Origin of the sequence: Serratia marcescens (assembly GCF_001902635.1) — a bacterium.
GTDB lineage: Bacteria > Pseudomonadota > Gammaproteobacteria > Enterobacterales > Enterobacteriaceae > Serratia > Serratia marcescens_F.
Genome location: NZ_MJAO01000005.1, coordinates 57,268 through 172,610, shown reverse-complemented (window position 1 = coordinate 172,610; position 115,343 = coordinate 57,268). Strand labels below are relative to the sequence as shown.

Genomic DNA, 115,343 nt, shown 5'->3' with positions numbered 1-115,343 from the left:
TGACATGACCGCAAGCTTAACCGTTTCAGCCAGAATGAACCTTGTCGGCGATCAACATTGTGGCGGCGGTTCGGGTTTCCTGCTTGACCCAAGTATTCAGATGAAGATTAAAGACCCTATCCGCTGACTTAATCATTTCGGGGCGATGTGCGACAAAAATGCGGGTTATCGGCAACCGCCCGATGGCGCGGGTGATCTTTTTCTCGTTATCGATATCGAGATCGCTGGTTGCTTCATCCAGCAACAGCACTCCCGGTTGCCTGTACAGCGCCCTGGCGATAGAAATACGCTGGCGCTGCCCGCCTGAAAGCGTGCTGCCGATATCGCCGATCATCGAGTCATATCCCTGTGGGAAAGCGCCGATTTCCTCGTCAATGGCTGCATGGTTGGCGCATTCCGCCATGCGTTCCACGTCCGGTGACGCAGTAAAGCCGGTAATATTCTGCCGTATGGTTCCGGCTAAAAGCTTGTCATCCTGCATGACAAAAGCGACATGTTCGCGGAGGGTTCGTCGCCCCATGCCGGACACCCCCGCGCCATTGATGAAAACATCCCCCTCGGTGGATTCGTACAGCCCAGCCAGCACATGGAGGAACGTTGACTTGCCGCATCCGGACGGCCCGACAATGGCGACGTTTTCTCCGGGCATTACCTCAAGATTGATCCCCTCAAAGATATTGCGCTCAGATTGGGAATGGCGGAACGCCAGGTTGCGGATCACGATATGCCCATTCAACTGTGGCGGCGCCCGCTCTTCCTCATCCCGTTCCACAGGCGAAACGGCCACATCCGTCAGACGCTGGCTGTGCATGGATACCAGGCAGAAATCAGAAACCGCGTTGACTAACTTCACGGTGCGGGTAATCACCATATCGGCATAAAGCATCACGGCCAACAATGCGCCGGTCGTGATGCCTTTATCAAATCCGATGGCCCCGACGCTAAGCACGAAAATCCCGGAAAATCCCACCAGCAGCACGGCCGCCGTGTTGGTCAGCAGATCGAGTTTAAACAGCTGGTTCCCCGCGTGCGTGCTGTTGACCACATGGTTGACCCATTCGCGCCGACGAACCGGCGTCAGGTTCAACATTTTGATCGCGCCGATCGCTCTGACGGTTTCAAGGAAATGGGAGGACTGCACCGCTTCAAAAGCGATATGTTCAATTTTACGATTGCGGTAGGTCGAGAACAGGCCCGCCTTCAAGGCGGCATAGGCACAGGCGGCGATCAGAGGACCAATAGCCAGCACAGGTGAATAGGTAAAAATGATCGCCATCGAAATGACAATCACGATCGCGTCAAGCAGGGAGGCGACCATATCGGCCGTAAACGCGTCTTGAATGGCGGTCAACGACTGGAAGCGCGACGCGATATCGCCGGTGTGACGCTTCTCAAAAAATGACAGCGTGAGCTTGATAAGCCGGTTAAAGAACATTTCAGCCCATTTCACGCCGAGCGTGTAGCGCAGGTTCATCAAAATCCAGGCACGCACCACCGAAAAGGCGGACTTAATCAGCAACGCGGAAATAACCACGATACCGACAAAGAATATGCCTTCGCGGTCTGATGAACGCACTAATGTGTCGATCGTAAATTGTGACGCGGCGGGTACCGCAATGGAGAGCAGTTCCACCAAAACCGAAAGCATCAGAACACCGGTAAAAATGCGCCTCAACCCCCGCACGCCGCGGAAAAGATCGGATACGGTGACATTCATTTCCAGTGGTTTCTTGTCGAAGGTCTCCGCAGGCCACGCTTCCACCAAAACGCCGGTAAATTTATCCGACAGTTCACGCAATGAGATACTGCGGCGGCCAATGGCAGGATCCAGGATCACTGCGCCCCGACGCGTCACTTTCACCAGAACCACAAAATGATTGAATGACCAGTGAAGAATCGCGGGGCGGCTAAGAGAGCGCAGTTCATCCAGCTCGACTCGCGAAGCACGAGCCGTCATCCCCACCCGTTCAAATGCCGTGATGAGGTCTCGCAGCGTCATCCCGTGGCTGCCGATCCCGTGAAGGGTACGCGCAGAGGCAAGATCGATGCGTTTGCCGAAATAGCCGGCCATCATGGACAAACAGGCCAACCCGCACTCATTCGTTTCCGACTGTAGAATCAGCGGTGTTTTTTGCCAGGAAAAAAACATGTGTCAACTCTCAGCCGTCATGCGGTTAATACTTTGTTTTAATGGTAAGAAGAGCCATTCCCAGATGCGCCGATGCGTCGTCAATATGTCGGCCTCAACGTCCACGCCCGCGGGCAGCGCTCGCGTTCCGGCATCGGGCGCGATCAACACGCGAAAACGCCGATTATTTCCCGTCAGGGCCTCAGGACTCGCACTGACGGCGGCAACCGTACCGGACACTTTCCCAAACCACTCCCACGGCAAGGATGCGACCCGCATGAAGACATGCTGACCCGCTTTCACCTCCTGCAGCGCAGAGGGCGGGATCCACATTTCAACGTACGGACGTGCATTTTCCGGTACCACCACCGCAGCAATCGCACCGGCGGTCACTCTCTGACCCTCCAGTATGCTCATTGAGGCGACGACGCCATCCAGCGGAGCAACCACGCGGGACTCGACCACGGCAGATGCGTTAATTACCTGTTGCTGCAGCGTGACTTTCTGCTGCTGCATTTCTGTCAGCGACTGCTTTTCTTGCGCTTCCGAGCGCGCCAGCTCATCCACGAATTGCAACCGTTCTCCTTGCACGCGCGCGATGTTGATTCGATGCAGACTCAGCTGTGCAACGGAGCTGTGGTATTCGTTCTCTCGCTCGATTTTCTCTTGTACGGTCGTGACGCCTTTCTGGAACAACTGTTGATAAAACTCCATGCGTTTTTTCAAACCGACGCCGCGTTCTGATTCTGCCTCCGCCGCCGCTCGAATCGCCGTCATTTCCTGCTCTTTGGCGCTGACTTTCTCACGCAAGCGCTGGCGCTCCTCTTCTCCCTCTCTACGCCGTTCCCCCCCGCGCTTTTGCAACTCGGTGAGCTGGCGCTGCGCCGCATCTTGCAATGCCTGATTCATACCTCCCCCGACGTAGGCGACATCGCGTGAAAACGTCGCGATGACATCCCCTTTTTTAACCCTTTCCCCTTGGCGTACTTCGATGCGGCCGATTATCCCGTCATGGTTAAACACCGCCTCAGCAGCGGAAGGCGTATAGATCACGCGCCCGGTCACGGGGACTCTTTTGGCATAAGTGGTAAATAACAGGAGGGTAGCCAACAGCAAAACGCCAACGGCGCTCCATAACGCGATGGGCAACACCGATGGCGCCGACACGGTAAAGTCGCCCAGCCAGGCGTTTTTTTTATGCTGCAACGCCTCTGGGCGGAAAAGCGAGTTCTCTTTGTCCATCGAACTAACGGCTGATATAAAGCAGGCGTTCAGGCATATCGATGATCACCTGATGTCCCCGCATAAACTTCATCCCCAACAGGCCGTCAAAATCCAGTTCCGGGGGCGTGGCGCCAGAAGCGACGACCGCCTGGTCATCACGAGCCTTACCTTCGCGATCCGTAAAAGCGATTTTTGTCACCCGGCAATCCAGGTTCGACGCTTCCGGCTCGATGTCGCGGCACCCAGAGAAAAGGAGCCCTGGCGGCAAGCGGTCTGAAAACAGGAGAGAGTGGCTGGCGGCGGTATCGACGATCAAATGCAAAGGCGCATCGCCTGCAGAGGCGGTAACACGCAGCCCAGATGCGGTTTGTTCAATGGGGTAGGATGACCATTTCTTTATGTCAGACGGCAAATGCGCCAATATCTGCAGCCGGTCGTTTTGAAAATCCATCAGAACCCGACGTTCGCGAAATAGCCCCAGCCCCATCACTTCATTCACAGGAACATCACCACCGATGCTTAATCCCCACGGTTTAAAACTTACCGCCTCAACATTATCGAAAGGGATATTGGAAATAAATAATCGGCTAATCTTCCATGAGGAAACTTTATTTTCACCCCCTGACACATCCATCAACCGACGCGGGGCTTGTTCGGTCGCTTGCAGGCCCGGATTAGCCACTAAATTGTCAAGATCGTGTTTATAAAGATGCATCCCCTCCCCGCTGCCGGTATCCAACATTAAGGTATGAAGACGGTTATCGATCCGAACATCAATTAACGGCAGCCCGCGTTCATCATACCGCAACCGCCCAAAATCAGCGGGAAGGCTCGCCATGCTGATGCCGGAAAACAAGAATGCCAATAAGGATAGGCGCTTGATCATGAGTTAACCTCTAAGTTTCTCATGATTATATCCTCTGCCACGCCCGATTCAATCAAATGCGAGGCCGCACGGCTCATAATCTTTCTTACCGACGGACAAAACACAGTTTCACGGTTAAAGTCATCGGTGGCGGAATAACGCTGAATATGACGCCCGCCGCCACAGGCTTTTTGCCAGACACAGTCAACGCAAACGGTAGGAAGCTGATTATTCACAGCCATATATTTTTTCATCTGCCATGAAGCGAGGGTATCTGACAGCATTAAATGATGAACATTTCCAATAGGCGTAAATATAGGGTCATTGGTCGCTCTCAGCGTATCATCCACATACAGTTCACCATCGGAACTCACCGTGAAAGCGAGAGTATCGTTCCCGGCTTTGCTTACTCCCATTACTGGATTGAATTCTGAACTCAACATGGATTGAATGTGCGTATGGAAGTAGCGCACATAGACGTCTTTATCCGCGTCAAAAAAGAACTCGTCCAGCGCCGAGCAATAAAAATCCGCCAGTCCTTCCGGATCCGTGCATGTGTCATGACTTTCATCCGGAATGAGGAAATCAAATTTTTTGCATTTCAGCACATCGACAAAATGGCGATAGATTTCAGCCCCTTTGACCGAAGGGTTAGCGACGCACAGGATACCGGGCTCATCGATCAACCTGCCCGCTTTCCAGGCGGCCTGCAACATTTCCAGCCCCTTTACCGTGCCTTCATAGGTACTACGGCCTTTTCTATCCAGGCGATGTCTGTCGTTAATGTGCTTGGGCCCATCAATAGAAATACCCACGCTGATATTATATTTTGAGAAAATATCAATCCACTCATTATCTATAAGAATAGCGTTTGTTTGGCAGGCAAGGTTAAGCCTGGCGCCATGATAATCACCTGAGATGAGTTCTTTACAGGCATTTTCGAATCTCTCTTTGCCCATCATTAACGGCTCACCGCCATGAAAGTCTACCTGAACCGTTTCGATTTCGTATTCCTGGCAGGCGCGCTCGAAAAACCCTCTCAGGTCTTTAATGATGTTATGAGAAATAATTGGTTTTGAATTTATTGCCAAATCATTACCCAGGTTGAACACATAGCAATACGTACAGTTAATGTTGCATCGTTCACTAACCTTTAGAATTATTTCAAGATGCTTTATTTTTTGCTTATTCGTCATTGCCTGCACCACTGTTCAACAAGGGAAGAAATGCAGGGCGGTTTCCCACCCTGCACCAAGATTAATTAGAAACTCTTAGACCAACGCGCAAAGGCGTTGACCCAACCGCCAGAAACGCTATCCAGCATAGATTGAGCCAGTGCTTTTCGTGCGTCTTTTTTATCAGCTGCAACGGTTACGGCTGCTTTGTTCATGCTAATTTCTTTGGCTAATTTAGACATCACATAATCCTTTCTGTATTGCACACCGGAATTGATGTGCATAAACACCTTTGCTTAAACATTGTTAAAAATAAAGAATGAAAGTCAAAAAGTGTTACGTAGGATAAGTTTTTTGTTACTGAGTTGATAATTTAAAGACTATTCCAAAAAGTTGAGCTATACATCTAATCTAATATAAAACCGAAAAATAGAAACGTGTCAGAATAAGGTCAAAAACTTATTTACTGACACAGGAAATTAAAGTCATAGATTATTCATGACATATTCAGCATCGGAGGCATATGAACGGTCAGCGAATTGGCTACATTCGCGTTAGCCACTTTGATCAGGATCCCGAGCCGCAACTGGAGCACCTTCGGGTAGACAACGTATTCATTGATAATGCGTCAAACAAAGACGTGCAGCGACCCGAACTGGATGCTCTGTTCTCGACGGTACGCGACGGCGATACCGTGGTGGTTCATAGTATGGATAGATTCGCGCGCAACCTGAATGACCTGCAGCGCCAGGTGCACAGGCTGGCCGATAAAGGCGTAACGATTGAATTTGTAAAAGAGAGTCTAACGTTTACCGGTAACGATTCATCAATGGCAAATGTGATGCTGTCTATCATGGGCGCATTCGCCGAGTTCGAACGGGCTTTGATTCGTGAACGCCAACGCGAAGGCATCGCGCTGGCCAGAGTACGCGGTGCCTATCGCGGTAGAAAAAAATTGCTGTCCTCTGAGCAACAGGCTGAATTGCGGTTACGTGCGACAAACGGTGAGACGAAAGCACAGCTTGCCCGCGAATTTGGCATCAGCAGAGAAACGTTATACCAATATCTGAAAAGGTGCGGCTAATCGCCGGCCGGCGACGAATGCGGCGGCCCCTATCCTGAAAGGCGATTGTCAGCCGATACTTGAGTCGGTAAATGAAGAAACGCACTCATCGTGCGTTCCCTCCCATCCGCTCAGATTTCAGATTTTTTCACCTGCTGCCAGGCGTCTTCCATCTGTTCCAGCGTCGCGTCTTCCAGCCGCAGCCCGCGCTGTTTGACGATCGCCTCCACCTGGCGGAAGCGGCGCTCGAACTTGCGGTTCGCGGCCTGCAGCGCGTTCTCCGCCTTGTGGCCCAAATGGCGCGACAGGTTCACCGTGGCGAACAACAGATCGCCGATCTCCTCTTCCAGCTTGCTTTCGTCGACCACCGCCTGGCGAGCTTCATGCATCACTTCGTCGATCTCTTCGTACACTTTGTCCAGTACCGGGCCCAGGGTGTGCCAGTCGAAGCCGACCGAGGCGCAGCGTTTCTGGATCTTGTGAGCTTTCATCAACGCCGGCAGCGCCTGCGGAATGTCGTCCAGCACCGAGTGCAACTCTTTTTCGGCGCGTTCCCCGGCCTTCAGCTGCTCCCAGCGCGCCGCCACGGCTTCGCTGTCTCCCCCCTCGGCGTCGCCGAAGATATGCGGATGACGGCGTTCCAATTTGTCGCTGATGGCGGTGCACACTTCATCGAAATCGAACAGCCCCTGTTCCTGCCCCATCTGGGCGTAGAACACGACCTGGAACAACAAATCCCCCAGCTCGTCGCGTAGATCGGCATAGTCCTGCCGCTCGATGGCGTCCAGCACTTCGTAAGTCTCTTCCAACGTGTAAGGCGCGATAGTGGCGAAGGTTTGCTTGCGGTCCCACGAGCAACCGATCTGCGGGTCGCGCAGCGTTTTCATGATGTTCAGCAGGCGCTGCAGCGGAGTAGATTGGGTCATAAAAAATCTCTGAGAAAAAAGGGGGGAGGCCGGATTTCATGGATTTCGAGCCGCATCCGCTATCGATGCGGCTCGCAAGACGCAGGGGACTTAATTGCCGTGCAGACGCTTGGCGTCTATCACGTCCGGCAGCTGATTCAGTTTCGCCAGCACCCGTCCCAGCACCTGTTGGTTGTAGATTTCGATATCCATGTCGATGGTGGCCAACTGCTTCTTGGTGTCGCTGCGGCTGGCGACGCCCAGCACGTTGACCTTTTCGTTGGCCAGAATGGTGGTGATATCGCGCAGCAGCCCGCTGCGATCGTTGGCCATCACGCGCACCACCAGCGAATAACCGCTGGAGTAGCTTTCGCCCCATACCGCCTCGACGATGCGCTCCGGCGCGTGCGACTGCAGGTCGACCAGCTGATCGCAGTCCGCACGGTGGATAGAGATGCCGCGCCCCTGGGTGATAAAGCCGACGATGTCATCACCCGGGATCGGCTGGCAGCAGCGGGCAATGTGGTGCATCAGATTGCCCACGCCTTCCACCACCACCCGGCCGTTGTCCTTGTTACGGGTCGGCGGCGGCGCTTTCTGCTGCGACAACTGGCGCAGCGCCTCGCGATCCTGCTCTTCGGCGCTCGGCTTGTTGAACTTGCCTTGCAGGTAATTCACCATTTGGTTCAGGCGAATATCCCCACCGCCGATCGCCGCCAGCACTTCGTCCAGCGAGTTCATGTTGTAGCGCGGGATCAGCAGCTTCTCGGCCTCTTTCAGGCTGATGCCGAGGTGCTCCAGTTCGTTGTCCAGCATCTGGCGACCGGCGAGAATGTTCTTGTCGCGATCCTGCTTGCGGAACCAGTTGTGGATCTTCGAACGCCCGCGGCTGGTGGTGACGTACCCCAGGTTCGGGTTCAGCCAGTCGCGGCTCGGGTTCGGCTGTTTCTGGGTGATGATCTCAATCTGATCGCCCATCTTCAGCTGATAGGTAAACGGCACAATGCGGCCGCCGATCTTGGCACCGATGCAGCGGTGACCGACGTCGCTGTGAATATGGTAGGCGAAATCGAGCGGCGTGGAGCCGGCAGGCAGATCCACCACGTCGCCTTTCGGGGTAAACACATACACCCGATCGTCGAACACCTGGCTGCGCACTTCGTCGAGCATCTCGCCGGAGTCCGCCATCTCTTCCTGCCAGGCAATCAGCTTGCGCAGCCAGGCGATACGTTCTTCGTAGCCTGAGCGTACGGTGACCCCCGCCCCCTCTTTGTACTTCCAGTGTGCGGCCACGCCCAGCTCGGCGTCTTCGTGCATTTGCCGGGTGCGGATCTGAATTTCGACGGTTTTACCGCGCGGCCCCAGCACCACGGTGTGGATCGACTGGTAGCCGTTGGGTTTCGGGTTAGCGACGTAGTCGTCAAATTCGTCCGGCAGATGGCGGAAGTGGGTATGTACGATGCCCAGCGCCGCGTAGCAATCCTGCAGACGCTCCGCCACGATGCGCACCGCGCGTACGTCGAACAGTTCGTCGAACGCCAGGTGCTTTTTCTGCATCTTGCGCCAGATGCTGTAGATGTGTTTCGGCCGGCCGTAGATCTCGACCCGAATGCCTTCGTTGGCCATCTCGGCGCGCAGCCCGGCGACGAAGTCGTCGATGAACTGTTCGCGATCGATGCGGCGCTCATGCAGCAATTTGGCGATGCGTTTGTATTCATCCGGGTGCAGGTAGCGGAAGCAGAAATCCTCCAGCTCCCACTTCAGCTGGCCGATGCCAAGCCGGTTGGCCAGCGGGGCGTAGATATTGGAACACTCTTTCGCCGCCAGTACGCGTTCGTCTTCCGGCGCGTCTTTGACCTCGCGCAGATGGGCGATGCGCTCCGCCAGCTTGATGACCACGCAGCGGAAGTCCTCCACCATCGCCAACAGCATGCGGCGCACGTTGTCGACCTGTTCGGAGGCCATCGAGTCGTTTTGGGTGGCTTTCAGTTGGCGAATGGCGTCCATATCGCGCACGCCGTGCACCAGCGCGGCGATGCCCTTGCCGAACGCTTCGGTCAGGGTCTCTTCCTGCACGATGCCGGCGTCCACCAGCGGGAACAGCAGCGCGGCGCGCATGCTGTCGTTGTCCATGCTCAGCGTCGAAAGGATTTCCACCATCTCCAGACCGCGCCACAGCAACAGCGAGGCGTCGGGATGGTTTTGGGTTTGCTGTTCGCAATAGCGCCAGGTTGCGGCCAATCGATCACATGACTGCGGGTTAGGTAGCCCCAAGCCGGCGATCCACTCGTCGAGAGCGAACTCACCCGCCGTATTCAGATGTGCACTTCTTACCGCAACCATAACCTCTCCCTACTTTGCAGCGACCTCTGGCGCGCGCTCGTTGATAAACAGCGCCATTGATTCAAGATGCCCCGTGTGCGGAAACATATCCAACATCCGCACGCGCGCAAGACGATAACCGGCGCTCAACAGCACTTTGCTGTCGCGAGCCAGCGTGGTGGGGTTGCAGGAAACATACACCACCCGCGCCGGCGCCAGTTTTACAATATGTGACATCACCCCGGCCGCACCGGCGCGGGCGGGATCCAGCATCACCTTATCAAATCCTTGTGCTGCCCAAGGTTGCCGCTCAACGTCCTCCTCCAGATTCTCGTGGAAGAACGAGGCGTTATTCAGCTTATTCTTATGTGCATTATATTGCCCATTCGCTACCAGCGTGGCAACACCTTCGATGCCCACCACCGCAGCGGCACGGCGCGCCAGCGGCAGCGTGAAGTTGCCCATGCCGCAGAACAGGTCCAGCACCCGATCATTGGGTTGAATGTCGAGCCATTCAAGGGCCTGCGCCACCATTTGTTGGTTTACGGCGTCATTGACCTGAATAAAGTCGCGCGGACTGAAGTCTAAGCGTAGCCCGTCAACCTGATAATACGGCGTTTCACCGCACAGTTTTTCCAGCCGATCGCTGTCCGGCGCCAGATAAACGGCAACGTTTTCCCGCTCGCCGAACGCCAACAGCGCCTGCCGATCCGTCTCTTTCAGCGCGTCGAGATGACGCAGCACCAGCAACGGGCCGTTCTCCGCCAGCACCAGCTCCACATGCCCCAGCCGCCGCACTGCCTGCAGCCCGCTCAGACAGGCGCTCACCGGCGCCAGCAGCTGTTCCAACTCCGGCCGCAGCACCGGACAGCGATCCACCGCCACCAGCTCGTTCGAGGCCGCCTGCCGAAAGCCCATCATCAAACGCTGCTGCTTCGGCTGCCACGCCAGGCTCAGGCGAGCGCGGCGGCGATAGCCGTATTCCGGGCCGGCTATCACCGGTTCCTGTTGCGGGGTCACCCCGGTTTCGCGGGCGATCATGCGCACCAGCGCCGTCGCCTTGCTCTGCTGTTGCAACGCCTCATCCGCATGCTGCTGCTGGCAGCCGCCGCACACGCCGAAATGCGGGCAGCGCGGTTCCACCCTCTGCGGGCTGCGGTTCAACAGACGCTTGAGTTTGCCTTTGGCGAACTGACGTTTGTCTTCGGTCAGCTGGATTTCCGCCTGCTCGCCCGGCAGTACGCCCGGCACGAACACCGCTTTGCCGTCGTGGCGCGCCACGCCCTGGCCAAAAGGATCGAGATCGCTCACCGTCACGGTGAAGATTTGTGAGCTCTGCCGGGTCGTCACGCGGCGTTTGGGGGAGTAGAATTGCGCCATATTTGTCGATTGTGTGCTGGTTCATTAAGCTAGTGTCAGCTGTCAATTCTCCCACATTGGAATCCCATGACCAAATACAGCCTGCGTGCGCGCATGATGATCCTGATTCTGGCCCCGACCTTGCTGATTGGTTTGCTGCTCAGCACCTTCTTCGTGGTGCACCGCTATAACGAGCTGCAGGAGCAATTGGTCGACGCCGGCGCCAGCATCATCGAGCCGTTGGCGGTGGCCAGCGAGTACGGCATGACGTTCCGCAGCCGCGAATCGGTCCGGCAGTTGGTCAGTCTGTTGCACCGCCGCCATTCGGACATCGTGCGTTCGATCACCGTGTTCGACGCGCAGAACAACCTGTTCGTCACGTCCAATTATCACCACAATTTCGCTCAGCTGCAGCTGCCGAAAGGCGTGCCGTTGCCCACCGATCTGATGCTCACCCGGCGCGGCGATTCGCTGATCCTGCGCACACCCATCCTGTCGGAAAACCGTTACCCGGATGAAAGCGCCGACGGCGGCAGCCACCCCGACAACAACCTGGGCTATGTAGCGATCGAGCTGGATCTGCAATCGGTGCGGCTGCAGCAATATAAAGAGGTGTTCGTCTCCACCCTGCTGTTGCTGCTGTGCATGTGCATCGCCATCCTGTTCGCTTACCGGCTGATGCGCGACGTGACCGGCCCGATCCGCAACATGGTGAACACCGTCGACCGCATCCGCCGCGGCCAGCTCGACAGCCGCGTGGAGGGCTACATGCTCGGCGAGCTGCATATGCTGAAGAACGGCATCAACTCGATGGCGATGTCGCTCACCGCCTATCACGAAGAGATGCAGCAGAACATCGATCAGGCGACCTCCGATCTGCGCGAAACGCTGGAGCAGATGGAGATCCAGAACGTCGAGCTGGATCTGGCGAAAAAACGCGCGCAGGAAGCGGCGCGCATCAAATCCGAATTCCTCGCCAATATGTCGCACGAGCTGCGCACCCCGCTCAACGGCGTGATCGGTTTCACCCGCCAGATGCTGAAAACCGATCTGAGCGCGACCCAGACCGACTACCTGCAGACCATCGAGCGCTCGGCCAACAACCTGCTGACCATCATTAACGACGTGCTGGACTTCTCCAAGCTGGAGGCCGGCAAGCTGGTGCTGGAACACATTCCGTTCGCGTTGCGTGAAACGCTGGACGAAGTGGTGGTGCTGCTGGCGCCGAGCGCCCACGACAAAGGGCTGGAACTGACGCTGGACGTGCACAACGACGTGCCGGAACAGGTGATCGGCGATTCACTGCGGCTGCAGCAAGTCATCACCAACCTGCTGGGCAACGCCATCAAGTTCACCGAAACCGGCAACGTCGATATTCGCGTCGAGCTGCGCAAACAGCTGGAGCGCCGGGTGGAAGTGGAAGTGCAGATCCACGACACTGGCATCGGCATCTCCGAACGCCAGCAGTCGCAACTTTTCCAGGCGTTCCGCCAGGCGGACGCCAGCATCTCCCGCCGCCACGGCGGCACCGGTCTGGGGCTGGTGATCACGCAAAAATTGGTGAAAGAGATGGGCGGTGATATCTGCTTCCACAGCCAGTTGAACCGCGGCTCGACCTTCTGGTTCCACATCACGCTGGATCTGAACGAGGGCATGCTGTCGCTGGCGCCGAGCCTACCGGATCTGAACGGCAAAACGCTGGCCTACGTCGAATCCAACCCAACGGCGGCGCAGGCGACGCTCAACATGCTCAGCGTCACGCAGCTGGTGATCACCCATTCTCCGACGCTGGCCCAGCTGCCGCCAAACCACTATGATTTCCTGCTGGCCGGCGTGCCCATTCCGTTCCGCGCCAATATGGCACAGCACGAAGACAAGCTGCTGGCCTCGCTGAAGCTGGCCGACCGGGTGATCCTGGCGCTGCCGTGCCAAGCACAGATCGACGCCGAACAGCTTAAACAGCAAGGTGCGCTCGGCTGCCTGATCAAACCGATCTCCAGCACCCGTCTGTTCCCGCTGTTAAGGATGGAGGCGCCGGCGCGCCTCACTGCGCAGCCGGCGCGTAAACGCCTGCCGCTGACGGTAATGGCGGTCGACGACAACCCGGCTAACCTGAAGTTGATCGGCACACTGTTAGCGGAACAGGTGGAGAAAACCCTGCTGTGCGAAAGCGGTGAAGAAGCGCTGGAGCTGGCCCGCGACAACGTGCTGGATCTGATCCTGATGGACATTCAAATGCCGAAGATGGACGGCATTCACGCCAGCGAGCTGATCCGCCAACTGCCGCATCACAATTCCACGCCGATCGTCGCCGTCACCGCCCATGCGGCCAGCGGCGAGCGCGAACACCTGCTGCAGGCCGGGATGGACGACTATCTGGCCAAACCGATCGACGAAAAAATGCTGACCCGCGTGCTGTCGCGCTACCATAGCGGCGAAGCGGAAAGCGCTATCGACGACGCACCGCTGTCGCTCGACTGGCCGCTGGCGCTACGCCAGGCGGCCAACAAACCGGACCTGGCGCGCGATCTGCTGCAAATGCTGCTCGATTTCCTGCCGCAGGTGCGAGAACGGGTACAGGCGCTGCTCGACGGGCAGCATGACGACGAGATCCTCGACCTGATCCATAAGCTACACGGCAGCTGCAGCTATAGCGGCGTGCCACGTCTCAAGCAGCTGTGTTTCTACCTCGAGCGGCAGCTACGCCAGGGCGTCACCAACGACGAGCTGGAGCCGGAATGGCTGGAGCTGTTGGATGAAATAGAACTGGTGAGCCAGGCGGCGCGCGCACATCTGACGCAACCCGCCTGATCCGCCGGTCATAACGTAAAAAGGCACGCCGCAGCGTGCCTTTCTTTTTAACGCCTGACGTTTATCACTGTGCCAGCAGGTACAGCTGGCTCTCGCCACGCTGAATATTCAGCGCCAGTACCGACGGCTTGCTGTCGAGGATTTTACGCAGCTCGCCCAAGTTCTGAATCGGCTGCTGGTTCACGCCCAGGATCACATCGCCCTTTTTCAGGCCGATGCGCGCCGCGGCACTGCCGGCTTTCACGCTGTCCACCTTGACGCCTTTCAAATTGCCGACCTGGGTGTTGCTCAGCTCGGCGCCCTCGATACCGGTGTAAATATTGCCAGATGGCACCTGGGTCTGTGCGCTTTGTTCCAGCGTGACGTCAATCGTCACCGGTTTACCGTCGCGGATGATGCCCAGCGACATCTTGCTGCCGACCGGCAGCGTGCCGATCTCTGCCCGGAACGAGGCAAAGCTGGAGATGGCTTTGCCGTTCATGGTGACGATCACGTCGCCGGCCTTGATGCCCGCCTTCGCGGCGGAAGACTTCGGCATCACCTGGCTAACGAACGCCCCGCGCTGCGCGTCGACCTTCATCGCCTTGGCCAATTCGGAATTCAGCTCGGTGCCCATAATACCCAGCTCGCCGCGTTTCACCTGGCCATATTCGACCATCTGCGCCGTCAGGTTTTTCACCATGTTGCTCGGGATAGCGAAGCCGATACCGATGTTGCCGCCGTCCGGCGCCAGGATCGCCGTGTTGATGCCGATCAGCTCGCCGTTCAGGTTAACCAGCGCGCCGCCGGAGTTGCCGCGGTTGATCGCCGCATCGGTCTGGATAAAGTTCTCGTAGTTTTCGATGTTCAGGCCACTGCGCCCCAGCGCGGAAACGATGCCCGAGGTGGCGGTTTCACCCAACCCGTACGGGTTGCCGATCGCCACGGTGTAATCACCGACCCGCAGCTGATCGGAATCCGCCATCTTGATCGCCGTCAGATTCTTGAAGTCTTTCAGCTGGATCAGAGCGATGTCGGAACGCGGATCCTTGCCGATCACCTTGGCGTCGAAGCGGCGGCCGTCGCTCAGCTGCACCTGGATCTTGTTGGCGTTGTCCACCACGTGGTTATTGGTTACCACATATCCCTTGGCGGCATCGATGATCACCCCGGCGCCCAGCGCCTGGAATTTCTGCTGCGTGCCCTGCGGTTGGCCGTCCGGCCCAGGTTGTTCGCCGCCCTGGCACATCGGTGAGCCCTGGAACGGCGAACCGTCCTGGCAGAATGGCGAATCCTCGCCGAAGAACTGTTGGAACTGCTGCGGCATACGCGGCGTATTGACCGTAGTGCTGCCTTCAACGTTGATGCTCACCACGGAAGGCATCACTTTTTCCAGCATCGGCGCCAGGCTCGGCAATTGTTGGGTGCTGGAAGAGGCGGTTTCGGCGGCAGTGGCCGTAACCGGGCCCATCGCCATACCGATGCTGAATGCCAGTGCGCTCAGAACTAATGCGGTTTTTTTCATCTGTGTGTCTCTTATAAAGTCGTTCAAAAAAGAATGGCCGTCTTGCGTGCTTATTCAGAGTTAATTAATAGCCTGAAGTTCCGGCGCAGATGATTGGCAATAGTAAACAAATATTGTCCGTCTTTACAAAACTCGAGACAGCCAACCGGTTGGAATTGCTGGAAATTATCCCTCTGACTAATTATTCAGCCGCCATTAATCGACGATATTCATCATAGGCATAAAGGTCGGTCATTCCGCTGATATAGTCCTGCAATAAACGCGCGCGGAAATAATATTCCCGAATGGCTTGCTGCTCCGGCGATAAATGCTGCAGCCCTTCGACCGCTTCCGCATACGCCAGCCGATGCTTGGTGGAAAGCTTGTGGAACAGGCGCGTTTCGATCGGATAGGCGCGATGGCTGTCCTCGCGCGCCAGCTGGCTGAAGTCCGCCAACGGCATCGCCAACAGCGGGCTATAAATGTCCAGCAGACCGCTGATCACCCGGTAACCTTGCAGCTCGAGCTGCTCGACCTCCGGGTGATTGAACACGTGCTTGAACGCCACATTTTTAAATATTTTCAGCAACCGGTAGGCCGGGCTGGAATCTTCCAACAGCGCCTGATTGAAACTGCCCTGATAGACCGCGTCCAGATTGTCGATAAAGCGCTGCGCCGCGTGCGGCACCAGCCGCGCCACGGTAAACACCCGCAGATACATGAAGAACTGATCTTCCGCGCTGCGCCGCGCGCCGCCGCGATCGATCTTGCGAAACGCGCCGGCGACGGTCTTGTCGAACAGATCGCCCGGTGCCACCTCGCCCCATTCCTGAAGCAGGTGCTGATACAGCTGCTCGACGGTGAAAATGCTCTTTTCCACCGCGTCTTCCAGATCGGCGACGCAGTACGAGATATCGTCGGCGGCCTCCATAATATAAGTCAGCGGGAAACGATCGAACTCGCCCATGTGCAGCTCGCGCCGCAGCCGATCGACGAAGGCTTCTTCCGCCAGATAGTAGCCAGGCTTTTTCATCAGGTAGCTGTGGCTGGCAGGAATGTCGCTGGCCCAATAAGCCGGGCGGGTGTATTTCAAAATGCAGCCGACCTGCGCGTAGGTCAGGTTGAGCTTCAGCAGGCTGTGCACCATACGGATCGCCTGGGCATTGCCTTCGAAGTGGCTGAGATCCTGACGGATCCGGCTGCGCAGCCGATTCAGATCGCTCTCCCCTTCATGCAGGCGTAGCGTCGCCACCTGGCAGCGATCGTGGCTGCCCGGCTCGCTGCCGCAGCTGGCGGGATCGAGCCGTTGGGCGAACCAGTCGTTGATCGCCGACTCGCCGAAGTGGCCGAACGGCGGATTGCCGATATCGTGCATCAGGCAGGCCATTTCCACGATGCTTTCAAAGGGATCGAGCAGCCGGGTCAGGCCGAGTTCATCAATTCTCCCCGCCTGCTTGAAGCGGTTGAGGATCTCTTTGGCAATGTGGCGCCCAACCTGCTGCACCTCCATCGAGTGCGTCAGGCGGCTGCGCACCGCCGCGTTGCGCTCCAGCGGAAACACCTGGGTTTTTTGCTGCAGGCGACGAATGGCGGCCGAGTTGACGATGCGCCCGCGGTCGCTCTCGAACTGCCGCACGATGTCGTACTCTTCCTCCGCCTCGATCGGTTTGCTGAATGGCCGTTGGAAGCTGATTTTTTGCTTGAAGTCGATCCCGGACATCTGTTTCTCCGCCGTTGCACCCTGCCTCCGTGATAACAATTCCCGGCGGCGGATGCAACGCATTATCTCTCTCTCACAGCCATGATAGACTATGCCGCAATTCTCACGGCCAATCAGCGAGTGTTATTTATGAAAGTAGGCATCATCGGCGCAATGGAACAGGAAGTCACCCTGCTGCGCGATCAAATCGAAAACCGTCAGACCATCCAGCGCGCGGGCTGCGAAATCTACACCGGCCAGATCGGCGGTGTTGACGTGGCCCTGCTGAAATCCGGCATCGGCAAAGTCTCTGCGGCCATGGGCACCACCCTGCTGCTGGAGCACTGCAGCCCGGACGTGGTGATCAACACCGGCTCCGCCGGCGGCCTGGCCAGCACGCTGCGCGTGGGGGACATCGTGGTGTCGGAAGAAGTGCGCTACCACGACGCCGACGTCACCGCTTTCGGCTACGAGCCGGGCCAGATGGCCGGCTGTCCGGCGGCGTTCGTCGCCGACGACGCGCTGATCGCGCTGGCGGAAAGCTGCATCAAGCAGCTGGATCTGCATGCGGTACGCGGCCTGATCTGCAGCGGTGACGCCTTCATCAACGGCGCCGAGCCGCTGGCGCGCATCCGCGCCACCTTCCCGCGCGTCGCCGCAGTGGAAATGGAAGCCGCGGCGATCGCCCACGTCTGCCATCTATTCGGCACGCCGTTCGTGGTGGTACGCGCCATTTCCGACGTCGCCGACAGCGAATCGCACATGAGCTTTGACGAGTTCCTGGTGGTAGCGGCCAAACAGTCCACGCTGATGGTCAACGCCATGCTGCAAACCCTGGCCAAGCGCGGTTGATGTGAGGCAGCGCTTCACCTCGATGCTCTGTCTGTTGGCGCTCTGGCTGGCCATGCCGGCCGGCGCCGCTCAGCGGGTGATCAGCCTGGCGCCCAACGCCACCGAACTCGCCTATGCCGCCGGCATGGGCGATGTGCTGGTGGCGGCAAGCACCTTTTCCGATTATCCGCCGCAGGCCGCCAAACTGGAGCAGGTGGCCTCCTGGCAGGGCGTTAACCTGGAGCGGGTGCTGGCCCTGAAGCCGGACCTGATCCTCGCCTGGCGCGGCGGCAATCCGCAGCGCGTGCTGGACCAGCTCGCCGCGTTCGGTATTCCGATCTTTTATGCGGACGCCGACAATCTTGATGGCATCGCCGGCTTGCTGGATAAGCTGGCACAATACAGCCCGCACCCGGACCAGGCGCATCAGGCGGCGAAAGACATTCGCCGGCAGATAGACACCCTCAAGCAACAGTACGCCGATAATCCACCGCGGCGCGTGCTGCTGCAATTCGGCACCCAGCCGCTGTTCACCAGCTCCGGTGCCACGCTGCAAAGCCAGGTGCTGGCGCTGTGCGGCGCGCAGAACATCTTCGCCGACAGCCGCACCCCTTGGCCGCAGATCAGCCGCGAGCAGGTGCTGGCGCGTCAGCCGCAGGCCATCGTCATCACCGGCGGCGCGAAAGAAGCCGCCAATGTGAAGGCCTTCTGGGCGCCGCAGGTCCAAGTACCGGTGATCGCGCTGAACGAAGACTGGTTCAATCGTGGCGGGCCACGCATCCTGTTGGCGGCGCAGCAGCTGTGCCGCCAGCTGGCGGAGATCCGCTGATGCTGGTGTTCTGGTTGGATATTCTCGGCACGGCGGTGTTCGCCGTCTCCGGCGTGCTGCTGGCCGGCAAGCTGCGCATGGATCCGTTCGGCGTGCTGGTGCTGGGCGTGGTCACCGCGGTCGGCGGCGGTACCATCCGCGATATGGCGCTGGCCAACGGCCCGGTGTTCTGGGTCAAGGATCCCACCGATCTGGTGGTGGCGATGATCACCTGCGTATTGACGCTGCTGCTGGTGCGCCAGCCGCGCCGGCTGCCGAAGTGGGTGCTGCCGGTACTCGACGCCGTCGGGCTGGCGGTGTTCGTCGGCATCGGCGTCAACAAGGCCTTCGCGGCCGGCACCGGCCCGCTGGTGGCGATCTGCATGGGGGTGATCACCGGCGTCGGCGGCGGCATCATCCGCGACGTGCTGGCGCGCGAAATCCCGATGATCCTGCGCACCGAAATTTACGCCACCGCCTGCATCATCGGCGGCATCGTGCACGCCACGGCGTTTTACACCTTCGACATGCCGCTGCAACAGGCCATGATGCTGGGCATGCTCATCACCCTGGCCATTCGGCTGGCGGCCATCCGTTGGCACCTCAAGCTGCCCGCCTTTATTCTCGAACGCTGAGCCACAGGCATAAAAAAACCCGCAAGCCGGAAGGCTGGCGGGTTGATATGCTGACGGGCAAACTCAGATGCTGAACGACGAACCGCAACCGCAGGTGGTTTTGGCGTTCGGGTTGGTCACCACGAAGCGCGACCCTTCCAGCCCTTCGGTGTAGTCCACCGCACCGCCCACCAGATACTGCAGGCTCATCGGATCGACCACCAGCGCTACGCCCTGCTTCTCGATGGTCATGTCGCCATCGTTGACCTTGTCGTCAAAAGTGAAGCCGTACTGGAATCCGCTGCAGCCGCCGCCGGTAATGTAAACCCGCAACTTCAGATTCGGGTTTTCTTCGTCAGCAATCAGGAACTTAACCTTGTTTGCTGCTGCCTCGGTAAATTGCAGGGGCAGTGCCGTTTCATCACTCATAGTCTTTACTCCCAACATTGTTCAGCATCAGATCGCTACTATGGCTGCCTGATTAATATTAACGATTATCCGATACCTGAGTGTTGCGTTCAAGTATTCACCGCATTTGTTGTATTTTCCTTACCTGTTTTCTCCGCCGTTTCCCGCGCCAACTGCGCCTCCTGCTTTTGCAACGTGCGGGCCAGGATCGACGAATACAGCGGCTTACCGCCGAGCAGTTGCGCCACCACCGTGGCGCCGAGACAGGTAATGATCATCGGTAAAATCAACTGGTAGTTGTCGGTCATTTCCAGCACCAGCACGATGCCGGTCAGCGGCGCGCGCACCGTGGCGGCGAACAGCGCCCCCATGCCGGCGATGGCGAAGGTGCCCGCCTCGATGCCGTACTGCGGGAACAGATGCGCCCCCGCCAACCCAAAGGCGGTGCCGAACAACGTGCCCAGCGCCAGCATCGGCGCGAAGATGCCGCCCGGCGCGCCGGAGCCGAAGCACAGCAGCGTGGTGAAGATGCGAGTAATAAAGATGAACATCAACATGCCGACGCTGTAATTGCCCGCCGCCGCGATCGGGATCAGCCCAAAACCGCCGCCCGCCGCCTCCGGCTGGATCAGCCCCAGAATGCCGCACACGCCACCGAGCAGCCCGCCCATCAGCAAGATATTGCGCATCTTGCCGCCGTGCAGCCGCGCGAACATGTCCTGGGTGCGGAAGATCAGCGCGTTAAAGCCCACGCCCACCGCGCCGAATATCGCCCCCAGCACCAGATAGAGCCACAGAGTATTGATGGGTGCCGAGGCGAGTTTACCCACCGCGATCACCGAACCCTGGCCGTTAAACAACTGGAATACCACGCTCGACATGATAACGCCGATAAACACCGCTTTAATCGAGATCAGGTTGTAGCGAAACTGCGGGCGCATCTCTTCGATGATGAACAGGATACCGGCCAGTGGCGCGTTGAACGCGGCTGACAGCCCAGCGGCGGCCCCGGTCGCCAACAGCGAATGGCGCGCCTCGGCGCCGCGAATGCGCAGCACATCCAACACCATGCGCCCGACGTTGCCGCCCATCTGCACCGTAGGCCCTTCGCGCCCCAGCACCATGCCCGCCCCCAGCGTGCCCATGCCGCCGATGAATTTCACCGGGATCACTCGCCACCAGCGCACCGGCCGCAACTCCTCCAGCGCGCCTTCTATTTCCGGAATGCCCGAGCCGCCCGCCTCAGGCGCAAAGCGCCGCACCAGGTAATACCCCAGCGCCGCCAGCGCGGCGGATAAGATAAACGCCAGCGGCCACACCAGAATCCAAAAGTCGGCGACCTGCGCCAGCGAAGCCAGCCGCTGCTGTTGCACCCACTCCACCGCTTTATCGAAGGCCACGCCGAGCAAACCGGCCAGCGTCCCCACCAGCGCGGCCATCAGCAGGATCGCCACCGGCGTTTTGTCGCGGCGGATAAACTGGCGCACCGCATCACTGCGGCGAAGGCGCGGGCTCAACGTCCCTGCTGGCTGTGATTGTGATTCAGTCATCGCGAGTCATTCGTCAGGTAATTTGTAATACAAATAGGCAAGGCAGTTATTCTAACCCAACCCGATGGCGGGCGCTGCCGTTAATGGTATCTGACTGTGATCGTTTCATAACGCCGCGCTCTCCTCTAGAATAGCGCGGTCAAATCATTCAAAAGAGAATCCAGGAGCCGATTTATGAGCCTACACAGCAAGTCCGAAAGTCTGTACGCCCAGGCGCAACAGTTGATCCCCGGTGGGGTGAACTCTCCGGTGCGTGCATTCACCGGCGTAGGCGGTGTGCCGCTGTTTATCGAGCGGGCTGACGGGGCTTACCTGTTCGATGCCGACGGCAAGGCCTATATCGACTATGTCGGTTCCTGGGGGCCGATGGTGCTGGGGCACAACCACCCGGCGATCCGCGACGCGGTGATCGAAGCGGCGCAGCGCGGCCTGAGCTTCGGCGCGCCGACCGAGATGGAAGTCAAAATGGCGCAGCTGGTTACCGAACTGGTGCCCACCATGGATATGGTGCGCATGGTGAACTCGGGCACCGAAGCCACCATGAGCGCCATTCGCCTGGCTCGCGGCTACACCAACCGCGACAAAATCATCAAGTTCGAAGGTTGCTACCACGGCCACGCCGACTGCCTGCTGGTGAAAGCCGGTTCCGGCGCGCTGACCCTCGGCCAGCCGAACTCACCGGGCGTGCCGGCCGACTTCGCCAAGCACACCCTGACCTGCACCTATAACGACCTGGATTCGGTGCGCGCCGCCTTCGAGCAGTACCCGTCGGAGATCGCCTGTATCATCGTCGAGCCGGTCGCCGGCAACATGAACTGCGTGCCGCCGCTGCCGGACTTCCTGCCGGGCCTGCGCGCCCTGTGCGATAAATACGGCGCACTGCTGATCATCGATGAAGTGATGACCGGCTTCCGCGTGGCGCTGGCCGGTGCGCAATCCTATTACGGCGTCGAGCCGGATCTGACCTGCCTGGGCAAAATCATCGGCGGCGGCATGCCGGTAGGCGCCTTCGGCGGCCGTCGCGACGTGATGGACGCGCTGGCACCGACCGGCCCGGTCTACCAGGCGGGCACCCTGTCCGGCAACCCTATCGCCATGGCGGCGGGCTACGCTTGCCTGAGCGAAGTGTCGCAGGTGGGCGTGCACCAGACGCTGACCGAACTGACCGAGATGCTGGCCGAAGGCCTGCTGCGCGCGGCGCAGGAAGAGAATATTCCGCTGGTGGTCAACAACGTCGGCGGCATGTTCGGCCTGTTCTTTACCGATGCGCCGACGGTCACCTGCTACCAGGACGTGATGCAGTGCGACGTGGAACGCTTCAAACGCTTCTTCCACCTAATGCTGGAAGAAGGGGTGTATCTGGCACCGTCCGCCTTCGAAGCGGGCTTCATGTCCGTGGCACACAGCAAAGAAGACATCCAACGCACCATCGACGCCGCGCGTCGCTGCTTCGCCAAGCTGTAATCCCGGCCACACGGCCAAAAAAACGGGCGCCTCGGCGCCCGTTTTGTTTTTCGCTGCGGCTTAAAGCAACGTGCCGTAAATGGTCAACAGCGCCACCACCACCACGATGATCATCGTCACCTTGCGCGCCAGCGCCACCGCTGCCCGCGGCGTTTGCACCGGGTCCATATGCGGATCGCGCGCCAGCGAGAACTGCGCCAGCCGCGTCAGCACCTGATACGACGACGAATGCCGATCCCCCAGCGAGGCGAACCAGGCCGGCAGCGCCCGCTCGCCGTGGCCGAACAGCGCGTAGGCCACCCCGGCCAAACGCACCGGGATCCAGTCCAGCCAGTTCAGCAGATGATCGATGCCCGACTGCGAACGCTCCAGCGGCGTATTGTGGCGCGCCAGCCAGGTTTGATAGGCGCGCAGGAAAGCATACCCCGCCAGCGCAATCGGCCCGTACGGCCCAAAGACCACAAACCAGAACAGCGGCGCCAGGTAATAACGAAAGTTGATCCACAGCAGCGCGTTTTGCAGCTCACGCAGGCGCAGCTCTTCGCTGCAGTCCACCGGCAAGCCGTGGATCAACGCCAGCTCTTCCGCCATCTGATCGCTGGCGTGGCTATCGCCCTGGCGCGCCGCTTTCAGGTAGGCGCGATAGTGTTTGCGCTTGATGCCGGCGCCGACGCACAGCAGATCGATGACGATCCATAACAGCAGCGTCACCACGCCGAAGAATAACCCGTGCGACAACCACAGAATGCCCCAGACGATCACCATCCAGGCGGCGGTCATCACCAGCGTTTGCGCCAGCGAAACCCGATGCAGCCGCTGAAACACTACTTCGAGGCGGTGATCCAGCTGCCAGTGTTCTCCCAGCTTAAACAAGCGCTCCCAGGCTAAAACCAGCAACAGCGTAAACAGCGTCATTAGCGATTCCTCTCCCTTTTTCTTGTCTCAAGCATAGCGTCGGCGGGCGCGCCGCGTTGTTCCAGAGATGCCCGATAGCGATCCCAATCGAACGCCGGCCCGGGATCGGTCTTGCGGCCGGGGGCGATATCGCAATGCCCGGCGATATGCGCCGCCAGCGGCGGATAACGTTCGGCCAGCAGCGCGGTGACCGCCTGCAGCGCGCGGTATTGCGCCTCGGTGTAAGGCAACAGATCGGTACCTTCCAGCTCGATGCCGATGGAAAAATCGTTGCACCGATCGCGCCCCTGATACAGGGAAACGCCCGCATGCCAGGCACGTTTGTCGAAGGGCACGTACTGTACAATCTCCCCGTCGCGACGGATCAGGCAGTGCGCCGACACCCGCAGCTGATGGATCTCGGCGAAATAGGGATGCTGCGCGGGATCGAGCGTGCCGGTAAACAGCTGGTCGATATAGGGGCCGCCGAACTCGCCGGGCGGCAGGCTGATGTTGTGGATGACCAGCAGCGAGGGGGGCTCGTCATCCGGGCGCCGATCGCAGTGCGGCGAGACCACTCGCGTCACCCCGACAATCCAGCCATTTTCCAACTGCATCAGACACCTCTCTGCGGTGGTACTTATTCCTGCAACAGAGTAGCATGTTCCCCTACGATCTAACCGTCCATTTCGGAGTTTTCCATGCCGACACGCCGCTACAGTGCCGACAGTCGCCGCACCGAGCTTCTTGAACGAATTGAAAGTGATATTCCCTATGCCGTCGCCCTGGCGCTGCGTGAAGACCTGGGGGGTGAAGTCGACGCCGGGCGCGATATTACCGCGCAATTATTACCGGCGGACAAGCAGGCCGAAGCCACCGTCATCACCCGCGAAGCCGGCGTGTTCTGCGGCCGCCGCTGGCTGAACGAAGTCTTTATTCAGCTGGGCAACCAGGTGCAGGTAGAGTGGCTGGTGGCAGACGGCGACCGTCTGACGCCGAACCAACCGCTGTGTCATCTGCGCGGCCCGGCGCGGGTGATGTTGACCGGCGAGCGCACCGCGCTGAACTTCGTGCAGACGCTCTCCGGCGTGGCGACCGAAGTCAGCCGCTACGTGGCCCTGCTGGAAGGCACCGGGACTCGCCTGCTCGATACCCGCAAGACCTTGCCCGGCCTGCGCACCGCGCTGAAATACGCCGTGCTGTGCGGTGGCGGCAGCAACCACCGGCTGGGGTTGTCCGACGCCTTCCTGATCAAGGAAAACCATATCATCGCGTCCGGTTCGATCAAAAACGCGGTGGAAAAAGCCTTCTGGCTGCACGCTGACGTGCCGGTGGAAGTGGAAGTCGAATCGCTCAATGAACTGCAGCAGGCGCTGGACGCCGGCGCCGATATCATCATGCTGGACAACTTCAGCGTCGAGATGATGCGCCAGGCGGTCGCCCAAACCCAGGGACGCGCCCAGCTGGAAGTGTCCGGCAACGTCACCAGCGAGACGCTGCGCACCTTCGCCGAGACCGGCGTGGATTACATTTCGGTCGGCGCGCTGACCAAGCATGTGACCGCGCTCGATCTGTCGATGCGCTTCAAATGATCCCCTCGCCCCCGGCCACTGCCGGGGGCGTTACCGCAAAATTGCGAAGCCCCTCGCACCGTTTTTCCCTCCACTGCAAACAAGGTAATCGTTGATGGAAGCGCGCCGAGAAACGCGTAAAACCCGCTCGCCGCTCCCCCGCTCAGACCGCTACCGTTGTCTTCCACACCCCTATGGAGGAGACAATGCATGGAAACGCAACGCGGTTTTACCCTGATAGAACTGATGGTGGTAATCGCCATTATCGCCATCCTCAGCGCCATCGGCATTCCCGCCTACCAACGCTATATCCAGAAAGCGGCGATGACCGACATGCTGCAAACCATGACGCCGTATAAACTGGCGGTCGAGCTGTGCGTGCTGGACGAAGGCGCGCCCGCCGGTTGTGAAGCCGGCAGCAAAGGCATACCCGCCGGCGGCACGTCGCGTTACGTCAGCAAGGTGAACGTCGTCAAAGGCGTGATCACGTTGACCGGCGCCCAAACGTTGCAGGGGTTGGGAGTGGCGCTAACCCCTAAGTCGAACGCCGATGGGTTGACCCACTGGACCCGGCTGTGCAGCAGCGAAAACGCGACGCTGGTTGAAGTGTGCCAGGAAGTCTTCCGCTTCGACAACGCGGCGGAGTAACGGCGATGAGCGCGCAAATCAGCGAAGAAGTTCACGCCCTGTGCCGACGCTATCAGGCGCTGGCGCTGAGCGAAGACCCGACGACCCTCACGGTCGCGCTCAGCGAAGAAGCGCCGCAGGGGCTGCTGGCGGCGTTGCGTTTCGCCACCGGCAAACGCATCCATCTGGAACAATGGCCGGCGGCCAGGCTGGAGCAGGCGCTGAACCAACGCCACACGTCGCTACCGGCGCTATTGGCGGCCGAAGAGGACACCGCAGACATCGCCTATCCCGACGACGGCGATGCGCCGGTGGTGCAGTTCATCAACCAGACGCTGCGCCTGGCCATTCAGCGCCGCGCCTCGGACATCCACTTCGAACCCTTCCGGCAACATTTTCGCATTCGCCTGCGCATCGACGGCGTGCTGCAAACCCTCGCCTCACCGCCGCCGGCGTTGACTGCACGCCTCATCGCCCGGCTGAAAATCCTCGGCCAGCTGGATATCGCCGAGCGCCGTCAGCCTCAAGACGGGCAGCTCAGCCTGACGCTGGACAGCGCGCGCTACGCCATGCGCATCGCCACCCTGCCGACGTTACACGGCGAAAAGGTGGTGCTGCGCGTTCAGCAGGGTGAGCAGCAGGAGCTGCCGCTGGATCAACTGGGCATGAGCCGGGCAGATCTGGCGCGCTACGCGGCGGCGCTGGCCTGCCCGCAAGGGTTGATCCTGGTGACCGGCCCGACCGGCAGCGGCAAGACGGTGACGCTGTACAGCGGCCTGCGCCAGTTGAACGATGCGCAAAGCAACCTGTGCAGCGCCGAAGATCCGGTCGAGATCCCGCTGTTCGGCGTCAATCAGACCCAGATCAACACCAAAACCGAGCTGAGCTTCGCCCGGGTGCTGCGCGCCCTGTTGCGCCAGGATCCGGATGTCATCATGATCGGTGAGATCCGCGATGCGGAAACCGCCGAGATCGCGGTCAAGGCCGCGCAGACCGGCCATCTGGTGCTGTCGACGCTGCATACCAACTCCACCGGTGAAACCCTGACGCGGCTGACGCACATGGGCATCCCCGGCTACCTGCTCGCCGGCTGCCTGAAGTTGGTCGTCGCCCAGCGGCTGGTGCGCAGGCTGTGCCGCCACTGCCGCTACCCGCACAGCCAGCCGACGCACTTTCCCACCTCGGTCTGGCCGGAACCGCTGACGGCCTGGCGCGCCGACGGCTGCGAGCACTGCTTCGGCGGCTACTATGGGCGCATCGGCGTGTATGAACTGTTGGCCATTACGCCGGAAATACAGGCGGCGTTGCTGGTGAACGCCGCTCCCAACCGGCTGGCGGATATCGCCCGCGAACAGGGGCAGCTTTCGTTGCTGCAGGCCGGGCTGGCGCTGGCCGCCGAAGGCACGACCTCGCTGGAAGAAGTGTACCGCGTGATCGACGCCGTCCAACTCGGCGTGACGGCGCCATGAAAGCGCGCCGGCTGTTTCTTTGGCAGGCGTTCGACGCTCAGGGCGCCTTGCGCCACGGCGAACTGATGAGTGATGAAAAACGGCAGGTGAGCCGGTTGCTGATCGAACAAGGCCTGCAACCGTGCCGGATCGGCCACGGCAAACGCATCACACCCGGCCAGTGGCGCGGAGAATCCTTAATCCACTTCACCCGCCAACTCGCCACCTTGCTGCAGGCGGGGTTGCCGCTGGTCAATGCGCTGCAGCTGCTGGCGACGGAGCACCCTTCGGCGGCCTGGCGCTGCCTGCTGCGCCAGTTAGCGGAACAGGTGCGCGAAGGGCAGCCGCTCTCCGAAACCCTCGCTGAACAACCGGGGGTTTTTCCGCTGCTCTATTGCCAGATGATCGCCATCGGTGAACTGACCGGCAACCTCGATCGCTGCTGCCTGCAGTTGGCGCAACAGCAGGAAGCCCAGTTGCTGGTGCGCCGCAAGGTGACTAAAGCGCTGCGCTATCCCCTCTTCATCTGCGCGGTAGCCCTGCTGGTCAGCGTACTGATGCTGGTGATGGTGCTGCCGGAATTCGCCAAGGTTTATCAGTCGTTTGATGCGCCGCTGCCCTGGTTTACCCAGGGGCTATTGGAACTGTCCGCGCTGCTGATCGCCGCCGGCCCCTATCTGGCGCTGTTGCTGGGCGCGTTGCTGTTCGGCTACTGCCGCTGGCTGCACCCCCGCCCGCCGTGGCGCCGACGTGAACAGGCGGCCTTGCTTCGCCTGCCGCTGATCGCCCGGCTGGTAAGCGGCGGTGCGCTGAGCCAAATATTCCGCATCCTGACCATGACCCAACGCGCGGGGCTGACGCTGGTGGAAGGGTTGAACGCGGCGGCGCTGGCGGCTGACCATCAGCTGTTCCGGCAGGCGTTGGTGCAGGTGCAGCGGCAGATCGCCGAGGGCGAGGCATTTCACCATGCCCTGGGCCTGCAACCGCTGTTTCCACCGTTGTGCCGGCAGTTGGTGCGGGTGGGCGAGGAATCCGGTTCGCTGGACACCTTGCTGGATAAACTGGCGCAGTGGTATGAACGGCAGACGCACGAGCTGGCCGATACGCTGGCGCAAACGCTGGAGCCGCTGCTGATGCTGGTGGTGGGCGGGATTGTCGGTGCTTTGGTGATCGCCATGTATCTGCCTATTTTTCAACTGGGCAGCGTGCTGGGATAACGCTGAGGATAGCGGGCGCCGCTGTGCGCTGCGCCCGCGAATGCAAGGTGCGCTTATTTGCCGCCGAAGACGCGGTTTTCCTGCTCCGCCACGCGGATAAAGGTGGTGCGCTTGGTCAGCTCTTTCAGGCGCTCGGCGCCGACGTAGGTGCAGGCGGAACGCAGGCCACCGAGGATATCGCGCACGGTGAACTCCACCTCGCCGCGCAGCGGCAGCTTGACGGTTTTACCTTCGGCCGCGCGATACTCAGCGACACCGCCGACATGGCGCTTCATCGCCGACTCGGAGCTCATGCCGTAGAACAGCATAAACTTCTCGCCGTTCTCTTCCACCACGGTGCCTTCGCACTCGTCGTGACCGGCCAGCATGCCACCCAGCATCACGAAGTCAGCGCCGCCGCCGAAGGCTTTGGCGACGTCGCCCGGCACCGAACAGCCACCGTCGCTGACAATTTGGCCGCCCAGCCCGTGGGCCGCATCGGCGCATTCGATCACCGCCGACAGCTGCGGATAACCCACGCCGGTTTTCACGCGGGTGGTACAGACTGAACCCGGACCAATGCCGACCTTAACGATGTCGGCGCCGGAGAGGATCAGCTCTTCCACCATCTCGCCGGTCACCACGTTGCCGGCGCAGATCACGTGATTCGGGCAGGCTTCGCGCGCTTTTTGCAGGAAGGCGACGAAATGTTCAGAGTAGCCGTTGGCCACGTCGATGCAGATGAACTTCAGTGCCGGAGACAGGGCCAGGATCTGCTGCATTTTGGCGAAGTCTGCTTCGGAAGTGCCGGTGGACACCATCACGTGGCGCAGCACCGATTCCGGCATGCGCTGCACGAAGTCAGCCCATTGCTCGACGCTGTAATGTTTGTGTACGGCGGTGAGAACGTCGAAAGAAGCCAGGGCCTCAGCCATGCGGAAGGTGCCCACCGTGTCCATGTTGGCGGCGATAATCGGCACGCCGGACCAGCTGCAACCTGAATGCTTGAAGGTAAACTGACGTTCCAGTTCAACCTCGGAACGGCTTTTCAACGTGGAGCGCTTAGGGCGGATCAACACGTCTTTAAAGCCCAACTTCAAATCTTCTTCAATACGCATGACTCATGATTTCCTGGTTAATGGCGACGGATCGCAAGGAGGATATTCGAACCTCAGCCCGGTGGCTTTCCATTGGCGCGGAAAGGTGACGGCGAGATTAATGCCAGTTCCAGTAACCTTATAATACGCGCTAATAATCGCTGAACAAGACTGCGAATTCGCCTTTATTTACGCTACAATCCGACAAATTTACCTGCATAACCGCAGTGTGATTGCCCGCTCATTTTTGCCATGCCGCTGCGCTTTTTCTCGCCGCCCGATCGGTGCCGACGCGCAAGCGCCGCCTGCCGACTTGCACTTCTGCGCGATCGCTTTATGATTCGACTATTATTTTTTTATGAACATCGGATGCACCTAATAACATGGCCTACATTGTTGCGTTGACCGGGGGCATAGGCAGCGGCAAGACGACCGTCGCGAACGCCTTTGCGCGCCACGGCGCAACCATCGTCGATGCCGACGTGATCGCCCGTCAGGTCGTCGAGCCAAGCACCCCTGCTCTGGCCGCGATCGCCGAACGATTTGGTAATGAAATGTTGCTGCCGGACGGTGCGCTGAACCGTGCTGCGCTGCGTCAGCGCATCTTTAGCCGGCCCGATGACAAAACCTGGCTGAACCAGCTGCTGCATCCGCTGATACACCGTGAAACCCAACGCCAACTGGCGCAGGCCACCAGCCCGTACGCGCTGTGGGTCGTGCCGCTGCTGGTGGAAAACGGCCTGCAGGATCGCGCCGATCGGGTGCTGGTGATCGACGTCGACGCCGAAACCCAGTTGGCTCGCACCATTGCGCGCGACGGCGTCAGCCGTGAGCAAGCGCAGAGCATTCTCGCCGCCCAGGCCACGCGCCAGCAGCGCCTCGCCGTGGCGGATGACATTATTGACAACAGCGGCGCCGCTCAGGGGATAGAGCCACGGGTTGCCGCACTGCATCGTCGCTACCTTGAACTGGCGGCAACAGCGCCCCAACAGGATTAAACTGCATGAGTGATGTTTCCCCAACCGTTCTCTTTGAACACCCGCTGAACGAAAAAATGCGCACCTGGCTGCGTATCGAATTTTTACTGCAACAACTGCACGGCCAACGCGCCCTGAGTGAAACCGCCATCGCCCTCACCTTCTTCCGCACCGTTTCCGATTTGCTGGACGTGCTGGAGCGCGGCGAGGTACGTACCGAACTGCTCAAAGAGCTGGAGCGCCAGCAGCAGAAACTGTTGGCCTGGGCCGATGTGCCGGGCGTGGATATGGCGCTGATAGAGCAGCTGCGCGGCCAATTAAAAGCGCGTTCATCGGCGCTGATGGCGGCGCCACGTCTCGGCCAAGCGCTGCGCGAAGACCGGCTGGTTGGCCTGGTGCGCCAGCGCTTGAACATTCCCGGCGGCTGCTGCAGTTTCGATCTGCCGACTCTGCACATGTGGATGCACGCCCCGCAGCAGGAACGCGACGCCGACGTCGCCGCCTGGCTGCAATCGCTGGAGCCGCTGAACCAGGCGCTGATCATGATCCTGGATCTGATCCGCCAATCCGGGCCGTTCCGCAATCAAATCAGCCTGAACGGCTTTTTCCAGGACAACGCCGAAGGGGCCGATCTGCTGCGCCTGCGCCTCCATTTGGCGCCGCAGCTCTATCCGCAGATTTCCGGCCATAAGACACGTTACGCCATTCGTTTCCTGCCGCTGGATAGCGAAAACGGCGTGGTGCCGGAACGCCTGACGTTCGAACTGGCCTGCTGTTAACCCATGAAATTAAGCCTGCTCCGCCCTGGCGGAAGGCGTGAGGAACCGTTATGACGACCGTAGTGAAATGCCCAACCTGTGGCACCGGCGTGGTTTGGGGCGACGTCAGCCCGTTCCGGCCGTTTTGCAGCAAACGCTGCCAGCTGATCGATCTTGGCGAGTGGGCCGATGAAGAGAAGCGCATTCCGAGCAACAGCGATCTGTCGGAAAGCGAAGACTGGAGTGAAATGGACGATCGCTGATCGCCCGCTGTCGGCCTGGCGCCCGCCAGGCCGATTCTGTCATTGCGCGGCGTTCGCCTGCGCCACCAGCAGTTGAATAATGCCGACATTGGCTTCCGGGAACTCATCTTCACGCAGATCCGCCTGTTTTACCCAGCGCATCGGTTGCCCCTCACGGCCGAACGGCTCGCCCGCCCAGGCATCCACCAGATAAAAATTCAGCGTCACGATGCGATCGCTGAAGCGGTGTTCCACCACCTCCAGCAGTTCGGCGCGTTCGGCTTCGATACCGGTCTCTTCCCGCAGCTCGCGGCTCAGCGCCTGTTCCGGCGTTTCACCCTGCTCGATCTTGCCGCCGGGAAACTCCCAGAATCCGGCCATGTGCGCGTCGGCGGCGCGGCGGGTAATAAAGATCTCCCGTTGCGCATTGCGGATGATGCCCACGGCGATATTCAGATGTTTCATCTCACCCTCCTGATGGGTGTCAAAAAACAGGGGCTCAGCAAGCTGAACCCCTGGGTGTTATCGATTAACCGCAGCCGGCATTACTGCAGGCGGCCGTGGCACTGCTTGTATTTCTTGCCGGAACCGCATGGGCAAGGATCGTTGCGGCCCACTTTACGCTCGGCAGTCGCCGGGGCGTTCGGATCTTCGGTCACCAGCGCATTCTCGTCGTGGTGGCTCAGCTGTTGGTGCTGCGCCAGACGCTCGGCTTCTTCGCGGCGCTGCTGTTCCAGCGCTTCCACCTCTTCCGGCATCCGCACCTGTACCTTGCTCAGCACGCTGATCACTTCATATTTCAGCGATTCCAGCATGGTGGCGAACATGTTGAAGGATTCACGCTTGTACTCCTGCTTCGGATCCTTCTGCGCATAGCCGCGCAGGTGGATGCCCTGACGCAGGTAGTCCATCGCCGCCAGGTGCTCTTTCCACAGCGAGTCCAGCGTCTGCAGCATCACGCCCTTCTCGAAGTTGCGCATCATTTCGCTGCCGACCACTTCTTCCTTACGCTGGTACTGCTCTTTGGCGTTCTCCAGAATGCGTTCGCGCAGCGTCTCTTCGTGCAGCTCCGGCTCTTTGTCCAGCCATTGTGCGATCGGCATCTCCAGATCGAAGTCGTTCTTCAGGCGCTCTTCCAGCCCCTGAATGTCCCACTCTTCTTCCAGCGACTGCGGCGTGATGTAGTTGTCGATGGTGCTCTTGAACACGTCCTCGCGGATGCTGGCGATGGTTTCGCTCACGTCGGACACGTCCAGCAATTCGTTACGCTGGCTGTAGATGGCGCGGCGCTGGTCGTTGGCGACGTCATCGTATTCCAGCAGCTGCTTACGGATGTCGAAGTTGCGGCTCTCCACCTTGCGCTGCGCGTTGGCGATCGCCTTGGTCACCCACGGGTGCTCAATCGCTTCGCCTTCTTTCATACCCAGTTTACGCATCATGCCGGACACGCGATCCGAGGCGAAGATACGCATCAGGGCATCTTCCATCGACAGGTAGAAGCGGGATGAACCGGCATCGCCCTGACGACCGGAACGGCCACGCAGCTGGTTATCGATACGGCGCGATTCATGGCGCTCGGTGCCGATGATATGCAGGCCGCCCGCCGCCAGCACCGCGTCGTGGCGCACTTTCCAGGCCGCTTTGATGGCTTCGATCTGCTCTTCGGTCGGCGCTTCCAACAGCGCCACTTCGGCCTGCCAGCTGCCGCCCAGCACGATATCGGTACCACGGCCCGCCATGTTGGTGGCGATGGTTACCGCACCGCTCTGGCCGGCCTGGGCGACGATGTCCGCTTCCATGGCGTGGAATTTGGCGTTCAGCACCTTATGCTCGATGCCCGCTTTGGTCAGCTCATGGGAAACCACTTCGGACTTCTCGATCGAGATGGTACCCACCAGCACCGGCTGGCCTTTGGCGGTACGCTCGCGGATGTCTTCGATGATGGCGCCGATCTTCTCTTTCTCGGTCATGTATACCAGATCCGGCATATCCTTACGGATCATCGGACGGTTGGTTGGCACCACGATGGTGTCCAGCTTGTAGATCGAGCTGAATTCAAAGGCTTCGGTATCGGCGGTACCGGTCATCCCGGCCAGCTTCTCGTACAGACGGAAGTAGTTCTGGAAGGTGATCGAAGCCAGCGTCTGGTTCTCGTTCTGGATCTCCACGCCTTCTTTGGCTTCCACCGCCTGGTGCAGGCCATCGGACCAGCGGCGGCCCTGCATGGTACGCCCGGTGTGTTCGTCGACGATGATCACTTCGCCGTCTTTCACGATGTAGTCAACGTCGCGGGTGAACAGCACGTGGGCGCGCAGCGCGGCGGTAACGTGGTGCATCAGCATGATGTTGGTCGGCGAGTACAGCGATTCGCCTTCATCCATGATGCCGGCTTCCACCAGCATCTCTTCGATCAGGATCAGGCCACGTTCGGTCAGGTGAACCTGACGCGCCTTCTCATCCACCGAGAAGTGCCCTTCACCCTTGAAGGTGTCGGAGTCTTCTTTTTCCTGGCGGATCAGTTTAGGGATCAGCTTGTTGACCTTGATGTACATCTCGGAGCTGTCTTCGGCCGGGCCGGAGATGATCAGCGGCGTACGCGCTTCATCGATCAGGATGGAGTCCACCTCATCCACCAGCGCATAGTGCAGTTTGCGCTGCACGCGCTCTTCCGGGCTGAACGCCATGTTGTCGCGCAGGTAGTCGAAGCCGTATTCGTTGTTGGTGCCGTAGGTGATGTCGGCGGCGTAAGCTTCACGCTTGGCCGGTGCCGGCATGCCCGGCAGGTTGATGCCGATGCTCAGGCCGAGGAACTCGAACAGCGGGCGGTTGTTTTCGGCGTCACGCTGCGCCAGATAGTCGTTGACGGTCACCACGTGCACGCCGCGGCCGCTCAGGGCGTTCAGGTAGGCCGGCAGCGTCGCGGTCAGGGTTTTACCTTCACCGGTGCGCATCTCGGCGATGCAGCGGTCGTTCAGCACCATGCCGCCCAGCAGCTGCACGTCGAAGTGACGCATGCCGAACACGCGCTTGCTCGCCTCACGCACCACGGCGAAGGCTTCCGGGATCAGGCTTTCCAGCGACTCGCCTTTCTCCAGGCGTGCGCGGAACTCGTTGGTTTTCGCTTTCAGCTCGTCATCGGACAATTTTTCCATGTCCGGTTCCATGCGGTTGATCTGCTCAACCACTTTGCGCATGCGGCGCAGGGTACGATCGTTACGGCTGCCAAAAACTTTGGTTAATAATTTCACTAACATGATGTTTGATATCTCTGTCATGACGGCCGAGCACGGCAGTCAACTTGCTATTATTTATGGTTTTTGTGCCCTAAGGGCGGAGTCAGACGAGCGCGGCAGGCCCGGCACGAATGCCCTGTACCTGCGCCACCCACAGGCCGGTCTGATGCCGCGCCAGCGTTGGCAGCACCTCAAGGTGGGTATGGCGAATGATGGTCGGCGGCTTCGGCTCGTGCGTCAGCAGCGCGTTGAGGGTAGAAAGCAACGCCAGTTGCGCTACCTGCAAAGGCGGTTCCGCTTCGGCTTCGCTCTCCTGCACCCGCGCATAAACCGCCTGCGGTGCCAGCGCGAAAGAGAGGTGACGAATAACGGTGCGCAGCGCATGTTGCTGCCAGTAATCTACGCTGAAGGTAGGGCGGCGGTGCGCTTCCTGCAGCAGGGCCAGGCTGTTGAAGGTGCCGTTGGCCGAATTTTGCCGGTTAAGGCTGGACGACGTGCTCGGCAGTGCGGCCTGATCGGGGGCGCCGGACAAATTGGAAGACGCGCCAAGCGTGGCCGCAACCATCCCTAACAGGAGATGGGGCCAGAAATAACGTCTGCCAAATTGTCGCCAACGATTTAGAATACCGATCACGAGTTTATAATCCGCCGGAGCCCATTATGCGCGATAGCCGTCCACAATTATTAGATGTCCTGTTCGACGACGCGTCTGCCGGCAGCAAAGGGCCGCTGCATAACGTCCAGCAACGCGCGGTGGCGCTGCTCAAGCTTAACCGTGCAGTGAAGGGCCTGTTGCCCGCTCCCCTGCATCCCTGGTGCCGCGTCGCGAATTTCCGACAGGGTATTTTAGTGCTCGAAACGGCAAATGCCAGTTGGATGATGCGCTTGCGCTACGAACAACCCGCTTTGCTGTCTGCACTACGAGCGCAAATTCTACCATCATTGTCGTCGATCGACATCAGGATTAATCCGGCCTTGATGGCGAAAGGCAGCCACCAGGTGCGAAACGCAGAGAAAGCGCCGGAAAAACCCGTGCCAATGCGTCATTTGAGCCTGGAAAGTGCGGAAGAACTGAGGGGATTGGCGAGCCGTAGTCCGGAGAAACTGCGCAAGATATTGGAACGGCTGGCTGCATTGGCCGGAGAGGGTACCAACACAACCAGTCGTGATAAGTAATCAGCGACACAGCTGCAAAACATCAGACCGCATCACGAGCCTGAATTCTCAGGCTCTCAGAGATGCGCCTGCCGTTATTCGCAGCAGGCGAGGAATTCAGACCTTACGCCAATACGGTAGACGGTGCCTTGAATGCCAGTGGCATTTCGGCTTCGTCCTGGAAGGTCACGTATTCCCACGCTTCCTGCTTGGCCAGTACGGCCTGCAGCAGTTTGTTGTTCAGCGCGTGGCCAGACTTGAACGCGGTGAACGCGCCAATGATGTTGTGGCCGCACATGAACAGGTCGCCGATGGCGTCCAGCATTTTGTGACGTACGAACTCGTCTTCGAAACGCAGACCGTCTTCGTTCAGCACGCGGTAGTCATCCACCACGATGGCGCAGTCGAAGCTGCCGCCCAGGGCCAAGCCACGGGACTGCAGGTATTCGATATCACGCATGAACCCGAAGGTGCGCGCGCGGCTGATTTGACGCACGAACGACTCAGCCGAGAAATCAAGACGATAGCGCTGAGAGCTGGCGTCGATAGCCGGGTGGTTGAAGTCGATGGTGAAGTCCAGGCGGAACCCGTTATGCGGGGACAACTCGGCCCACTTATCGCCATCTTCAACACGCACGGTCTCTTTCAGACGCAGGAATTTCTTCGCCGAGTTCAGTTCTTCGATGCCGGCGTCCAGCAGCAAGAACACGAACGGACTGGCGCTGCCGTCCATGATTGGGATTTCGGCGGCGTCGACTTCGATGACGATGTTGTCGATGCCCAGCCCAGCCAGCGCGGCGTTAAGATGCTCAACGGTCGAAATACGCACGTCATGCTCATTCACCAGGCAAGTACAGAGCATGGTATCACGCACGGATTTTGCATCAGCCGGAAAATCAACCGGTGGATTCAAGTCAGTGCGACGATAGATGACCCCGGTATTAGCCGGCGCTGGGCGCATTGTCAGCGTGACTTTCTTGCCGGTATGCAAACCGACACCAGTCGCCTGAACAATACGTTTTAATGTCCTTTGTTTGATCATCGTTTTATCTCGCAATGTTATCCATCCTACCGGCCAATCATACAGCATGGCCGGCGGGACAGTTTAGCACAAAGAGCGGAGATGCCAAATTCTCAGGATATTCTTAGTCTGCCTGTTTACGCAGGAAGGCTGGAATATCAAGATAGTCGGGCTCTTTATTCGGCTGCGCAGCTTGATCGTTGACCACCTTGGCGGCAGGCTTCACTTCCTGCGGCAGAGGCGACATGCCGTGCTGCTGATAACGATGATCCATCACCGGTTGGCTGGCCTGCTTATTGGTCACCAGGGTGATTTCAGGACGTTTGTCCATACCGATACCGGTCGCCACCACGGTGACGCGCAGCTCGTCGTTCATTTCCGGATCCAGCGAGGTACCGATCACCACGGTGGCATTGTCGGAAGCGAACGCACGGATGGTGTTACCCACGGTTTCGAACTCATCCAGACGCAGGTCGAAGCCGGCGGTAATGTTGACCAGCACGCCGCGCGCGCCGGACAGGTCGATGTCTTCCAGCAGCGGGCTGGAGATCGCCATTTCGGCCGCTTCTTCGGCGCGGTCTTCACCGCAAGCCACACCGGAACCCATCATCGCGTAGCCCATTTCGGACATCACGGTGCGCACGTCGGCGAAGTCGACGTTCATCAGGCCCGGACGGGTGATCAGTTCGGCGATACCCTGCACCGCGCCTTTCAGCACGTCATTGGCCGCGCCGAACGCGTCCAGCAGAGAGATGCCACGACCCAGAACTTTCAGCAATTTGTCGTTCGGGATAGTGATCAGCGAGTCCACGTGTTTGGACAGCTCAGCGATACCCTGCTCCGCAAACGCCATGCGCTTCTTGCCTTCGAAGTTGAAAGGCTTGGTCACCACGGCCACGGTCAGAATACCCAAATCTTTAGCGACTTCAGCCACCACTGGCGCTGCACCGGTACCGGTACCGCCGCCCATGCCGGCCGCGATGAAGACCATGTCTGCGCCGTCCAGCGCTGCGCGCAGGGCTTCGCGGTCTTCTTCCGCTGAATTGCGACCCACTTCCGGGTTCGCGCCCGCACCCAGACCTTTGGTAATACCGCTACCAATCTGGATGGTTTGGCCAACCGCCGTTTTGCGGAGCGCCTGGGCGTCCGTGTTCACAGCGAAGAATTCAACACCTTCGATGCGCTCGCGCACCATGTGTTCAACGGCGTTGCCACCGCCGCCGCCGACGCCGATGACTTTAATCACCGCGTCATTGGTTAGTTCCATTGGTTCAAACATAGTTTCTCTCCGTTTTGTGCCTGTCGCTGCGAGATCATAAAAAGATTACTCAGCATGATCTCTTTGTTGAAACATTAAAACTCTTTTCTCAGCCAGCTATTGATGCGTTTAAACCAATTGCCCACCGAGGCGCGTTTTTCTACTTCCGTCTCACCGCTCAGGTGAGACTCTTTTCCATAGTGCAGCAGACCTACCGCCGTCGAGTAGTAAGGCTCCTGCGCATAATCCGTCAGACCCGTGATGTTCAAGGGTTGGCCAATGCGTACCTGGGTGTGGAACACCCGTTGCGCACAGGCTGCCAGGCCATCAATCTGGGCGGCGCCACCGGTCAGCACAATACCTGCCGCCAGATGATGCTTCACCCCTTGCTGACGCAGTTGCTCCTGCAATTGCAAAATTTCATCGTTAACCAGATTCAACAGTTCGGTGTAGCGTGGCTCAATGACTTCAGCCAGCGTCTGTCTTTGCAGACTGCGCGGAGGACGTCCCCCGACGCTAGGCACCTCTACATTCTCATCCTTGCTAACAATCGACCCAAGCGCACAGCCGTGTCGAACTTTAATCGCTTCCGCGTCGGTCGGCGGCGTGCCGAAGGCGTAAGCGATATCGCTGGTGACCACGTTCCCGGCGTAAGGGATCACTTTGGTGTGGCGCAGCGCACCGCCGGTGTACACCGCCATATCCATGGTGCCGCCGCCGATATCCACTACGCAAACGCCGAGTTCGCGTTCATCTTCGGTCAGCACCGCGTAGCTCGCGGCCAGACCGGCGAAAATAAGTTGGTCAACTTTCAGGCCGCAACGTTCCACGGCCTTGACGATGTTCTTCGCCATATCGTTATGGCAGGTAATCAGATGCACCTTGGCCTGCATGCGCACGCCGGACAGCCCAACCGGGTTTTTGATGCCTTCCTGATAATCGATGGCGTATTCCTGAGGGATCACGTGCAGGATGCGGTGTTCGTCGCGCACGCGCACCGATTTGGCGGTGTGCACCACGTTCTCCACGTCGTCCTGCGTCACTTCCTCTTCCGAGATCGGCACCATACCGATTTCGTTCTGGCAGCTGATGTGTTTGCCCGACAGCGCCAGGTACACCGAGGAAATCTGGCAGTCCGCCATCAGCTCGGCCTGATCGATGGCGCGCTGTACGCACTTCACCACCGACTCCAGGTCGTTTACGCCACCCTTATCCATACCGCGAGACGGGCAGCTGCCCACCCCGATAATGTTGACCATGCCATCGGGCAGAACTTCCCCTACCAACGCGGAGACTTTTGCAGTACCGATCTCCAGTCCAACTACCAGTTTTCTGTCCGTCGACTTGATCATTGTTGTTTTGCCTGTGCCTGATTCTGTTGCTGATTACTGTTTTGCTGACCGCCAAGCGCCTGCGGATCGACCAACACCGGAGCCCACCCTACCGAAGCGCCGGACTCGTAGCGCAGATCGACATAGCTGACACGCTTGCTCTCCGCCTGGCCCTGCTGCTGCAATACCGGGTAAAGCTCGATAAACCGCTGCAAACGCCCGTTGCGGTCATCGCGCCCCAGCTCAAGCCGGACATCGTTGTCCAGCGCCAGCTGCCAGGAATGGCGCGCGGTCATCGCCGCCATTTTCAGCGTATATTTGCTGGCCGCCAACGTGGCGCTCATCGCCCGATAGCCTTCCAGCACATCCTGCTCGCTCCCTTCCGGCCCGTAGAGCAGCGGCAACTTCTGTTTGCCCGCCCGCTCCGCCGGCACGCTGAACGCTTTACCCTCGGCGTCCATCATGTGCAAATCGTTCCAGCGCGCCACCGGCACGTATTCCACCAGATGGATCTTCAGCTCATCCGGCCATTGTTTGCGCACGCTGGCCTGCTTGATCCACGGCAGACGTTCGATCTGCTGCTGGATGACGTCCACATCCTGCGTCATAAAGGTGCCGGGCGCGCCCAGCGCCAGGATCGCCTGACGAATATCGTCGTTGGTGGTGTAATGGCGTTCGCCGGTCACCACCAGCCTTGAGAGCGGCAGGCGACTGGCATCTTTCATCCAGCCAAGCACCGCCCAACCGCTCCACACGACCGTTCCCAACACCATCAGCAGGAAGATCATTCCCGCCAACTGGGTTCCATTGCTGCGGCGCGGGCCGTTATCCACCTCGCGATCGCGCGCATTCAGGGCAGCTTGCGACATATCAGTCGGCCAACTCCAAAATTCTCGCCACCAACTGCGAGAAGCTTAATCCAAACTGGCGCGCCGCCATCGGCACCAGGCTATGACTGGTCATGCCCGGAGAGGTGTTCACCTCAAGCAGATAGAAGCTGCCATCGCTGTCTTGCATCACGTCGACGCGGCCCCAGCCGCTGCAGTCCAGACCGCGGTAGGCGCGCAGCGCCAACGCCGCCATCTCGGCTTCCTGCTCGGCGCTCAAACCGCTCGGGCAGAAGTACTGCGTGTCGTCCGAAATGTACTTGGCCTGGTAGTCGTAAAACACGCCGGCCGGCTGGATGCGGATCGATGGCAGCACCTGGTCACCCAGCATCGCCACGGTGTATTCCGGGCCGCTCAGCCACTTCTCCACCAGCACGTCATCGTCATGGCGGAAGGCCTCTTCCAACGCGGCTTCCAACGCAGCGCTCTCGGTGACCTTGCTCATGCCGACGCTGGAGCCTTCGCGGCTCGGCTTGACGATCAGCGGCAGGCCGAGATCCGCCACGCGCGCCAGCAACGCCGCTTTTTCAGCGCCGAGATACAGCCGGCGATTCAACGCCACGTAAGGTGCCACCGGCAACCCCATCGACTGCCACACCATCTTGGTGCGCCATTTGTCCATGGTCAGCGCCGAGGCCATCACGCCGCTGCCGGTATAAGGCAGCTCGAGGAACTCCAGCAGCCCCTGCAGGGTGCCGTCCTCGCCACCGCGGCCGTGCAGCGCGATAAACACTTTGGTGAACCCCTGCTCTTTCAGCTGGGTCACCGGGAAATCGCGGGTATCGACGCCGTGCGCATCGATACCGGCTTCGTGCAACCCGGCCAGCACCGCGGCGCCGGATTGCAGGGAAACGTCACGTTCAGCGGAGGTGCCGCCCAGCAGAACTGCAACTTTATCAGCCATGATGCTCCTCCTCTTTCTTCGGCGGCTGCAGCTTCAGCTCAGCCAGTTTACGGGCGATTTTGCCCACGTTGCCGGCACCTTGCACCAGCACCAGATCGTCATCCTGCAGCAGCTGCGCCAGGGTTTCCGGCACGGTATCGGCATCGGAAACCAGGATCGGATCCAGCTTGCCGCGGCTACGGATGGTGCGGCACAGCGAACGGCTGTCCGCGCCCGGGATCGGCGCTTCGCCGGCGGCGTACACGTCGAGCATCAGCAACACATCCACCTGCGACAGCACATTGGCGAAATCGTCGTACAGATCGCGGGTGCGCGTATAACGGTGCGGCTGGAAGATCATCACCAGACGCTTGTCCGGCCAACCGGCGCGCGCCGCTTTCAGCGTGGCGTCCACCTCGGTCGGATGGTGACCGTAGTCGTCCACCAGCATCGCACTGCCCGCTTTGCCGTTGACCGGCGCCAGCGGGAACTCACCGAGGAAGTCGAAGCGGCGCCCGGTGCCCTGGAAGCCCGCCAGCGCACGCAGGATATCGGCGTCGTCGATACCTTCTTCAGTCGCCACCGCTACCGCAGCCGCTGCGTTCAACGCATTGTGGCGGCCTGGCGCGTTCAGCGTCACCGTCAGCAACGGCTTGTCCTGACGGCTCAGGGTAAAGTGCCCCTGCGGCCCAATCTGCCGGTAGTCCTCGATGCGCACATCGGCATCGTCACTGAAACCGTAGGTGGTGATATGGCGACCCACGCGCGGCAACAGCTCACGCACCACCGGATCGTCGATGCACATCACCGCGCGGCCGTAGAACGGCAGGTTGTGCAAGAAATTGATAAACGTCTGCTTCAGATTCTCGAAGTCGCCCTGGTAAGTATCCATGTGGTCGGCTTCGATGTTGGTGACCACGGCCACCATCGGCTGCAGATGCAGGAACGATGCATCGCTCTCATCCGCTTCCGCGATCAAATAACGGCTGGACCCCAGTCGCGCGTGGGTGCCCGCCGCCTTCACCAGCCCGCCGTTGACGAAGGTCGGATCCAGGCGAGCTTCGGCATAAATGCTCGAGACCATCGCGGTGGTGGTGGTTTTACCGTGCGTACCGGCGATAGCGATGCCGTGGCGAAAACGCATCAGCTCCGCCAGCATTTCGGCGCGGCGGATCACCGGGATACGCGCTTCACGGGCGGCGACGATCTCCGGGTTGTCGGCGGAGATGGCGGTAGAGACCACCACCACGCTCGCATCCAGCACGTTTTCCGGACGGTGATTGAAGTAAATCGTCGCCCCGAGCGCGCTCAGCTGTTGGGTAACCGGATTCGGCGCCAGGTCGGAGCCGCTGATCTGATACCCTTCGTTTGCCAACACTTCGGCGATACCACCCATGCCGGCGCCACCGATGCCGACAAAGTGAATGTGCCGGACGCGACGCATCTCGGGCACGATAGTACGTAGTTTCGCCAGTTGTTGTGTATTCATCACTCTCTCTAATCCGGATCCGGTACCCCGGCCCTACATCACATTGCTTTTATTCAGGTTCGGCACACCGAACCCCTGCACTCGTTACTTGGCGAGCCGCACCAGCTCCGCCGCCACGCGCTCGGTGGCGTCCGGAATGGCGACCGCGCGCGCTTTCTCGGCCATGGCCAGCAGCGTCGGACGATCCCAGCTCGCCAGCAGTTCGGCCACCACATCGGCGTTGAACTGCGGCTGTTCGATAATCTTCGCCGCGCCGGCTTCTTCCAGCGGACGCGCGTTCCAGTACTGCTGACGATCCTTATGCATGAACGGCACGAAGATCGCCGGCAGCCCCGCCGCCGCGATTTCGCTGACGGTCAGCGCGCCGGAGCGGCAGACCACCACGTCGGCCCAGGCATAGGCGGCGGCCATGTCGTCGATGAACTCGGTCACCTTGTGCTGCGTCTGCCCTACCCTTTCGTAGTCGCGCAGCACCGTTTCCAGCGCGCCTTTGCCAACCTGATGCCAGAGCGTAATTCTATCGTCCAAACGCGCCGCGACTTCAGGAACTGTCTGATTCAGCACGCGCGCACCCTGACTTCCGCCAATCACCAGCACGCGGACCGGGCCTTCACGCCCTTGTAACCGCTCCGCCGGCAATGGCAGCGCCAACACGTCGGTACGCACCGGGTTGCCCACTACCTCGGCGTTCGGGAACGCGCCGGGGAAGGCCTGCATCACTTTGGCGGCGATGCGCGCCAGCCAGCGGTTGGTCAAGCCGGCGATGCCGTTCTGCTCGTGCAGCACCACCGGGATGCCGCACTGCCAGGCCGCCAGGCCGCCAGGGCCGGAGACGTAACCGCCCATTCCCAACACCACATCCGGCTGATAGCTGCGCATGATGGCTTTCGCCTGACGCACCGCCTGCCAGATACGCAGCGGCGCAGTCAGCTGGGCCTTCAGGCCCTTGCCGCGCAGGCCGGAGATGCGGATAAAATCAATCTCGATCCCGTGCTTCGGCACCAGATCGGCTTCCATTCGGTCTGCGGTTCCGAGCCAGCGCACCTGCCAGCCCTGCGCCATCAGATGATGCGCGACCGCCAGCCCCGGGAACACGTGCCCACCGGTACCGCCTGCCATCACCATTAAACGCTTAGGTTTCCCGCTCATCCCTTACCTCTTCACAAACGCCTGAGCCTTGGTCAGGCGCGTTTCATAATCAATTCGCAGCAACAGCACGATGGCCGTCGACATAATCAGCAAGCTCGAGCCGCCGTAACTGATCAGCGGCAGCGTCAGACCTTTGGTCGGCAGCATGCCCGCGGCGGCACCGACGTTAACCAGCGCCTGGAAGCTGAACCACACGCCGATCGCGCAGGCCAGGAAGCCGGAGAAGCGTTGGTCGATCTCCAGCGCGCGGCGCCCGATGGACATCGCGCGAAAAGCGACGAAGAATACCATTAACAGGGCTAAAACCACACCGATATAGCCCAGTTCTTCCCCCAAAATGGAGAAGATGAAGTCGGTGTGCGCTTCCGGCAAATACTCCAGTTTCTGCACCGAGTTGCCGAGCCCTTGCCCCCAGAACTCGCCGCGGCCGAACGCCATCAGCGACTGGGTCAGCTGGTAGCCGCTGCCGAACGGATCGGCCCACGGGTTCCAGAACGAGGTCACGCGGCGCATACGGTACGGTTCCGCGATGATCAGCAGCACCACGGCGAACACGCCGGAGCCGATGATCGCCAGGAACTGCCACATCTTCGCGCCGGCCAGGAACAGCATCGCCAGCGTGGTGATGAACAGCACCACCACGGTACCGAGGTCCGGCTGCGCCAGCAGCAGCACCGCCAGCACCACCATTACGCCCATCGGCTTACAGAAGCCCCAGAAGTTGCTGCGCACCTCTTCCACCTTGCGCACCAGATAGCTCGCCAGATAGCAGAACAGCGACAGCTTGGACAGCTCCGCCGGCTGAATACGCAACGGGCCGAGCGCGATCCAGCGCGATGCCCCGTTTACCGAGCTCCCCACCACCAGTACGATCAGCAGCATCACGATCGACATCAGCAGCATCACGTTGCTGTAGCGCTGCCAAACTTCCATCGGGACGCGCAGCGTCACCAGCGACAGGCCGAACGCCAGGCCAAGGTACAGCGCATCACGTTTGGCGAACAGGAACGGATCGTCCGCCAGGCGTTGGCCGATCGGCATCGACGCCGAGGTCACCATCACGAAGCCGATGATCGCCAACCCGAAGGTCAGCCACAGCAGGGTGCGATCGTAGAGCACCATGTTGACCGCGTCGTTGTCGCGCGCGCCGGTCACCCAGTCTTTCAGCCGTTCTGTCAGCCCGAAGTTCGGCAAGCGTAGCTTCATCCGCCAAGCTCCTTCGCCAGGCGGGCGAACTCGTCGCCGCGCACTTCAAAATTACGGAACTGATCGAGGCTGGCGCAGGCCGGCGACAGCAACACCATATCGCCGGGCTGTACGCGGCCGGCGATGGTGCGCATCGCCTGCTCCATGGTCTCGGTCAGCGTCGCCACTTCCGGCCGCAGCTGAGCCAGCTGAGCGCCGTCGCGGCCAAAGCAATACAGGCGCACGTTGTCGCCCTGCAGATAGCGCGCCAGCGGCGAAAAATCGGCGGACTTGCCGTCGCCGCCCAGCAGCAGATGCAGCGTGCCATCCACCAGCAGGCCATTCAACGCCGCTTCGGTGCTGCCGACGTTGGTGGCTTTGGAATCGTTGATCCAACGCACGCCGTTGTGCTCCCAAGCCAGCTGGAAGCGATGCGCCAGGCCGGTGAAGGTGGTCAGCGCCTTCAGGCTGGACGCGCGCGGAATATTGACCGCATCCGCCAGCGCCAGCGCAGCCAGGGCATTGGTGTAATTGTGGCGGCCGGTCAGCTTCATCTCACGCGTATTCAGCACCTTCTCACCACGCACCCGCAGCCAGGTTTCCCCCTGCTGGCGGTTCAGGTGATAATCGCCCACGTCGGCACCGAAGCTGACGCAGCGCTCGTCGGCGCCGCGCACCGGCATGGTCAGCGCGTCGTCCGCGTTCACCACGCATACCGCGGCATTTTCATACACGCGCAGTTTGGCACCACGATATTGCTGCAGGCCGAACGGATAGCGATCCATATGATCTTCGGTCACGTTCAGGATGGTCGCCGCCGCCGCCCGCAGGCTGTAGGTCGTCTCCAGCTGGAAGCTGGACAGTTCCAGCACGTAAAGCTGGCATTCCTGACGCAGCAGGCTCAGCGCCGGCAGGCCGATATTGCCGCCCACGCCCACCGCCCAACCGGCAGCTTTCGCCATCTCGCCCACCAGGGTGGTGACGGTGCTTTTGCCGTTGGAGCCGGTAATCGCCACGATCGGCGCCTGCGCTTCACGGCAGAACAGTTCGACATCGCCGACGATTTCCACGCCGGCATCCGCCGCAGCGCTCAATGCCGGGGTCGCCAGCGCGACACCCGGACTGGCGACGATCAGATCCGCCGCCAGCAGCCAGTCCTGATTCAGATCGCCCAGATGGCGCTCCACGCTTTCAGGCAGTTTGTCCAACCCCGGCGGCGCGATACGGGTATCCATCACGCGCGGCGTCACGCCGCGCGCCATGAAGAAATCGACACAGGACAGGCCGGTAAGGCCTAACCCGATGATGACGACTTTTCTACCCTGATAGTCTGCCATGATTAACGCACCTTCAGCGTTGCCAGGCCAATCAGCACCAGCATCAGCGAAATAATCCAGAAGCGCACGATCACGCGCGGCTCCGGCCAGCCTTTCAATTCATAGTGATGGTGAATCGGCGCCATGCGGAAAATGCGTTGTCCGCGCAGCTTGAACGATCCCACCTGCAGGATCACCGACAGCGTTTCCACCACGAATACGCCGCCCATGATCACCAACAAGAACTCCTGGCGCAGCAGCACCGCGATGGTGCCCAGCGCGCCGCCCAGCGCCAGCGAACCGACGTCGCCCATAAACACCTGAGCCGGGTAAGTGTTGAACCACAGGAACCCGAGGCCGGCGCCAACGATGGCGGTACACACGATCACCAACTCGCCGGCATGACGCAGATACGGAATATGCAGGTAGTTGGCGAAGTTCATGTTACCGGTCGCCCAGGCCACCAGCGCGAAGCCGGCCGCCACGAATACCGTCGGCATGATCGCCAGGCCGTCCAGGCCGTCGGTCAGGTTGACCGCGTTGCTGGTGCCGACGATCACGAAATAGGCCAGCAGGATGTACAACAGGCCCAGCTGCGGCATCACGTCCTTAAAGAACGGCACAACCAGCTCGGTGGCTGGCGTGTCTTTTCCTACGGCGTACATGGCGAATGCGACAATCAGCGCAATCACCGACTGCCAGAAATACTTCCAGCGGGCGATCAGCCCTTTGGTGTCCTTACGCACCACCTTGCGGTAGTCGTCGACGAAACCGACGATGCCGTAACCCACCAGCACGAACAGCACGCACCAGACATACGGGTTGGACGGGTAGGCCCACATCAGCACCGAAATGGTGATGGAGGTCAGGATCATAATGCCGCCCATGGTCGGCGTGCCGCGCTTGCTGAAGTGCGACTCGGGGCCGTCGTTACGCACCACCTGGCCGAAGGACATTTCTTGCAGGCGCTTGATCACCCGCGGACCCATCCACAGCGACAGGAACAGCGCGGTCAGCAGGCTGACAATGGCTCGGAACGTCAGATAAGAAAAGACGTTGAAGCCTGAGTAATATTTGACCAAATGCTCGGCCAGCCAAACTAACATGGTACTTTCTCCTGTAACGCGCGTACTACCTGCTCCATTGCGGCACTACGTGAACCTTTGATTAACACGGTGATGACCGCATGTTCCGACAGTAATTCCGCCACGCGCGCGATCACTGCTGTCTTGTCCTGATAATGTTCGCCATTGCCGGACGCTTCGCTCAGCACGCGGCTCAAACCGCCGACGCTGATCACTTTGTCGACCCCGGCCAGACGGGCGGCTTCGCCCACCTGACGGTGGCACTCTTCCGCTTCCGCGCCCAGCTCGGCCATATCGCCGACCACCATCACGCGGTAGCCCGGCATTTCCGCCAGCACCTGCGCCGCCGCGGTCATCGACCCGACGTTGGCGTTATAGCTGTCGTCCAGCAACAGTTTGCCTTCGGCCAGTGCCACCGGGAACAGACGCCCCGGCACCGCCTGCAGCTGTTTCAGCCCCTGACGCACCGCCTCGAGGGTGGCGCCCACCGACATCGCCAGCGCCGTTGCCGCCAGCGCATTGGCCACGTTGTGGCGCCCCGGCAGCGGCAGCGCGATCTCGGCGGAGCCGAACGGGCTGCGCAGCGTGAACTGCGTGCCGGCGCCGTTCACCCGCACGTCGCTGGCGAAGAAGTCCACGCCTTCGGCGGCCTGCGGCGAGAAGCGCCAGACGGTTTTGCCGCCCAGCATGCTCTGCCAGCGCGGCCAGTCATTGTTATCGGCGTTGATGATAGCCACGCCGTCGGCCGGCAGGCCGGTAAAGATTTCACCCTTTGCCTGAGCGACGCCGGCCAACGAGCCAAAGCCTTCCAGATGCGCAGCCGCCAGGTTGTTTACCAAAGCGGTCTGCGGACACGTCAATGCGGTGGTGTAAGCAATCTCGCCAATGTGGTTAGCGCCCAGCTCTATCACGGCAAAATCATGCTGCGGCTCCAGACGCAACAGCGTCAGCGGCACGCCGATGTCGTTATTGAAGTTGCCGGCGGTATACAACACTTCGCCGCATTCACGCAGAATGGCGGCGGTCATTTCTTTTACCGATGTCTTGCCCGAGGAGCCGGTCAGCGCCACCACGCGCGCCGGCACCTGCTGACGCACCCAGGCGCCAAGCTGCCCCAGCGCCAGACGGGTGTCTTTCACCACCAACTGCGGTGCATCCACCAATAAGCGCTTACTCACCAGCAGCGCCCCGGCACCTGCGGCTACGGCATCCGCCGCAAAGTCGTGAGCGTCGAAACGCTCGCCTTTCAGCGCCACAAACAGGCAGCCGGCGGTCACCTTGCGGGTGTCTGTCGTCACCTCGACAATTTGGCAATCGGCGCCGATCAGTTCAGCGCTCAATACCTCAGCCAGTGTCTGAAGAGAGACAGGGATCATGCCAGCACCCCCAGCAGTCGGGCGACCGTCGTACGGTCCGAGTAATCCAGGCGGCGGTTGCCCACCAACTGATAATCTTCGTGGCCTTTGCCTGCCACCAACACCACATCCTGTTCCTTCGCCTGCATGATGGCGCTGGTCACCGCTTCGGCGCGGCCGTGGATCACCACCGCCTGCCCGGCGTCCAGCAATCCGCTCAGGATGTCGTTGATAATCGCGCGCGGCTCTTCAGTACGCGGGTTGTCATCGGTGATCACCACGCGATCGGCGAACTGCTCGGCGATACCGCCCATCAGCGGACGCTTGCCCTTGTCGCGATCGCCGCCGCAGCCGAAGACGCACCACAGCTGCCCCTGGCAGTGCAGGCGCGCGGCTTCCAGCGCTTTCTCCAGCGCATCCGGCGTGTGGGCGTAATCCACCACTACCGTCGGTTTGCCCGGCGCGTTAAACACTTCCATGCGACCGCAGACCGGCTGCAGACGGCTGCCGGTTTCCACCAGTTTATCCAGCGGATAACCCAGCGACAGCAGCGTCGCCAATGCCAACAGCAGGTTGCTGACGTTGAAAGCGCCCATCAGGCGGCTTTCGATTTCGCCGTCACCCCAGCTGGAGCTGAAACGAAGGGTGGCGCCGTTGTCGTGATAGTCGACCGCCGTGGTTTTCAGCCAGCGGCCATGACAGCCCGGCTGCAGGTTATCCTGCATCGTCACCGCCACCGCATCCGGCAGCTTGCTCAGCCAGCGCTGACCGACTTCATCGTCGGCGTTGATGATCGCCTGCCCCACGCTGTGGGCGGCGAACAGCGACCATTTGGCCGCTTCGTAGTTGGCCATGTCACCGTGGTAATCCAGGTGATCGCGGCTAAGGTTGGTGAAGACCGCCGCGGCGAACGGCAGTGCCGCCACCCGGTGTTGCACCAGACCGTGGGAAGAGACTTCCATGGCGGCGAAGGTCGCGCCCTGTTCAGCCAAATCGTTTAATACGTGTTGAACATCCACCGCAGAACCGGTGGTATTCTCAGTCGGACACACCTGGCCCAGCAGGCCGTTGCCGACGGTGCCCATCACCGCGCTGGTTTCGCCCAGCAGTTGGCTCCACTGCGCCAGCAGCTGCGTGGTAGTGGTTTTGCCGTTGGTGCCGGTCACGCCGACCAGGCGCAGACGCTCGCCCGGCTGGTGGTAAAAACGCCCGGCCAGCGCGGAAAGGCGCTGGTTCAGTTGGCTCAGGTAGATCACCGGCACGCCGTGCATTTCAACGATGGCGCCGTCTTCGGCCTGACCGTCAGCTTCGGCGATCACGGCAGCGACGCCCTGCGCGATGGCCTGCGGAATATAGCGGCGTCCATCCGTTTGATGGCCGACAACGGCGACAAACAGATCCCCGGCAGCCGCCACACGGCTGTCTAATGTCATTTCCCGCAGCGCGCGCCCGGGTGCCGTCGGCACCCACGGGGCGAGTAAGTCGCGCAAATTACGATCTGCCACCTGAACCCTCTTTCTTGTTAATCACTAATTCGCTTTTGTCACCGGTAGGCAACGCGTCAGGCTCGACGTTCATGGTGCGCAATACGCCGCCCATGATGGCACCGAACACCGGCGCAGAGATTGCGCCACCATAGTATTTCCCACCCTGCGGGTCGTTGATGACGACCACCAGGGCAAAACGGGGGTTACTTGCCGGCGCGACGCCAGCGGTATAAGCGATGTATCGGTTGACGTATTTGCCGTCCGGGCCCACTTTTTTCGCGGTACCGGTTTTGATGGCGATACGGTATCCCTTGATGGCGGCTTTTACGCCGCCGCCGCCCGGCAAGGCCACGCTTTCCATCATGTGCACCACGGTGCGCACCAGAGGTTCAGGGAAAACGCGTTCGCCGGCGACCGGAGGGTCAACCTTGGTGATCGACAATGGGCGATACACGCCCAGGCTGCCGATCGTTGCATAGACTCGCGCCAACTGTAACGGAGTTACCATCAGCCCGTAGCCGAAAGAGAAGGTGGCCCTCTCTATGTCAGACCACCGTTGTTTTTTTGGGTATATGCCACTGCTTTCTCCGACCAGCCCCAAATTGGTCGCTTTTCCCAGCCCAAAACGAGAGTAAGTATCTACTAACGCTGAGGACGGCATCGCTAACGCCAGCTTTGAAACACCGACGTTACTCGACTTCTGCAAGATCCCGGTCAATGACAGCTCCGAGTACCGCGCCACGTCTTTGATCTCGTGGCCCTGAATGCGGTACGGGATGGTGTTCAGCACGCTGTTTTCTCTCACCACGCCGTTTTGCAGCGCGGTCATCACCACCATCGGCTTCACGGTTGAACCGGGTTCAAAAATATCGGTGATAGCACGGTTACGCATGGTCTCTTTCGGCGTACCGGCCATGTTGTTCGGGTTGTAGGACGGGCTGTTGGCCATCGCCAGCACTTCGCCGGTGTTCACGTCGATCAGCACTGCGGTGCCCGATTCGGCCTTGTTGAACGCCACGGCGTTGTTCAGCTCACGATACACCAGCGCCTGCAGGCGTTCATCGACGCTCAACACCAGGTTGTGCGCCGCCTGGCTGTCGACGGAGGAGATATCTTCGATCACCCGGCCGAAGCGGTCTTTACGCACCGTTCTCTCGCCCGGTTGCCCGGTCAGCCAGCGGTCGAAGCTCTTCTCGACGCCTTCGATACCTTGCCCGTCGATGTTAGTCACGCCGATGATGTGCGACGTCACCTGCCCGGCCGGGTAGTAACGGCGCGATTCCTGACGCAGGTAGATCCCCGGCAGCTTGAGTTTGTGGATGTAGTCGCCGATCGCCGGGTTAACCTGGCGCGCCAGATAAACGAAGCGCCCTTTCGGGTTGGCGTTGATGCGGTTGGAGAGTTGGTCCAGCGGGATGTTCAGCGCATCGGAAAGGGCTTTCCAACGGCTGTCCAGCGTGATGCCGCCGCGCTCGTTCAGCTCTTTCGGATCCGCCCACACCGCATTGACCGGCACGCTGACCGCCAACGGGCGGCCGGCGCGATCGCTGATCATGCCGCGCGCGGTCGGCACTTCCTGCACGCGCAGCGAACGCATGTCGCCTTCTTTCACCAGACGATCGGGATTGATGACCTGCAGGTAAGCGACGCGCAGCATCAGGCCGACCATCGCCAGCAAAATACAGCCGCACAGCAACGCAAAACGCCAGCTGACAAAGCTGGCCTGATCTTCCTGGCGTCTCAACTTACCGGGGCGCGCTGCTTTCATGCGTTTCCTTTCTACTCCGTGTCATTATTCCGGTTAAACCATTCATTGTTTAACGATGATATTTTCCTGCGATGGATCAACGTGTTGCATCTGCAGTTTTTCTGTCGCGATACGTTCAACCCGGCTGTGGTCGCCGAGGGCGTTCTCTTCCAAAATCAGGTTGCGCCACTCGATATCCAGCGCATCGCGCTCCAACACCAGTTGTTCGCGCTCGGCGGTCAGCAGGCGGGTGCGGTGCGCGGTGGTCACCACGAAAATCGCGGAAACCAGTGACGCAATCAGTAAAATCATGGGGATCTTGGCGTTGCGCAGCAGGTCGCCGCCAATCACCCCGACCAGGCCGTGACGCTCGTTGCCGATCACGCAGGCATCCTCTCAGCAATACGCAGTACCGAGCTGCGCGCACGCGGGTTGTCCGCCACTTCAGCTTCCGACGGCATCATTTTGCCCAGCGCTTTCAGCGTCCGGCCGCCCATGCCGCGCAGTTGTTCTTCGGTCAACGGAATGCCGGCCGGCACCTGAGCGCCGCGGCTATGGTGACGCATAAAGCGTTTGACGATGCGGTCTTCCAGCGAGTGGAAGCTGATGATCGACAAACGGCCCTGTGGGGCCAGCACTTCCAGCGCGCCGTCGAGCGCACGCTCGATCTCTTCCAGTTCGCTGTTGATATAGATACGGATCGCCTGGAAGCTGCGCGTCGCCGGGTGCTTGTGCTTTTCACGGAACGGGCTGGCATCGGCAATCAGATCCGCCAACTCTTTGGTGCGCGTCATCGGCTCCACGCGGTTTCTTTCCACGATGGCGCGCGCGATACGCTTGGCGAAACGCTCTTCGCCAAAGGTTTTCAGCACCCAGGCGATGTCGTCCGCTTCGGCCTTCATCAGCCATTCTGCGGCGGACAGGCCGGTGGACGGATCCATGCGCATGTCCAGCGGACCGTCGCGCATAAAGGAGAAACCGCGCTCCGCATCGTCGAGCTGCGGTGAGGAAACGCCCAGATCGAGCAGAACACCGTCGATCTTGCCCACCAGGTCGCGTTCCCGCACGTAGTGCGACAACTCGGAGAATGGGCCGTGTACGATGGTAAAACGAGGATCTTCAATGGAGTTGGCGGCTGCAATCGCCTGAGGGTCACGGTCAATCGCCAACAAGCGCCCTTCCGGCCCCAGCTGGGACAGAATCAGACGAGAATGGCCACCGCGACCAAAAGTACCGTCGATATATATGCCGTTGCTGCGGATGTTGAGGCCGTTGACGGCTTCGTCCAGCAGGACGGTGGTGTGTTTATAGTTTTCCAACATGCTTATAGCGACAAGTCCTGTAGCCGCTCAGACAACGGTTCCTGAGTCGACTGTTCAGCGTCAATATCATCCTTGACTTGTTGATACCAGGTCTGTTCATCCCACAGTTCAAACTTGTTGAACTGACCGACCAGCATCACTTCTTTCGTGAGTCCGGCGTGCTGCCGCAACGTATTGGCTAACAGCAAACGACCGGCACTATCCATCTGACACTCACTGGCATGCCCCAGCAACAGGCGCTGAACGCGGCGCTCGGCGGGATTCATGCTCGACAGACGTGATAATTTTTGTTCAATAATTTCCCATTCGGGCAAAGGATAAAGCAGCAGGCAGGGCTGATGGAGGTCAATGGTACAGACCATTTGGCCTTGCGATTCCTCGTTGAGCAATTCCCGGTATCGGGTAGGTACGGCGAGCCGCCCTTTGCTGTCGAGGTTGACCATCGTCGCTCCACGGAACATTCCTGAGCTACCCCTTAGTGACCGTTTTCACCACTTTACCCCACAAATTCCCACACAATGGAGTTTACGGAGGGTATGAAAACCTTGTCAAGCCAGAGCGCCAGCGCTTTGGCAATATTTCTCTGGTCATTTTGGGAGCTGACTCGCGAAAGAAACTCTGATTATTCGACGATTAAAAATTAACACCATGATAAACGGAGAGAATTTTCTAAGCGGAAAGAATCTGATTAAAAACCTGACGAACTGGCGATTAATTAACTCATTACTTCCTTCTGCAAGCCATGTCTCATTTTTCAGCTCGGCAATCTCAGGGCTGTATCCGCTGGCGACCCGCGCCGGCCAAGGCTCGGCGCCTGGCGAACCGTTCGCGGAATCAGGCCATAACCCCTTGAGTTAATAACGCTCAATCGTTATTCACCGTAAAGCCGCGCGCTATTTTACTTCAATTCACGCGCCAATGATAAACCGGCGATAAAAATAAATGGCTCGGATATTACGAGCATAAGTAATTTCGATTTAAATCAATTTGGTAAGATTATTCCCAAAATACCTGTTTACAATTATGGTTTCATTTTCTTACACCTTTTCTTTCCACAATTTTTGCCGGGAAAAATCTCCACTCGACGTGAAAAATCGCAACGTCATGTTTTTAATGGGTTTATCTAAAAACACCGATTTTAATCTCCCCGCCCTATCCTGTGCCTCGGTTTTGCGGGACAAAAACCGAACAAATGTTAAAAATAAAAATATAAATCTAGTTAAAAAACACATTGCAGATTAGTACACTATATAAATAGAAAAACCCAGAAATAACACCTAATAATAAATAATTTAACAGAACTTTAACCAAAGGGGAGATGAAACATGTTTTCGCCCGCCGCCCATTGGCGCAGCGCCGCTGCCGACACGTTCGCGCTGGTGGTGTATTGCTTTATCGCCGGCATGGCGATTGAAGTACTGATCTCCGGCATGAGCTTCCAGCAATCCCTCTCTTCACGCCTGCTGTCAATCCCGGTCAACATCCTGATCGCCTGGCCTTACGGCCGCTATCGCGATCTGTTTATCCGCACGGCGCACCGCAGCTCGCGCTGCCAGTTCCTGCTGCGCAACCTTGCCGATCTGCTGGCCTACGTCAGTTTCCAGTCGCCGGTTTATGCCGCGATTCTGTGGAGCGTGGGCGCCGACGGCCAGCAAATACTGGCGGCGGTGACCAGCAATGCGCTGGTCTCCATGGCGATGGGTGTGGTGTATGGCTACTTCCTGGAATATTGCCGGCGGCTGTTCCGAGTGGCGGGTTACGTCTAAAGCAGGAGCCCGGCAACGCGGGCTCCTGTAGAGCGAACTATTTGCGGCTCAGACTGCCGCGGCGGAACAGATTGCGGCGAATGCGCGTCAGCCCCGGTTTGGGTTTGCGCGGTTCGTCCAGGCTGGCCAACACCAGCTCCAACACGCGTTCGGCCACGTCGCGATGGCGCTGCGCCACCGCCAACACCGGGCACTCGAGGAAATCCAACAGTTCATGGTCGCCGAAGGTGGCGATCGCCAAATCGGTCGGCAACCGGCCGCACTGCTTCAGCGTTACGTCCATCACGCCCTGCAATAAAGAGAACGAGGTGGTGAACAGCGCCTGCGGCATCGGGTGCGTTTTCAGCCATTCGGCAAACAGCGCGCCGGCGGCCTCACGCTCATAGCTGTTGGCGTACAGGTAATCGACGTGGCGGGGATCCTCTTGCCAGGCCTGGCGGAAGCCCTGCTCGCGCAAGAAGCTGACCGAAAGCTCCGGCAACGCGCCCAGATACAGCACCGATTCCGCCGGGAAGGTGCGCAGTTCTTGCCCCAGCGCGAAGGCGTCTTCCTGGTCTGCCCCGACGACGCTGATGAAATGCTCGCGATCCAGTGCGCGATCCAGCGCGATGATCGGCAACGGATCGTTGGCCCAGCGTTGATAAAACGGGTGCTCAGGCGGCAAGGCGGTGGAAACGATGATGGCGTCCACCTGGCGCTGCAGCAGGTGCTCGATGCAGCGCATCTCGTTGTCCGGCTGATCTTCGGAACAGGCGATCAGCAATTGGTAGCCACGCTGGCGCGCCTGGCGTTCCAGGTAGTTGGCGATGCGGGTATAGCTGGTATTTTCCAGATCCGGTATCACCAGACCGATAGAGCGGGTGCGCCCGGCGCGTAGCCCCGCCGCGACGGCATTCGGGTGATAGTTATGCTCCCTGACCACGGCCATCACTTTCTCGACGGTTTTATCGCTGACACGATACTGCTTCGCCTTGCCGTTGATGACGTAACTGGCCGTCGTGCGCGAAACGCCCGCGAGACGCGCGATTTCATCCAGTTTCACATTAACCCCTTAATGACGCTGAAAATAGAAGTGAAGGCTGTGCTCGGATTAACCATGACATCCCGTGCGGTTATTCAATCCAGCCTCTGCGATCTAACAGCAGAAAACACTGCCTAGCAACCGCTTTTGCCGAAAGGTGCCAGCAATCGGGCAAAAAATGCCGAAAAACAAAGGGCGCAGCCACGCTGCGCCCCGATTATTCGCCGCCAGACCGCGCTCAGCGCATAATTTTGTCGCCGCGCGATACGCCGACCACGCCGGAACGCGCCACTTCCACGATCTCTGCCACCTCGCGCACCGCGCTCAGAAAGGCGTCCAACTTGTCGCTGGTGCCGGCCAATTGCACCGTGTACAGCGTCGCCGTCACGTCGACGATTTGGCCGCGGAAAATATCGGCGCAGCGCTTCACCTCTTCACGGCCGTAGCCGCTGGCCTGCAGCTTCACCAACATGATCTCGCGCTCGACGTGGGCGCCCTGCACCAGTTCGCTGACGCGCAGCACGTCCACCAGCTTGTGCAACTGCTTTTCGATCTGCTCCAGCACTTTCTCGTCGCCGACGGTCTGGATAGTCATGCGCGACAGCGTCGGATCGTCGGTCGGCGCCACCGTCAGGCTCTCGATGTTATAACCGCGCTGGGAGAACAACCCGACCACGCGTGATAAGGCGCCGGATTCGTTTTCCAGCAAGACAGATAAAATACGGCGCATGATCAGGTCCTCTCCGTTTTGCTAAGCCACATTTCGTCCATGCTTCCGCCGCGGATCTGCATCGGGTAAACATGTTCGGTTTCATCGACGGTCACGTCGACGAACACCAGTCGCTCTTTTTCTGCCAGCGCCTGCGCCAGCTTGCTCTCCAGCTCATCCGGCGTGCGGATGGCGATGCCGACATGGCCATAAGCCTCAGCCAGTTTGACAAAGTCCGGCAGCGAATCCATGTAGGACTGCGAATGGCGGCCGGAATAAATCATGTCCTGCCACTGCTTCACCATGCCTAAATAGCGGTTGTTGAGGTTCACCACTACCACCGGCAGGTTGTATTGCAGTGCGGTGGACAGCTCCTGAATATTCATCTGAATGCTGCCATCGCCGGTCACGCACACCACGGTTTCCTCCGGCAGCGCCAGCTTGACGCCCAATGCCGCCGGCAGGCCGAAGCCCATGGTGCCGAGGCCCCCGGAGTTGATCCAGCGGCGCGGTTTGTCGAACGGATAATAGAGCGCGGCGAACATCTGGTGCTGGCCCACGTCCGAGGTCACATAGGCGTCGCCTTTGGTCAGGCGATGCAGGGTTTCGATCACCGCCTGCGGCTTGATGGTACCGCTGTTTTTGTCGTAACCCAGGCAATCGCGGGCGCGCCACTGCTCGATAGACTGCCACCAGTCGCGCAGCGCATCGTGATCCTGCGCTTTATCGTCCTGCACCAGAAGCTCCAGCATCTGCACCAGCACCTGCTTGGCGTCGCCGACGATCGGAATATCGGCGTCCACCGTTTTGGAGATCGAGGTCGGGTCGATATCGATGTGCAGCACGGTGGCGTCCGGGCAGTATTTGGCCAGGTTATTGGTGGTGCGATCGTCGAAACGCACGCCGACGGCGAAAATCACGTCGGCATGGTGCATGGTTTTGTTGGCTTCATAGGTGCCGTGCATGCCGAGCATGCCGACGCTCTGGCGATGGGTGCCGGGGAAAGCGCCCAGCCCCATCAGGCTGCTGGTCACCGGCAGGCTCAACTGCTCCGCCAATGCCAGCAGTTCGGCCTCGCAGCCGGCGTTGATCGCGCCGCCGCCGACGTACATCACCGGTTTTTTGGCCGCCAAAATGGTTTGCAGTGCGCGTTTGATCTGCCCGCGGTGGCCCTGCACCGTCGGGTTATAAGAACGCATGGTCACGTCCTGCGGATAGGCATAAGGCATCCGTACCGCCGGGCCGACGATGTCTTTAGGTAGATCGATCACCACCGGGCCGGGGCGGCCGCTAGAGGCCAGGTAGAACGCCTTCTTCAACACCGCCGGGATGTCTTCAGTGCGTTTCACCAGGAAACTGTGTTTCACCACCGGACGCGAAATCCCCACCATATCGCACTCCTGGAAGGCGTCGTAGCCGATCAGCGAGCTGGGTACCTGCCCCGACAGCACCACCATCGGGATCGAGTCCATATAGGCGGTGGCGATACCGGTAATGGCGTTGGTGGCGCCAGGGCCTGACGTCACCAGCACCACGCCCACTTCGCCGGTGGCGCGCGCGTAGCCATCGGCCATATGCACCGCCCCCTGCTCATGGCGCACCAGAATATGATCGATCCCTCCTACCGTATGCAGGGCGTCGTAGATATCGAGCACCGCCCCGCCGGGGTAGCCGAATACATGTTTAACGCCCTGATCGATCAGCGATCGGACGACCATCTCGGCTCCTGACAACATCTCCATGGGTTTGCCTCCAGGCTTGCTTATTCTTCTCTGGCGCCGGAACGTAGCGCCCGCTGCGGGGCAATGCCCCAAAGTTTTTATGGGTTGTCTCTGTCGAATTAACATAACGTCAGAATATGGGGCAGGCAAACGGCAAAATGGCTTAACGGCGGCGGGGTTATTGCCAAGCGGCTGGAGATTACGGTTTTATAAAAACAATGCGCTAGCCCTGAGGTTATCAGGCTAGGCATTGTTTCGAACAGGAGGAAAATTACAGAACTAAATCAGGCGGAGAATATGCCGTTTTTTTCGCCGGGCGTACGGCCCGGCGTGAGGGTCAGGCCTGTTCTTGATACATCGAATCGATTTCGTGCTGATAGCGCTGCAGGATCACTTTGCGGCGCAGCTTCAGCGTTGGCGTCAACTCCCCCAGCTCCATGGAAAAGGCCGCCGGCAGCAGGGTGAACTTCTTCACCTGTTCGAAGCGCGCCAGTTCCTTTTGCATCTCGCGCAGGCGTTTTTCGAACATCTCGATGATCTGGCCGTTGCGCAGCAGCTCCAGGCGATCCTGGTATTTCAGATTGGCAGACTTCGCATACTCTTCCAGTGACTCGAAACACGGCACGATCAGCGCGGAAACGAATTTGCGCGCATCGGCGATGATCGCCACCTGCTCGATAAAGCGGTCCTGCGCCAGCGTGCCTTCCAGCATCTGCGGCGCGATGTATTTGCCGCCGGAGGTTTTCATCAAATCCTTCAGGCGTTCGGTGATGAACAGATTGCCTTCTTCATCGACCGCACCGGCGTCGCCGGTTTTCAACCAGCCGTCTTCGGTAAAGGTCGCGGCGGTTTCCAACGGCTTGTTGAAATAGCCGCGCATCACGATCGGCCCGCGCACCTGGATTTCATTTTCCTCGCCAATGCGCACCTCCACCTCCGGCAGCGGTTTGCCGATGGAGCCGAAACGGAAATCCCCCTCTTCCCAGCAAGACACGGTCGCACAGGTTTCGGTCATGCCATAGCCATACTTGATGTTGACGCCCATCGCCTGGAAAAACAGGATCACATTGTCATCCAGCTTGGCGCCCGCCGCCGGCAGGAAGCGCACCCGACCGCCGAGGATGCCGCGCAGCTTGCTCAACACCAGTTTATCGGCCCAGCGGTGGGAGAGCTCAAACAGTTTGCCCAACGGCTTGCCGGCACGTTCCTGCAGGAACTTACGCTCACCGCAGACGATCGCCCAGTGAAACAGTGCGCGGCGCAGCCAGGGAGCGCGCGCCACTTTTTCATGTACCGCACTGAAGATCTTCTCGTAGAAACGCGGCACCGCGCACATCAGCGTCGGGCACACCTGCCCCATCGCTTCCCGCACCCAGTCGGTATTCGGCAGGAAGACGTTCTGCGCGCCGGAATGCATGACAAAGAAGCTCCAGGCGCGCTCGAACACGTGCGACAGCGGCAGGAAACTGAGCGACACATCCTCTTCGCCGACCGTCAATCGCTCATCGTGCAGGTAGAGTTGCGCCGCCAGATTACGGTAGTCCAGCATCACCCCTTTCGGTTCGCCGGTGGTGCCTGAGGTATAGATCAGGGTGAAAAGGTCCTGCAGGTCACATTCTTCGATGCGCTGCCGACGTTGGGCGGCAAAGGCCGCCGGATCGGCGGCGCGCTCGAAGGCGCTCAGGTGTTGTGCAATCTCGCAGCCGCGCAGATCGACGCTCTCGTCAAACACGATGATGTGGCGCAGTTGCGGGCAAACGCCGCGCAGCGCGATAGCGGCGTCCAGCTGCGCCTGCTCGCCGACGAACAGGATGCGGATATCGGCATCATTGATGACGAACGCCGCTTGTGCCGGCGTGTTGGTGGAGTAAAGAGGAACACTGACGCCGCGCAGGTACAGAATCGCCAGGTCGGCCAACGACCAAGCCATGGCGTTATTGGCGAAAATGCCGATGCGCTCTTGCACTTCAGCCCCCAGAGCCAACAGCCCGGCGGTGATACGCTCAATACGGGCGGCAGCCTCTCCCCAGGTCAGTTGAAACTCGCCATTGGGCGACCATTGGCGAAAAGCTGTGCGATCGGCACGGTGGGTAATTTGATGCTGTATACGATGGATCAAATGGTATTGCAGCAGATTATTGATCATAGTGCTCTAAGCCTGAAATGAATCAAACAGTTAAGCCTGAATGGCGCCTCGCGGCACGCATCTCAGCTTACACGTGTTAACTTTTTTCTGTGCAGTCTACCTACTCTCAGTCAGGGGGAAAAGCAATTTCAGCGTAGAAGTGTGAGCCCAAACGCAGGCTAACTTCAGCGCTCTCATGGATTGGACAGAACGATGGGGAAAAGGTTTGGTAGCGGCAATAAAATGCGGCCCATACTGGCCGCCGCATCAAGTTAGTTTAAAATACCAGCCAAAGCGGGAAAGTCAGAATATTAATTCATATTAATTATTTTTGATAAACGAACAAACCCATCCTGAAAATAAGTTATTTTATCGCCGTAAAACCAAGAAATATCTTAATAAAAACACAGATAATTCTTAGTTTTTATCATGAGGCAAAACGCTCATTTAATATTATCTTTTTTCAACCAGGTTTATTTATCGCTTTACGTTGGGTTGCCAGCCTCAATCAGGACAGACTTCATCCACTGGTGCCCCTTATCCCGTTCAGACGATTCATGCCAGGAGAGATAACAGATGGCCTTATTGTCGTTGGCGCATAAAGGAACCGCCTTTATTTTCAAGGCGTCCTTCTGTTGCCGCACCAACCAGGCCGGCGCAATCGCCACCATGTCCGTTTGCGATACCATATTCAGCACGCTGTAGAGATCCGTGCACTGTTGCGTCACAGCGCGCAGCATCGGCTCCTCTAAATAAAAAGGTTTACTGAACGACCCGAAACTTTCCAGGGAAACCGCGGCGTGTTGCTCGGCCAACATTTGTTCTGGCATCGCTTCCTCGCCAATTCTCGGGTGCACTTGCGCGGCCGCCAACACTAATTGGTCGTCAAACATCGCCAGGCTGCGAAACTCCGCCGATTCGAAACGACTGTAACCGATGACAAACTCGACGTCCTGATATCGTAATTGATGTTCGATATTATTGTTAATGTATGACTTTATTTGCAAATTAAGCTGCGGCGCGATCTGTTTGACGTGATTGATTATCCCGGCACCCAGGCGCAAATCGAGCGGGCTGCACAGGGACAGAGAGAATGCCCGCGTACTGGTCAGCGGTTCAAACTCGGCGCCCGGCAACTCATTTTGTACCAGCTGCAGCGCCTGCCGCACCGGCCCGAACAGCTGCCTTGCGCGCACTGTAGGCTGGATCCCGCGCCCGCAGCGCACGAACAGCTCGTCGTTGAACATCACCTTCAGGCGCGCTACCGCGTTGCTTACCGCCGGCTGCGACATCCCTAATGAATTAGCGGCTCGCGTAATATTTTGCATTTGCATTACCGCATCAAACACCGTCAGTAAATTAAGATCGACGCTGCGCAAATGAATGTCCGCCGGTTCTTTAACCGTGGCGATCTCTGAATCATATTCGGCCATATTTCACTCCACTAAATCCTGTGTAGATAGTCTTATCCTTATGCTCGACAAACAATGAAACGCCGCATTGCCTTATCTTTGCACGACAAAATCTGCCATTATCCGTAGTCAGCCGATAAAAAACCGCGCATTATCGACACGATATAAGTCGTATATGGAATACATGTCAGTAGCTTCTGCCGTCAACGGGAAGAATGCCACCTGGGTGGTACTAATAATTGGGTATCAACAATGATTAATACAATTAAACAACATAGCCACTCTGTATAAGACAGACTATGAAAACACATCACTAGCAATCAAACCATCGAAAAATACCGCTCATCGAGCGTAAAAGCGCATTATTTGTTATATTATGACCAAAACAATAGATTAGACACATGTATTGCATTTAAACCATTTGTTTTGAAAATGTTATTTCACTCAAGATTCGTGGCTTCCCTCCCTTATTTTTCCATCACAAATTTTAACTCAACGAAATCCAGAAGCAATTAGCGCAGCCTATATTCGATTCGTTTATGCTAAGCAGCGCGCAAACCGGCCCCGTTTTTTCTCCAAGGCGCCGCTTTTCTACCGAACAATCCTCTGTTTGACCGATTAACCGATGCATTACCCCCGCATTCAATCAGGTGTTGACATCGCCAAACCAATCACGTATCAAATTAGGCAGACACCCAAATTTAAGAGAAGCTGAACCATTATGATCCGTACTCACCGTCTACTAGGCCTACTACTCAACGCATCTTGTTTGCGCGGTATGCCTGTGGGCGAGGTTCGGAGCTGACTCAGCCGATCACCCATAAAAAACCCGCGCTACTGCGCGGGTTTTTTTTTGCCCGCTTAGCGTGAAATCAACACGATAAGGAACGCCCCGATGAGCCAACAAGTCATTATTTTCGATACCACGCTGCGTGACGGTGAACAGGCGCTGCAGGCCAGCCTGAGCGTCAAAGAGAAAATGCAGATTGCGCTGGCGCTGGAAAGAATGGGCGTCGACGTGATGGAAGTCGGCTTCCCGGTCTCTTCGCCGGGCGACTTTGAGTCGGTGCAAACCATCGCTCGTCAGATCAAAAACAGTCGCGTCTGCGGCCTGGCCCGCTGCGTGGACAAAGACATCGACGTAGCCGCCGAAGCGCTGCGCGTCGCCGAAGCCTTCCGTATCCACGTGTTCTTGGCCACCTCAACCCTGCACATCGAATCGAAGCTGAAGCGCTCGTTCGACGAAGTGTTGGAGATGGCGGTACGCTCGGTCAAACGCGCCCGCAACTACACCGATGACGTCGAATTTTCCTGTGAAGATGCCGGCCGCACGCCGATCGACAATCTGTGCCGCGTGGTCGAAGCCGCTATCAACGCCGGCGCCACCACCATCAATATTCCGGACACCGTCGGCTACACCACGCCGAACCAGTTCGGCGGCATCATCACCACCCTGTATGACCGCGTGCCGAACATCGACAAAGCCATCATCTCCGTACACTGCCACGACGATTTGGGCATGGCGGTCGGCAACTCCATCGCCGCGGTGCAGGCCGGCGCTCGCCAGGTGGAAGGCACCCTGAACGGCATCGGCGAACGCGCCGGCAACTGTTCGTTGGAAGAGGTGATCATGGCGATTAAGGTGCGCCAGGACATCATGAACGTGCACACCAACATCAATCATCAGGAAATCTTCCGCACCAGCCAAATCGTCAGCCAGCTGTGCAACATGCCAATCCCGGCCAACAAGGCGATCGTCGGCTCCAACGCCTTCGCTCACTCCTCCGGCATTCACCAGGACGGCGTGCTGAAGAACCGCGAAAACTACGAAATCATGACCCCGCAGTCGATCGGCCTGAAGGACGTGCAGTTGAACCTGACCTCCCGCTCCGGCCGCGCGGCGGTGAAACACCGCATGGAAGAGATGGGCTACCAAGAGCAGGATTACAACCTGGATACCCTGTACGCCGCCTTCCTGAAGCTGGCCGACAAAAAGGGCCAGGTGTTCGACTACGATCTGGAGGCGCTGGCCTTCATCAACAAACAGCAGGAAGAGCCGGAGCACTTCAGCCTGGGCTACTTCAGCGTGCAGTCCGGCAGCAGCATCATGGCCACCGCCTCGGTGAAACTGATCTGCGGCGGCGAAGAGAAAGCCGAGGCCGCCACCGGCAACGGCCCGGTCGATGCGGTTTATCAGGCGATCAATCGCATCACCGACTACCCAATTGAACTGGTGAAGTACCAGTTGACCGCCAAAGGCCATGGCCGCGATGCACTGGGCCAGGTGGATATCGTGGTCTCTTACAACGGCCGCCGTTTCCACGGCGTGGGCCTGGCGACCGACATCGTCGAATCCTCCGCCAAGGCGATGGTGCACGTGTTGAACAACATTTGGCGCTCACAGCAGGTAGAAAAAGAAAAGCAGCGCCTGCAGCAAAACAAACATCAAAATAATCAGGAAACGGTGTGAACATGACGAAGACTTATCACATTGCCGTCTTGCCCGGAGACGGCATCGGCCCGGAAGTAATGGCTCAGGCGCGCAAAGTGTTGGACGCGGTGCGTCAACGCTTTGACATTCGCATCACCACCGCCGAGTACGACGTCGGCGGCATCGCCATCGATCGCCACGGCAGCCCGTTACCGGCGGCGACCGTCGCCGGCTGCGAGCAGGCCGACGCCATCCTGTTCGGTTCGGTAGGCGGCCCGAAATGGGAACACCTGCCGCCGGCCGAGCAGCCGGAACGCGGCGCGCTGCTGCCGCTGCGCAAGCACTTCAAACTGTTCAGCAACCTGCGTCCGGCGCGCCTGTATCAAGGGCTGGAGGCATTTTGCCCGCTGCGCGCCGACATCGCCGCCCGCGGCTTCGACATTCTGTGCGTGCGCGAACTGACCGGCGGTATCTACTTCGGCCAGCCGAAGGGCCGTGAAGGCCAGGGTATGCAGGAGCGCGCCTTCGATACCGAGGTGTATCACCGTTTCGAGATTGAACGCATCGCGCGCATCGCCTTCGAATCCGCCCGCAAGCGCCGCCACAAGGTGACGTCGATCGACAAGGCCAACGTGCTGCAAAGCTCCATCTTGTGGCGTGAAGTGGTCAATCAGGTCGCCAAGGATTACCCGGACGTGTCGCTGTCGCACATGTATATCGACAACGCCACCATGCAGCTGATCAAGGATCCGTCCCAGTTCGACGTGCTGCTGTGCTCCAACCTGTTCGGCGACATTCTGTCCGACGAGTGCGCGATGATCACCGGCTCGATGGGCATGCTGCCGTCCGCCAGCCTGAACGAGCAAGGCTTCGGCCTGTACGAACCGGCGGGCGGTTCCGCACCGGATATCGCAGGCAAAGGCATCGCCAACCCGATTGCGCAGATCCTGTCCGCCACCCTGTTGCTGCGTTACAGCCTGGGCGCCGATGAAGCGGCCGACGCCGTGGAGCGCGCCATCAACCAGGCGTTGGAACAGGGCTACCGCACCGCCGATCTGGCCGGTGACGGCAAAGCCATCAGCACCGATGACATGGGCGACATCATCGCTCGCTTTGTAGCCCAGGGGGCATAACATGGCTAAAACCTTATACCAGAAGCTGTACGACGCCCACGTGGTGCACGAAGCGCCGAACGAAACGCCGTTGCTGTATATCGACCGCCACCTGGTGCACGAAGTCACTTCGCCGCAGGCGTTCGACGGTCTGCGCGCCATGGGCCGCAAGGTGCGCCAGCCCGGCAAAACCTTCGCCACCATGGATCACAACGTGTCGACCCAGACCAAAGACATCAACGCCAGCGGCGAGATGGCGCGCATCCAGATGCAAGAGTTGATCAAGAACTGCGCGGAATTCGGCGTTTCGCTGTATGACCTGAATCACCCGTTCCAGGGCATCGTGCACGTGATCGGGCCTGAGCAAGGCATGACGCTGCCGGGCATGACCATCGTCTGCGGCGACTCGCACACCGCCACCCACGGCGCTTTCGGCTCGCTGGCGTTCGGCATCGGCACCTCCGAAGTGGAACACGTGCTGGCAACCCAGACCCTGAAGCAGGGCCGCGCCAAGACCATGAAGATTGAAGTCAGCGGCGACGCCGCCGAAGGCATCACCGCCAAAGACATCGTGCTGGCGGTGATCGGCAAAACCGGCAGCGCCGGTGGCACCGGCCACGTAGTGGAGTTCTGCGGCAAGGCGATCGAAGCGTTGAGCATGGAAGGCCGCATGACCCTGTGCAACATGGCGATCGAAATGGGTGCCAAAGCCGGGTTGGTGGCGCCGGACGACACCACTTTCGCCTACCTGAAGGGGCGCCAGTTCGCGCCGACCGGCGAAAACTGGGAGCAGGCGGTCGCCTATTGGCGCACGCTGAAGTCCGATGCCGACGCCCAATTCGACACCGTGGTGACGTTGCGCGCCGAAGAGATCGCGCCGCAGGTGACCTGGGGCACCAACCCCGGCCAAGTGATCGCCGTCAATCAGGCGATCCCGGCGCCGGAATCGTTCAGCGATCCGGTCGAGCGCGCCTCCGCGGAAAAAGCCTTGGCTTACATGGATTTGAAACCTGGCATCAAATTGACCGAAGTGCCGATCGATAAAGTGTTCATCGGTTCCTGCACCAACTCACGCATCGAAGATCTGCGCGCGGCGGCGGCGATCGCCAAGGGGCGCAAGGTCGCCAACGGCGTGCAGGCCATCGTGGTGCCGGGCTCCGGCCCGGTGAAGGCCCAGGCGGAAGCCGAAGGGCTGGACAAAATCTTTATCGAAGCCGGTTTCGAATGGCGTTTACCGGGTTGCTCGATGTGTCTGGCAATGAACAACGACCGCCTGAATCCGGGCGAGCGCTGCGCATCCACCAGCAACCGTAACTTCGAAGGGCGCCAGGGCCGCGGTGGGCGCACCCACCTGGTCAGCCCGGCGATGGCCGCCGCGGCCGCCGTCGCCGGGCACTTCGCCGACATCCGTGATATTCACTAAGGGGCTAACGTGGCTAAATTTACTCAACATACCGGCTTAGTGGTGCCTTTGGATGCGGCTAACGTCGACACCGACGCCATTATTCCCAAGCAGTTTTTACAGAAGGTCACCCGTACCGGTTTCGGCCAGCACCTGTTCAACGACTGGCGCTTTCTCGACGACGCCGGCCAACAGCCGAACCCGGAGTTCGTGCTGAACAAACCGCGCTATAAAGGCGCCAGCATCCTGTTGGCGAGAGAGAACTTCGGTTGCGGCTCCTCGCGCGAACACGCGCCCTGGGCGCTGACCGATTACGGGTTCAAAGTGGTGATCGCGCCGAGCTTCGCCGATATCTTCTACGGTAACTCGTTCAACAACCAGCTGTTGCCGGTGACGCTGAGCGAGCAGCAGGTGGATGCGCTGTTCAAGCTGGTGGACGCCAACGAGGGGACGGAGTTCGTGGTGGATCTGGAGAACCAGACGGTCAACGCCGGCGGCAAAAGCTATCCGTTCGAAATCGACAGCTTCCGCCGCCACTGCATGATCAACGGGCTGGACAGCATCGGCCTGACGCTGCAGCACGAAGCGGACATCTCCCGCTACGAAGCGCAACAGCCGGCGTTTTTGAACTGATCATCGGCGAATACCCTAAATAATTGGAACTGCGGCAAGGCGGCAAGTAAGTCAATCCCCTGGAGCTTAGTACACTAAGTGACAGGGGGCACTTACGCAGCCAACACGGCGGCAGTTTCAAGTATGACGGGTATCACCAGTAGCCCAGCAGCTTCCACCATGCCCCGCCGATCAGCATCCAGATCAACAGGTTAACCACACTCATCACCCATCCCGCTTTCCACCATTCCCCCAGCGTCACGTAGCCGGAGCCAAAGATGATCGGCGCGGTACCGGTGCCGTAATGCGTCAGCGACATCATCAGCGAGGAAGAGAACGCCAGGATCAGGCCCAGCAGCGCCGGTGGCGCGCCGAGCGCGATGCCGGCGGCGAAGAAGGCGGCGAACATCGCCGTCACGTGCGCGGTGGTGCTGGCGAAGAAGTAGTGAGAATACAAATAGATGAGGGTCAGCAAGATCGTGCCGCCCACCCAACTCATGCCCATATGGTCGATGCCGTTGCCCACGGTTTGCGACAGCCAGCCGATCAGCCCCAGCTTGCCGAGGAAGCTGGCCATCATCACCAGCGCCGAGAACCACACCACCGTATCCCAGGCGCCTTTATGCTTGAGCACGTCTTCCCAGCTCAGCACGCCGGTGGCCAGCAGCACCGCCAGGCCGATCAGCGCCGCGGTGGTAGGATTAACCGCCAGCGCCGGGCCGAAGATCATCGCCGGAATGCCGGCCCACAGCACCAGCAGCAGCGCGAACACCCCGAGGGTGATTTTCTCCGGCAGCGTCACCGGCCCCAGCGCCTGCAATTTTTCGCGCGCGAAGCGCGGCGCGTCTGGGGTACTTTTCACCTCCGGCGGGTACAACAAATAGATGACCAGCGGCATCACGACCAGCGAGCACAGCCCCGGCACCAGGGCGGCGACCGCCCACATCGACCAGGACAGCTCGAAATTGCCGTGGGTGCCTTTGGCGATCAGGCTGACGATCAACGGGTTAGGCGCGGTAGCGGTGATAAACATCGCCGAGGTGACCGGGTTGATGTTGTAGTTCACCAACGATAGATAGCGGCCGATTTTACCGGAGGTATTGAGTTCGGGTTTGGAGCCGAAGCTGTCTGCGATCGACTTCATGATCGGGTGAATGATGCCGCCGCCGCGCGCGGTGTTGCTCGGCGTCACCGGCGCCAGCGTGGTTTCTGCCAGCGTCAGCGCATAGGCGATACCCAGCGTTTTCTTGCCGAACAGCGAAATGAAGTAGTAGCCGATGCGCGCACCCAGCCCGGTTTTGTTCAGGCTGAGGGAGATCATGATCGAAAAGCCGATCAGCCAGATCAGCTGGTTGGAAAAGCCGCTGAGCGCGTCGTCCAGCGCCGCGCCCGGCTTGCCGGGGTTGGTAACGCCGGTCACCGCCACCAGGGCGATGGCGATCACCGAGACCGCGCCAATCGGCATCGCTTTGCCGATGATAGCGATGATGGTGCCGATAAACAGCGCCAGCAGCTGCCAGGCGTTGGGCGCAACGCCCTCCGGCACGGGGATGAGGAACCAGATAATCAGCGTAGCGGCGAGGGCGCACAGGGAAGGAAGCGGTTTGAGCGGTGTGAGTTTATCCATAACGTTCCCACTGTTCTAAATGAGGCGGCATCTCAATAGCGAGATGGGCGAGAACGCAGCGTTCGCGTTCCATATGCCTTCAGCTTGGGCGTCCGGTTTAGCCTTCTCAATGACTTGCATCAAGAATGCGGCCGTTTGATCTCACACTTCGCGCACAGAGCGCCGCCCGGCGGGCGGGAAAATGCAGGAGCATCGCCATGACTGCGCATAAAAAAACCAGTGGGTCGCCCCACTGGCTGGTGAAACAGCACCATTACTCAGAAACTTTTTTGCCGCCGCCCCTACAGATGCTCGCGATACTGCTTATCGGTCATCTCTTTGATATCCCACTGAATCAGGTGCGCCAGCATCGCCAGTCGCGCCTGTTCGGGCACCACGCTCAGCCAGTCGGCGTGCTGACGGCGCACCGCGCTGAAATAGCGCTGATAGAACTGTTTGGATAAGAAAGCTTTCATGATTACGCCCTCCCCTTTCATTGATGAAAATTATCGGCGTAATATAGGGAAAGAAAAATTGACGAGTTGAGGCGAGAGCGTTCCTCTTTTATGTCCACGACCAGATTGCAACAACAGTTCATCCGCCTGTGGCAACGTTGTCACGGTGAAACCACCGACACCACGTTGCAGGCGCTGGCGGAGGCGCTCAGCTGCTCGCGGCGCCACGTGCGCACCTTGCTGGGCGCCATGCAACAACAAGGCTGGCTGACCTGGCAGGCGGAGTCGGGGCGCGGCAAGCGTTCGCGGTTAACCTTCCACTACACTGGCCTGGCGCTGCAGCAACAGCGGGCCGAGGAGCTGCTGGAACAGGACCGCATCGATCAGCTGGTGCAGCTGGTGGGCGATAAAAACGTGGTGCGCCAGATGTTGCTGTCGCAGCTGGGGCGCAGCTTCCGCCAGGGGAAGCACATCCTGCGGGTGCTCTACTACCGGCAGCTGTACAACCTGCTGCCCGGCTCGGCGCTGCGGCGTTCGGAGACCCATTTGGCGCGCCAGATCTTCAACGGCCTGACGCGCATAAATGAGGAAAACGGGGAACTGGAGTCCGATCTGTCTCACCATTGGCAGGCGCTGACGCCGCTGCACTGGCGGTTTTACCTGCGCCCGGCGATCCATTTTCATCATGGCCGCGAGCTGGAGATGGCGGACGTCATCAGTTCCCTCTCGCGTCTGACCTCGCAACCGCTGTTCTCGCATATCGAAAGCGTCACCTCGCCGACGCCGTTCGTGATCGACGTGCATCTGCACAGCCCCGACCACTGGCTGCCTTGGCTACTGGGTAGCGTGCACGCCATGATCCTGCCACGCGAATGGCGCGAGCTGCCGGATTTCGCCCGCCACCCGGTCGGCACCGGCCCTTACCGCGTGGTGCGCAACCACCCCAGCCAGATGAAAATCCACGCCTTCGACGACTATTTCGGCTACCGGGCGCTGATCGATGAGGTGAATATCTGGGTGCTACCGGAGTTCTCCGAAGAGCTGGTGCACTCCGGCGTGCAGCTGCAGCGCGATGAAACCGGCAAGAACGAGCTGGAAAGCCGGTTGGAAGAAGGCTGTTATTTCCTGCTGTTTGACCAGCGATCCCCGCTGACGGCCGATCCCGCCATCCGCAGCTGGCTGTGCGAGCTGATCAACCCTATCGCGCTGCTGAGCAACGCCGGGCCGGTCTACCAGCGCTATTGGTCGCCGGCGTACGGCCTGCTGCCGCGCTGGCACCACAACCGTGCGCTGGCGCAGCAACCCAAACCGGCGGGCCTGACCGAACTGACGATGACCTACTTCAACGAACATTCGGAGTTTCACGCCATCCGCCAGGCGATCGAGCCGCTGCTGGCGCAGCACGGCATCCAGCTGATCGTGCAAAGCGTGGATTACGCCACCTGGCACCAGGGCGACGCCCGCAGCGATTTGTGGCTCGGCAGCGCCAACTTCTATCTGCCGCTGGAGTTTTCCCTATTCGCCACGCTGTACGAACTGCCGCTGATGCAGCACTGCATGAACGAGGACCTGGCGCAGGACGCGGCGCTGTGGCGCGCCAACCGCTTGCCGCTGGCGGAGTTCTGCCAGCGCTTGGTCAGCAATCACCAGCTGCATCCGCTGTTCCACCATTGGCTGCAGCTGCACGGCCAGCGCAGCATGCGCGGCGTGCGGATGAACACTCTCGGCTGGTTCGACTTCAAGTCCGCCTGGTTTGCGCCGCCGGAGGCATAAGCGCCTTTCGTCAAGGTCGGTTAATCTTTACAATAGCGCCGTCTCAACGGGGTGCGGAAATTCGGGCCGCGTGAAAAGCCCGATTTTCCGCTGAGAGCACACCCGTCGAACCTGATCCGGTCAATACCGGCGGAGGGATTTGAGCCCAGCGAACCGGTTGCACCGCCTCGCCCCCTCAGATGCCCTTGCCCCCTTATTTTTCAGGAGTGCAACGTGGTCAAAAAATATCTGCCCTGCTTATTGCTGCTGTGCGCCGCCCCGGCATTCGCCAAGCCGACGCTGACGGTTTACACCTACGATTCCTTCGCCGCCGACTGGGGCCCCGGTCCGGCGGTGAAAAAAGCCTTCGAAGCCGAGTGCGACTGTGAACTGAAGTTCGTCGCGCTGGAAGACGGCGTCTCGCTACTGAACCGCCTGCGCATGGAAGGCAAAAACAGTGCCGCCGACGTGGTGCTGGGGTTGGACAACAACCTGTTGCAGGCGGCGCAGCAAACCGGCCTGTTCGCGCCGAGCGGCGTAGACACCGCCAAACTGACGGTGCCGGGCGGCTGGCAGGATACGACCTTCGTGCCTTACGACTACGGTTACTTCGCCTTCGTCTATAACAAAGACAAACTGAAGAACCCGCCGAAAAGCCTGCAGGAACTGGTCAGCAGCGATCAAAACTGGAAGGTGATCTACGAAGATCCGCGCACCAGCACGCCGGGCCTCGGCCTGCTGCTGTGGATGCAAAAAGTGTACGGCGACAAGGCGCCGGCCGCCTGGCAGCAGCTGGCGAAGAAAACCGTCACCGTCACCAAAGGCTGGAGCGAAGCCTACGGCCTGTTCCTGAAGGGGGAAGGCGATCTGGTGCTCAGCTACACCACCTCCCCCGCCTATCACCTGATCGAAGAGAAAAAAGATCGCTACGCCGCCGCCACGTTCAGCGAAGGCCATTACCTGCAGGTGGAAGTGGCGGGCAAGCTGAAGGCCGCCAAACAGCCTGAGCTGGCGGAACGTTTCATGCAGTTCATGGTGACGCCGGCGTTCCAGAACGCCATCCCGACCGGCAACTGGATGTATCCGGTGATCAATACCCCGCTGCCCGTCGGCTTTGAGCAGATGACCGTGCCGCAGACCGCGCTGCAATACAGCGCCGAAGAGGTGGCTAAACAACGCGGCGGCTGGATCCGGGCATGGCAAACCGCCGTCAGCCGCTAATCCCCCGCTGGCTCTGGCCGGGGCTGCTGGCCGCCGGCGTGATCCTGCTGGTCGCCGTGCTGGCGATGGGCTCGCTGTGGCGTCACGCGCCGGACAGCGACTGGCGCAGCCTGTGGCAGGACAGCTACCTGTGGCACGTGGTGCGCTTCACCTTCCTGCAGGCGTTGCTGTCGGCACTGATTTCGGTGCTGCCCGCCATCCTGCTGGCGCGCGCGCTCTATCGCCGCCGTTTCCCCGGCCGACAACTGCTGTTGCGCCTCTGCGCCATGACGTTGGTGCTGCCGGTGCTGGTGGCGGTGTTCGGCCTGCTCAGCGTCTATGGGCGACAGGGTTGGCTGGCGACGCTGTGCGGCTGGCTGGGCGTGGAGTATGGCTTCTCGCCTTACGGCCTGCAGGGCATTCTGCTGGCGCACCTGTTCTTTAACCTGCCGCTGGCTACCCGCCTGTTGTTGCAGGCGCTGGAGAATATTCCGGTGGAACAGCGCCAGCTGGCCGCCCAGCTGGGCATGAATGGCTGGCAGCAGTTCCGCTTCGTCGAATGGCCGGCGCTGCGCCGCCAGATCTTGCCGAGCGGCGCGTTGATCTTCATGCTGTGCTTCGCCAGCTTCGCCACCGTGCTGTCGCTGGGCGGCGGGCCGCAGGCCACCACCATCGAACTGGCGATCTATCAGGCGCTGAGTTACGACTACGATCTGGGCCGCGCCGCCATGCTGGCGCTGATCCAGTTAAGCTGTTGTCTGGGGCTGGTGTTGATCAGCCAGCGCCTTAGCCAGGCGTTGCCGGTGGGGCATACCCATGCCCCGCGTTGGCGCAATCCGGAAGACAGCCTGTGGCGGCGCCTCGGCGATTTTCTGCTGATCGCCGCCGCGCTGCTGCTGTTGCTGCCGCCTCTGCTGGCGGTGATCGCCGACGGCGCCAATCAGGCCGTCGTCAGCGTGCTGCGCCAACCGGTGCTGTGGCAGGCGCTGTTCACGTCGCTGCGCATCGCCCTCGGCGCCGGGCTACTGTGCGTAGCGCTCACGATGATGCTGCTGTGGAGCAGCCGCGAGCTGAAGCTGCGGCAACGCCTGCGCGGCGGCCAGGCGTTGGAACTGAGCGGCATGGTGATCCTGGCGATGCCGGGCATCGTGCTGGCAACCGGCTTCTTCTTACTGCTGAGCGATACGACCGGGCTGCCGCAGTCGCCCTATGCGCTGGTGATCCTCACCAATGCACTGATGGCGGTGCCCTACGCGCTGAAGGTGTTGGAGAACCCGATGCGCGACCTCGCCGAACGTTACAACCCGCTGTGCCTGTCGCTGGATATCCACGGCTGGCAACGGCTGCGGCTGATCGAACTGCGCGCGCTGCGCCGCCCGCTGGCGCAGGCGTTGGCTTTCGCCTGCGTGCTGTCGATCGGCGATTTCGGCGTGGTCGCCTTGTTCGGCAACGAGCATTTCCGTACCCTGCCTTTTTACCTGTATCAGCAGATTGGTGCCTACCGCAGCAACGACGGGGCGGTGACCGCGCTGCTGTTGCTGCTATTGTGTTTCCTGCTGTTTACCCTGATCGAACGCTTACCGGGCCGCCATGCTGACGCTTGAAAAACTGACCTATCTGTATGAACACCTGCCGATGCGCTTTGATCTGCGCATCCAGCCGGGCGAGCGCGTCGCGGTGCTCGGCCCCAGCGGTGCCGGCAAAAGCACCCTGCTGAGCCTGATAGCCGGTTTCCTGCCGGCGGCCAGCGGCCGGCTGCTGCTGAACGGCGAAGACCACACCGCCACGCCGCCGGCCAAACGGCCGGTGTCGATGCTGTTTCAGGAAAACAACCTGTTCGCGCACCTGACGGTGGCGCAGAACATCGGGTTGGGGTTGGATCCCGGCCTGCGTTTAACCGCGCAGCAGCGCCGGCAGTTGGCGCAGATCGCGGATCAGGTCGGGCTGGAAGCGCACCTGGAGCGCCTGCCGTCGCAGCTTTCCGGCGGCCAGCGTCAGCGCGCTGCACTGGCGCGCTGTTTGATTCGCCAACGGCCGATCCTGCTGCTCGACGAGCCCTTCTCGGCGCTCGATCCGGCGCTGCGCAATGAGATGCTGCAGCTGCTGCAGACGGTGTGCGAACAGCGCAACCTGACGCTGCTGATGGTGTCGCACAACCTCGACGACGCCGCACGCATCGCGCCGCGCACGCTGCTGGTGGTCGACGGCCGCATCTACTACGACGGCCCGACGCAGGCTCTGCTGGACGGCAGCGCGCCCGAAGCGCGCGTACTGGGCATTTCGGGCAAAGCGTGATCTAACGCGCGTTTTTTATGCTGCACCAATAAACCTGTTGTGCGAATTTTGCGCCTGTGTTTTTATAAAAACCTGACTTTTTTACTGATGATAAGGTTCCCTGTGATCGCATCCTCGCTGACTTCGACCCTACTAGTTACCGCGCTACCAGCCGCGGTGGTCGTCGTGCGTGTGGTGGTGGTCGTCGGCAATGCGCCGTAGGGTCCGAATCAACGCATCGATTCCCAAACCCCGCCGGCGCAAACCGGGCGGGGTTTCTTGTTTTAGCACCCTGCCCAGAAAAGCTCACCGGCCTTGAGAAAGGACAGGAACATGGCAACTTCGGGCACGCCTCAGCCGGGCACCAGCTTCACCGGCGCACAATTGATCGTTCATCTGCTGGAGCGCCAGGGCATCACCACCGTCGCCGGCATCCCCGGCGGCGCGGCGCTGCCGTTGTATGATGCGCTGAGCCAAAGTACCCGCATTCATCACGTGCTGGCGCGCCACGAACAGGGGGCAGGCTTTATGGCGCAGGGCATGGCGCGTGCCAACGGCAAAGCGGCGGTGTGCATCGCCTCCAGCGGGCCGGGCGCCACCAACCTGGTGACCGCCATCGCCGATGCCAAGCTCGACTCCATTCCGCTGGTGTGCATCACCGGGCAGGTGCCCTCCTCGATGATCGGCACCGACGCCTTCCAGGAGGTGGACACCTACGGCATCTCCATCCCGATCACCAAGCACAACCATCTGGTGCGCGATATCCGCGAGCTGCCGCAGGTGATCGGCGACGCATTCCGCATCGCCGAGTCCGGCCGCCCCGGCCCGGTCTGGATCGATGTGCCGAAAGACGTGCAGACCGCCACCATCACCCTGGAGGAGCTGCCGCCGATCGCCGTACCGGACGCCGCACCGACCTTCGATCCGGCGCTGGTTTCGCAGGCCGCCGCGATGATCAACCAAGCGAAACGCCCGATCCTCTACCTGGGCGGCGGCATCATCTGCGCCGACGCTCACCGGCAGGCGCTGGAACTGGCCGAGCGCGCCGGTCTGCCCACCACCATGACGCTGATGGCGCTGGGCGCGATGCCGGTGGAACACCCGCTGTCGCTGGGCATGCTGGGCATGCACGCGGCACGCAGCACCAACTTCATCCTGCAGGAGGCCGATCTGCTGATCGTGCTGGGCGCGCGTTTCGACGATCGGGCAATCGGCAAAACCGAGCAGTTCTGCCCTAACGCCGCCATCATTCACGTGGATATCGACCGCGCCGAGCTGGGCAAGGTCAAGCAGGCCAACGTGGCGATCCACGCCGACGTCGGCCTGGTGCTGCAACAGCTGCTGCCGCTGATCGACACGCAGCCGCGCAGCGCGTGGCTGAACACCGTCAATGACCTGAAGCGCGAATTCCCGTTCAACATGCCGAACGCCGACGATCCGCTGAGCCATTACGGCCTGGTGCTGGCCGCCGCGCGCTGTGTGGACGACAGCGCCATCATCACCACCGACGTGGGCCAGCATCAGATGTGGGTAGCACAGGCCTATCCGCTGAGCCGGCCGCGCCAGTGGCTGACTTCGGGCGGCCTGGGCACCATGGGCTTCGGTCTGCCGGCGGCGATCGGCGCGGCGTTGGCGGAACCCGAGCGTAAAGTGCTGTGTTTCTCCGGCGACGGCAGCCTGATGATGAACATTCAGGAAATGGCCACCGCGGTCGAGCACGATTTGGACGTGAAAATCATTTTGATGAACAACCAGGCGCTGGGGTTGGTGCACCAGCAGCAAACCCTGTTCTACCAGCAGCGCATCTTCGCCGCCGCCTATCCGAAACGCACCGATTTCCTGAAGATCGCCGCCGGTTTCGGGCTGGATACCTGCGATTTGAACGCCGCGGCAGATCCGCAGGCAGCGCTGGCCGAGGCGATCCGGCGCCCGGGGCCATGTCTGATCCACGCGCTGATCGATATCAACGAAAAAGTGTTCCCGATGGTGCCGCCGGGCGCCGCCAACATCGACATGATTGGAGAATAAGCCATGCTGCAACCACAAGATAAATCGCAGGTGATCCTGGAGCTGGCGGTACGCAACCATCCCGGCGTGATGTCGCACGTTTGCGGGCTGTTCGCCCGCCGCGCATTCAACGTCGAAGGCATTCTGTGCCTGCCGTTGAAAGACGGCCAACAGAGCCGCATCTGGCTATTGGTGGCCGACGACCAACGGCTAGAGCAGATGATCAGCCAAGTGGAAAAACTGGAGGACGTGCTGCAGGTGAAGCGCCACAGCGAAGACGTGCGGGTATTTGAACAGCTGGAAGCATTCTTCCAATAACGCGAACGGGGGCAAACGCCCCCTTTTTCATTGGCCGGACAGCACCTGCCACAGCAGGTGCCGATACACCGGCATCAGCGGCTGCTGGCTCAGCAGATAGCCGACCGCCAGCGCCGCCAACCAACTCAATCCGCAAACCACACGCAGCCGCAGCGGCGTCAGCCAACGGCTCAGCCGATCGGCGCCACGCTTGCCCTCACGCCACCAGCGCCAGCTCAGCCACACCGCCAACCAGAGGGTAAGCGCCGCAGCGAGCAGCAGCCACTTGAACATCGCACTGTTGGCGCCGGCGGGGATATCGATCGCCACGCCCGCCAGGATACCGGGGAAGAAATAGACCGGCGGCCAGGTCAGGCAACCGATGATGTTCGGCAAAGCAAACTTGTACGGCGGCAGATCGAGCATGCCGGCCACCATCGGCACCAGCGGGCGCGTCGGGCCAACGAAGCGGCCGATCAGAATGGTGGCCATGCTGTGCTGGTGCAAGGCGTGTTCGGTTTTGTCGAGCAGCGCTTTGTTTTTCTTCAGGAACGACCAACGGTGCAAGGGCCCCTTGAAGGCGCGGCCGACAAAATAGGAGATCCAGTCGCCGAGCAGGCAGCCAACGATGCCCGCTGCCCAAGCATAGTAGAAGTCTACCTTGCCACTGCCGATCAGCGCGCCGATGCTGGCCATCATCACCGTGCCGGGCAGCAACAGCCCCACCAGCGCCAGCGACTCCAGAAAAGCGACCAGCAGAACGACTATCAAGGTGAAAGCCAGTGACTGGGTGATCAAATCTTGTAAATAGGCTTCCATTACACCTCTGCGGATTATTCGTGCCAAACGGGGCGGAGGATTTTCCAGCGCCGCCGCAGACGAGTCAACCGATGAATTGTATGCGTATTTGGCAGCGCCGCGCGGCGATAGACAATGACTGTATAAAAAACCATACTATAATTTATCTATATATTAGCGCCAAAACCGACATCACGTTGAATGTCGCGCACGCCGCCCGGCGGAAGACGAAGGGCTTATGACAGCACTGCAACAAGGTTTCCTGCTCACCCGCCACTGGCGCGACACGCCCGCCGGCACCGAGGTCGAATTCTGGCTGGCGACTGACGCAGGCCCGCGTCAGCTGCGCCTGCCACCGCAAACGTCGGTGGCGTTTATCCCCGCCGAACAGCGCCAACGCGCGGAATTGCTGCTGCGCGAAGAGCGGCAGGTCGAGCTGAAGCCCCTGGTTCTGACGGACTTTCACCACCGCCCGATGCTGGGGCTGTACTGCCGCCAGCACCGTCAGCTCATCAAGCTGGAAAAACTGCTGCGGGAAGGCGGCGTTACGGTCTACGAGGCCGACATTCGCCCGCCCGAACGCTATCTGATGGAGCGCTTCATCACCGCACCGGTGTGGTTCAACGGCCAGGCCAATGGCAGCGGGCCGTTGCTCAACGGTCAAATGAAGCCGGCGCCGGACTACCGCCCGGCGCTCAGGCTGGTGTCGCTGGATATCGAAACCACCGCCCACGGCGAGCTTTATTCCATCGCGTTGGAAGGCTGCGGCCAGCGGCAGGTCTATATGCTGGGGCCGGCCAACGGCGGCGATGAGCCGCTGGATTTCGATCTGGAATACTGCGCCAGCCGCCCGCAACTGCTGGAGCGATTGAACGCGTGGCTGGAACGCCACGATCCCGACGCCATCATCGGCTGGAACCTGGTGCAGTTCGATCTGCGGGTGCTGCAAAAGCACGCCGAACGCTACCAAATCCCACTGCGGATGGGGCGCGGCGGCAACCTGCTGGAGTGGCGCGAGCACGGCTTCAAGCAGAATCACTTTTTCGCCGCCGCCGCCGGCCGCCTGATCATCGACGGCATCGAAGCGCTGAAATCCGCCACCTGGAATTTCCCTTCCTTCAGCCTGGAGTACGTTTCGCAGGCGCTGCTGGGGGAAGGCAAGGCGATCGACAACCCTTATCAGCGTATGGCGGAGATCGACCGGCGCTTCGCTGAAGACAAGCCGGCACTGGCCCGCTACAACCTGAAGGACTGCGAACTGGTGACGCGCATCTTCGCCAAGGCCGATCTGCTCAACTTCCTGCTGGAGCGCGCCACCGTCACCGGGCTGGCGGCCGATCGCAGCGGTGGATCGGTGGCGGCCTTCAGCCACCTCTACATGCCGCGCATGCATCGTCTGGGCTTTGTCGCTCCCAACCTCGGCGAACAGCCGGAGGAGCACAGCCCCGGTGGCTTCGTGATGGACTCTCAGCCCGGCCTGTACGACTCGGTGCTGGTGCTGGACTATAAAAGCCTGTATCCGTCGATCATCCGCACCTTCCTGATCGATCCGGTCGGGCTGGTAGAAGGCATGCGCCACCCGAGCGACGCCGACTCGGTACCCGGCTTTCGCAACGCCCGCTTCTCACGCAGCCAGCACTGCCTGCCGGCGATCGTCGAGCAGATCTGGCAGGGGCGCGAGGCCGCCAAGCGCCAACACAACAAGCCCCTGTCGCAGGCGTTGAAGATCATCATGAACGCGCTGTACGGCGTGCTGGGCTCAAGCGGTTGCCGCTTCTTCGATCCGCGGCTGGCGTCGTCGATCACCCTGCGCGGTCATGAGATCATGCGCCAAACCCGCGAGCTGATTGAAGCCGAAGGCTATCAGGTGATTTACGGCGATACCGACTCCACCTTCGTCTGGTTGAAACAACCGCATGACGAGCAGCAGGCGGCACAGATTGGTCGGGCATTGGTGCAGCAGGTCAATGCCTGGTGGCAGCAACATTTGCAGCAGCAGTTCGGGCTGGCGAACGCGCTGGAGCTGGAGTTCGAAACCCACTATTCCCGCTTCCTGATGCCGACCATTCGCGGCGCCGAACAGGGCAGCAAAAAACGCTACGCCGGCCTGATCGCACGCGGCGACGGCGAGGAAGAGATGGTGTACAAAGGTCTGGAGACGGTGCGCACCGACTGGACGCCGCTGGCGCAGCAATTTCAGCAGCAGCTCTATCAGCGCATTTTCAAACGCCAACCCTATCAGGACTATGTGCGCGACTACGTCGGCAAAACCCTGAACGGCGACTTCGACGATCAATTGGTGTACCGCAAACGGCTGCGCAGAAAGCTCGACGACTATCAGCGCAACGTGCCGCCGCACGCCCGCGCCGCACGCATCGCCGACGACTACAACCGCCTCCAGGGGCGGCCGTTGCAGTATCAGAACGGCGGCTGGATCAGCTACGTGATGACCGTCGCCGGGCCGGAGCCGCTGGAAACCCGTCATTCGCCTATCGACTATCAGCATTACCTCGAACGCCAGCTGCAACCGGTGGCAGACGCTATACTCCCTTTCTTGCACGACGATTTCACCACGCTGGTCACCGGGCAGATGGGGCTGTTTTGAGATTGCGCTGGGTTAAGAAAAATCATCAGGTTTTGCAGGTGACGAACGCGTCGCCTTCCATTACCATAGCGCCCTTCCCAAAACTGAACCACGCTTAGCCCTGCCGTCTTGCGACGTCTGCATGGCGTGAACGGCTATTGCCCGCCAAATTTAAAACAAACCGGGATTAGCTGACGTTCAGTACAGGTACCGCGGCCCTTCCCGCCCGGTAACAAGACTCACTTACAAAGAATCGAGCCGACAATATATGCCTTTTACTCTTGGTCAACGCTGGATCAGCGACACGGAAAGCGAATTAGGACTGGGCACCGTCGTGGCGCTGGACGCGCGCATGATTACCCTGCTTTTCCCCGCCACCGGTGAAAACCGCCTCTATGCCAGAAACGATTCGCCGATCACCCGCGTGATGTTCAATCCGGGCGATACCGTCAGCAGCCACGAGGGATGGCAGCTGCAGGTGGAAGAGGTGAAAGAGGATAACGGTCTGTTGACCTATATCGGCACCCGCCTGGACACCCAGGAAAGCGGCGTGGCGATGCGCGAAGTGCTGCTGGACAGCAAACTGACCTTCAGCAAGCCGCAGGACCGCCTGTTCGCCGGCCAGATCGACCGCATGGACCGTTTCGCGCTGCGTTTCCGCGCGCGCAAATACCAGAGCGAGCAGTATCGCCTGCCGTTCGCCGGCCTGCGCGGCATGCGCGCCAGCCTGATCCCGCACCAGCTGCATATCGCCCATGAAGTCGGCCAGCGCCATGCGCCGCGCGTCCTGCTGGCGGACGAAGTCGGCCTCGGCAAAACCATCGAAGCCGGCATGATCATCCACCAGCAGCTGCTGGCGGGCCGCGCCGAGCGCGTGCTGATCGTGGTGCCGGAAACGTTGCAGCACCAGTGGCTGGTGGAGATGATGCGCCGCTTCAACCTCTACTTCTCGCTGTTCGACGACAGCCGCTACGCCGAAGCCAAGCTCGACAGCAGCAACCCGTTCGAAACCGAACAGCTGGTGATCTGCTCGCTGGACTTCGTGCGCCGCAACAAGCAGCGCCTGGAAGAGCTGGCGGACGCCCAGTGGGATCTGCTGGTGGTCGATGAAGCCCACCACCTGGCCTGGAGCGAAGAAGCGCCGAGCCGCGAATATCAAGTGATCGAACAGCTGGCCGAGCATATCCCCGGCGTACTGCTGCTGACCGCCACCCCGGAACAGCTGGGCCAGCAGAGCCACTTCGCGCGTCTGCGCCTGCTCGATCCGAACCGTTTCCACGACTACGGCGAATTCGTCGCTGAACAGCAGAAATACCGCCCGGTGGCCGACGCCGTCACCCTGCTGCTGAGCGGCGAGCGCCTGGCCGACGACAAGCTGAACCTGCTGGGTGAGCTGATCGACGAGCAGGACATCGAACCGCTGCTCAAAGCCGCCAACAGCGAGGGCGACGACGCCGAACAGGCACGCCAGGAGCTGGTGGCCATGCTGATGGACCGCCACGGCACCAGCCGCGTGCTGTTCCGCAACACGCGCAACGGCGTGAAGGGCTTCCCGCACCGCAACCTGCATCAGATCAAGCTGCCGTTGCCGACCCAGTATCAGACCGCGATCAAAGTGTCCGGCATCATGGGCGCCAAGAAGTCCGTCGAAGCCCGGGCGCGCGACATGCTGTACCCGGAGCAGATCTATCAGGAATTCGAAGGCGAGAACGCCACCTGGTGGAACTTCGATCCGCGCGTGGAGTGGCTGCTGGACTACCTGTTGGCCAACCGCAATGAAAAAGTGCTGGTGATCTGCGCCAAGGCCGACACCGCTCTGCAGCTGGAGCAGGTGCTGCGCGAGCGTGAAGCGATCCGCGCCGCGGTGTTCCACGAAGGGCTGTCGATCATCGAGCGCGACCGCGCCGCCGCCTACTTCGCTTCCGAAGAGGAAGGCGCGCAGGTGCTGCTGTGTTCCGAAATTGGCTCCGAAGGCCGCAACTTCCAGTTCGCCAGCCAGCTGGTGATGTTCGATCTGCCGTTCAACCCGGATCTGCTGGAGCAGCGTATCGGCCGTCTGGACCGTATCGGCCAGATGCACGACATCCAGATCATGGTGCCTTACCTGGAACACACCGCGCAGGCGGTGCTGGGCCGCTGGTTCCATGAAGGGCTGGATGCCTTCGAACACACCTGCCCGACCGGCCGCACCATCTACGACAGCTGCTACGAGCAGTTGATCGGCTATCTGGCCGCGCCGACCGAGCAGGAAGGCCTGGACGAGTTCATCCACGCCTGCCGCCAGCAGCACGATCAATTGAAAGCGCAGCTGGAGCAGGGCCGCGACCGCCTGCTGGAGATGCACTCCAACGGCGGCGACAAAGCCCAGGCGCTGGCGGCCGCCATCGCCGAGCAGGATAACGACGTCAACCTGGTGGGCTTCGCGCTCAACCTGTTCGACATCGTCGGCATCAATCAGGAAGATCGCAGCGACAACCTGATCGTACTGACACCGTCCGACCATATGCTGGTGCCGGACTTCCCTGGCCTGCCGCAGGACGGCTGCACCGTCACCTTCGACCGCGATCGGGCGCTGTCGCGCGAAGACGCGCAGTTCGTCAGCTGGGAGCACCCGATCATCCGCAACGGCCTGGATCTGATCCTGTCCGGCGACACCGGCAGTTGTGCGGTGTCACTGTTGAAAAACAAAGCGTTGCCGGTCGGCACCCTGCTGGTCGAGCTGGTCTACGTGGTGGAAGCCCAGGCGCCGAAGCACCTGCAGCTGACCCGCTTCCTGCCGCCGACGCCGATCCGCATGCTGATGGATCGCAAGGGCACCAACCTGGCAGCGCAGGTCGAGTTTGAAAGCTTCAACCGCCAACTGAACGCGGTCAACCGCCACACCTCCAGCAAGCTGGTCAACGCCGTGCAGCAAGACGTGCACGCTATGCTGCAGCAGGCGGAAAGCCTGGTGGAAGCGCAGGCGCGCACGCTTATCGAACAGGCGAAAAAAGAGGCGGACGACAAGCTGAGCGCCGAGCTGGCGCGTCTGGAGGCGCTGAAGGCGGTCAACCCGAACATCCGCGACGACGAAGTCGAAACGCTGGAGTTCAACCGCCGTCAGGTACTGGCCAACCTCAATGAAGCCGGCTGGCGCCTGGACGCCATTCGTCTGGTGGTGGTCACCCACCAGTAACCGGCGCGACGCGGGGAGGCAGCCGTCTCCCCGTTCAGCCCTTTTCGCGGAGCCAAGATGGAACCCTACAATCCCCCGCAGGACCCGCTGCACATCCTGTATCAGGATGAACACATCATGGTGGTCAACAAGCCCAGCGGCTTGTTGTCGGTGCCCGGCCGCGCGCCGGAAAACAAAGACAGCCTGATGACCCGCATTCAGGCCGATCACCCGGCTGCCGAATCGGTGCACCGGCTGGACATGGCCACCAGCGGGGTGATCGTGGTGGCGCTCAACAAGGCCGCCGAGCGTGAGCTGAAACGTCAGTTCCGTGAACGCGAACCGAAGAAATCCTATATCGCCCGCGTTTGGGGGCATATGGAGCACGACGAAGGGCTGGTGGATTTGCCGCTGATCTGCGACTGGCCGAACCGGCCGCTGCAAAAGGTGTGTTTTGAAACCGGCAAAGCGGCGCAAACGGAATATCTGGTGCTATCACGCGACGCCGACGGCAGCACCCGCGTGAAGCTGACGCCGATCACCGGCCGCTCGCACCAGCTGCGGGTGCACATGCTGGCGCTGGGGCATCCGATCCTCGGCGACGGTTTCTACGCCCCGCCGGAGGCCAAAGCGATGGCGCCGCGGCTGCAGCTGCATGCGCAAGAACTGCGCATCACCCACCCCGCTTTCCAGACGCCGATGCACTTTCGCGCCGAACCGGATTTCTGAGCTCATCACCCAGGGATACCCTAAATAATTCGAGTTGCAGGAAGGCGGCAACTAAGCGCAGCCTCGGGAGCGTACAAAAAGTACGTGACCGGGGTAAGCGCGGGCAGCCAACACACCTGCAGCTCGAAGTATGACGGGTATCGTTATTTAAAACCTTTCTCGCGTTTGATCAGGTCGTACGCCGCCTGGATCTCCTGCGCTTTCTGCTTGGCCATTTCCATCATCTGCGGCGGCAAGCCCTTCGCCACCAGCTTATCCGGATGGTGTTCGCTCATCAGCTTGCGGTAGGCGCGCTTGATGGTGGTGGCGTCGTCACTGCTGCTGACGCCCAGCACCTTGCACGCATCCTCGAGCGTCGGGCCGCGCTGCGCCTGCTGATAGCCGCCCTGCGAATACCCGCCCTGCTGACCGCCGCCGAACTGGCGCCCGCCCTCCATCATGCTGAGGAACTGATCGAACTGCGCACGCGAAATGCCCAATTCTTCGGCAATGACGTACAGCACCTGACGTTCATTCGGGTGCAGCGAGCCGTCGGCGAACGCCGCCTGAATCTGAATTTCCAGAAACATCCGAATCAAATCGAAGCGACCGAAACAGATGCTGCGGAACTGCTGCAGCGTCTCGCGCAGCGGGAACTGGCTCTGTTTGCCCTCGCGGAATGCCTGCTGCGCCGCAGTGCGCGCTTCGCCGTGCAGCTGCAGGCGATCCATGAACAGGCTGGCGATCTGGATATCCGCCTCGGTAACGCGTCCTTTGGATTTGGTCAGGTGGCCCATCACCTGAAAAGTGGTGCGGAAAAACAGCGTTTGCCGCGTTTGCTGGTCGGTGAAGAACCCCCGGCTGCGCTTGTTGCTGCGCGCCGTATCGATCATATGACCGATAATCAGCCCCAGAACTACACCCCAGAATCCCGCGCCAGACCAGATGGCGACGATGACGCCGAGCAGTTTTCCCCAATACTGCATATACTCCTCAATTATCATGCCGAAAGCCGCCTCTCCCCCTTCGCTTCAGGAAAGGGTGCAGGCGATTTTTCCCAGAATTTGGATTATCATACCTGTCATTTATCTTTGCGCCTAACGACGACGCAAGTAAACGGCTGGATTTAGCACTAGCGCAACGCAGATGAGTAATATAGTCTCTGACCGTTTGCCGGACATGACGCCTCTGATGACGGAACACCAAAACCGCGTATGAAAAAAAGTTTCCCAACACTGCTGGCCACGATGATTTGGACGGCACTCTACAGTCAGCATGCGCTGGCTGATCTGGCCGAGCAATGCATGCTTGGCGTTCCTGTTTACGACAAGCCCCTGGTCAGCGGCGATCCAAACAGCCAGCCGGTGACCATTAATGCCGACGACTCGCGCGCCGACTACCCGAAAAGCGCCCTGTTCAGCGGCAACGTGCGCGTCGAGCAGGGCAACAGTACCCTGACCGCCAAAGAAGTTGAGCTGAACCAGACGCAAAACCCCGGCCAGACAGAGCCGGTACGCACCGTCACCGCCACCGGCGACGTACACTACAGCGACAATCAGATCAAACTGAAAGGCCCGAAGGCCTGGTCTAACCTGAATACCAAAGATACCGACGTCTATGAAGGCGACTACCAAATGGTAGGCCGTCAGGGGCGCGGCGACGCCGACAAGATGAAAATGCGCGGCGCCAACCGTTACACCATTTTGGAAAACGGCACCTTTACCTCCTGCCTGCCGGGCGACGACAGCTGGAGCGTGGTCGGTTCCGAAGTGATCCACGATCGCGAAGAGCAGGTGGCGGAAGTCTGGAACGCCCGTTTCCGCATCGGTGGCGTGCCAGTCTTCTACAGCCCGTACCTGCAGCTGCCGGTCGGCGACAAGCGCCGCTCCGGCTTCCTGATCCCGAACGCCAAGTACGGCAGCAACAACGGCTTCGAGTTCATGGTGCCGTATTACTGGAACATCGCGCCGAACTACGATGCCACCATCACGCCGCACTATATGTCCAAGCGCGGCCTGCAGTGGCAGAACGAATTCCGCTATCTGGTGCAGCCGGGCCTCGGCCTGATGGAGTTCGACTGGCTGCCGGACGACAAAGAGTACGGCAAAGACAATGACGACAGCAAACGCTGGCTGTTCTACTGGAACCACAACGGCGTGATGGATAAGGTGTGGCGCTTCAACGTCGACTACACCAAGGTCAGCGATTACAAATACTTCACCGATCTGGACTCCAAGTACGGTTCCACCACCGACGGTTATGCCACGCAGAAATTCAGCCTCGGCTACGCCAACGAAAACTGGAACGCCACGCTGAGTTCCAAGCAGTTCCAGATCTTCGACACCACCGATCGTACGCAGTCGAATACCTACAAGGTGCAGCCGCAGCTGGATCTGAACTACTACAAAAACGACCTCGGTCCGTTCGATTTCCATATTTACGGCCAGGCGGCCAAGTTCACCAGCGTCAACCCATATAGCCCGGACGCCACTCGTCTGCATATGGAACCGACGCTCAACCTGCCGCTCACCAACGGTTGGGCCAGCCTGAACACCGAAGCCAAGCTGATGGCGACCCACTACCAGCAGGATATTCCTGACGGTTTCGCCGCCAACTACGCCCTGCGCAATCAAGTCATCGCAGATGAGGTACCAAAACTCGATGACTCGGTCAACCGCGTGCTGCCGCAGTTCAAGGTCGACGGCAAACTGATATTCGAACGGCCGATGATCTGGGCCGAAGGCGCCACCCAGACGCTGGAACCGCGCGTGCAGTACCTGTACGTGCCGTACCGCGACCAGAGCAATATCTACACCTACGACACCACGCTGCTGCAGACCGACTACTCCGGCCTGTTCCGCGACCGCACTTACAGCGGCCTGGATCGCATCGCTTCGCAGAACCGCATGTCCACCGGTTTGACCACGCGTATTTATGATGACGCGCTGGTTGAACGTTTTAACGCTTCCGTGGGTCAAATCTACTACTTCAGCCGTTCGCGCACCGGCGACCGGATGACGAGCTTCGATAACAACGACAATACCGGCAGCCTGGCCTGGGCCGGCGATACCTATTGGAAAATCGACGATCGTTGGGGCCTGCGCGGCGGCCTGCAGTACGACACCCGCCTGAACAGCGTCTCGCTGGGCAACGGCGTGGTGGAATACCGCCAGGATGCCGAGCGCGTGGTGCAGCTGAACTACCGTTACGCCACGCCGGAATATATCCAGACGGCGTTGAATACCAAAACGGTACCAGCCTTCCAGGACGGCATCTCGCAGGTGGGTATCACCGGCAGCTGGCCGATCGCCGATCGTTGGGCGGTGGTCGGGGCGTATTACTACGACACCCGCGCCAAACAATCCGCCGATCAGCTGGTGGGGCTGAAGTACAACACCTGCTGCTGGGCGGTGACCCTGGGCTATGAGCGCAAGATCACCGACTGGAACTACAGCAACAATACCAGCGTTTACGACAACAGAGTTTCGTTCAACGTCGAACTGCGCGGCCTGAGCAGCGATCATAGTCTCGGTTCCGCAGAAATGCTGCGCTCCGGCATTTTGCCGTATCAACGCGCATTCTGACGCTTTGCAACACTTTGAAAACGAGAACTTTCACCCGCATTTGCGGATTACATAATGGGAAATGTATGAAGAACTGGAGAACGCTTATTCTCGGATTGGTGGTTTGCGCCAATGCCGCGTTCGCAGCACCCCAAGAAGTGGATAAAGTCGCCGCCGTCGTGGATAACGGCGTGGTACTCGAGAGCGACGTCAACGGTCTGTTGCAGTCGGTGAAACTCAACGCCCAGCAGGCCGGCCAACAACTGCCGGACGACAAGACGCTGCGCCATCAGATCATCGAACGTCTGATCATGGATAACATCCAACTGCAGATGGCCAAGAAAATGGGCATCGCCGTTTCCGACGCCGATCTGGACAAGGCAATCGCCAACATCGCCGCGCAAAACAAGATGAGCGTCGATCAGCTGCGCAGCCGCCTGTCTTACGAAGGGTTGAACTACAACACCTATCGCGCGCAGATCCGCAAAGAGATGCTGATCTCCGAAGTGCGCAACAACGAAGTGCGCCGCCGCGTCACCATTCTGCCGCAGGAAGTGGACGCGTTGGCGAAGCAGGTGGGCGCGCAGAACGGCAGCGACACCGAAATGAACATCAGCCACATCCTGATCCCACTGCCGGAGAACCCGTCGCAGCAACAGGTCGACAAAGCGGAAGAACTGGCCAAACGCCTGGTGGGTGAGATCAACAGCGGCGCCGACTTCGGCAAGCTGGCGATCACCTACTCCGCCGATTCCCAGGCGCTGAAAGGCGGCAACATGGGCTGGGGCAAGCTGCAAGAGATCCCGACCCTGTTCGCTGAACGCCTGGTCAGCGCCAAGAAAGGCGACGTCGTCGGCCCAATCCGTTCCGGCGTCGGCTTCCACATCCTGAAAGTGAACGACATCCGCGGCGCCAGCCAGTCGGTGTCGGTCACCGAAGTGCACGCCCGTCACATCCTGCTGAAACCGTCTGTGGTATTGACCGACGATCAGGCGCGCGCCAAGCTGCAATCCGTCGCGGAAGCGATCAAGAGCGGCCGCGCCAAGTTTGCCGACGAAGCTAAACAGCTGTCGCAGGATCCGGGTTCCGCCATGCAGGGCGGCGATCTGGGCTGGGCTTCTCCGGACATCTATGACCCGGCCTTCCGCGATGCGTTGCTGAAGCTGAGCAAAGGTGAGGTCAGCGCACCGGTACACTCCTCCTTCGGCTGGCACCTGATTCAGCTGCTGGATACCCGTCAGGTAGATAAGACCGACGCCGCACAGAAAGATCGCGCGTATCGCATGCTGTTCAACCGCAAGTTCGCCGAAGAAGCGCAGACCTGGATGCAGGAGCAGCGCGCCCAGGCTTACGTGAAGATCCTCGATGGCAGCGATGCGCAGCAATAAACGCGTCGTCATCACCCCCGGCGAACCCGCCGGGGTAGGGCCGGATTTGGTCGCGGCGCTGGCGCAACAGGATTGGCCTGTTGAGCTGGTGGTGTGTGCCGATCCGGCCCTGCTGCTTGAGCGCGCCCAACACCTGGGCCTGCCGCTGACGCTGCGCGACTATCAGCCGCAGCAACCGGCTCAGGCGCAGCGCGCCGGCACGCTTACCGTGCTGCCGGTCCCGCTCGCTCAGCCGGTCACCGCCGGTGAGCTGAGCGTCGGCAACAGCGCCTACGTGGTGGAAACTCTGGCGCGCGCCTGCGACGGCTGCCTGAACGGCGAATTCGCCGCGCTGATCACCGGCCCGGTGAACAAGGGCGTGATCAACGACGCCGGCGTGCCATTTATCGGCCATACCGAATTCTTTGCCGATCGCAGCCACTGCGATCGCGTGGTGATGATGTTGGCGACCGAAGAGCTGCGCGTCGCGCTGGCGACCACCCACCTGCCGCTGCTGGCGGTGCCGGGCGCCATCACGCAGCAGAGCCTGTTCGAAGTCATCCGCATCCTCGACCACGATCTGAAAACCAAATTTGGCATCGCTCAGCCGCACATCTACGTCTGCGGCCTGAACCCCCACGCCGGGGAAGGCGGCCATATGGGGCATGAAGAGATAGACACCATCATCCCGGCGCTCGACGCGCTGCGTGCTGACGGCATCCATCTGATCGGCCCGCTGCCGGCGGACACCCTGTTCCAGCCCAAATATCTGCAAGATGCCGATGCAGTGCTGGCGATGTATCACGATCAGGGGCTGCCGGTGCTAAAATACCAAGGGTTCGGCCGCGCGGTGAATATCACCCTCGGTTTGCCTTTTATACGCACCTCGGTCGACCACGGCACCGCTTTGGAACTGGCCGGCACCGGCACCGCCGATGTCGGCAGCTTCAAGACGGCCCTGAATCTCGCCATTAAAATGATAATTAATTGTAATGAATAACAGAGTCCACCAAGGGCACTTTGCCCGCAAACGCTTTGGACAAAACTTTTTAACCGATCAGTTTGTCATCGATAGCATTGTTTCCGCCATTCACCCGCAGCCGGGCGAAGCGGTGGTCGAGATCGGCCCCGGTCTGGGCGCCTTGACCGAGCCGGTCGGCGCACGCATGGACCGCATGACGGTGATCGAACTGGACCGCGATCTGGCCACCCGGCTGGAGAACCACCCACAGCTGAAAGACAAACTGACCATTCGCCAGCAGGACGCCATGACGGTGAATTTCGCCGAATTGGCCGAGGAAGCTGGCCAACCGCTGCGCGTATTTGGTAACCTGCCGTACAATATTTCGACGCCGCTGATGTTCCACCTTTTCAGCTATACTCAGGCAATCCGCGACATGCACTTTATGTTGCAGAAAGAAGTGGTCAACCGTCTGGTGGCCGGCCCGAACAGCAAGGCCTACGGGCGTTTGACCGTGATGGCGCAGTACTACTGCAACGTCATTCCGGTGCTGGAAGTGCCGCCGACCGCGTTCGCACCGCCGCCGAAGGTCGATTCCGCCGTGGTGCGCCTGGTGCCGCACCGCGTGCTGCCGAACCCGGTAGGCGACGTGCGCATGCTGAGCCGCATCACCACGCAGGCGTTCAACCAGCGGCGGAAAACCATCCGTAATAGCCTGGGCGACCTGTTCACGCCGGAGCAGCTGACGGAACTGGGTGTCGATCCTTCGCTCAGAGCAGAGAATATTTCTGTGGCGCAGTACTGCAAGCTGGCGAACTGGCTGTCAGCCAACCCGGCGCCGCAGCAATAAAGGAGTTGTTGTCATGATTGATTCGCCCCGCGTGTGTATTCAGGTTCAGAGCATCTATGTGGAATCACAGTCGATCCCTGAAGAAGAGCGTTACGTCTTCGCCTATACCATCACCATCCGCAATCTGGGGCGGACCAACGTGCAATTGCTGGGCCGTTACTGGCTGATCACCAACAGCAACGGCCGCCAAACCGAAGTTCAGGGCGAAGGGGTGATCGGCGAACAGCCCGTCATTCCGCCCGGCGGAGAGTTTCAATACACCAGCGGCGCCATTCTGGAAACGCCGCTGGGCACCATGGAAGGCCATTACGAAATGGTTGACCACCAGGGTCAGCCGTTCCGCACCGCTATTCCCGTGTTCCGCTTAGCCATTCCAACGCTGATCCATTAATTATGTCGACATACCTTATCGGCGACGTTCACGGCTGTTTCGATGAACTGCAGTCGCTGCTGGCCCAGGTTGCTTTCGATCCCGAGCGCGATCGGCTGTGGCTGACCGGCGATCTGGTCGCGCGCGGTCCCGCCTCGCTGGACGTGCTGCGCTACGTGCGCTCGCTCGGCCCGGCGGTGCGCATGGTGCTGGGCAACCACGATCTGCACCTGCTGGCGGTCTACGCCGGCATCAGCCGCAACAAACCCAAAGATCGCATCACCCCGCTGCTGGAGGCGCCGGACGCCGACGAGCTGATCAACTGGCTGCGCCGCCAGCCGGTGCTGCAGGTGGACGACGAACTGAAGCTGGTGATGGCGCACGCCGGCATCACCCCACAGTGGGATATCGACACCGCGAAAATATGCGCGCGCGAAGTGGAAGCCGTACTGAGCAGCGACAGCTATCCGCTGTTCCTCGACGCCATGTACGGCGACATGCCGAACAACTGGTCGCCAGAACTGAGCGGCCTGGCGCGCCTGCGTTTCAGCACCAATGCGCTGACACGCATGCGCTACTGCTTCCCCAACGGTCAGCTCGACATGATCTGCAAAGATGCGCCAGGCAGCGCGCCGGCGCCGTTAAAGCCGTGGTTCGAACTGCCGCGCCTGGTGGATCCGGAATACACCATCATTTTCGGCCACTGGGCCTCGCTGGAAGGCAAAGGCACGCCGGAAGGCGTGATCGGGCTGGATACCGGCTGCTGCTGGGGCGGCGATCTGACGATGCTGCGCTGGGAAGACCGCCGCTACTTTACCCAACCCGCCAGCCGTGGCGCAGCGCCTGACCACGCCGGCAGATTAGCCGCGTTCTGAAAATATAAAGGCGGCCCGTGGCCGCCTTTGTTCTCTTTACCACCTTACGCCCCAATCACCCCGCCATCTTCACGCGTGATCATCAGCACCGATGAACGCGGGCGCAGGCTGTTGTTCGGGAAGTGCGAATCCCCCTCTTCCCCCGGGTGCTGCACGTTGACGAACATCGTTTTGTAGTCCGGGGTGAAGGTGATGCCGGTCAGTTCACAGGACTTCGGCCCCACCATAAAACGGCGGATCTCGCCGCTGGCCGGATCGCCCACCAGCATCTGGTTGTTGCCCTGCCCGACATAATCCCCCTTGTTGCTGTACTTGCCGTCGGTGAGGATCCACAGGCGGCCGGCGCGATCGAAGCCCAGCCCGTCCGGGCTGTTGAAGGTGTTGTCCGCCGTGATGTTCGGCGTGCCGCGGTTGACGCCTTCCGGATGGGCGATCGGATTGCCGCACAGCGCATACATGTCCCAGGCAAAGGTGCCGGCGGTGGCGTCACCGCCTTCGTCCCAGCGAATAATCTGGCCATAGATATTGTTCGGCCGCGGGTTGGCGGCGTTCAGCGGCATCCCTTCCTCGCCGCGCTTGCTGTTGTTGGTCAGCGTGCAGTACGCGCGCCCGTCATGCGGGTTCACCGCGATCCACTCCGGACGATCCATTTTGGTCGCGCCGACCTGCTGCGCCGCCTTGCGGGCGAAGATCAGCACTTCGGCCTCGTCGCGGAAGCCGTTCTCCGGCGTCAGGCCGTTTTTGCCGAACTCGAGCGCGATCCAGCGCCCTTTCCCCTTCAGCGGCGTACCGGCTTCGTCGCCGTCGAACTGCGCCACATACAGCGTCCCCTCGTCCAGCAGCGTGCGATTGTTAGCCGGATTGGCAGCGTCGACCACGCCTTTGGAGACGTACTTATAGATGTGCTCGCCGCGCTCGTCGTCGCCCATATACACCACCAGACGGCCGTCTTTGGCCACGGTCACCGCCGCGTTCTCATGCTTGAAGCGGCCCAGCGCGGTGTGCTTGATCGGCGTCGACGTCGGATTCAGCGGATCGATCTCCACGATCCAACCGTGGCGGTTGAATTCGTTGGGGTTCTTCGCCACGTCGAAGCGCTCGTCATAGTCCGGCCAGTTGCGCTCCGGCTCGCTGGCCTTCAGCGTGTAGCGCTTCTGTTCCGGCGTGGTTTGGTAATCGGCCTGATGAGTGCCGAAGTAAGTATCGAAGTTTTCTTCGCAGGTCAGGTAAGTGCCCCACGGCGTCTTGCCGTTGGCGCAGTTGCCGAAGGTGCCCAGTACCTTGCGGCCGCTCGGATCGGCGGCGGTCTGCAATAACGGATGCCCGGCGGCCGGGCCGCTGAACTGCATTTCGCTGTTGGCGGTGATGCGGCGGTTATAGCGCGACGGGCGTTCCACTTCCCAACGCTGGCCATCGCCGACGCGCTTCACCGCCACGATGGAGACGCCGTGCGCCGCCTGCGATTTGCGCACCTCTTCCAGACTGGTAGCCTTGGTGCCGCCGTGGGCGAACAGATACTGCTCGTTGACGTATTCGTTATTGATGGCCATGACGCCGTGGCGATCGTCGATCGGGAAGAAGCTCATGCCGTCGTTATTATCACCAAACTGCTTTTCCTGATCGGCGGCGCTGTTGTTGCCCTGCGGATCGAAGGCCGGCGCGCCATCCACCAGCGGTTCTCCCCAAGAGATCAACACCTCGGCGCGGTAGCCCGACGCAATCGTCACCTCATCGGCGGTAGACGCGGCGATGCCCTGAAAGCCCAGCAGCGTGTTCGGCGGCAGATCCTCGGCTAACGCCTCGGCGGAGACCGACCAGATGCCGCCGCCGAGAAAACCGGCCAGGCCGACGGCGCCGGCGCTGCCGAGCAGCAGCTTGCGGCGAGCGGGATCGATCAGGCGATCGGCGTCTAATTGCTCAATGTGCTTGGTCATAGCGTGTTTTCCTTTTTAGTCATGGCGCCGCGATCAAGATTCACCAGAGTTGCCGGGGCGCTCGGAGTTGGGCTTCATACTAATCAGGAAATGTGACGGAAAGGTTACGGATGACAGACGTAAAAAGACCGAGGGCGCAATTGCTTGCGCCCTCGGGGAGAGTTGGCTAACGCGCTGAAATCAGCGGCGCTGCAGGATCTCGAAGCAGTAGCTGTGCGAATTCAGATCGTCGGCATCGTGGAACTCGCTGAACGACGTCTCCCACTCGTCCGGCTCGTAATCCGGGAAGTGGGTATCGCCGCCGACTTCGGCGTCGATGTGCGTCAGGTACAGACGATCGGCACGCGGCAGCAGCTGGGTATAAATGCGCCCACCGCCGATCACCATCACCTCTTCCACGTCGCCGGCGGCGGCCAGCGCCTCATCCAGCGACGTCGCCCAGGTCACCCCGGCATCGTTGCCTGGGCGGCTGCTCAAAACGATATTGTGGCGGCCCGGCAGCGGGCGGCCGATGGACTCGAAGGTCTTGCGGCCCATAATAACCGGCTTATTCAACGTGTTGCGTTTAAACCACGCGAGGTCCGCCGGCAAGTGCCACGGCATGGCGTTTTCCATGCCAATGACGCGATCCGCCGCCAAGGCAGCGATCAGGCTGATAATCATTGTTTAACCCTGTGTAGGCAGCAAAATTGGTGACACTATACGTAAAGGCCTATCTGCCGTCGATAGGCTAATCAAGCAAGATGAATATATAAGATAGCTCTTATCAGCCAATCTAATAGCCAACGAACCGCCGCCGGAAAATTTCACACGCCGGGGCGTTTACGGTACAACCATAGGCCCGGCAACGACAGGCCGATCGACAAGGCGCCGACGATAAAACAGGCCTTGAGGAAGTTGGTTACCATCGTCGCCATCAGCGCTTCGCTGTAACCAAGGTGCGAAATCTCCACTACCGTGATCATCGCGGTATAGGCGGAAATGCCGGGAAACATCGGGATCACCGCCGCCACGGTAAACACCTTCGGGTGCGCCAGCAGCCAGCGCGACCAGTAGATGCCGATGACGCCGATCAGGATCGCCGCCAGAAACGACGCCCATTCGATATTCATGCCGGCGTGCATCAGCAACATGCGCGAACCGTGCCCCAATGCGCCTAATAACGCGCAATAACGCAGCGCGCGCAGCGGCACGTTGAACACCATGGCGAAGCCCAACGCCGGCACCGCCGCCAGCAGCATGTCCTGCAACAAGGCCCACAACAGACTCATGCCCACCCTCGCAGATCCCACAGCGCCATCGCCATCACCACGCCGATGCAGGTGGCCAGCGTCAGCAGGCTGGCCATCGCCCAACGCGCCAAACCGGTATTGACGTGCCCTTTGAACATGTCGGCCACCGCGTTAATCAACGGGAAGCCCGGCACCAGCAACAACACGCTGGCGGCCATCGCCACGCTCGAGGTGTCTTTAAACGCCGGCAGGCGCAGCAGCAGTCCAGAGATCGAGGTAGCGACAAACGCCGTCAGGCAAAAGTTGATCAGCGGATTCATATGGCGGGCGGTGAGGATCTGGCGCACCAGCATCGCCGCGCCGCTGGCGATAAAGGTCACCAGGAAAGCGTCGCCGCCACCACCGTTGAGCATGCTGAAACAACCGCATGACAATCCCACCATCAGTACCACCAGCCAGCGTGGGTAGCGCAGCGGGCGTATTTTTTCAAAGCGGCGCGCCACGTCGTGCGCATCCGCCAGCCGGTGCTCGGCAAGGATCACGATATGCTGCACCTCGGTCACCATCTGCATATTGATGCCGCGATCGACGTTCTTGCGGGTAGTGGTCAGGCAGGCGCCGTGGCTGAGGGTGGTCAACACTACCGCATTGGCGGAGATCGAGCTTTCCACGCTGTCCATCCCCAGCGCCAGCCCCAGGCGGGTCGACAGTTGCTCCACCACCGTGCTCTCGGCGCCGTGCTGCAACAGCAGCAGCGCACATTGAATGCACAGTCGGGTGATTTCACGCTGTTGCCGGTGCGGTTCCGGCATGTCTGTGGCGGTAGTCTGCTGCATGGTGCTCCGTCATTGGCGGTAGATGAATAATTATCATAGAGCCTAACAATACCTCATTGGGTTGATGCGCATCAGAGGAAGCGGCGTTATTATCGCCAGAACTCTGTCTTTTGCGCGAGACGCCTCCCATGCTTGAAACTTCGCTGTTCGTCGCCGGCATCGCTGCCCTCGGCATGCTCTCCCCCGGCCCGGATTTTTTCCTGGTGATCAAAAACGCCGCCCGCTATCCACGGCTGGCGGCCATGATGACCGCCTTCGGCGTGATCTGCGGCGTCGCCACCCACATGTCCTACTGCGTTGCCGGGCTGGCGGTGGTGATCACCACCACGCCGTGGCTGTTTAACCTGCTGAAATACGCCGGGGCGATCTATCTGGTGTGGATCGGCATCCAGGCGCTGCTGTCGCGCGGCGGCGGCAAAATGAACGTCAGCAATCTGCCGCAGCAACAGGTCAGCCTGAAGAGCGCCTTTGTGCAAGGCTACCTGTGCAACCTGCTGAACCCGAAAGCCACCCTGTTCTTCCTGGCGGTATTCACCCAAGTGCTGCAAATCGATTCCGGTTTGGGCGACAAGCTGTGGTACGCGGGGATTATCCTCGGCCTGTCGGTCATCTGGTGGCCACTGCTGGTGTTCCTGATCCAGAGCGGGCCAGTGCGCCGCGGGCTGGAAAAAACCCAGAAGATCGTCGACAAACTGCTGGGCGGTATGCTGATCGCCTTAGGCATCAAGGTCGCGCTGAGCTGAGAAAAAAACGGGGCGCCATCACGGCGCCCCTGCTGTCATCCTTTGGCTTCCACCACTTCATCCTCCGGCGCCTTGCCGTCGATACTGCCGCGCCAGCCGGTCTGCTGCGCCCGCGCCAGTCGATTTTTATCCTGCTCGATGGCCGCACTGAGCATTTCCTTGGCCCGCTGCAGGCTGGCGATACGGAACTCGGTATCCTGGTAGTTATCCAGCGTATCTTCCAGCATCTTCAGGTTATAGCGGCGGAAAGTATCCGCTTTCTCGCGCGCCTCATAGGCATCCAACCCTAACAGCTCCAACGCCTCACGCCCGATGCGCAGCGAACTTTCGAAGGTTTCGCGCTCCGGGTTCTCGACCCCCAGCTGCCGCAGTTGATACCAGTGGTCGACATCGCGCGCCCGCGCCACCACTTTCAGGTGCGGGAAGTGCTGCTTGGCCAGCTCAGTCAGCTCCAGGCTGTCCTCCACGTCGTCGATGGCGTTGATCAACACCTTGGCGTGGGCAGCACCGGCGGCCTCCAGCAGATCGGCGCGCGTGGCGTCGCCGTAGAATACCTTGGTGTCGAATTTGCGCAGCGTCTCGATATGGTCCGGATCGTGGTCCAGCACCACGGTGTGTACACCGTTGGCCAACAGTAAACGACCGGCGATCTGGCCGAAGCGGCCGAAACCGGCGATGATCACGCTGGCGTTCTCGTCGTCGATCACGTCCGCCGGGCGCTCCTCTTTCGGCGCGTTTTTCTCCAGCTGCGCGGCGATCACCAACAGCAGCGGGGTGGCCGCCATCGACAGCGCCACCGCCAGCGTCAGCGACTTGGCCCATTCGACCGGCAGTACGCCGGCCAGCTGCGCGGCGCTGAAGATCACGAAGGCGAATTCACTGCCCTGCCCCAGCAGAATGGCGAACAGGCCGCGCTGGCGCTTCGGCACCCCGAGCAACGGCCCGATCAGCCACAGCAGCGCCGCCTTGATCAGCATAAAGCCCAGCAGCAGCGAGGCGATCAGCAGCGGGTGATGGAACAGCGTGCCAAAGTCGATCGACATGCCGACGCCGATAAAGAACAGCCCCAACAGCAGCCCTTTGAACGGCTGAATGTCACTCTCCAGCGCGTGGCGGTATTCCGAGCTCGCCAGCAGCACCCCGGCAAGGAACGCCCCCATCGCCATCGACAACCCGGCCATCTCCAGCAGGATACCGAAGCCAAACACCAGGAACAGCGCCACGGCGCTGAACACTTCGCGCATACCCGAACGGGCGACGAAGTGCAGCAGCGGGCGGGTGACGTAGCGGCCGAGCAGCACCACGATCGTCAACGCGCCCACCACCTTGGCCGCCGACAGCACGAAAGCGCCCAGCGTGGTGGTGGCGCCACTGCTGGCCAGCAGCGGGATCATCGCCACCAGCGGGATCGCCGCGATGTCCTGGAACAGCAGCACCGCAAACGCGCTGCGGCCGATCGGCGACGGCGTCAGGTTGCGTTCGCTCATCGCCTGCATGGCGATGGCGGTGGAAGAGAGCGCCAGCGTCAGGCCGATCAGCAGCGCCACTTTCCAGTTGAGGCCGAGGAAGTAACAGAAGGCGCTCAGCGCCAGGCCGCAGCCCACCATCTGAATGCTACCGCCGCCGAACACCGAGGCGCGCAGCGTCCACAGCCGCTTGGGATCCAGCTCCAGGCCGATGATAAACAGCATCAGCACCACGCCGATCTCGGCGAAGGTCAGGATCGATTCGGCGTCCGACACCAGTTTCAGCCCCCAGGGGCCGATGATGCAGCCGGCGATCAGGTAACCCAGCACCGAGCCCAGTCCCAGCCGCACCGCGATCGGCACGAATAGCGCCGCGGAACCGAGATAGATCAGCCCCTCTATCATCATGTGGTGGTTATCCATGGCTGGCCTCCCGCGTTTCCGCTTCGGCATATTCCATCAGGTAATCGACCAATCGCTGACGGTAGGCTTCACCGGCGGCGAGCAGCGCCGGCTCGTTGCAGGTAAAGGTATTGTGCACGGCGAAATAGGGCTGCCAGTGCATGCCGCAATAGATCGCCGTGGCCTGCAGCGGCTGCGCCAGCGCGGCGAAATTGGGAAAGTCACCCAGCTCGAAATGGTGCTCATCGCCGCCGCTGGTCACCGCCCACAGGCAGTCTTTGCCCACCAGCGCATTGCCGTCATGACCGTAGGCCCAGCCGTGCTCCAACACTTTGTCTATCCACAGCTTTAACAGCGGCGGCAGGCTGTACCACTGCATCGGATGCTGCAGCACCACCAGGTCAGCGCGCTCCAGCGCCCGCTGTTCGGCGTTGATGTCGATATTGAAATCGGGGTACAGCTCATACAACGAGCGCACCTCCACCTCGGGCAGATCCCTCACCGCCTGCAACAGGCGCTGATTGGCATGCGAATGCCGGGGATATGGGTGAGCGTAAATTATCAGAATCATTGTTGTCGTCGTTCCTTCGTTCCTTGCCAATACACCAAGCATATACCAATCACACAGGGTGACAGTTTGCCCACTGATTGATAGCGGAAATTTTTAACGCCAGCCGACAAATTCGCTGAATAAAAAAGGGCGCTGCATCTGCAGCGCCCCTGGTGTAGCGTTATCGCGCGGTTACTTGCCGATGCGCGCGTGCATTTCCTGCACCGACGTGACCTGCTCGGTCGGATCCGCTTTCAGCGCCATCGCGGTGGCGAAGCCGCCGTTCAGCGTGGTGTCGTAGTGCACCTTGTACTGCAGGGCGCTGCGGCGAATCAGCTTGGAATCCTCAATCGCCTGACGGCCGGCCGTGGTGTTGACGATGTAGGTGTATTCGCCATTCTTGATACGGTCCTGGATGTGCGGACGCCCTTCGTGCACCTTGTTGACCAGGCGCGGGTTGATGCCCGCTTCACCCAGCACTACGGCGGTGCCGTGGGTCGCGTCAAGCTCGAAGCCCTGCTTCAGCAGGCTGGCGGCCAAATCGACCACGCGGGCTTTGTCGCCTTCGCGCACCGACAGCAGCGCGCGGCCCTGTTTCTTCATGCCCGAGTTGCTGCCCAGCATCGCTTTGGAGAACGCTTCCGCGAAGGTGCGGCCCACGCCCATCACTTCCCCGGTAGAGCGCATTTCCGGCCCCAGAATCGGGTCGACGCCCGGGAATTTGTTGAACGGCAGCACCACTTCTTTCACCGAGTAGTACGGCGGGATGATCTCTTCAGTCACGCCCTGCTCAGCCAGCGTTTTGCCCGCCATTACGCGCGCGGCCACTTTAGCCAGCGGCACGCCGGTCGCTTTGGAGACGAACGGCACGGTACGCGCGGCGCGCGGGTTGACTTCAATCAGGTAGACTTCGTTGTCTTTCACCGCAAACTGCACGTTCATCAGGCCGCGCACCTGCAGCTCGAACGCCAGTTTTTCCACCTGGCGACGCATCACATCCTGAATTTCCTGGCTCAGGGTGTACGCCGGCAGCGAACATGCGGAGTCGCCGGAGTGCACGCCCGCCTGCTCGATGTGTTCCATGATGCCGCCAATCAGCACGCGCTCGCCGTCGCAGATGGCGTCGACGTCCACTTCCACCGCATCGTCCAGGAAGCGGTCCAGCAGCACCGGCGCATCGTTGGACACGCTGACCGCGGTCTGGAAGTAGCGGCGCAGGTCGGTTTCGTCATAGACGATTTCCATCGCCCGGCCGCCCAGCACGTAGGAAGGACGCACCACCAGCGGATAGCCGATGCCCGCCGCCTTCTCCACCGCCTGTTCGATGGCGGTGACGGTGGCGTTGGCCGGCTGCTTCAGGCCCAGACGGTTAACCGCCTGCTGGAAACGCTCGCGGTCTTCGGCGCGGTCGATAGCGTCCGGGCTGGTACCGATGACCGGCACGCCCGCGGCTTCCAGCTCGCGCGCCAGCTTCAGCGGGGTCTGGCCGCCGTACTGTACGATAACGCCCTTCGGCTTCTCGATGCGCACGATTTCCAGTACGTCTTCCAGCGTCACCGGCTCGAAGTACAGACGGTCGGAGGTGTCGTAGTCGGTGGAGACGGTTTCCGGGTTGCAGTTGACCATGATGGTCTCGTAACCGTCTTCGCGCAGCGCCAGCGAGGCGTGCACACAGCAGTAGTCGAACTCGATGCCCTGGCCGATACGGTTCGGCCCGCCGCCCAGCACCATCACTTTCGGCCGGTCGTTGGTCGGGTTGGACTCGCACTCTTCTTCATAAGTGGAGTACATGTAGGCGGTGTCGGTGGCAAATTCCGCCGCGCAGGTATCCACGCGCTTATACACCGGGTGCAGGCCGTGGCTGTGGCGCAGCTTGCGAATTTCGCTCTCGGCGACGCCGGCCAGCTTGGCCAGACGCGCATCGGCGAAGCCCTTGCGCTTCAGGGTGCGCAGGAACGCTTTGTTCAGGCCGTTGATGCCCGCTTCGGCCACCTGCTCTTCCAGGCGTACCAGCTCTTCAATTTGCACCAGGAACCAGCGGTCGACGTTGGTCAGGTTGAAGACGCCGTCGACCGACAGACCGGCGCGGAACGCGTCGGCGATGTACCAGATGCGGTCGGAACCGGCGTCTTTCAGCTCGCGGCGGATTTTGGTCAGCGCTTCCGGGTCATCCAGGCTCACTTTCGGGTCGAAACCGGTGGCACCCACTTCCAGGCCGCGCAGTGCTTTTTGCAGCGACTCCTGCTGGGTGCGGCCGATGGCCATCACTTCACCGACCGACTTCATCTGGGTAGTCAGGCGATCGTTGGCGCCGGCGAACTTCTCGAAGTTGAAGCGCGGGATCTTGGTCACGACGTAGTCGATGGACGGTTCGAACGACGCCGGGGTGCGGCCGCCGGTGATGTCGTTCATCAGCTCATCGAGGGTGTAGCCCACCGCCAGCTTGGCGGCGATCTTGGCAATTGGGAAGCCGGTGGCTTTCGACGCCAGCGCCGAAGAGCGCGACACGCGCGGGTTCATTTCGATAACGATCAGGCGACCGGTTTTCGGGTTGACCGAGAACTGCACGTTGGAGCCGCCGGTATCGACGCCGATCTCACGCAGCACCGCCATCGAGGCGTTGCGCATGATTTGGTATTCCTTGTCGGTCAGGGTCTGGGCCGGTGCGACGGTGATCGAGTCGCCGGTGTGGATGCCCATGGCATCGAAGTTTTCGATCGAGCAGACGATGATGCAGTTGTCGTTCTTATCACGCACCACTTCCATCTCGTACTCTTTCCAACCGATCAGCGATTCGTCGATCAGCAGCTCATTGGTCGGCGACAGATCCAGACCGCGTTCGCAGATCTCTTCGAACTCTTCGCGGTTGTAGGCGATGCCGCCGCCGGTGCCGCCCATGGTGAAGGAGGGGCGGATGATGCACGGGAAGCCGACGTCAGCGGCTACCGCCAGCGCTTCTTCCATCGTGTGCGCGATACCTGAACGCGCGGTATCCAGACCGATTTTCTTCATCGCCACGTCGAAACGGCGACGGTCTTCGGCCTTGTCGATCGCATCGGCAGTGGCACCGATCATGGTGACGCCGAACTCGGCCAACACGCCCTGACGCTCCAGCTCCAGCGCGCAGTTCAGCGCCGTCTGGCCGCCCATGGTCGGCAGCACCGCATCCGGGCGCTCTTTTTCGATGATCTTGCGCACCACTTCCCAGTGGATCGGCTCAATGTAGGTGGCGTCGGCCATTTCCGGGTCGGTCATGATGGTCGCCGGGTTGGAGTTGACCAGAATGACGCGGTAACCCTCTTCGCGCAGCGCTTTACACGCCTGGGCACCCGAGTAGTCGAACTCACACGCCTGGCCGATGACGATCGGGCCAGCGCCGAGGATCAGGATGCTTTTTATGTCTGTACGTTTTGGCATTTTTTACTGCTCCTGATTATTTGGCGTTAGAACGGTAAGTCTCAATCAGTTCGATAAAGTGATCGAACAGCGGCGCGGCGTCGTGCGGGCCTGGGCTGGCTTCCGGGTGCCCCTGGAAGCTGAACGCCGCCTTGTCGGTGCGGTGAATGCCCTGCACCGTGTGGTCGAACAGCGATTTGTGCGTGACGCGCAGGTTCGCCGGCAGGTTGTTTTCATCGACGGCGAAACCGTGGTTCTGCGCGGTGATCATCACGGTGTTGTTGTCCAGATCCTTCACCGGGTGGTTGCCGCCGTGGTGGCCGAGCTTCATCTTCATGGTTTTCGCCCCGCTGGCCAGCGCCAGCAGCTGGTGGCCCAGGCAGATGCCGAACACCGGAATGTCGGTTTCCAGGAACTGTTTGATGGCGGCGATGGCGTAGTCGCACGGCTCCGGGTCGCCCGGGCCATTGGACAGGAAGATGCCGTCCGGATTCATCTTCAGCACGTCGGCGGCCGGGGTCTGTGCCGGCACCACGGTCAGGCGGCAGCCGCGATCCACCAGCATGCGCAGGATGTTGCGCTTGGCGCCGTAGTCGTAAGCCACCACGTGGAACGGCAGTTCCGCGGCGGTTTTGGCTTCAGGCAGGTCGCCTTCAAGCGTCCAGCTGCCTTGCTGCCAGCTGTAAGCCTCTTGGGTAGTGACCTCTTTCGCCAGATCCATGCCCTTCAACCCCGGGAAACCTTGCGCTTTGGCCAGGGCCAGTGCGGCGTCCGGCGAATCGGCGGCGATGATGCAGCCGTTCTGGGCGCCCTTCTCGCGCAGCAGGCGGGTTAATTTACGGGTATCGATATCGGCGATCGCCACGATGTTGTGACGCTTGAGGTAGTCAGACAGGTTTTCTTCGTTGCGGTAGTTGCTGGCGATCAGCGGGAGGTCACGAATGACGAGGCCTTGGGCGTGTACTGCGGAGGATTCTTCGTCGGAAGCATTGGTGCCGACATTGCCGATATGAGGATAAGTAAGAGTAACGATCTGGCGGGAATAGGAAGGATCAGTGAGGATTTCTTGATAACCGGTCATCGACGTATTGAAGACCACTTCCCCCACTGCCGTTCCCTCTGCCCCGATGGCCCGACCGTGGAATTGGGTTCCGTCTTCCAGAACCAATAGCGCTGACTTTATCAAAACACCCTCCGAGGAATAATCAATCACAATATTTGCATATTAATTCAGATATCGCGATCTAAATCAATGCAAAAACCGTCCGCGAGGCCAATTTTTGGCAAATTGGGCGCATTTTAATGATGAGTGCCTGGCTTGTCTACCCAAACTGCCATTTTTTGTTTTATTTTTGCAGTTCTCACCGCTCATGCGGCTTGAGCGGCGATAAAAACACAGAAAACCGGAGCTGGAAAACGGTTGCGAGGCTGAATGACGGAAAATGGTGCCAGAACGGGCTAAAAAAGATGCTTAAATTGGCTGCGGTGGATAAAAACGGGATAATTAGCAGCAAAAATACCTACAAACAACAACCACAACAACAAAACAATACCAACGCCTCATTTTTCATGTTAAAAAAAAAGGACAATAAAATTATTGCCCGATTATCATAGCATTACGACCAATACAACCACATCACGGTGGTATTCAAATCAATTATAATTGGTCCAAATTCAACACGTCACGCATATCAAACAGACCTTTATCCCGGTTATGCAACCAGGCAGCCGCACGCACCGCACCGCTGGCAAAAGTCATACGGCTGGAGGCCTTATGGGTGATTTCCACCCGTTCACCGATGTCGGCGAACATCGCGGTGTGCTCGCCGACGATGTCGCCGGCGCGAATGGTGGCAAAGCCGATGCTTTTCGGATCGCGTTCGCCGGTATGGCCTTCGCGCGCATAGACCGCGCAGCTTTTCAGGTCGCGCCCCAGCGCGCCGGCGATCGCTTCGCCCATGGCCAACGCCGTGCCCGACGGCGCATCCACTTTGTGGCGGTGGTGCGCCTCAACGATTTCGATATCGGTATAGTCGCCCATCACCTGCGCGGCCTTCTCCAGCAGTTTCAACACCAGGTTGACGCCGACGCTGAAGTTGGCGGCGAACACGATGCCGATATGCTGCGCCGCATCGCGGATCGCCTGTTTGCCGGCGTCATCAAAGCCGGTAGTGCCAATCACCATCGCCTTGTGGTGCGCCACGCAAAAATCCAGGTAGCCCCGGGTGCTTTCCGGGCGGGTGAAGTCGATCAAAATATCGAACTCGTTCGCCACCTTCTCCAAACTGTCGCTGACCTTGACGCCCAAGGCACCGATGCCCGCCAGCTCGCCGGCGTCGACGCCGACCAGGCTGGAGCCCGGGCGCGATAGCGCCGCCCCCAACACCACGCCTTCCGCCTGCTGCACCGCCTGGATCAATTGGCGGCCCATCCGGCCGCCGGCGCCCGCAATCGCAATGCGGATTTGTGAATCACTCATGCTTGCTCTCTTCTTGATTTGACGCCTATCCCATTAGGCTATCGATTCAGGGTAACTGCCCCGCTTCAGCGCCGCCAGAGGATTCATTTCATAATTAGAAAATTATGATATTGCCCTTCTTTCATCAGCGGCGCTGTCGTGAGATTAACATTCAACCGATTTGGCGGCCTGCGACGATTGTACATAATCATGCAGTTTACATGGCAAAAAAATGCAGAAAAAAGGCGCCGAAAACGGCGCCTGAAGAAGGGAGAACGGCGAGGTCAGGCGGTAATGGCGGCCACTTCGTTGGCGATCGCCGTCAGCGCATCGTGGCGGGCATAATCCTCACTCACCAGCGCCGCGCGTTGCCGATAGATCGGCTGTTGCAGAATGCGCGTCGCCGCCGCCAGGATCTGTTCGGCGCTCGGCGTGCTGGTGTGCAGGCTGATGCCGCAGCCGGCGGCCACCACGCGCGCGGCCGCCTCCAGCTTGTCCTCGCCAGTACCGGCGACGATCAGTGGCACGCCGCTGTCCAGCGCATAATTGATCGAGCCGTAACCGCCATTGGTGATCAGTAACGCTGCCTGCGGCAGCCAGCGTTCGAAGGAGATAAACTCCCGCACTCGGGCGTTGCCCGGCAGTGCCTCCATCAGCCCTTCCGTCGCCCGCCCGCCGGTGGTGGCCAGCACCCGCACCGGCAGATGCGCCAGCGCTTGCAGCGTCGGCACGATCAGCTGATGCAGATCGACATTGGCCAGCGTGCCCTGAGACACGATCACCAACGGCCGACGGTCATCCACCTCCCACAGCGTTTCTTCCGCCGCTGGCTGGCCGCCGCTGCGCAGCGGACCGACGAAGCGTACACCGCTCGGCAGATCGTCACGCTCATATTCCAGCGCCGTGGTAGCCAGCTGCAGGAAACGCTCGCAGCCACCGATCAGCGCGTCGGTGAACGGGCGATCCAGCGCCTGCCCGCCCGCCTGCACCAGCGCCGCATCGAAGCTCTGCTGTACTTCATCGAGCAGCACGCGCGTTTCTTCATCCACCAGTTGCTCACGGGTCAACGCCTGCGGCAGCAGCGCCGGCGGGATACGCGGGCCATAAAAAATAGCATCGCGCGAAGAATACGACAGCGGCGTGACGCCGATACCGAAGACCGGCGGCCGCTCGGCGGACTGCAGCAGCGGCAGCACGCCGTAGAAGCAGTTCTCCACCATCAGCAGATCGGTCTGTTCGGCGGCGATGGCCGCACGCAGCTGCCGATCCAGCAGCGGGATCGGTGCGGCGAAGAAATCCTTCAGCGCCAGCGCCATCTGCGCATTGCCCGGCGGCAGGGCGGCGCGCGCCGGAAAGTGCTCTTCCAGGTGGCGATAATCGAAATCCACCTGCGCGTCGAACGGCACGAAGTTCGCCCCCGCCGCCTCGGCGCGTTCGCGAAACAGCGCGCCGGTCATCACCCGCACCTGATGCCCTTGCGCGATCAGGTGGCGAGCGATAGCTAACATCGGGTAGACGTGCCCCGGAGTGGCGACCGCCGCCATCAGTATCCTTGCCATAATGCTCCTTTACGCTTCTGCGTTGGCCGGCTTCAAGGCCAGATTGGCGCACACCGGGTTGCTCTGAATATGCACACGCTGCAAATGGCGCGCGGAACGGGCGGTAAAGCCCTCACGGCCGTGCAGCAGCGAGAAGTTGTCCGCCACCACCACATCCCCCTGTTGCCACTGGTGGGCATAGTAGTGGCGCGGGTCGTACAGATGCTGCTGCAGGGTGTGGTGGAACTGTTCCTGCTGCTGCGCCGGCACGCCGTGATACTCCAGCGCATGCTGGTTGAGGAATTTTTTTCCCTCCGTCGGCGGTTCATTGTAGCGCATGATCAATCCCCTGCCGTTCGGGTGCTGCACCACCAGCGGCGAACAGACTTCGCCGCCGTAATGCACCACTTGTTTGATGCGATAGGTGATAGACACCGCCAGCCACTGATCCAGCTGCGCTTCGTCCGCGTTGGCCAACAGGCGCGTGGTGTCGACGAAGGTGGTGCGCCCGCCCTCATCCTGCGACGGCGCCGCCACGCAGTGGAACAACTGGAACTCGGGGATGGTCGGCTTATACATGCCATCCCAATGCAGCGGCACATAGCTGCTGTCGAAGATATGGTCTTTAGCGTCCGGATGTTCCTTCACGTCCAGCACCGCACCGAACGGCCACATCATGATCTCGCCCCACTGTTCGGCATAGCGAGTCAGGACTTCCGCCTCGCTGAAACCGGAGTCGAATCCGCGCAGCACCAGCAAGTGGTGTTCCTGCGCCAGCGCTCGCAGCGCCGCCACCGGCAGCTCGCCGATCTTTTGCCCCGGATGCTGCGGCGTCAGGATCGCGCCGAACGGGGTATTCGGTTGGATATGGCAATTAAGCGGTTGGTTGTTCATCGGTGATTCTCCTTGCATCGAATGTGCTGCTCACACGGCAACGTGCCGTCAAAAACGCGCCCGCCAGGATTACGGGCGCAAAAAGCGTTATGCCACCTGCGGCTGTTCGATCAGGTAGTGGCTCGGCGCGCCGCGGATCTCCACCAGTTCGCCGTCCAGGCTCTGCGCGTCTTTACGCTTCATCAGCACGAACTGGCCGTTCACGTTGGCCGCCACGCCGTGCCACGGCGTCAGCCAATCGTCTTTGGTCGGCATCATGTGGATACCCATCTTCAGGCTGTCGACCGGCTGCGGGTGAATCGACAGGCGGATCGCCGCCGGGAAATGTTGTGCCAACAGGTTGCCCCAGGCCCAACTGCGCTGGATCACGCCGCAGGCGCGCTGTTTGGCGTCTTTTTGCAATGCGGCGTTGGAACCGCTGTAGCCCGGCAGCTGGCTGTCTTCATACAGGAAGCGCGTGATGGCGCGGTATAACATCAATCCTTGCTCATCCCGCATCAGCTGTTGCTTGATCGCCTCTTCCGATTCGGCATAACCGTCCACCAACAGCCGGCGCAGCAGGTCGTAGTCATCGGTGTGCTCCGCCAGGCCCTTGACGTCGCCGAGGTTGAACACGCTCAGGTGTGTCGCACCCACTTCATGCAGCAAATTTTCAATCTCACGCTGATAGTGGTTGATCGCTTCGTCGCTGACGCGGATCAGATCGCCGAATACGTGGCCGTCGGAGCAGATAACGATATGCGCGCCCGGCGGGTAATAGAGTTGGATGCGCTGGCATAACGAGTTAAGGAAGATCAGCGACAAACGCTCCGCCATGTCCGGCACCGCGCCGATCACCTTATTGGTGTTGGGCGACTTGGTCGGAAAGGCCGGCAGCACGAACTCAATGCGTTGTTCGTTTTCAATGAATGCCCGAATGCGCGGCAATTGCACTTGGGTGACCCGCAGCTCTTCTTCGGCAATCGAGGTGTCGTCACCGGGGAAACGGCGGCGATAGTGCAATAATTCACGTAGGATCTTTAACGATATTTCTTCTTTCTGCGCGCTGTCCACAATGAGCTCCTGTTACGATGTGGCACGGGTGTATTATTGATAAGCGCAATAAGATTTATCAAAAAGAGACAAACCCCCTGCAAATAATAACTAGCCCGGCGTTTATATGCTTCAGGCAATATAGAAGAGATGGTGCTATATTATTAGCCCGTATAACTCACAATCTTGGTTAAGTTGTGCTTAACAAACTATGAGCAATATATTAAAACGCATGGCCATTTTCTCAAAAGTGGTGGATTGCGGCGCATTCAGCATGGCGGCAAAAGAATTGGGCATGACGACTTCCGCCGTCAGCCAGCATATTCGCCAGCTGGAGAATCATCTGGGCATTCAATTACTGCTGCGATCGACACGTTCACTGAGCCTGACCGAAGCCGGATTGTGCTTTTATGAAGATTGTCTGCTGATGATCCATGCCGCAGAACGCGGCCAGCAACGGATCGCCGCGCTGCGCGGCGAGCTGGTCGGCGAGCTGCGCGTCGCCACTTCCACCGAATTCGCCACTCACTATCTGGTGCCGGCGCTGCAAAGCTTCCTCGACGAGCACCCGCGGCTCACGCTGCGGCTGGAAATCCACGATGAGAAGATAGACCTCATCACGCAACGCATCGATCTGGCGATACGCGGTGGCGTGCTGGCCGATTCCAGCTACGTTTCCACGCGGCTGGCGCGCTGCCGCGAAGTGCTGTGCGCCTCGCCGGCCTACCTGGCGAGCCACGGCGTGCCGGATTGCCCGCAGGCGCTGACGCACCACCACTGGGTCACCTTTACGCCGCTCGGCAACCCGCAGTTTGTTCGGCTGATCCATCGCGACGGCGGTGAGCACCGCATGCGCATGACCGGCCGTTTGTTCACCAACAGCGGTATGGCGATGAAGGAGTTGGCGCTGACCGGCAAGGGCATCATTCGCAATTTCTTCGCCAACGTTGAGCGTGAATTGCGCAGCGGCGAGCTGATTGAAATATTGCCCGACTGGCGATTACCGGAAATTAATTGCTATGCCATAATGCCGCGCCGGGAGATCCAGCCATTAAAAGTACGACGATTGCTGGAGCATGTGAAAATCTATTTGCAGGAGAAAGGATTAACCGCCGTAGAGCATATTCGCCAATAATAAAATAAGAAACATCTGCAACACCACCTATTGTAATTATTGTAATCACTGCACCGACACCAGGCCTTATTTAGATTGCACGCTAATGATATCGCGATTAATGACTTTATTGTCAGTCATATAATTAATTGCATCGCCGTTATTTCAAATGCTCAGAATAAATTTGACTTTAGTTAGCAGAAAATTTGAATATTCGCAGGATTTTATTTTTAACACCGCACGCATCCCAAAAAAAACGGGAAGCCTGAGCTCCCCGTTGTTATTCGCCAGCGCATGTCAGTCTATCTGACGAACGTCCACACGCAGCTCTTTCGGCACTTCGAACACGATGTTCTCTTCACGCCCGCTGATTTCATGCACGTCCACGCCGCCCAGCGCTTTCAGGCGCGAGATCACCTCCTGCACCAGCACGTCCGGCGCCGAGGCGCCGGCGGTGACGCCGATGTTGCGCGCTTCGCTCAACCAGCTTTCCTGAATATCCGCCGCCGAGTCGATCAGATAGGCCGGTTTGCCGACGCGCTGCGCCAGTTCCGCCAGACGGTTGGAGTTGGAGGAGTTCTTCGACCCCACCACCAGCACCACGTCCGCATCGCCGGCCAGGTTGCGCACCGCTTCCTGGCGGTTGGTGGTGGCATAGCAGATGTCATCCTTGCGCGGGCCGATGATGCTCGGGAAACGCTGACGCAGCGCGTCGATCACGTCCGAGGTGTCATCCACCGACAGCGTGGTCTGCGTCATGAAGCACAGGTTGTTTTCGTTCTTCACCTGCAACTTCCACACGTCTTCCGGCGACTCGACCAGGTACATGCCGCCCTGCGGGTTGCTGTACTGGCCCATGGTACCTTCCACCTCCGGATGCCCGGCGTGGCCGATCAGAATCGCTTCGGTGCCGCGGCGGCTGGCGCGCGCCACTTCCATATGCACTTTGGTCACCAGCGGGCAGGTGGCATCGAACAGCATGGTCAGATCGCGCGCCTTGGCTTCGGCGCGCACCGCCTGAGAAACGCCGTGCGCAGAGAAGATCAGGATCGAACCGTCCGGCACTTCGGCGATCTCTTCGATAAACACCGCGCCGCGCTCGCGCAGGCTGTCGACCACGTAGCGGTTGTGCACCACTTCATGCCGCACGTAGATCGGCGCGCCATACAGCTCCAGCGCGCGTTCAACGATGCTGATCGCACGATCAACCCCGGCGCAGAAGCCGCGCGGGTTAGCCAGCAATATTTGCATGCGTCTCCTCCTGCTGCGGATCGATCTCCAGCACTTCGATATCGAAGGTCACCGGATGGCCCGCCAGCGGATGGTTGAAATCGACGGTGATCGAATCTTCCGCCACCGCACGCACCACGCCCGGCATTTCGCTGCCGTCGATAGCGGTAAACAGCATGATGGTGCCCACGTCCGGCACGCCGGTCTCCGCGAAGTCGCGGCGCGAGAAGAACTGAACCAGATCCGGATTCTCCGCGCCAAACGCCGCTTCCGGCTGCAGGGTAAAGGCGTGCTTGTCGCCCGCGCGCAGGCCGAGCAACTGCTCTTCCAGCGGCGCCGACAGGCTGCCGTCCCCCAAACGGAACAGCGCCGGTTTGCCGCTGCTGCGGGTGGATTCGGCGGTCGAACCGTCTTCCAGTTTCAGCGTAAAGTGAACCAGCACCGCGCTGTCACTGATAACCTGAGCCGTCATATTACTCACCTTTACTCTTTGCGCCTTTGTTCGCCGGCGACAGGAAACCTTCCAGCACGATCATCGCCGCGCCCACGCAGATAAAGCTGTCCGCCAGATTGAAGGTCGGGTAGTGCCAGTCACCGACATAGAAGTCGATGAAATCGACCACGAAACCGTGCCACAGGCGATCGAACAGGTTGCCCAGCGCCCCGCCGATAATGAAGGCGTAGGCGATGTTGTTCAGCTTCTGCTGCGCAGTGCTGCGGTACATCATCACCAGCAGCACCGCGACGATGGCGATGGCGATGCCGGCGAAGAACCAGCGCTGCCAGCCGCCATGATCGGCCAGGAAGCTGAACGCAGCGCCGTAGTTGCGCGCGTAAAACAGGTTGAACGACGGGATCAACGGCTGGGACTGGCCCAGCGCAAAGTTAGCGAGGATCCACTGCTTGCTGCCGAAATCCAGCGCCAGCACCGCCACCACAACCCACAGCCAACGCAGGCCGGTCGAACAAATTGATTTACTCATCAGGCGCGAGTTCTCAGGCAAAGTTACGCTTCTCGCCGTCGCCGGCGACGTTGCTCACACAGCGGCCGCAGATGTCTGCGTGCTCCGCCACCAGGCCGATATCGGTGGTGTAATGCCAGCAGCGCGGGCATTTCTCACCTTCAGCGGTGCTGAAGGCGATCTTCAGCCCTTTCAACAGCTCGGAAACCTGCGCGTCGGCCGGCGCATCCGCCAATGGCGCAACGCTCGCCGCAGAGGTCAGCAACACGAAGCGCAGCTCATCCTGCAGGCTGTTCAGGCGCGCCGCCAGCTCGCTGTCGGCATACAGCGTCACCGCCGCTTCCAGCGAACCGCCGAGACGTTTGTCGGCACGCGCCTGCTCCAGCACCTTGTTCACTTCGCCGCGCACTTTCAGCAGCTCGGCCCAGAAGGCGTCGTTCATCGGCTCACCGTCCGCCAGCCCGAACAGGCCGTCGTACCACTCTTCGGTAAACACGTACTGCGCGCGTTTGCCCGGCATGAAGCCCCAGATCTCATCTGCTGTGAACGACATGATCGGCGCCATCCAGCGCACCAGCGCTTCCGCGATATGGAACAGCGCGGTCTGGCAGCTGCGGCGGGCGACGCTGTCGCTCTTCGCGGTGTACTGACGATCCTTGATGATATCCAGGTAGAAAGAGCCCATCTCGACCGAACAGAACTGCATCAGGCGCTGCACCACTTCGTGGAAGTCGTAGTTGGCGTAAGCCTGCTCGATATCCTGCTGCGCCGCCAGCGCACGGCCGACAGCCCAGCGATCCAGCACCACCATGTCTTCCGGCGCTACGCAGTCGGTGCTCGGCTCGAACCCGTTCAGGTTGGCCAGCAGGAAGCGCGCGGTGTTGCGGATGCGGCGATAAGAGTCGGCGGAACGCTTGAGGATCTCGTCGGAGACCGCGATTTCGCCGGTGTAATCGGTCGATGCCACCCACAGACGCAGAATGTCGCCGCCCAGCTTGTTCATCACGTCCTGCGGGCTGACGGTGTTACCGATCGACTTGGACATCTTGCGGCCCTGGCCGTCGACGGTGAAGCCGTGGGTCAGCACTTCCTTGTAAGGCGCCTTGCCCTTCATCGCGGTGGAGATCATCAGCGATGACATGAACCAGCCACGGTGTTGGTCGGAGCCTTCCAGATACATGTCGGCGCTGTGGCCCTGGAACTCAGGACGCACATCGACCACCGAGGCGTGGGTGGAACCAGAATCGAACCACACGTCCAGCGTATCCGGCACTTTCACGTAGTCGGCGGCTTCCGCGCCGAGGATGTCGGCCGCGTCCAGATCCCACCAGGCCTGAATGCCGTCTTGCTCGACGCGCTTGGCCACTTCTTCCATCAGCTCAACGCTGCGCGGGTGCAGCTGCTCGGTTTCTTTGTGTACGAACAGCGACATCGGCACGCCCCAGGTACGCTGACGCGAGATGCACCAGTCCGGACGGTTGGCTACCATCATTTCGATGCGCGCCTGGCCCCAATCAGGGATCCACTGCACGCCTTTGATCTCTTCCAGCGACTGCTGACGCAGGCCTTTCTGATCCATGCTGACGAACCATTGCGGCGTGGCGCGGAAGATGATCGGCGTCTTGTGGCGCCAGCAGCACGGATAGCTGTGCAGGAACTTCTCGACGTGCAGCAGCGCGCCTTTCTCACGCAGCAGCTCCACGATAAGATCGTTGGCCTTGAAGACGAACTTGCCGTCCAGCAGCGGGTAGGTGCCGGTCAGGTAGCAGCCGTTCGGCCCTACCGGGTTGGCCACTTCCAGGCCGTATTTCTGGCCGATCACGAAGTCGTCCGGACCGTGGCCTGGCGCGGTGTGCACCGCACCGGTACCGGCGTCCAGCGTCACGTGCTCGCCGAGGATCGCAGGCACGTCGAAGTCCATGAACGGGTGTTTAAAGCGTAGCAGCTCCAGATCGGCGCCTTTGCAGCTGCCCAGCACCGTCCACTCGGTGATGCCGGCGCGTTTCATCACGCTTTCCACCAGCTCGGCCGCCAGGATCAGGCACTGGCCGTCAACCTGCACCAGCTGATAGGTGAAGTCCGGGTGCAGCGAGATCGCGCGGTTGGCCGGCAGGGTCCACGGGGTGGTGGTCCAGATAACCAGCGAGATGACGCCGCTGAAGTTGCTCACGCCGAACTTGGCCGCCACGGCAGCCGCGTCGGCCGCATGGAAGGCCACGTCGATCGACGGCGAAGTCTTGTCGTAGTACTCCACTTCCGCTTCCGCCAGCGACGATCCGCAATCGGTGCACCAGTGAACCGGCTTGGCGCCTTTCAGCAGGTGGCCGTTGCTGATGATCTTGCCCAGCGCGCGGATGATGTTGGCTTCGGTTTTGAAGTCCATGGTCAGGTACGGGCGATCCCAGTCGCCCAGCACGCCCAGGCGGATGAAGTCCTTCTTCTGGCCTTCAACCTGCTCGGCCGCGTACTCGCGGCACTTCTGGCGGAATTCGGCCGCCGTCAGCTTCTCGCCCGGTTTGCCGTACAGCTGCTCAACCTTCAGTTCGATCGGCAGGCCGTGGCAGTCCCAACCCGGCACATAAGGCGAGTCGAAGCCGGCCATCCCTTTCGACTTGATGATAATGTCTTTGAGAATCTTGTTAACCGAGTGACCAATGTGAATGCTGCCGTTCGCATACGGAGGGCCGTCATGCAAAATGAAGGTTTTTTTGCCCTTTTTGGCAGTACGAATAATCCCGTACAGATCCTGTTCATACCAACGTTGCAGCATGCCAGGTTCGCGCTTGGCGAGGTCGCCGCGCATCGGGAACCCTGTTTCCGGCAAGTTCAGGGTATTCTTGTAGTCACTCATGAGATTCTCGTTTCCGTTTTCGGCTATTTACCCATCACACTTCAAGCTGCATCTTTGTCGGCCGCCCTTTCTTACCCGAATCACTTGCCTGTGCAAGCTCATCGGGGTTCGCGCGGTTGCCGCCGCGATGCAACTCGAATTGTTTAGGGTA

At 60.2% G+C, this 115,343-nt stretch carries 97 protein-coding genes and 1 riboswitch; of the genes, 38 read left to right on the top strand and 59 right to left on the bottom strand.

The window, feature by feature from the left end; genetic code table 11:
• Positions 1–25 precede the first annotated feature (25 nt).
• The 5 genes from BHU62_RS06680 to xyeA form a co-directional block, all read right to left on the bottom strand.
• The gene (locus BHU62_RS06680; RefSeq protein WP_073530019.1) at positions 26–2,149 is read right to left on the bottom strand and encodes a peptidase domain-containing ABC transporter; all 2,124 of its coding nucleotides are present in this window, start codon (positions 2,147–2,149) and stop codon (positions 26–28) included.
• Positions 2,150–2,152: 3 nt separating this feature from the next.
• Positions 2,153–3,370 carry an HlyD family secretion protein gene (locus tag BHU62_RS06675; protein WP_073530018.1) on the bottom strand — a complete coding sequence of 406 codons (1,218 nt, stop codon included), beginning with the start codon at positions 3,368–3,370 and terminating at the stop codon, positions 2,153–2,155.
• Between the two features lie 4 nt (positions 3,371–3,374).
• Positions 3,375–4,238 (bottom strand): hypothetical protein, encoded by an 864-nt coding sequence (locus BHU62_RS06670; protein ID WP_073530017.1) that lies wholly within the window; start codon positions 4,236–4,238, stop codon positions 3,375–3,377.
• Complete coding sequence (gene xyeB / locus BHU62_RS06665; RefSeq protein ID WP_073529960.1) at positions 4,235–5,413, bottom strand: cyclophane-forming radical SAM/SPASM peptide maturase XyeB; 1,179 nt, start codon at positions 5,411–5,413, stop codon at positions 4,235–4,237. The genes BHU62_RS06670 and xyeB overlap by 4 nt, the downstream gene beginning before the upstream one ends.
• Before the next feature lie 65 nt (positions 5,414–5,478).
• Complete coding sequence (gene xyeA, locus BHU62_RS06660; protein WP_071891933.1) at positions 5,479–5,634, bottom strand: XyeA family cyclophane-containing RiPP triceptide; 156 nt, start codon at positions 5,632–5,634, stop codon at positions 5,479–5,481.
• A gap of 281 nt (positions 5,635–5,915) precedes the next feature.
• On the opposite strand from xyeA, the gene BHU62_RS06655 reads away from it, so the two are divergent.
• On the top strand, positions 5,916–6,476 hold the full coding sequence (locus BHU62_RS06655; protein ID WP_073529959.1) for a recombinase family protein: 561 nt from the start codon (positions 5,916–5,918) through the stop codon (positions 6,474–6,476).
• Between the two features lie 110 nt (positions 6,477–6,586).
• On the opposite strand, the gene mazG is transcribed toward BHU62_RS06655, so the two are convergent.
• The 3 genes from mazG to rlmD all read right to left on the bottom strand — a co-directional run bounded on the left by mazG (position 6,587) and on the right by rlmD (position 11,062).
• Positions 6,587–7,381 (bottom strand): nucleoside triphosphate pyrophosphohydrolase, encoded by a 795-nt coding sequence (gene mazG, locus BHU62_RS06650; protein ID WP_073529958.1) that lies wholly within the window; start codon positions 7,379–7,381, stop codon positions 6,587–6,589.
• 90 nt (positions 7,382–7,471) lie between these two features.
• Positions 7,472–9,703: a GTP diphosphokinase gene (relA, locus tag BHU62_RS06645; RefSeq protein ID WP_073529957.1), complete on the bottom strand. Its 2,232-nt coding sequence runs from the start codon at positions 9,701–9,703 to the stop codon at positions 7,472–7,474.
• A 9-nt stretch (positions 9,704–9,712) separates the two neighbouring features.
• Positions 9,713–11,062, bottom strand: coding sequence for a 23S rRNA (uracil(1939)-C(5))-methyltransferase RlmD (rlmD, locus tag BHU62_RS06640; protein ID WP_073529956.1), 1,350 nt, complete (start codon positions 11,060–11,062; stop codon positions 9,713–9,715).
• Between the two features lie 66 nt (positions 11,063–11,128).
• Between rlmD and barA the strand changes: the two genes are divergently transcribed.
• Entirely contained in the window at positions 11,129–13,852 is a 2,724-nt protein-coding gene (barA, locus tag BHU62_RS06635; protein ID WP_073529955.1) for a two-component sensor histidine kinase BarA, read from the top strand.
• Positions 13,853–13,916: 64 nt separating this feature from the next.
• On the opposite strand, the gene degP is transcribed toward barA, so the two are convergent.
• The gene (gene degP, locus BHU62_RS06630) at positions 13,917–15,356 is read right to left on the bottom strand and encodes a serine endoprotease DegP (RefSeq protein ID WP_073529923.1); all 1,440 of its coding nucleotides are present in this window, start codon (positions 15,354–15,356) and stop codon (positions 13,917–13,919) included.
• A 181-nt stretch (positions 15,357–15,537) separates the two neighbouring features.
• Positions 15,538–17,055, bottom strand: coding sequence for a dGTPase (gene dgt, locus BHU62_RS06625; protein WP_073529905.1), 1,518 nt, complete (start codon positions 17,053–17,055; stop codon positions 15,538–15,540).
• A gap of 129 nt (positions 17,056–17,184) precedes the next feature.
• On the opposite strand from dgt, the gene mtnN reads away from it, so the two are divergent.
• The 3 genes from mtnN to BHU62_RS06610 are packed head-to-tail and all read left to right on the top strand — an operon-like array spanning position 17,185 to position 19,308.
• Entirely contained in the window at positions 17,185–17,886 is a 702-nt protein-coding gene (mtnN, locus tag BHU62_RS06620; RefSeq protein ID WP_004932702.1) for a 5'-methylthioadenosine/S-adenosylhomocysteine nucleosidase, read from the top strand.
• Positions 17,887–17,908: 22 nt separating this feature from the next.
• Complete coding sequence (btuF, locus tag BHU62_RS06615; RefSeq protein WP_073529856.1) at positions 17,909–18,694, top strand: vitamin B12 ABC transporter substrate-binding protein BtuF; 786 nt, start codon at positions 17,909–17,911, stop codon at positions 18,692–18,694.
• Complete coding sequence (locus BHU62_RS06610; protein WP_073529854.1) at positions 18,694–19,308, top strand: TRIC cation channel family protein; 615 nt, start codon at positions 18,694–18,696, stop codon at positions 19,306–19,308. Before btuF ends, BHU62_RS06610 begins: the two co-directional genes overlap by 1 nt.
• Before the next feature lie 63 nt (positions 19,309–19,371).
• Here BHU62_RS06610 and erpA read toward each other — a convergent pair whose 3' ends face one another.
• Positions 19,372–19,716: an iron-sulfur cluster insertion protein ErpA gene (gene erpA, locus BHU62_RS06605; protein WP_073529775.1), complete on the bottom strand. Its 345-nt coding sequence runs from the start codon at positions 19,714–19,716 to the stop codon at positions 19,372–19,374.
• An 89-nt stretch (positions 19,717–19,805) separates the two neighbouring features.
• Complete coding sequence (gene clcA / locus BHU62_RS06600) at positions 19,806–21,245, bottom strand: H(+)/Cl(-) exchange transporter ClcA (protein ID WP_073529774.1); 1,440 nt, start codon at positions 21,243–21,245, stop codon at positions 19,806–19,808.
• Between the two features lie 174 nt (positions 21,246–21,419).
• Between clcA and hemL the strand changes: the two genes are divergently transcribed.
• The gene (hemL, locus tag BHU62_RS06595; protein WP_073529773.1) at positions 21,420–22,709 is read left to right on the top strand and encodes a glutamate-1-semialdehyde 2,1-aminomutase; all 1,290 of its coding nucleotides are present in this window, start codon (positions 21,420–21,422) and stop codon (positions 22,707–22,709) included.
• A gap of 60 nt (positions 22,710–22,769) precedes the next feature.
• Here hemL and ampE read toward each other — a convergent pair whose 3' ends face one another.
• Both ampE and ampD read right to left on the bottom strand, forming a co-directional pair.
• A complete protein-coding gene (gene ampE, locus BHU62_RS06590) occupies positions 22,770–23,624 on the bottom strand; it encodes a beta-lactamase regulator AmpE (protein ID WP_073529772.1) in 855 nt (284 codons plus the stop codon).
• A complete protein-coding gene (gene ampD / locus BHU62_RS06585) occupies positions 23,624–24,220 on the bottom strand; it encodes a 1,6-anhydro-N-acetylmuramyl-L-alanine amidase AmpD (protein WP_073529771.1) in 597 nt (198 codons plus the stop codon). The genes ampE and ampD overlap by 1 nt, the downstream gene beginning before the upstream one ends.
• 84 nt (positions 24,221–24,304) lie before the next feature.
• On the opposite strand from ampD, the gene nadC reads away from it, so the two are divergent.
• The 4 genes from nadC (at position 24,305) to hofC (ending at position 28,466) form a co-directional block, all read left to right on the top strand.
• Positions 24,305–25,195 (top strand): carboxylating nicotinate-nucleotide diphosphorylase, encoded by an 891-nt coding sequence (nadC, locus tag BHU62_RS06580; protein WP_073529770.1) that lies wholly within the window; start codon positions 24,305–24,307, stop codon positions 25,193–25,195.
• Positions 25,196–25,384: 189 nt separating this feature from the next.
• A complete protein-coding gene (ppdD, locus tag BHU62_RS06575) occupies positions 25,385–25,822 on the top strand; it encodes a prepilin peptidase-dependent pilin (RefSeq protein ID WP_073529769.1) in 438 nt (145 codons plus the stop codon).
• Between the two features lie 5 nt (positions 25,823–25,827).
• Entirely contained in the window at positions 25,828–27,270 is a 1,443-nt protein-coding gene (gspE, locus tag BHU62_RS06570) for a type II secretion system protein GspE (RefSeq protein WP_073529768.1), read from the top strand.
• Positions 27,267–28,466 (top strand): protein transport protein HofC, encoded by a 1,200-nt coding sequence (gene hofC / locus BHU62_RS06565; RefSeq protein WP_073529767.1) that lies wholly within the window; start codon positions 27,267–27,269, stop codon positions 28,464–28,466. The genes gspE and hofC overlap by 4 nt, the downstream gene beginning before the upstream one ends.
• 53 nt (positions 28,467–28,519) lie before the next feature.
• Here hofC and BHU62_RS06560 read toward each other — a convergent pair whose 3' ends face one another.
• Positions 28,520–29,563, bottom strand: coding sequence for a GMP reductase (locus BHU62_RS06560; RefSeq protein ID WP_073529766.1), 1,044 nt, complete (start codon positions 29,561–29,563; stop codon positions 28,520–28,522).
• Positions 29,564–29,925: 362 nt separating this feature from the next.
• On the opposite strand from BHU62_RS06560, the gene coaE reads away from it, so the two are divergent.
• The 3 genes from coaE to yacG are packed head-to-tail and all read left to right on the top strand — an operon-like array spanning position 29,926 to position 31,540.
• Complete coding sequence (gene coaE, locus BHU62_RS06555) at positions 29,926–30,540, top strand: dephospho-CoA kinase (RefSeq protein WP_073529765.1); 615 nt, start codon at positions 29,926–29,928, stop codon at positions 30,538–30,540.
• A gap of 5 nt (positions 30,541–30,545) precedes the next feature.
• On the top strand, positions 30,546–31,298 hold the full coding sequence (zapD, locus tag BHU62_RS06550; protein WP_073529764.1) for a cell division protein ZapD: 753 nt from the start codon (positions 30,546–30,548) through the stop codon (positions 31,296–31,298).
• A 50-nt stretch (positions 31,299–31,348) separates the two neighbouring features.
• Positions 31,349–31,540 (top strand): DNA gyrase inhibitor YacG, encoded by a 192-nt coding sequence (gene yacG, locus BHU62_RS06545; RefSeq protein WP_073529763.1) that lies wholly within the window; start codon positions 31,349–31,351, stop codon positions 31,538–31,540.
• Between the two features lie 39 nt (positions 31,541–31,579).
• Here the strand turns inward: yacG and mutT are convergent, their stop codons facing one another.
• The 3 genes from mutT to secM form a co-directional block, all read right to left on the bottom strand.
• Positions 31,580–31,984 carry an 8-oxo-dGTP diphosphatase MutT gene (gene mutT / locus BHU62_RS06540; RefSeq protein ID WP_073529762.1) on the bottom strand — a complete coding sequence of 135 codons (405 nt, stop codon included), beginning with the start codon at positions 31,982–31,984 and terminating at the stop codon, positions 31,580–31,582.
• 80 nt (positions 31,985–32,064) lie between these two features.
• Positions 32,065–34,773, bottom strand: coding sequence for a preprotein translocase subunit SecA (gene secA / locus BHU62_RS06535; RefSeq protein WP_073529761.1), 2,709 nt, complete (start codon positions 34,771–34,773; stop codon positions 32,065–32,067).
• Positions 34,774–34,855: 82 nt separating this feature from the next.
• Positions 34,856–35,386: a secA translation cis-regulator SecM gene (secM, locus tag BHU62_RS06530; RefSeq protein ID WP_073529760.1), complete on the bottom strand. Its 531-nt coding sequence runs from the start codon at positions 35,384–35,386 to the stop codon at positions 34,856–34,858.
• Positions 35,387–35,412: 26 nt separating this feature from the next.
• Here secM and BHU62_RS06525 point away from each other — a divergent pair, with 26 nt between their 5' ends.
• Positions 35,413–35,928 carry a DUF721 domain-containing protein gene (locus BHU62_RS06525; protein WP_073529759.1) on the top strand — a complete coding sequence of 172 codons (516 nt, stop codon included), beginning with the start codon at positions 35,413–35,415 and terminating at the stop codon, positions 35,926–35,928.
• Between the two features lie 103 nt (positions 35,929–36,031).
• On the opposite strand, the gene lpxC is transcribed toward BHU62_RS06525, so the two are convergent.
• The 16 genes from lpxC to mraZ form a co-directional block, all read right to left on the bottom strand.
• The gene (lpxC, locus tag BHU62_RS06520) at positions 36,032–36,949 is read right to left on the bottom strand and encodes a UDP-3-O-acyl-N-acetylglucosamine deacetylase (protein ID WP_004932754.1); all 918 of its coding nucleotides are present in this window, start codon (positions 36,947–36,949) and stop codon (positions 36,032–36,034) included.
• 103 nt (positions 36,950–37,052) lie between these two features.
• Positions 37,053–38,207 carry a cell division protein FtsZ gene (ftsZ, locus tag BHU62_RS06515; RefSeq protein ID WP_004932757.1) on the bottom strand — a complete coding sequence of 385 codons (1,155 nt, stop codon included), beginning with the start codon at positions 38,205–38,207 and terminating at the stop codon, positions 37,053–37,055.
• Between the two features lie 74 nt (positions 38,208–38,281).
• Positions 38,282–39,538 carry a cell division protein FtsA gene (gene ftsA / locus BHU62_RS06510; protein ID WP_004932758.1) on the bottom strand — a complete coding sequence of 419 codons (1,257 nt, stop codon included), beginning with the start codon at positions 39,536–39,538 and terminating at the stop codon, positions 38,282–38,284.
• Positions 39,535–40,386, bottom strand: a complete 852-nt coding sequence (gene ftsQ / locus BHU62_RS06505) for a cell division protein FtsQ (protein WP_073529758.1) — start codon at positions 40,384–40,386, stop codon at positions 39,535–39,537. Before ftsQ ends, ftsA begins: the two co-directional genes overlap by 4 nt.
• Before the next feature lies 1 nt (position 40,387).
• Complete coding sequence (locus BHU62_RS06500; RefSeq protein WP_073529757.1) at positions 40,388–41,308, bottom strand: D-alanine--D-alanine ligase; 921 nt, start codon at positions 41,306–41,308, stop codon at positions 40,388–40,390.
• Complete coding sequence (gene murC / locus BHU62_RS06495) at positions 41,301–42,776, bottom strand: UDP-N-acetylmuramate--L-alanine ligase (protein ID WP_073529756.1); 1,476 nt, start codon at positions 42,774–42,776, stop codon at positions 41,301–41,303. The genes BHU62_RS06500 and murC overlap by 8 nt, the downstream gene beginning before the upstream one ends.
• A gap of 84 nt (positions 42,777–42,860) precedes the next feature.
• Complete coding sequence (gene murG, locus BHU62_RS06490) at positions 42,861–43,925, bottom strand: undecaprenyldiphospho-muramoylpentapeptide beta-N-acetylglucosaminyltransferase (RefSeq protein WP_073529755.1); 1,065 nt, start codon at positions 43,923–43,925, stop codon at positions 42,861–42,863.
• Between the two features lie 3 nt (positions 43,926–43,928).
• Positions 43,929–45,131, bottom strand: coding sequence for a cell division protein FtsW (ftsW, locus tag BHU62_RS06485; RefSeq protein WP_073529754.1), 1,203 nt, complete (start codon positions 45,129–45,131; stop codon positions 43,929–43,931).
• Positions 45,128–46,447, bottom strand: coding sequence for a UDP-N-acetylmuramoyl-L-alanine--D-glutamate ligase (gene murD / locus BHU62_RS06480; RefSeq protein WP_073529753.1), 1,320 nt, complete (start codon positions 46,445–46,447; stop codon positions 45,128–45,130). Before murD ends, ftsW begins: the two co-directional genes overlap by 4 nt.
• 2 nt (positions 46,448–46,449) lie before the next feature.
• Positions 46,450–47,532: a phospho-N-acetylmuramoyl-pentapeptide-transferase gene (gene mraY, locus BHU62_RS06475; protein WP_004932782.1), complete on the bottom strand. Its 1,083-nt coding sequence runs from the start codon at positions 47,530–47,532 to the stop codon at positions 46,450–46,452.
• On the bottom strand, positions 47,526–48,887 hold the full coding sequence (murF, locus tag BHU62_RS06470) for a UDP-N-acetylmuramoyl-tripeptide--D-alanyl-D-alanine ligase (protein WP_073529752.1): 1,362 nt from the start codon (positions 48,885–48,887) through the stop codon (positions 47,526–47,528). Before murF ends, mraY begins: the two co-directional genes overlap by 7 nt.
• On the bottom strand, positions 48,884–50,371 hold the full coding sequence (gene murE / locus BHU62_RS06465; protein WP_073529751.1) for a UDP-N-acetylmuramoyl-L-alanyl-D-glutamate--2,6-diaminopimelate ligase: 1,488 nt from the start codon (positions 50,369–50,371) through the stop codon (positions 48,884–48,886). The genes murF and murE overlap by 4 nt, the downstream gene beginning before the upstream one ends.
• Positions 50,358–52,121, bottom strand: coding sequence for a peptidoglycan glycosyltransferase FtsI (locus tag BHU62_RS06460; protein ID WP_004932790.1), 1,764 nt, complete (start codon positions 52,119–52,121; stop codon positions 50,358–50,360). The genes murE and BHU62_RS06460 overlap by 14 nt, the downstream gene beginning before the upstream one ends.
• Positions 52,122–52,163: 42 nt before the next feature.
• Positions 52,164–52,484 carry a cell division protein FtsL gene (gene ftsL, locus BHU62_RS06455; protein WP_033651674.1) on the bottom strand — a complete coding sequence of 107 codons (321 nt, stop codon included), beginning with the start codon at positions 52,482–52,484 and terminating at the stop codon, positions 52,164–52,166.
• The gene (gene rsmH / locus BHU62_RS06450; protein ID WP_073529750.1) at positions 52,481–53,422 is read right to left on the bottom strand and encodes a 16S rRNA (cytosine(1402)-N(4))-methyltransferase RsmH; all 942 of its coding nucleotides are present in this window, start codon (positions 53,420–53,422) and stop codon (positions 52,481–52,483) included. The genes ftsL and rsmH overlap by 4 nt, the downstream gene beginning before the upstream one ends.
• Positions 53,423–53,424: 2 nt before the next feature.
• Entirely contained in the window at positions 53,425–53,883 is a 459-nt protein-coding gene (gene mraZ, locus BHU62_RS06445) for a division/cell wall cluster transcriptional repressor MraZ (RefSeq protein ID WP_025159638.1), read from the bottom strand.
• Between the two features lie 864 nt (positions 53,884–54,747).
• Here mraZ and BHU62_RS06440 point away from each other — a divergent pair.
• A complete protein-coding gene (locus BHU62_RS06440; RefSeq protein ID WP_073529749.1) occupies positions 54,748–55,188 on the top strand; it encodes an L-alanine exporter AlaE in 441 nt (146 codons plus the stop codon).
• A gap of 37 nt (positions 55,189–55,225) precedes the next feature.
• On the opposite strand, the gene cra is transcribed toward BHU62_RS06440, so the two are convergent.
• The 5 genes from cra to leuO all read right to left on the bottom strand — a co-directional run bounded on the left by cra (position 55,226) and on the right by leuO (position 62,197).
• A complete protein-coding gene (cra, locus tag BHU62_RS06435) occupies positions 55,226–56,230 on the bottom strand; it encodes a catabolite repressor/activator (RefSeq protein ID WP_073529748.1) in 1,005 nt (334 codons plus the stop codon).
• Positions 56,231–56,447: 217 nt separating this feature from the next.
• Positions 56,448–56,939: an acetolactate synthase small subunit gene (ilvN, locus tag BHU62_RS06430; RefSeq protein ID WP_004932806.1), complete on the bottom strand. Its 492-nt coding sequence runs from the start codon at positions 56,937–56,939 to the stop codon at positions 56,448–56,450.
• Positions 56,940–56,941: 2 nt separating this feature from the next.
• Positions 56,942–58,660 (bottom strand): acetolactate synthase 3 large subunit, encoded by a 1,719-nt coding sequence (gene ilvI, locus BHU62_RS06425; RefSeq protein WP_073529747.1) that lies wholly within the window; start codon positions 58,658–58,660, stop codon positions 56,942–56,944.
• Between the two features lie 316 nt (positions 58,661–58,976).
• Positions 58,977–60,785, bottom strand: coding sequence for an AMP-dependent synthetase/ligase (locus BHU62_RS06420; protein WP_073529746.1), 1,809 nt, complete (start codon positions 60,783–60,785; stop codon positions 58,977–58,979).
• 464 nt (positions 60,786–61,249) lie between these two features.
• Positions 61,250–62,197 (bottom strand): transcriptional regulator LeuO, encoded by a 948-nt coding sequence (gene leuO / locus BHU62_RS06415; RefSeq protein ID WP_073529745.1) that lies wholly within the window; start codon positions 62,195–62,197, stop codon positions 61,250–61,252.
• A gap of 874 nt (positions 62,198–63,071) precedes the next feature.
• Between leuO and leuA the strand changes: the two genes are divergently transcribed.
• From leuA to leuD, 4 genes are read left to right on the top strand one after another with little or no spacing between them, the layout of a single operon-like run.
• Positions 63,072–64,646 carry a 2-isopropylmalate synthase gene (leuA, locus tag BHU62_RS06410; RefSeq protein WP_073529744.1) on the top strand — a complete coding sequence of 525 codons (1,575 nt, stop codon included), beginning with the start codon at positions 63,072–63,074 and terminating at the stop codon, positions 64,644–64,646.
• 2 nt (positions 64,647–64,648) lie between these two features.
• Positions 64,649–65,740, top strand: coding sequence for a 3-isopropylmalate dehydrogenase (leuB, locus tag BHU62_RS06405; protein ID WP_073529743.1), 1,092 nt, complete (start codon positions 64,649–64,651; stop codon positions 65,738–65,740).
• Between the two features lies 1 nt (position 65,741).
• Complete coding sequence (gene leuC / locus BHU62_RS06400; protein ID WP_073529742.1) at positions 65,742–67,142, top strand: 3-isopropylmalate dehydratase large subunit; 1,401 nt, start codon at positions 65,742–65,744, stop codon at positions 67,140–67,142.
• A gap of 9 nt (positions 67,143–67,151) precedes the next feature.
• Positions 67,152–67,754 (top strand): 3-isopropylmalate dehydratase small subunit, encoded by a 603-nt coding sequence (leuD, locus tag BHU62_RS06395; protein ID WP_073529741.1) that lies wholly within the window; start codon positions 67,152–67,154, stop codon positions 67,752–67,754.
• A 133-nt stretch (positions 67,755–67,887) separates the two neighbouring features.
• On the opposite strand, the gene BHU62_RS06390 is transcribed toward leuD, so the two are convergent.
• Both BHU62_RS06390 and sgrT read right to left on the bottom strand, forming a co-directional pair.
• Positions 67,888–69,360, bottom strand: coding sequence for a DASS family sodium-coupled anion symporter (locus tag BHU62_RS06390; RefSeq protein ID WP_073529740.1), 1,473 nt, complete (start codon positions 69,358–69,360; stop codon positions 67,888–67,890).
• Between the two features lie 281 nt (positions 69,361–69,641).
• Positions 69,642–69,815: a glucose uptake inhibitor SgrT gene (gene sgrT, locus BHU62_RS06385; protein WP_073529739.1), complete on the bottom strand. Its 174-nt coding sequence runs from the start codon at positions 69,813–69,815 to the stop codon at positions 69,642–69,644.
• 90 nt (positions 69,816–69,905) lie between these two features.
• On the opposite strand from sgrT, the gene sgrR reads away from it, so the two are divergent.
• From sgrR to ilvN (BHU62_RS06355), 7 genes are all read left to right on the top strand, one after another.
• A complete protein-coding gene (gene sgrR / locus BHU62_RS06380) occupies positions 69,906–71,567 on the top strand; it encodes an HTH-type transcriptional regulator SgrR (protein WP_073529738.1) in 1,662 nt (553 codons plus the stop codon).
• 37 nt (positions 71,568–71,604) lie between these two features.
• Positions 71,605–71,723: riboswitch (TPP riboswitch) on the top strand.
• Between the two features lie 57 nt (positions 71,724–71,780).
• Complete coding sequence (gene thiB / locus BHU62_RS06375) at positions 71,781–72,767, top strand: thiamine ABC transporter substrate binding subunit (RefSeq protein WP_073529737.1); 987 nt, start codon at positions 71,781–71,783, stop codon at positions 72,765–72,767.
• On the top strand, positions 72,743–74,350 hold the full coding sequence (gene thiP, locus BHU62_RS06370) for a thiamine/thiamine pyrophosphate ABC transporter permease ThiP (RefSeq protein WP_073529736.1): 1,608 nt from the start codon (positions 72,743–72,745) through the stop codon (positions 74,348–74,350). Before thiB ends, thiP begins: the two co-directional genes overlap by 25 nt.
• A complete protein-coding gene (gene thiQ, locus BHU62_RS06365) occupies positions 74,337–75,041 on the top strand; it encodes a thiamine ABC transporter ATP-binding protein ThiQ (protein ID WP_073529735.1) in 705 nt (234 codons plus the stop codon). Before thiP ends, thiQ begins: the two co-directional genes overlap by 14 nt.
• A gap of 87 nt (positions 75,042–75,128) precedes the next feature.
• Positions 75,129–75,242 carry an ilvB operon leader peptide IvbL gene (gene ivbL / locus BHU62_RS24835; RefSeq protein ID WP_154747116.1) on the top strand — a complete coding sequence of 38 codons (114 nt, stop codon included), beginning with the start codon at positions 75,129–75,131 and terminating at the stop codon, positions 75,240–75,242.
• 111 nt (positions 75,243–75,353) lie between these two features.
• Positions 75,354–77,048, top strand: coding sequence for an acetolactate synthase large subunit (gene ilvB / locus BHU62_RS06360; protein WP_073529734.1), 1,695 nt, complete (start codon positions 75,354–75,356; stop codon positions 77,046–77,048).
• Positions 77,049–77,051: 3 nt separating this feature from the next.
• Positions 77,052–77,345, top strand: a complete 294-nt coding sequence (gene ilvN / locus BHU62_RS06355; RefSeq protein ID WP_073529733.1) for an acetolactate synthase small subunit — start codon at positions 77,052–77,054, stop codon at positions 77,343–77,345.
• Between the two features lie 27 nt (positions 77,346–77,372).
• Here the strand turns inward: ilvN (BHU62_RS06355) and BHU62_RS06350 are convergent, their stop codons facing one another.
• On the bottom strand, positions 77,373–78,143 hold the full coding sequence (locus BHU62_RS06350; protein ID WP_073529732.1) for a DedA family protein: 771 nt from the start codon (positions 78,141–78,143) through the stop codon (positions 77,373–77,375).
• 217 nt (positions 78,144–78,360) lie between these two features.
• Here BHU62_RS06350 and BHU62_RS06345 point away from each other — a divergent pair, with 217 nt between their 5' ends.
• The 3 genes from BHU62_RS06345 (at position 78,361) to rluA (ending at position 84,589) form a co-directional block, all read left to right on the top strand.
• Entirely contained in the window at positions 78,361–80,727 is a 2,367-nt protein-coding gene (locus BHU62_RS06345; RefSeq protein ID WP_073529731.1) for a DNA polymerase II, read from the top strand.
• A 247-nt stretch (positions 80,728–80,974) separates the two neighbouring features.
• On the top strand, positions 80,975–83,881 hold the full coding sequence (gene rapA, locus BHU62_RS06340; protein ID WP_073529730.1) for an RNA polymerase-associated protein RapA: 2,907 nt from the start codon (positions 80,975–80,977) through the stop codon (positions 83,879–83,881).
• Between the two features lie 57 nt (positions 83,882–83,938).
• Positions 83,939–84,589, top strand: a complete 651-nt coding sequence (gene rluA, locus BHU62_RS06335) for a bifunctional tRNA pseudouridine(32) synthase/23S rRNA pseudouridine(746) synthase RluA (RefSeq protein ID WP_073529729.1) — start codon at positions 83,939–83,941, stop codon at positions 84,587–84,589.
• Positions 84,590–84,732: 143 nt separating this feature from the next.
• Here the strand turns inward: rluA and djlA are convergent, their stop codons facing one another.
• Positions 84,733–85,554, bottom strand: coding sequence for a co-chaperone DjlA (gene djlA / locus BHU62_RS06330; protein ID WP_073529728.1), 822 nt, complete (start codon positions 85,552–85,554; stop codon positions 84,733–84,735).
• 228 nt (positions 85,555–85,782) lie between these two features.
• Here djlA and lptD point away from each other — a divergent pair, with 228 nt between their 5' ends.
• The 6 genes from lptD to apaH all read left to right on the top strand — a co-directional run bounded on the left by lptD (position 85,783) and on the right by apaH (position 92,554).
• Positions 85,783–88,152, top strand: a complete 2,370-nt coding sequence (gene lptD, locus BHU62_RS06325) for an LPS assembly protein LptD (protein WP_073529727.1) — start codon at positions 85,783–85,785, stop codon at positions 88,150–88,152.
• 65 nt (positions 88,153–88,217) lie between these two features.
• Positions 88,218–89,519 carry a peptidylprolyl isomerase SurA gene (gene surA / locus BHU62_RS06320; protein ID WP_073529726.1) on the top strand — a complete coding sequence of 434 codons (1,302 nt, stop codon included), beginning with the start codon at positions 88,218–88,220 and terminating at the stop codon, positions 89,517–89,519.
• The gene (gene pdxA, locus BHU62_RS06315; protein ID WP_415915703.1) at positions 89,497–90,498 is read left to right on the top strand and encodes a 4-hydroxythreonine-4-phosphate dehydrogenase PdxA; all 1,002 of its coding nucleotides are present in this window, start codon (positions 89,497–89,499) and stop codon (positions 90,496–90,498) included. The genes surA and pdxA overlap by 23 nt, the downstream gene beginning before the upstream one ends.
• On the top strand, positions 90,491–91,309 hold the full coding sequence (gene rsmA, locus BHU62_RS06310; protein WP_073529725.1) for a 16S rRNA (adenine(1518)-N(6)/adenine(1519)-N(6))-dimethyltransferase RsmA: 819 nt from the start codon (positions 90,491–90,493) through the stop codon (positions 91,307–91,309). Before pdxA ends, rsmA begins: the two co-directional genes overlap by 8 nt.
• Positions 91,310–91,322: 13 nt before the next feature.
• Positions 91,323–91,700: a Co2+/Mg2+ efflux protein ApaG gene (gene apaG / locus BHU62_RS06305; RefSeq protein ID WP_015376624.1), complete on the top strand. Its 378-nt coding sequence runs from the start codon at positions 91,323–91,325 to the stop codon at positions 91,698–91,700.
• Between the two features lie 2 nt (positions 91,701–91,702).
• The gene (apaH, locus tag BHU62_RS06300) at positions 91,703–92,554 is read left to right on the top strand and encodes a bis(5'-nucleosyl)-tetraphosphatase (symmetrical) ApaH (RefSeq protein WP_073529724.1); all 852 of its coding nucleotides are present in this window, start codon (positions 91,703–91,705) and stop codon (positions 92,552–92,554) included.
• Positions 92,555–92,598: 44 nt separating this feature from the next.
• On the opposite strand, the gene BHU62_RS06295 is transcribed toward apaH, so the two are convergent.
• From BHU62_RS06295 to BHU62_RS06280, 4 genes are all read right to left on the bottom strand, one after another.
• Positions 92,599–94,488 (bottom strand): PhoX family protein, encoded by a 1,890-nt coding sequence (locus tag BHU62_RS06295; RefSeq protein ID WP_073529723.1) that lies wholly within the window; start codon positions 94,486–94,488, stop codon positions 92,599–92,601.
• A 180-nt stretch (positions 94,489–94,668) separates the two neighbouring features.
• Complete coding sequence (folA, locus tag BHU62_RS06290) at positions 94,669–95,151, bottom strand: type 3 dihydrofolate reductase (RefSeq protein WP_073529722.1); 483 nt, start codon at positions 95,149–95,151, stop codon at positions 94,669–94,671.
• Between the two features lie 143 nt (positions 95,152–95,294).
• Positions 95,295–95,759 carry a threonine/serine exporter gene (locus BHU62_RS06285; protein WP_073529721.1) on the bottom strand — a complete coding sequence of 155 codons (465 nt, stop codon included), beginning with the start codon at positions 95,757–95,759 and terminating at the stop codon, positions 95,295–95,297.
• Positions 95,756–96,556: a threonine/serine ThrE exporter family protein gene (locus BHU62_RS06280; protein ID WP_073529720.1), complete on the bottom strand. Its 801-nt coding sequence runs from the start codon at positions 96,554–96,556 to the stop codon at positions 95,756–95,758. Before BHU62_RS06280 ends, BHU62_RS06285 begins: the two co-directional genes overlap by 4 nt.
• A gap of 128 nt (positions 96,557–96,684) precedes the next feature.
• On the opposite strand from BHU62_RS06280, the gene BHU62_RS06275 reads away from it, so the two are divergent.
• Entirely contained in the window at positions 96,685–97,299 is a 615-nt protein-coding gene (locus tag BHU62_RS06275) for a LysE family translocator (RefSeq protein ID WP_073529719.1), read from the top strand.
• Between the two features lie 35 nt (positions 97,300–97,334).
• On the opposite strand, the gene kefC is transcribed toward BHU62_RS06275, so the two are convergent.
• From kefC to carA, 4 genes are all read right to left on the bottom strand, one after another.
• Entirely contained in the window at positions 97,335–99,188 is a 1,854-nt protein-coding gene (gene kefC, locus BHU62_RS06270) for a glutathione-regulated potassium-efflux system protein KefC (RefSeq protein ID WP_073529718.1), read from the bottom strand.
• On the bottom strand, positions 99,181–99,738 hold the full coding sequence (gene kefF, locus BHU62_RS06265; RefSeq protein ID WP_073529717.1) for a glutathione-regulated potassium-efflux system oxidoreductase KefF: 558 nt from the start codon (positions 99,736–99,738) through the stop codon (positions 99,181–99,183). Before kefF ends, kefC begins: the two co-directional genes overlap by 8 nt.
• 171 nt (positions 99,739–99,909) lie before the next feature.
• Positions 99,910–103,134, bottom strand: a complete 3,225-nt coding sequence (carB, locus tag BHU62_RS06260; protein WP_073529716.1) for a carbamoyl-phosphate synthase large subunit — start codon at positions 103,132–103,134, stop codon at positions 99,910–99,912.
• A gap of 16 nt (positions 103,135–103,150) precedes the next feature.
• Complete coding sequence (gene carA, locus BHU62_RS06255; RefSeq protein WP_073529715.1) at positions 103,151–104,299, bottom strand: glutamine-hydrolyzing carbamoyl-phosphate synthase small subunit; 1,149 nt, start codon at positions 104,297–104,299, stop codon at positions 103,151–103,153.
• A 116-nt stretch (positions 104,300–104,415) separates the two neighbouring features.
• On the opposite strand from carA, the gene BHU62_RS24830 reads away from it, so the two are divergent.
• Positions 104,416–104,727: a hypothetical protein gene (locus BHU62_RS24830; protein ID WP_139282252.1), complete on the top strand. Its 312-nt coding sequence runs from the start codon at positions 104,416–104,418 to the stop codon at positions 104,725–104,727.
• Positions 104,728–104,770: 43 nt separating this feature from the next.
• Here the strand turns inward: BHU62_RS24830 and dapB are convergent, their stop codons facing one another.
• From dapB to pvcA, 4 genes are all read right to left on the bottom strand, one after another.
• Entirely contained in the window at positions 104,771–105,592 is an 822-nt protein-coding gene (gene dapB, locus BHU62_RS06250; protein WP_060422408.1) for a 4-hydroxy-tetrahydrodipicolinate reductase, read from the bottom strand.
• A gap of 263 nt (positions 105,593–105,855) precedes the next feature.
• On the bottom strand, positions 105,856–107,115 hold the full coding sequence (locus BHU62_RS06245; RefSeq protein ID WP_073529714.1) for a glycosyltransferase: 1,260 nt from the start codon (positions 107,113–107,115) through the stop codon (positions 105,856–105,858).
• Positions 107,116–107,139: 24 nt separating this feature from the next.
• Positions 107,140–108,003: a TauD/TfdA dioxygenase family protein gene (locus BHU62_RS06240; RefSeq protein WP_073529713.1), complete on the bottom strand. Its 864-nt coding sequence runs from the start codon at positions 108,001–108,003 to the stop codon at positions 107,140–107,142.
• A gap of 87 nt (positions 108,004–108,090) precedes the next feature.
• The gene (gene pvcA, locus BHU62_RS06235) at positions 108,091–109,056 is read right to left on the bottom strand and encodes an L-tyrosine isonitrile synthase (protein WP_073529712.1); all 966 of its coding nucleotides are present in this window, start codon (positions 109,054–109,056) and stop codon (positions 108,091–108,093) included.
• A 190-nt stretch (positions 109,057–109,246) separates the two neighbouring features.
• On the opposite strand from pvcA, the gene BHU62_RS06230 reads away from it, so the two are divergent.
• Positions 109,247–110,170: a LysR family transcriptional regulator gene (locus BHU62_RS06230; RefSeq protein WP_073529711.1), complete on the top strand. Its 924-nt coding sequence runs from the start codon at positions 109,247–109,249 to the stop codon at positions 110,168–110,170.
• Positions 110,171–110,446: 276 nt separating this feature from the next.
• On the opposite strand, the gene ispH is transcribed toward BHU62_RS06230, so the two are convergent.
• From ispH to ileS, 4 genes are read right to left on the bottom strand one after another with little or no spacing between them, the layout of a single operon-like run.
• Complete coding sequence (ispH, locus tag BHU62_RS06225; RefSeq protein WP_073529710.1) at positions 110,447–111,400, bottom strand: 4-hydroxy-3-methylbut-2-enyl diphosphate reductase; 954 nt, start codon at positions 111,398–111,400, stop codon at positions 110,447–110,449.
• Complete coding sequence (fkpB, locus tag BHU62_RS06220; protein WP_073529709.1) at positions 111,381–111,851, bottom strand: FKBP-type peptidyl-prolyl cis-trans isomerase; 471 nt, start codon at positions 111,849–111,851, stop codon at positions 111,381–111,383. The genes ispH and fkpB overlap by 20 nt, the downstream gene beginning before the upstream one ends.
• Position 111,852: 1 nt before the next feature.
• Positions 111,853–112,362, bottom strand: coding sequence for a signal peptidase II (gene lspA, locus BHU62_RS06215; protein WP_073529708.1), 510 nt, complete (start codon positions 112,360–112,362; stop codon positions 111,853–111,855).
• A gap of 13 nt (positions 112,363–112,375) precedes the next feature.
• Entirely contained in the window at positions 112,376–115,192 is a 2,817-nt protein-coding gene (ileS, locus tag BHU62_RS06210) for an isoleucine--tRNA ligase (RefSeq protein ID WP_073529707.1), read from the bottom strand.
• Positions 115,193–115,343: the final 151 nt, after the last annotated feature.

Coding starts and splice junctions, on each gene's coding strand:
- pdxA (WP_415915703.1), top strand. CDS start 89,497: ATGGCAGCGATGCGCAGCAATAAACGCGTCGTCATCACCCCCGGCGAA.
- BHU62_RS06350 (WP_073529732.1), bottom strand. CDS start 78,143: ATGGAAGCCTATTTACAAGATTTGATCACCCAGTCACTGGCTTTCACC.
- folA (WP_073529722.1), bottom strand. CDS start 95,151: ATGATTATCAGCCTGATCGCTGCCTTGGCGGCGGATCGCGTCATTGGC.
- leuO (WP_073529745.1), bottom strand. CDS start 62,197: ATGGCCGAATATGATTCAGAGATCGCCACGGTTAAAGAACCGGCGGAC.
- BHU62_RS06240 (WP_073529713.1), bottom strand. CDS start 108,003: ATGAACAACCAACCGCTTAATTGCCATATCCAACCGAATACCCCGTTC.
- ilvN (WP_004932806.1), bottom strand. CDS start 56,939: ATGCGCCGTATTTTATCTGTCTTGCTGGAAAACGAATCCGGCGCCTTA.
- BHU62_RS06295 (WP_073529723.1), bottom strand. CDS start 94,488: ATGACCAAGCACATTGAGCAATTAGACGCCGATCGCCTGATCGATCCC.
- yacG (WP_073529763.1), top strand. CDS start 31,349: ATGACGACCGTAGTGAAATGCCCAACCTGTGGCACCGGCGTGGTTTGG.
- sgrT (WP_073529739.1), bottom strand. CDS start 69,815: ATGAAAGCTTTCTTATCCAAACAGTTCTATCAGCGCTATTTCAGCGCG.
- BHU62_RS06390 (WP_073529740.1), bottom strand. CDS start 69,360: ATGGATAAACTCACACCGCTCAAACCGCTTCCTTCCCTGTGCGCCCTC.
- coaE (WP_073529765.1), top strand. CDS start 29,926: ATGGCCTACATTGTTGCGTTGACCGGGGGCATAGGCAGCGGCAAGACG.
- secA (WP_073529761.1), bottom strand. CDS start 34,773: ATGTTAGTGAAATTATTAACCAAAGTTTTTGGCAGCCGTAACGATCGT.
- degP (WP_073529923.1), bottom strand. CDS start 15,356: ATGAAAAAAACCGCATTAGTTCTGAGCGCACTGGCATTCAGCATCGGT.
- djlA (WP_073529728.1), bottom strand. CDS start 85,554: ATGCAGTATTGGGGAAAACTGCTCGGCGTCATCGTCGCCATCTGGTCT.
- leuA (WP_073529744.1), top strand. CDS start 63,072: ATGAGCCAACAAGTCATTATTTTCGATACCACGCTGCGTGACGGTGAA.
- BHU62_RS06245 (WP_073529714.1), bottom strand. CDS start 107,115: ATGGCGGCGGTCGCCACTCCGGGGCACGTCTACCCGATGTTAGCTATC.
- BHU62_RS06680 (WP_073530019.1), bottom strand. CDS start 2,149: ATGTTTTTTTCCTGGCAAAAAACACCGCTGATTCTACAGTCGGAAACG.
- sgrR (WP_073529738.1), top strand. CDS start 69,906: ATGTCCACGACCAGATTGCAACAACAGTTCATCCGCCTGTGGCAACGT.
- hofC (WP_073529767.1), top strand. CDS start 27,267: ATGAAAGCGCGCCGGCTGTTTCTTTGGCAGGCGTTCGACGCTCAGGGC.
- lptD (WP_073529727.1), top strand. CDS start 85,783: ATGAAAAAAAGTTTCCCAACACTGCTGGCCACGATGATTTGGACGGCA.
- BHU62_RS24830 (WP_139282252.1), top strand. CDS start 104,416: ATGATGAGTGCCTGGCTTGTCTACCCAAACTGCCATTTTTTGTTTTAT.
- ispH (WP_073529710.1), bottom strand. CDS start 111,400: ATGCAAATATTGCTGGCTAACCCGCGCGGCTTCTGCGCCGGGGTTGAT.
- apaG (WP_015376624.1), top strand. CDS start 91,323: ATGATTGATTCGCCCCGCGTGTGTATTCAGGTTCAGAGCATCTATGTG.
- rsmH (WP_073529750.1), bottom strand. CDS start 53,422: ATGTTGGAAAACTATAAACACACCACCGTCCTGCTGGACGAAGCCGTC.
- BHU62_RS06420 (WP_073529746.1), bottom strand. CDS start 60,785: ATGATCAATAATCTGCTGCAATACCATTTGATCCATCGTATACAGCAT.
- lspA (WP_073529708.1), bottom strand. CDS start 112,362: ATGAGTAAATCAATTTGTTCGACCGGCCTGCGTTGGCTGTGGGTTGTG.
- BHU62_RS06670 (WP_073530017.1), bottom strand. CDS start 4,238: ATGATCAAGCGCCTATCCTTATTGGCATTCTTGTTTTCCGGCATCAGC.
- BHU62_RS06500 (WP_073529757.1), bottom strand. CDS start 41,308: ATGGCTGATAAAGTTGCAGTTCTGCTGGGCGGCACCTCCGCTGAACGT.
- BHU62_RS06345 (WP_073529731.1), top strand. CDS start 78,361: ATGACAGCACTGCAACAAGGTTTCCTGCTCACCCGCCACTGGCGCGAC.
- zapD (WP_073529764.1), top strand. CDS start 30,546: ATGAGTGATGTTTCCCCAACCGTTCTCTTTGAACACCCGCTGAACGAA.
- ilvB (WP_073529734.1), top strand. CDS start 75,354: ATGGCAACTTCGGGCACGCCTCAGCCGGGCACCAGCTTCACCGGCGCA.
- rsmA (WP_073529725.1), top strand. CDS start 90,491: ATGAATAACAGAGTCCACCAAGGGCACTTTGCCCGCAAACGCTTTGGA.
- ampD (WP_073529771.1), bottom strand. CDS start 24,220: ATGCAGTTGGAAAATGGCTGGATTGTCGGGGTGACGCGAGTGGTCTCG.
- relA (WP_073529957.1), bottom strand. CDS start 9,703: ATGGTTGCGGTAAGAAGTGCACATCTGAATACGGCGGGTGAGTTCGCT.
- ftsQ (WP_073529758.1), bottom strand. CDS start 40,386: ATGTCGCAAGCTGCCCTGAATGCGCGCGATCGCGAGGTGGATAACGGC.
- mraZ (WP_025159638.1), bottom strand. CDS start 53,883: ATGTTCCGTGGAGCGACGATGGTCAACCTCGACAGCAAAGGGCGGCTC.
- fkpB (WP_073529709.1), bottom strand. CDS start 111,851: ATGACGGCTCAGGTTATCAGTGACAGCGCGGTGCTGGTTCACTTTACG.
- mutT (WP_073529762.1), bottom strand. CDS start 31,984: ATGAAACATCTGAATATCGCCGTGGGCATCATCCGCAATGCGCAACGG.
- BHU62_RS06285 (WP_073529721.1), bottom strand. CDS start 95,759: ATGAGTCTGTTGTGGGCCTTGTTGCAGGACATGCTGCTGGCGGCGGTG.
- rapA (WP_073529730.1), top strand. CDS start 80,975: ATGCCTTTTACTCTTGGTCAACGCTGGATCAGCGACACGGAAAGCGAA.
- barA (WP_073529955.1), top strand. CDS start 11,129: ATGACCAAATACAGCCTGCGTGCGCGCATGATGATCCTGATTCTGGCC.
- murC (WP_073529756.1), bottom strand. CDS start 42,776: ATGAATACACAACAACTGGCGAAACTACGTACTATCGTGCCCGAGATG.
- murD (WP_073529753.1), bottom strand. CDS start 46,447: ATGGCAGACTATCAGGGTAGAAAAGTCGTCATCATCGGGTTAGGCCTT.
- BHU62_RS06675 (WP_073530018.1), bottom strand. CDS start 3,370: ATGGACAAAGAGAACTCGCTTTTCCGCCCAGAGGCGTTGCAGCATAAA.
- BHU62_RS06560 (WP_073529766.1), bottom strand. CDS start 29,563: ATGCGTATTGAAGAAGATTTGAAGTTGGGCTTTAAAGACGTGTTGATC.
- thiQ (WP_073529735.1), top strand. CDS start 74,337: ATGCTGACGCTTGAAAAACTGACCTATCTGTATGAACACCTGCCGATG.
- ftsA (WP_004932758.1), bottom strand. CDS start 39,538: ATGATCAAGTCGACGGACAGAAAACTGGTAGTTGGACTGGAGATCGGT.
- BHU62_RS06525 (WP_073529759.1), top strand. CDS start 35,413: ATGCGCGATAGCCGTCCACAATTATTAGATGTCCTGTTCGACGACGCG.
- carB (WP_073529716.1), bottom strand. CDS start 103,134: ATGCCAAAACGTACAGACATAAAAAGCATCCTGATCCTCGGCGCTGGC.
- ivbL (WP_154747116.1), top strand. CDS start 75,129: ATGATAAGGTTCCCTGTGATCGCATCCTCGCTGACTTCGACCCTACTA.
- lpxC (WP_004932754.1), bottom strand. CDS start 36,949: ATGATCAAACAAAGGACATTAAAACGTATTGTTCAGGCGACTGGTGTC.
- kefF (WP_073529717.1), bottom strand. CDS start 99,738: ATGATTCTGATAATTTACGCTCACCCATATCCCCGGCATTCGCATGCC.
- apaH (WP_073529724.1), top strand. CDS start 91,703: ATGTCGACATACCTTATCGGCGACGTTCACGGCTGTTTCGATGAACTG.
- BHU62_RS06610 (WP_073529854.1), top strand. CDS start 18,694: ATGCTGGTGTTCTGGTTGGATATTCTCGGCACGGCGGTGTTCGCCGTC.
- murF (WP_073529752.1), bottom strand. CDS start 48,887: ATGATCCCTGTCTCTCTTCAGACACTGGCTGAGGTATTGAGCGCTGAA.
- ileS (WP_073529707.1), bottom strand. CDS start 115,192: ATGAGTGACTACAAGAATACCCTGAACTTGCCGGAAACAGGGTTCCCG.
- ppdD (WP_073529769.1), top strand. CDS start 25,385: ATGGAAACGCAACGCGGTTTTACCCTGATAGAACTGATGGTGGTAATC.
- BHU62_RS06275 (WP_073529719.1), top strand. CDS start 96,685: ATGCTTGAAACTTCGCTGTTCGTCGCCGGCATCGCTGCCCTCGGCATG.
- BHU62_RS06655 (WP_073529959.1), top strand. CDS start 5,916: ATGAACGGTCAGCGAATTGGCTACATTCGCGTTAGCCACTTTGATCAG.
- leuB (WP_073529743.1), top strand. CDS start 64,649: ATGACGAAGACTTATCACATTGCCGTCTTGCCCGGAGACGGCATCGGC.
- thiP (WP_073529736.1), top strand. CDS start 72,743: ATGGCAAACCGCCGTCAGCCGCTAATCCCCCGCTGGCTCTGGCCGGGG.
- BHU62_RS06440 (WP_073529749.1), top strand. CDS start 54,748: ATGTTTTCGCCCGCCGCCCATTGGCGCAGCGCCGCTGCCGACACGTTC.
- mtnN (WP_004932702.1), top strand. CDS start 17,185: ATGAAAGTAGGCATCATCGGCGCAATGGAACAGGAAGTCACCCTGCTG.
- mraY (WP_004932782.1), bottom strand. CDS start 47,532: ATGTTAGTTTGGCTGGCCGAGCATTTGGTCAAATATTACTCAGGCTTC.
- rlmD (WP_073529956.1), bottom strand. CDS start 11,062: ATGGCGCAATTCTACTCCCCCAAACGCCGCGTGACGACCCGGCAGAGC.
- clcA (WP_073529774.1), bottom strand. CDS start 21,245: ATGACTGAATCACAATCACAGCCAGCAGGGACGTTGAGCCCGCGCCTT.
- BHU62_RS06280 (WP_073529720.1), bottom strand. CDS start 96,556: ATGCAGCAGACTACCGCCACAGACATGCCGGAACCGCACCGGCAACAG.
- gspE (WP_073529768.1), top strand. CDS start 25,828: ATGAGCGCGCAAATCAGCGAAGAAGTTCACGCCCTGTGCCGACGCTAT.
- dgt (WP_073529905.1), bottom strand. CDS start 17,055: ATGTCCGGGATCGACTTCAAGCAAAAAATCAGCTTCCAACGGCCATTC.
- nadC (WP_073529770.1), top strand. CDS start 24,305: ATGCCGACACGCCGCTACAGTGCCGACAGTCGCCGCACCGAGCTTCTT.
- xyeA (WP_071891933.1), bottom strand. CDS start 5,634: ATGTCTAAATTAGCCAAAGAAATTAGCATGAACAAAGCAGCCGTAACC.
- ftsW (WP_073529754.1), bottom strand. CDS start 45,131: ATGAAGCTACGCTTGCCGAACTTCGGGCTGACAGAACGGCTGAAAGAC.
- ftsZ (WP_004932757.1), bottom strand. CDS start 38,207: ATGTTTGAACCAATGGAACTAACCAATGACGCGGTGATTAAAGTCATC.
- ilvN (WP_073529733.1), top strand. CDS start 77,052: ATGCTGCAACCACAAGATAAATCGCAGGTGATCCTGGAGCTGGCGGTA.
- ampE (WP_073529772.1), bottom strand. CDS start 23,624: ATGACGCTGTTTACGCTGTTGCTGGTTTTAGCCTGGGAGCGCTTGTTT.
- btuF (WP_073529856.1), top strand. CDS start 17,909: ATGCTCTGTCTGTTGGCGCTCTGGCTGGCCATGCCGGCCGGCGCCGCT.
- mazG (WP_073529958.1), bottom strand. CDS start 7,381: ATGACCCAATCTACTCCGCTGCAGCGCCTGCTGAACATCATGAAAACG.
- dapB (WP_060422408.1), bottom strand. CDS start 105,592: ATGAGTGATTCACAAATCCGCATTGCGATTGCGGGCGCCGGCGGCCGG.
- kefC (WP_073529718.1), bottom strand. CDS start 99,188: ATGGATAACCACCACATGATGATAGAGGGGCTGATCTATCTCGGTTCC.
- surA (WP_073529726.1), top strand. CDS start 88,218: ATGAAGAACTGGAGAACGCTTATTCTCGGATTGGTGGTTTGCGCCAAT.
- xyeB (WP_073529960.1), bottom strand. CDS start 5,413: ATGACGAATAAGCAAAAAATAAAGCATCTTGAAATAATTCTAAAGGTT.
- ilvI (WP_073529747.1), bottom strand. CDS start 58,660: ATGGAGATGTTGTCAGGAGCCGAGATGGTCGTCCGATCGCTGATCGAT.
- BHU62_RS06460 (WP_004932790.1), bottom strand. CDS start 52,121: ATGAAAGCAGCGCGCCCCGGTAAGTTGAGACGCCAGGAAGATCAGGCC.
- murG (WP_073529755.1), bottom strand. CDS start 43,925: ATGAGCGGGAAACCTAAGCGTTTAATGGTGATGGCAGGCGGTACCGGT.
- erpA (WP_073529775.1), bottom strand. CDS start 19,716: ATGAGTGATGAAACGGCACTGCCCCTGCAATTTACCGAGGCAGCAGCA.
- rluA (WP_073529729.1), top strand. CDS start 83,939: ATGGAACCCTACAATCCCCCGCAGGACCCGCTGCACATCCTGTATCAG.
- hemL (WP_073529773.1), top strand. CDS start 21,420: ATGAGCCTACACAGCAAGTCCGAAAGTCTGTACGCCCAGGCGCAACAG.
- leuC (WP_073529742.1), top strand. CDS start 65,742: ATGGCTAAAACCTTATACCAGAAGCTGTACGACGCCCACGTGGTGCAC.
- BHU62_RS06230 (WP_073529711.1), top strand. CDS start 109,247: ATGAGCAATATATTAAAACGCATGGCCATTTTCTCAAAAGTGGTGGAT.